Source organism: Streptomyces sp. AP-93, assembly GCF_022808175.1.
GTDB lineage: Bacteria > Actinomycetota > Actinomycetes > Streptomycetales > Streptomycetaceae > Streptomyces.
The window spans coordinates 1-111,810 of sequence record NZ_JALGBX010000013.1 but is presented as its reverse complement, the minus strand read 5'-3'; the positions used below and the strand labels follow the sequence as shown (position 1 = coordinate 111,810).

Genomic DNA, 111,810 nt, shown 5'->3' with positions numbered 1-111,810 from the left:
CCATGGGGTGGAGCCGGCCGGGGCCAGGATGTGGGCCCATGCGTGGGCCGACTCCCCGAGCGACTCCCTCTTGCCCTGTTGAGCGGCGAGCACCACGCGGTCCGGGCGGGATGTCCGCTGAGGGTGCGGACCGGGGGGTGGGGGCCGAGTCCGCCCGGGCGTGGGCTCCGTGTGCGGACGGCGTTCGCTCTCGTAGGTGTCGAGGAGGGCTTCGCAGCGGTGCCCCCGGAGCACGCGCGCCAGTTTCCAGGCCAGGTTGCGGGCGTCGCGCGGGCCTGCGCCGAGTCCTTGGCCGATGAAGGGCGGGGTGAGGTGGGCGGCGTCACCGTCACCCACCGCTTCGCGGAGGCTCCCGGCGACGGCGAGAACGTGCGGTGGCACTACGTCGAAGCGGGCCCCTCGGACGGCCCTGTCGTGGTGTTCCTCCACGGCGTGGGCACCGGCGACTTCCGCCAGGAGGGTGTTGCCATCCAGCTCGAGGCCCTCTTGGACCGGCTCGGGATCGAGAGGTTCAGTCTCATCACGCACGTCAGAGGCACCGCGGTCGCAGACCATCTCGTGGCCCGAGCTGGGGACCGAGTCGTCCGCTACGGCCGAGGACAGCAGCACCTCTGGCACCTGAACCCCGATCTCCACCCCCATGGTCACATCCCACCCCTGGCGCGTAAGGTTCGATTGACGCTATCAACTATTACAAGCAAGGGGGCGGGCGGCGATGCCGGACACCAGGGTCAGTGAGCTCGTGCGGATGTGGATCAACGGCTGGGTCGTCTCCCGCGGCAGCTCGGACCCGATCGACGAGCCGTGGGGGTGGACGATCGACGTCGGACAGCCCAAGCACGTCGCCCGGCACGTGCTCCCGGAGCCCACCGAGGCCGATGTACGCAAGATCGTCGCCGCGACCAGCGCGCCCGGGACCTGGCTGAAGCTGTTCGCCGAGGAGCAGACGGTCCTGCCCTGGGCAGGACCGGGCTGGCGGCGCGACAGTCCCGGCTTCCTGATGACCTGCCGGCTCGTGCCCGAGCGACCCGAGGTGCCGGCCGGCTACACGCTCACCCATTGGACACGGGGCGGCGTCAGCCGGGTGCTGGTCCGCACCCTCGACGGGCACTTCGCCGCCCGTGGGCAGATCGCCCATGCCGGCGCGCACGTCGTGGTCGACCAGGTCGAGACCGCCGCCCGGCACCGGCGCAAGGGTCTCGGCGGCCTGGTGATGCGCACCCTGCAGGGCACCGCCTACGAGGCCGGCGCGAGGACGGGCGTCCTGGTCGGCACGCCCGAGGGTCAGGCGCTCTACTCCTCGCTGGGCTGGACCGCGCACTCCCCGATGACGAGCCTCTGGTACGAGCCGTCGGATGCGGCGCAGTGAGCTGAACCGGCCCAGTGAGCCGAACCGGCGACCCGGACGTCAGGTGATGCCCACGGTGTAGGCCGCCCGGTAGCCGGCTGCGTCCGGTGACGGGGCCAGGGTCATCGCCGCGCCCGAGTCCCGGTAGCGGCTGTCGCGGGTGTTGGGGTGGGCCGGGGCCTGCCGGCGGGCGTAGGGCTGGAGCTTGTACACGCGCACGAGGAGTTCCTCGGGGAAGAAGAACTGCGAGGTCGTCTCGGCGCGCTGGTCGGGGCGGACCTTGAAGTGGATGTGCGGCGCCAGGCCCCGGTACCAGCCCGGCACGATGGTGCGGAAGGTGCAGCGCCCGGCGGCGTCCGTGAGCTGGGTGCCGCGCAGGAAGGCGTCCGTACCGGTGGAGTACGTGCCCGAGGGGTCCGCGTGCCAGACGTCGACCGCGGCGCCTGAGACCGGACGGCAGCCGGCCGACACCCGGAGCACGGTCAGGTCGAGGCGGAACGGCACGCCGGCCCGGCCTTCCGTGATGTCGGACCGGACCCGGTCCAGGTCGAGGTAGTACGGGCCCTCGCCCGCCTCCGTGGTCAGCACGCACGCCGGGCTGGACGATCCCGTCCCTGTCCCTGTCTCTGTCCCCGTCCCTGTCCCGGTCGGGGACGCGGGGGCTTTGGGCAGGCCTGCCGCCCCCCGGTTGGCGGCCGGACCCGAGCAGGCCGCCGCCAGTGCGGCGGCTCCGGCCGATCCGGCGGCCAGCAGGAGTGTGCGGCGGCTGGTCCGGGCGTTGGCGTTCTCCGTCATACGCACCCCTTCGCGCGCTTCTGGGGCCGTCATGGCGGACCGCCACCGGCCGCGCCCACCGTGCCGGACGGCAGGGGCACGGACCAGGACCGACACGCCTCGGGACCGGGCGATCCACCGCCCGGCCGCCCGGCGGACGGACGGGCCGGGGCCGTCAGCCGACCCGGATGCCGATCACGCAGGTGTCGTCGTCCGTGTCCGAGCGGCTCTCGGCGAGGAGGCGGTCCAGTTGGCCGTCCAGGTCTCCGGCAGCGCCGGCCGCCGCGTGCACCAGGTGGCCGAGCGACTCCTGCACCGAGGAGTCCCGGCGTTCCACCAGTCCGTCCGTGTACATCAACAGGGTGTCGTCCGGTTCGAGCTGTACCTCCCGCTCCACGTAGGTGACCTCCGGCAGGGCTCCGAGGAGCAGCCCCTCGATGAGCGGGAAGGCCTCCGCCTGCCCGCGGCGGACGAGTACGGGGGGCAGGTGCCCGGCACGGGCCCAGCGCATCACCCTGGTGCGCGGGTCGAAGAGGCCGCAGACGGCGGTGGCGGTGACGTGTTTGGCCAGGTGATGGGTGACCGTGTTGAGCCAGGACAGCAGTTGGGCGGGGCCCGCCCCGGTGACGGCGAGGCCGCGCAGGGCGTTGCGCAGCACGACCATCCCGGTGGCCGCCTCGATGCCGTGCCCGGCGACGTCGCCCACCGACAGCATGATCAGTCCGGAGGGCAGCACCACGGTGTCGTACCAGTCTCCGCCGACGAGCGCCTCGATCTCCGCCGGCCGGTAGCGGACGGCGACCCGCAGGCCCGGGGCTTCGATGGCCGGTGGGGTGGGGGGCATGATGGCGTGCTGGAGCTGGAGGGCCAGGCGGCTGCGTTCGGCGGACTCGGCCTCGGTGTGGGCGAGTTGGTCCCGGGTCGCGGCCAAGGCCACCTCGGTCCAGTGCTGGGCGGAGATGTCCTGGTAGGCGCCGCGCACGGCGTGCAGCCGCTGGTCCGCGTCGAGGACCGGCTCGGCGACGACCCGGATGTGACGGGTGATTCCGTCGGGTCTGCGCAGGCGCAGGTTGACGGAGGCGGGGCGGCGGTGGCGGAGCACCGCGCGCAGGAAACGGCTGAGGGCCGCGGAGTCGTCGGGGTGCGCGTAGCCGGGGAGTTCCCGCAGCCGGACCGGGGGCGCGGTGGCCGGGAGTCCGTGGAGATCGTAGAGCTGGGCGTTCCAGGTGGTCTCCCCGGTGACGAGGTTCTCCTCGAAGCCTCCGATCCGGCCCAGGCGCTGGGCGTGCTGGAGGAGGTTGGCCAGCCGGGCCGTCTCGTCCTGGATCCGCCAGATCAGCAGGACGGCGGAGCCGTGGCGGCTGACGCTGATGTTCGCGACCGAGGTGAGCGGGATCTGGTCGACGAGCGCGGTCAGGCTCATGCGTTCGGCGCGGAAGGGCTCGCCCGTGGCGTGTACGCGCTCGATGATGTCGAACAGCCCGCTCTCGCCGGCGGCCAGCGGATAGGCCTCCAGCAGCAGGGCGCCGTTGACGTCGCCGCGCGGCCGTCCCACCGGGTCGACGAAGCGGCTGCCGGTGTGCCGGATCCGGAAGTCGGCGAGCCGGCCCTCGGAGTCGAGCACGGGGGTGAGGACCACGGCCGGGTCCTGGAGTCCCTCGGCGAGGTCGATGAGCTCGGCGACGTCCGGGAGGACCGCGTCGGCGGCCGTGGGGTCGCGCGGGGGCGAGGCGTCCATGGTGCGGGCACACAGCTCGGCGAGGGCCTCGACCTGACGCTCGATCCGGGGTGACTGCGGCTCCAGGGGGCGCGGCCAGCAGATCTCCAGGACGCCCTGGATCCGGCCGCCCGTCCCCGTGGGCACCGCCATGCGGCCGCCGCCGGGCCACTCGGCGCGGCCGATGGAGGGGAGCCCTTCCCGGTCGAGGCCGGCGAGGGTGACCAGTCGGCGTTCCCCCAGCGCGAGGCGGGCGACGGTGGAGACGCCCGGGGGTACGTGGCGCCAGCGGGCCGCCTCCCTCGGCGGGAAGCCGGCGTGGCCCGCGAGGGCCAGCGACCCGTCGGGCACCGCGGTCCACACGGCGACCGCGACCGCTCCCAGGGGGCCCAGGGCGTTGGCCAGGAGGGACTCGGCGACCGCCTGGGTGTCGGCGGTGACGGCGAGCACCCCGCTTTCGGCGGTGCGCAGCCGTACCGACACCGTGGAGTGCCGATCGGCCGGGTCGCCGCCGTCCGCCCGCGTGCCCGCAGCCGTGCCCGTACCCGCACGTGTGCCCGTACCCGCACGTGTGCCCGTGCCTGTACCCGCGCCCGCGCCCGTACCCGTACGTTCGACGAACTCGGCGGCGATTTCGCTGACGTGGTCGCGGGAGGCCTGGTTGACGATGTCGGCGGCGAGTTCGAGGGGGGACATCCCGCTCTCGCGGCACAGCACGTCCAGCTGGCGGGCCGCCGCGGCCGGGGTGCAGTTCAGCTGCCCGATCAGGATGCCCTTGGCCAGTTCGGCCAAGGCCCGCCCGTCGGCGGCCGCTTGGGCCTCGAGCACCTCGCGCCGCAGCCGTTCCACGGTGGCGACGAGGCGCCCCAGCCGGGTCGGAGCCTGCTGCGGTACGCCGCCCGTGGGCCGGTCGCCGTCCGGTGTTTCCGGCCGGCGGGCGTCGTCGTGCCGGGGCGTGTCCGCGGTCACCGGGTGAGCCTGCGCCGGATGCGGGCGATGAGGTCGTCGGCGTCCACCGGCTTGGTCACGTAGTCGCTGGCGCCCGCGGCGAGGCTCTTCTCCCGGTCGCCGGGCATCGCCTTGGCCGTGACCGCGATGATGGGCAGGCCCACGTACTGCGGCATGCGGCGGATCTCCGCGGTGGCGGCGTAGCCGTCCAGTTCTGGCATCATCACGTCCATCAGGACGATGTCGACATCCGGGTTGCGGACGAGGGTGTCGATGCCCTTGCGGCCGTCCTCGGCGTGGAGCACGCGCATGCCGTGCAGTTCCAGCACCCCGCTGAGGGCGAAGAGGTTGCGTGCGTCGTCGTCGACGACGAGGACGGTACGGCCCGCCAGGTCGCCTTCGAGTACGTGCTCGGCGTGCCGGCGCGGTGCGTCGCCGTGGACCAGGGGCAGGACGTCCCCCGGCTGTTCGGCGGACAGGTGGAGCGCGATGCGTTCGCGCAGCTCGTCCAGGCTGGAGAGCAGTTCCACCCGGCGTGAAGCGGACCGCCGGCGCAGGGCTTCTTCCCGGCCGGTCCGCACGCGCGGGTTGTTGTGGGCGAGGACGGGGAGCGAGGCGAGGGCCGGGTCTCCGTCGAGGGCCTCGAGGAAGCGCAGGGCCTCGCCGTCGGGCAGGTCCAGTTCCAGGACGACGCAGTGGAAGGAGTGCGCCGCCAGGGCGGCGGCGGCTTCGCGGGAGCTCGTCGCGTTGACCACGTGAACGCCGCCCCGCTCCCCCGCCGTCCGGTGGCCCGGGACGAAGTCCCGGTCGGCGCTCTCGGCGACGAGGGAGAGCAGGCCGTTCGCCCGCTCCTCGATCACCAGCAGGCGGCGGGGCCGCCGCTGGTCCGGGAGTACGGGCTTGCCCGGACGGCCGCCCTGTCCCGCCGCCGCACGGTACGAGGCCCCGGCCGGGAGCGCCAGTGGGGCTTCGGCGGAGGAGGCGTCCTCGTAGTCCGCGCGGCTGACCGGCAGGTAGAGGGTGAAGGTGCTGCCCTGGCCGGGGGTGCTCTCCGCGGTGACGGCTCCGCCGAGGAGCTGGGCGATCTCGCGGCTGATGGAGAGGCCGAGGCCGGTGCCGCCGTACTTGCGGCTGGTGGTGCCGTCGGCCTGCTGGAAGGCCCCGAAGACCGACTCCAGCTGCTGTTCGGGGATGCCGATGCCGGTGTCGCGCACCCGGAAGGCCAGCACCGGGCCGCGCCGGGAGAGTCCGGCGGGGATCTCGGGGGCCGCGGCCGGTTCGATGCGGAGCTCGACGCCTCCGCGTTCGGTGAACTTCACGGCGTTCGAGAGGAGGTTGCGCAGGATCTGGCGCAGCCGCGAGTCGTCGGTGAGCAGGTCGTCGGGGGCGCCGGGGGCCGTGGTGACGGTGAAGTCGAGGCTCTTCTGCGTGGTCATCGGCCGGAAGGTGGCGTCGACGTACTCCAGGAGCTGGGGCAGGTGCACCCGCTCGGGGTTGATGTCCATCTTCCCGGCCTCGACCTTCGACAGGTCGAGGATGTCGTTGATCAGCTGGAGGAGGTCCGAGCCGGCCGAGTGGATGATGCCGGCGTACTCGACCTGCTTGGGGGTGAGGTTGCGCGCGGGGTTCTGCGCGAGCAACTGGGCCAGGATCAGGAGGCTGTTGAGCGGTGTGCGCAGCTCGTGGCTCATGTTGGCCAGGAACTCGGACTTGTAGGTGGAGGCCAGCGACAGCTGTTGGGCGCGGGTCTCCAGCTCCTGCCGGGCCTGCTCGATCTCCAGGTTCTTGGCCTCGATGTCGCTGTTCTGGCTGGCGAGGAGGGCGGCCTTCTCCTCCAGCTCCGCGTTGGAGCGCTGGAGTTCCTCCTGCTGGACCTGGAGTTCCTCCGAGCGGGCCTGGAGCTCCCCGGTCAGCCGCTGGGACTCGCCGAGGAGTTCGTCGGTGCGGGCGTTGGCGACGATCGTGTTGACGTTGGCGCCGATCGCCTCCATCAGCTGGGCCAGGAAGTCGCGGTGGACGGGGTTGAAGGCGGTGAAGGAGGCCAGCTCGATCACGCCGAGGATCTGGTCGTCCACCACGATGGGCAGGATGATCAGGCTGCCCGGGGTGGTGTGGCCCAGCCCGGAGGAGATCACGTAGCCGCCGGGGACCTGATCGGTGGCGATGATCCGGCGGCTGCGGGCCGCCTGTCCGACCAGGGACTCTCCGAGGGCGAAGGCGGCGCCCTCCTCCGCGGCGGCGGAACGCCCGTAGGAGCCGACGAGGGTGAGCACGGTGCCGCTGGGGCGGTCCTCGGCGAGGTAGAAGGCTCCGTACTGGGCGGCCACCAGCGGCGTCAGTTCGTCCATGACGAGCTCGGCGACGGCGGCCAGGTCCCGGTGGCCCTGCATCAGGCCGGAGATGCGGGCCAGGTTCGATTTGAGCCAGTCCTGCTCCTGGTTGGCCCGGGTGCTCTCGCGGAGCGAGCCGACCATGGAGTTGATGTTGTCCTTGAGTTCGGCGACCTCGCCCGAGGCGTCGACCGTGATCGAGCGGGTCAGGTCGCCCTCGGCGACCGCGCTGGCGACCTCGGCGATGGCCCGGACCTGGCGGGTCAGGTTGCCGGCCAGCTCGTTGACGTTCTCCGTCAGGCGCTTCCAGGTGCCCGAGACGCCCTCGACCTCGGCCTGGCCGCCGAGGCGGCCCTCGCTGCCGACCTCGCGGGCGACGCGGGTGACCTCGGCGGCGAAGGCGGACAGCTGGTCGACCATCGTGTTGATGGTGGTCTTCAGCTCCAGGATCTCTCCGCGGGCGTCCACGTCGATCTTCTTGGACAGGTCGCCGTTGGCGACGGCCGTCGTGACGAGGGCGATGTTGCGGACCTGGCCGGTGAGGTTGTTGGCCATGGAGTTGACGTTGTCGGTGAGGTCCTTCCAGGTTCCCGCCACATTGGGCACCTGCGCCTGGCCGCCGAGCCGTCCCTCGGTGCCCACCTCGCGGGCCACCCGGGTCACCTCGTCGGCGAAGGCGGACAGCGTGTCGACCATCGTGTTGATGACCCCGGCCAGGGCGGCGACCTCGCCCTTCGCCTCCACCATGATCTTCTGCGAGAGGTCGCCCCGGGCGACGGCGGTGGCCACCTGGGCGATGGAACGCACCTGGCCGGTCAGGTTGTAGGCCATGACGTTGACGTTGTCGGTGAGGTCCTTCCAGGTGCCGGAGACACCCCGGACCGTGGCCTGGCCGCCCAGGTTGCCTTCGGTGCCGACCTCCCGGGCCACCCGGGTCACCTCGTCGGCGAACGCGGAGAGCTGGTCGACCATGGTGTTGATGGTCTCCTTCAGCTCCAGGATCTCCCCGCGCGCGTCCACGCGGATCTTCTGGGTCAGATCGCCCTGGGCCACGGCGGTGGTGACCTCGGCGATGGAGCGCACCTGGGCGGTCAAGTTGTCGGCCATGACGTTGACCGACTCCGTCAGGTCCTTCCACGTACCGGAGACGCCCTGCACGTCGGCCTGGCCGCCCAGCCGGCCTTCGGTGCCGACCTCGCGGGCCACCCTCGTCACCTCGCCGGCGAATCCGGAGAGCTGGTCGACCATCGTGTTGATGGTCTCCTTCAGCTCCAGGATCTCCCCCCGGGCGGTGACGGTGATCTTCTGCGACAGGTCGCCCTTGGCCACGGCGGTCGCGACCTGGGCGATGGAGCGGACCTGGGCGGTCAGGTTCCCGGCCATGAAGTTGACCGAATCCGTGAGGTCCAGCCAGGCGCCGCCGACCCCGGGCACGTCGGCCTGGCCGCCGAGCGTCCCCTCGGTGCCCACCTCGCGGGCCACCCTCGTCACCTCGGAGGTGAACAGGGACAGCTGGTTGACCATCCCGTTGAAGACGGTGGCGATCTCCCCGAGCAGGCCGTCCGCCGCATCGGGCAGCCTGGTACGGAAATCCCCGTCGCGTACGGCGGTCAGCCCGGCCAGCAGCCTGCGCAGCTCCGCCTCGCCGATCCCGCCCTCGCCGGGGAGCGGGGGCACCCCACCCGCCGAACCCGTGCCCGCCCGCTCGGCCATCCGCCCCACCCAACACTCGAAATCCGACACTCCGACGAACGGGGCGGGGCCGGACCCGGCTTCGGGGCGCACCGATGCGCACCCGGCTCCGCGGGATCCGTCTTCTCCGCACCACCGGTCCGGTAAAGGCTAGCGCCGCCGAAGGGACCCTATGGCACGGCCGATCACACCGGGGACCTTGCATCCGGCCTGCGGGAAAGGGAGATGGCCATGAGGCCTTCCGCGCCCGGTCCGAACGCCCCTCGGGGAGCCGCGCTTGGGAGGGGCGGGGGTACCCCGGCCGGTTCGGGGCAGACGAATCGGGGACATCCGCACGCAACGGAGGAAACGGGGTGAAGGCGATGGCGGTCAAGGCTGTGGGCTGGGCCCGGTCGTTTCCCGTCTCCGAGGGCGTGCGGGCGGCGCGGGAGTGGACGGCGGGCCACCTGACGTCGCTGCCGTGGAGCGGTCCGGTGGCCGACACCGTGTACTCCGTGCTGATCTGCGTCTCCGAACTCGTCACCAACGCGCACCTGCACGCGGCCGGCACCGCACACCTGGTGCTGACCTGGGACGGCTCCTGCCTGCACGTGAGCGTCGCGGACGCCGATCCGCGGCTGCCACGGCGCCGGGAACCCGCCGCCCGGGAGGATGCCACGTCGGGCCGCGGGCTGGGGATCGTCACCGCGCTGGCCGATTCCCTCGACGTCCACGCGTGCCACGGCGGGAAGGCGATCACCGCGTGCTTCCGGCCCGGCGGGAGCCGGGAGCCGCATGCGTGGGAGCCGCCTCGGCAACACCCGCCCCCTGAGGGCCCGGACACCGAATGACCGGCGCAACTGCCGTGCACCCGGCGTGACTTCAGGATCCGACGGCGGCCTCGACGCTCGTGTGCAGGGACAGGACCGTATCGGCCCCGGTCACCGCGAACAGCCGCCGCAACTGCTCGCCGGGCGCGGCGATGCGCAGGGTCGTGAGGTGGTGCAACCGCAGGAGCAGGTTCAGGAAAGAGGAGTCCCCGAAGGTGATGGAACCGGCGTCCAGGACCACCAGCGGATGCAGGCCGGCGGCCGCGGTGAGGGCCTCCTCCAGGGGAACCAGCGTGTCCTGGTCGAGCTCACCCCGGGCCACCACCACCCAGCCGACCCCGGCCGGGTAGCCGTCCCCGACCACGCTCTGCCCGTATCCGCATCCGTATGCGTCCCCGTCTCCTGCTCCGGTCATGTCCGCCTCCCCGGATCGTCAGCCGTGCGTCCTCCCAAGGGAGTATGCCTGCTTCTCGCTCCGGCGCCCGATGGGCCTGTCCCCTCTCCCCCGTCCCCTGCCGTGCGTCTGCGGTGCTCAGTTGAAGACGTCCAGGACGTCCAGCCAGGAGCCTGCCTCGTCGGCGGAGCGGCGGGGCGGCAGCGGGCGCGGATCCGGGCAGGTCTCCGCCGCGACCCTCGCGCGGACGATGTCCGGCCCGCCGCAGGCCTCGACCGCGAAGGCGCCGAAGACTCCTGCGAACGCGGCCGGGTCGCGGAACTCCACGCCGAAAGCCCGGCCGTCCCGCAGCGGCACCCACACCACCCGCTCGGTCCGGGTCCATGCCGGCACCGGCCGGGCGTCCGCGGTCGATCGCCCGTCCAGCCACAGCTGCGCCACGTGCAGCAGGTTCACCTTCTCCATCGGCAACCGCTTGCGCCGCACCCGCAGTTCACGCGCCGTCAGTTCGACCCGTTGGTCCTTCCTCGGATACCAGACGGCGCCGACCCCGAACGGCCCCCACAGCAGGATCCCGATCATCGGCCAGACCACGGCATGGCCCCAGGACCGGAGCAGTCCGCCGTCCACCAGGGACAAGACGCCGAAGAACACAGCCCACTTCGCCGTCATCCGCCAGAACCCCGTCCCCTGCCGGTACAGGACCCGCCGCTTCCCCGTTTTCGCCATGCCCCCCACGCTATCCGCCGCCCCGCAGTGCACCGTGGGCACCCTTCGGCGCCGCCGCGGCCGCGTGTCCCGGCGGAGGGCCGATGCCGTCGAAGTGTGTAGACCCCTTCAGGCGGGGCAGAAGCGCCCCCGGCAACCGTCAGTCAATCGGGAGGGAGCGGCCACCATGTATCGCTCGGCCACCGTTGTAGGCCCCATTCGTGCAGCAGACGCATCGGTACCCGCGTGTGACCTGGGGTCCGCGGGAGCGCCCACGCAGGACGCGGACCTGTTCCGGGTGGAGAACGCACGGGAGATGGCGCCCGGTGACGCCCGGGACCTCTCGCGGCTCTTCTTCGCGAGGCTGCGCACGCTGGAGGAGGGGACGCGCGAGTACCAGTACACGCGCAACACCCTGATCGAAATGAACCTGTCCCTCGTCCAGTTCGCCGCGCGGCGTTTCCGGGCCCGCGTGCTCGGCGGCGGTCTCGACATGGACGACGTCATCCAGGTGGGAACCATCGGCCTGATCAAGGCCATCGACCGCTACGACACCGAGCGCGAGGTCGAGTTCTCCACCCTCGCCCTCCCGTACATCACCGGTGAGATCAAGCGCTACTTCCGCGACACCACGTGGGCCGTTCACGTCCCGCGACGCCTGCAGGAACTGCGTACGGAACTCGCCAGGGCCCAGGACGCCCTGAGCGACGTCCTGGGCAGGGCGCCGACCGTCAAGGAGGTCGCCCAGCACCTGGAGTTGTCCGAGGACGAGGTCATCGAGGGGCTGGTGGCCGCGAACGGCTACACGAGCAGTTCCCTCGACGCCGCCGCCGTCGACGGCGACGCCTCGTCCGCGGCGGGCCGCAGCGCCCGGCCGGCGGCGGAGCGCCACGGCGCCGTCGATCCGGGCATGGAGCTCTTCGAGGAATTCCACACCCTCGCACCCCTGCTGGAGGAACTGGACGAACGCGACCGGCTCGTCCTGCGGATGCGCTTCGGACAGGAGAAGACCCAGGCGGAGATCGGCGCCGTGCTCGGCGTCTCCCAGATGCAGGTCTCCCGCATCCTGGCCCGGACCCTGGCGCGGCTGCGCACGGGCATGCTCGCGGTGTAGGCAAGGACCATGAACTCCCCATCCGGCGCGGAGGCGGGAGCGGGCACGCCGGCCCCGCTGACCGCCCGGCCGTGGCAGGACCGTCCGGGCGCGCGCCTGAGCGGCAGCTGCGACCTCGACACCCGGCAGTGCCTGTCCGCCGCGCTCGGCGCCGTGACCGCGATCCCCGGCCCCGTCGTCCACCTCGACCTTTCCGCCGTGGTCTTCCTCGACACGGCCGCGGTCGCCGCCCTCGTACGGGCGTCGGCCGCCCTCAGCGGGCAGGGGCGGCGCCTGTTGCTCCACGACCCGCCGTACTCGCTCCGCAGGGTCGTGGAGATGTTCCCGGACGAATGCGCCGCGCTGGAGGTCGCAGCATGACCACTGTTCCTGAGCCCGCCGGGCCCGGGGCCTTCGTCCATCCCGCCCTCTTCTACGAGGACCTCGACGCGTACGTGGCCGGCGTGGGCGCCTTCGTGCGCGCCGCCCTGTCGGCGGGTGAACCGGTCCTCGTCGCCGTACCGGGCCCGCACCTGGACGCCCTGCGCGAGAGCCTCGGCGGGAGCGCCGCGGGCGTCACCTGGACGGACATGACGGAGCTGGGCCGCAATCCCGGCCGCATCCTGGCGGGCCTGCAGGACTTCGCCGACCTGCACGTGAGCCGGGCGGCCCGGATCGTCGGAGAACCGGTCTGGCCCGGCCGCTCCCCCGCCGAGGTCCTGGAGGCGACCCGGCACGAGGCCCTCATCAACACGGCGTTCGCCGGCCGGCCCGCCACCGTCCTGTGCCCGTACGACGTACGGGGGCTGGCGCCCGACGTGCTGGCCGGCGCCCGGCGCACCCATCCCGCGCTGATCGAGGGCGGCCTGTACCTGCCGAGTCCGGCGTACACCGACGCTGCGCGGGTCTCGGCGGACTGCGACCGGCCGCTGCCCGAACCCGAGGGCGGGGCGCCGCGGTTCGGGTACGCCCACGGAGGGCTGGCCGAGGTGCGCGAGTACGCCGAAGCCTGGGCCCGCGGGACCGCTCTGGCCCCGGCACGTCGCGGCGACCTGGTCCTGGCCGTCAGCGAGGCCGCGGCCAACTCCCTGTCCCACGGGGGCGGGAAGGGCACCCTGCGCCTGTGGGCCACCGACGGCGCCGGTGCGGGGGTCGTCGCCGAGATCCACGACGCGGGCCGTCTGGCCGACCCCCTCGCGGGGCGCCGCCGCCCCTCACTGGCCTCGGCCGACGGCGGCCGCGGTCTGTGGATGATCCACCAGCTCTGCGATCTCGTCGAGGTCCGGGCCCTGGACGACGGCTTCACGCTGCGGCTCCACATGGCAACGCCCTGACACAGGAGGTCACCTACACTCGGGTTCGGGCTCGGGTGTCTTCGGGCCACTTGGGGGCATGCGGACTGTCCGGGACGACACCGACCACTACGTCATCGGCGCTCCCGGGCACAGCGAACGGCCAACAGCGGACAGCGGACAGCGGACAGGGCAGAGTCGGCACGGGGGTGCGAGAGCACGGTGGAGACCATCGGACCGGAAACGGGAGATCCAGTGCGCGCCGGGCTTCCCGGCGGGGGCCAGCGGCGGCGGCTCGCCCTGACGGGTGTCGGGGGCGCGGTGGCCAAGGGCCGCGACTTCACGCGCCGGGCCCTGCGCGACTGGGGCTGGGACGGCACCGAGACCGCCGAGGACGCCCTGCTCCTCGTGTCCGAGCTGCTGACCAACGCCTCCTTGCACGCGGACGGGTGCCGGGAACTCGTCCTCACGGCAGGGGAAACCCTGCGCATCGAGGTGTGCGACGGCACGACGGCCCTGCCCTTCCTCCACCCGGCCCCGCGGCGCGGCATGCCGGGCGGGCACGGCCTGCACATCGTGGAGCGGCTGTCCGACCGCTGGGGCACGCACGCCCATGAGCAGGGCAAGGCCGTCTGGGCCGAGATCGAGGCGGCCCGTCTGCTGTCCGGCAGGCCCGCGGCCCGCTGACCGCGCCGGGGCCTTGCGGGTCCGGTCGCCGACCGTCCTCGTGATCAGCGACCTGGGTACGGAACCCGGCGTACCCGGTCTGTCCGGACCGACGTGCCGCGCGCGGTCGGCCTTCCGGAGCGAATGAAGGGCCGAAGCCGGGGCAGGCGATCTCGTACGGGACACCGGCAGTGCCCCGTACGACATCAGAAGAGCGGGACGGCAGGCCCTGCCCCCGCCGCCCCCTGTCTGGCGAAGGAGTTGTTTTCGCGTGACTGAGCATGTGTGGAGCTACAGGTCGACGGCGGGCCACCTGACGGGTACCGATCTGACCGGGTACACGGTCGAGGCGACCGACGGGAGCATCGGCAAGGTCGCCAAGCACTCCGACGAGGCCGGTGACGCCTACCTGGTCGTGGATACGGGCATCTGGATCTTCGGCAAGGAGGTCCTCCTCCCGGCGAGCACCGTGATCATCGTCGACATCGACCGGGAGAAGATCTACGTCGACGGCACCAAGGAGCAGATCAAGAACGCTCCGGAGTTCCACCGCGAGAAGCACCTCGCCGATCTCGGCTACCGCGAGGAACTCGGGACCTACTACTCCGTCGGCGGCTTCGGCGGCCGCATCATCTGACCCCGGAGTGCGGACCGGGCCCGGACTCGACGAGTCCGGGACCGGTGCCGTGCCCGGCCCGGCCCGGCCCCGGCCGCGCCGCCGTCGCCCTCATCCCCGTACGACCGCGCGCACGTTCTCGATGCTGCCGCAGTCGGCGTCGAGCTGCCGCTCCCGCTCCTGCATGAAGGCCGCACCGAGCTCGGCCCTCCGCTCGTCCGGTACGTTCTCCCGGGCCCCGTTGAGAATGGTGCGCTCCTCCTCGTCGAGGTGGTGGGAGACCGCCTTGACCAGATCCTCCAGGCGCCCGTCCCAGTCGTCGGAACCCACTTCGGACACCTCCAGCAGCGCCAGCAGCGCCTCGTTGCCCTCGGCATGCTCCTCGGCCCCGTGCTCGACCTCCGCGTTGTCCACGTCCCTGAACCGCTTCAGCGCGCCGTACACCTCGGCCTCCTCGGCCTCGCCGTGCGCGATGAGGAGCGCGGACAGCTTCGCGAGCGCGTCCTTGCGGTCGGCCTCCAGGCTGCGCATCCGGCGGAAGAGGTCCTCCATCGTGCGGTGGTCCTTGAGGATCAAGGCGACGACGTCCTGGTCCTTGTGTGCGTCCGCGGCCATGCCACGTTCCTCCTCTGCTTCGGGGTCTCGCTCCGCATGGGCGCCTGCTCGATGCCGGTGGGTTCAAACCTCGGGCTCGGGGTGCTGCCGTGCGGGTCCGCCGGCCACCCGGCAGGACGGCTGTGCGCCGCGAGACGCGGATCCCGCTCCGTGGCCGGCCGGGAAGGCGATAAGAGGGGCGGACTCTGGGCCATCCGGAGCAACGGGGGGCGTGTTCCCTCCGGGCCGCCGGTGATCCGCCGTGCGGGCGGTGAATAGTCGGATCCGGGCGGTCGGCCGCACGGGTTGCCGGCCCCGCGCCCAGGCGACACAGGGAGAGTGGACCCGATGGTGAAGAAGGCATTGCTGACGTACGCCTTGGCGGCCGGAGTACTGATCGGGCCGCTGAGCACGGCCGGTTGGGCGGCCGACGGGCTCGCCGCCGGGTACGGGCTGGGCAAGTCCGGCCCCGTGGGCGTGGTCGAGTCCCGCGCACCGCTCAACGTCCGCGAGAAGCCGACCGTGTACTCGGACGTGGTGAAGAAGCTGCATCCGCACGAACGGGTGCTCCTCGCGTGCCAGAAGCGCGGGGGCTGGGTGGACGGCAACCCGGTGTGGTACCGCCTGCACGGCTCGAAGGGCTGGGTATCGGCCCGCTACGTCCACAACCTCCGGCCGGTCCGCCCCTGCTGAGAGCACGGTGAGCGGTGGAAAGCCGTAAAGGGAACGGCCCCCGGTGTTCGGGGGCCGTTCCCTTCCCTTTACTGGTCCCTGTACGGGTCCCCTGACGGGTTTCGACGCTCACCCGGTGGACCGCAGTGCGCGCCTCCCGGCTCCCGCCCTACGCAGTTCACGCCTCTCGTGCGCGGTGAGCCCGCCCCAGACTCCGAACGGCTCTCCCACCTCCAGCGCGTGCCGCAGGCAGTCGCGCTGCACCGGGCACAGCGCGCACACCTCCTTCGCGGCCGCGTCCCGCGCCTCCCGCTCCGCTCGCTGCTCGCCCGTGGGGTAGAAGAAGAGGCGCGAGCCCAGTTCCCGGCAGGCGGCGTCCTCCTGCCACAACCAGTGGTGCTCGGCACGACCCGGCAGACGCGACACATTTCCCACCTCGGAACCCCAATCGGAGACGGCCCGGATTCGGAACGGATTCAGAACGGATCCGGAGGGGATCCGGAAGGGATCCGGACCTCGCCCGGACCTGATGCGGATGCGTGATCCCCTCTCGTCTGACCCGGAACGCTCGCTTCAAACAGCCTGCCCGCGTCGTGCCCGGCGGCTCCTGCGGGCGAGCAGGGCCGCGGCCAGTACGGCGGTGGCCGTGACCAGCGCCGTCGGGTGGCTCCGCACCGTGGTCGCGCCCCGCACGGCCTTGCCCCGTACGGAGTCGAGCCTCCCGTCCTCCACGAGGCGGCCCACGTGCGATGCCGCCGTCTCCCTCAGCCGCTCGGCGGTCTCATGGACCCTCGTCGTCATCGCCATCATCGGGGTTTCCCTTTCCCTCGAGCCCTCCGCCTGTCCGCCTCCCTGACGGGCACGCTGCGCGGATACCCGCCAACTGGGCGATGACACGGGCGAGTTGCTCAGGAAATCAGCTGGTGGCCCAGCCCGCCGAGCGGGACGGGCCACCAGCGGACCGGGGTCCGGGGGCGACGCCGCCGGCTACCAGTAATGACGTCGGCCGCCCACCGCGTGTCCGAAAGAGCCCAGGAGCCACAGCACCGCGCCCACCACGAGCAGGATGACGCCGATGGTCCACAGAACGGAGATTCCGGTCAGGAATCCGATGAGCAGAAGGATGAGTCCGGCGAAAAGCATGGTGTCCTCACTCGCGCGTCGGGAAAGCGGCGGAGCGGTGGCCCCGCCGCGGTGCCTCGGCTCGCGTCTACCCCCGGGCGCCGCCCCTATCTGTGCGCGGCCGGGCGGCGTTCAGGCCGACAGGTCGAGCTCGTAGACCTGTCCGATCAGATCGGCGCCGAAGCTGTGGTGCGGCTCCTCCTCCACGAGCCGGAAGCCGGCGGCCAGGTAGATCCCGCGCGCGGCCGCCAGGGTGTCGTTGGTCCACAGCCGGATCCGCTCGTACCCCGCGTCGCGGGCGAAGTCCACGCACTGTGCCACGAGGCGCGAGCCCAGGCGGTGGCCGCGTGCGGCGGGGTCCACGAGGAGGATCCTCAGCTTGGCGGTGCCCTTCCGGCCCTTCTCGAACTCTTGGCCTTTCTCGCTCTCCTCGCCCTCCTCGCCGCCCTCGCCCTCTTCGCCGCCCTCGTCGTCTTCGCCGGCTACGCAGAACACGCTGCCGACCCGGCGGCCGTCCAGCTCGGCGATCCAGGCCGCCTCGCGGGAGGGATCGCGGCCGGCCGCGTAGTCCGCGACGATCCGCGCGACCAGGGCCTCGAAGCTGCCGTCCCAGCCGAATTCCTTGGCGTACTGCTCGCCGTGGGCCATCACCACCCAGCCGAGATCGCCCGGCTCCCCCAGCGGCCGGATCACGGCTCGGATCTCATTCATGGGGACTCCCTCTCCGGACGGCCGAAACCACCGACCGAAACCACCGAACGACAACTGAAACGACTGTTTCAGTAAAGCATAATGTCCGGATGACCCCCTCCGCCCGCGCCGATTCCGCCCGCAAGCAGCAGCTCCTGGAGCTGGCCTACGCCCACGTGCTCGACCACGGGCTGGCGGACATGTCCCTGCGGCCCCTGGCCGAGGCGATCGGCAGCAGTCCTCGCGTCCTCCTCTTCCTGTTCGGCAGCAAGGACGCCCTGGTGCAGGCACTGCTCGCGCGGGCCCGGCAGGACGAGACGGGGATGCTCGAAGCCGTGCACCGGGCCCGGCCGGAGCACGGCCTCGCCCGCACGGGCGAGCTGGTGTGGAGCTGGCTGGCCGACCCGGGACACCGCAAGGTCCTCACCCTCTGGGTGGAGGGCTACTCGCGCTCGCTGAGCGGTGGCACGGGACCCTGGGCGGGCTTCGCGGAGCGGACGATCGCCGACTGGCTGGAGGTCTTCGCAGCAGCCCAGCCACCGGCCCGCCGCGACACGCCCGAGGGGCTCGCCGAGCGCACCCTGCTGCTCTCGGTCCTGCGCGGGGCGCTGCTGGACCTCCTGGCGAGCCGTGACGAGCAGCGCACCACTGCGGCCGTGACCGCCCACCTCCGCACCCTGGAGGCCCCCGCCGCCGGCGCACCGGCGCCGGCGCACCGGGACCGGTCCGGGAACGGGTCCGCCGGCCGGACCGACCGCGTCGCCCGGACGATCGCCGCGCCGCGGGCGGCCGTCTACGCCGCCCTCCTCGACCGCGAGTCCCTCGAAGCCTGGCTCCCGCCGGACGGTATGAGCGGGCGGATCGAGCGCTGGGACCCTCGGGCCGGCGGCGGCTTCCGGATGGTCCTCACCTACCTCGATCCCGCCGACAGCCCCGGCAAGACCTCCGACGCGACCGATGTGGTCGACGTACGGTTCACCGGCCTGGTGCCGCCGGAGCGCGTGGTGCAGCAGGCCGTGTTCGAGTCCGGCGACCCGTCGTACGCCGGCACCATGACGATGACCTGGCACCTGGCCGCGTCCGGCGAGGGGACCGAGGGAACCGAGGTGACGGTCACCGCTACGGACGTACCGCCGGGCATCGACCAGGCGGACCACGAGGCGGGCATCGCCTCCTCGCTGGCCCACCTGGCGTCGTACGTCGAAGCGGCCCGATGACCTGGACGCCCCTGAGGCGGCGCTACTTGCTCAGAGAGGTGGCGGCCGTTTCGGTCGTGGGACCCGGCTGGTCCTGCGGTGCGAGCCGCTGCGGCCGGAGGGCGGGGATCAGAGCGGCGACGGCTCCGGACAGCAGGGCGAAGCCGCCGCCCATCAACAGGCCGGTACGGAAGCCCGCCTCGGAGGTGAAGGTGAATCCGCCGGCCGTGGTGGTCATCTGAGCCAGGACGACACCGACGACGGCGGCGCCGACGGAGGTGCCCAGGGAGCGCATGAGGGCGTTGAAGCCGTTGGCCGCGCCGGTTTCCGTCAGGGGTACCGCGCTCATGATCAGAGCGGGCATGGCTCCGTAGGCGAGGGCGACACCGCTGTTGATGACCATGACGGCGACCATCAGCCCGGCGGCCGTGCCGGAGAAGAGGAGCGCGACGCCGTAGCCCGCGGCCAGGACGAGCGCTCCGCAGACGAGGGTGACCTTCGGGCCGTGCGCGTTGGTGAGCTTGCCCCCGAGGGGGGACACGGCCATCATCATCAGCCCGCCGGGGAGCATCCACAGGCCGGCCGCCAGCATGGACTGGCCCAGGCCGTAGCCGGTGGTGGCGGGGAACTGCAGCAGCTGCGGGACCACCAGCATGCCGGCGTACATGCCGAAGCCGATGGCGACCGAGGCGAGGTTGGTCAGCAGGACCCGCGGGCGGACCGTGGTGCGCAGGTCGACCAGCGGGTCGGTGGTGCGCCATTCGAACCACCCCCAGGCGGCCAGGACCACCACGGCGGTGGCGATCAGGCCTAGGGTGGTGGCCGAGCCCCAGCCCCAGTCGGCGCCCTTGGACACGAACAGCAGCAGCGACACCAGGCCTGCCGCGAGGCCCAGCGCGCCGACCACGTCGAAGCGCTGCCCCTTGGCCGCAGCGGGCCCCTCGGGCACGAAGGCCACGATCATGACGGCGACACAGCCGGCGAGCGCCGCGGACCCCCAGAACAGGAAGCGCCAGCTCGCGTACTGGGCGACGGCCGCGGAAACCGGGAGGCCGATGCCGCCGCCGATGCCCATGGAGGCGCTCACGAGGGCGATGGAGGAACTGAGCTTCTCGGCGGGGAGGATGTCACGGAGCAGGGCGATGCCCAGCGGGATCATGCCCATGCCGACGCCTTGCAGGCCCCGCCCGATGACCATCTGGACGACGCCGCCCGCCAGCGCGCACACCACCGATCCGACGATCAGCGGTATGCAGCACGCCAGCAGCATCCGGCGCTTGCCGAGCATGTCGCCCAGGCGCCCGCTGATCGGTACGCACACGCCTGCGACCAGGAGGGTGGCGGTGACGACCCAGGCGGCGTTGGAGTGGGAGGTGTGGAGGATGTTCGGCAGGTCGGCCAGCAGAGGCGTGACCAGTGTCTGCATGACGGCTGCGGCGACGCCCGCGAGTGCGAGCGTCGCGATCACCTTGCCGGTGCGGGGGGCGGCCGTGGGCGGCTGTTGCATGAAGGGTCCTCAGAGCGGGGGCGCGGGCCCGGCCGGCAGGACGGCACGGGGCGCACGAGGTACGGAGGGGTCTGCCCGGCGATGCGTGGGTACGAGGTCGACGGTCGGCGCACACCGCAATCAGTAGTCAACTATCAGTTCGCGGTGTGGGACGTGTCAACCGGATCCGATCGTCGACTATCAGTTGTATTCTCGGCAGCGTGCCGACCGAAAGCCCCAAACCCCTGCGCGCCGACGCCGTGCGCAACATCGAGAAGATCGTCAGAGCGGCACGCGACGTGTACGCCGAGCTGGGACCCGATGCGCCGCTCGACGAGATCGCCCGGCGGGCCGGGGTGGGGATCGCCACGCTCTTCCGCCGCTTCCCCGACAAGGCCGCACTGCTCCGGGCGGTGCTCGACCAGCAGTTCACACAGGACGTCCTCCCCGCCATCGGCCGCGGGCTGGCCGACGAGGACCCCCGGCGCGGCCTGACCGTCGTACTCGAAGCCGCCCTGACCTCGGCGGCCGAAGAACACCACGTGCTGACGGCCGCCCGGAACGCCGGCGTCCTCTCCGCGGAGACCAGCGCCCGGTTCTTCGACGCGCTCGACCCGCTGGTGACCCGGGGGCAGCAGGCCGGGGTGATCCGGGGGGACCTCGTGCCCGACGATCTGAAGAGGATCATGAGCATGCTCGTCAGCGTGCTGTGGACCATGGACCCCGGCGAGGAGGGCTGGCGCCGCTACGTGACCCTGGTCATGGACGGTCTGAGCCCGGCTGCGGCGAGCCCCCTGCCCCACCCGGCTCCCCCACTGCTGCGCCGGCCGCAGGAGTGACCTCATCGGCTCGGGCGGTACGGGTCAGTCCTTGCGGCGTGCGGCCCAGACGGTGCGCTCGGTCCGCACGGCGAGGTCGTCGCGGCGCAGGACGCTCCCGGGGCCGTGGGTGTCGAGCAGCCGGTCCAGCGCCGTGAGGTCCTCGGGGGTCAGCGTGTCCACGATGCCGCGGCGAAGGCGCCGCAGGCTGCCGAGGGCGTACGCGCCGACCGCCTCGCTGCGGGAGCCCTCGATGTTCACGCTGATCACGCGGTCGCCGTCGAGGGCGAACCCGGCCGCGGTGAGCTTCGGTCCCCAGTCGGCGCCGCGGTGGGGCACGTGCTCGGCGTGGTACCTCTCGCTCGCGGTGTGGCAGCGCTCCTCCAGCCCGGGGCGGCCTTCGGGTGCGTCCGCGGGAAGGAAGCGGGGGAAGCCCGCCAGCTCGACGACGGCGAACAGTCCGCCGGGGGCGAGCAGTTCGCGGACCGTGCGCAGGGCCCGGTCCGGGTCGGCCATGTGGTGCATCGAGGCCGAGGCCCACACCAGGTCCGGCGTACCGAGGTCGGGCCACTCGGTCTCGTCGAGGTCGGCCTGCACGGTGCGGACGCGGTCCTCGACGCCGCGGGCGCACGCCTTCTCCCGCAGGCGCTGCAGGTGCGGCGCCGAGGAGTCGACCGCGGTGACGTGCGCTTCGGGGAACCGGTCGAGCAGGGCGAAGGTGCCCGCTCCCGTGCCGCAGCCCAGATCCACGATGTGACGAGGGGGCTCGTTCAGGGGCAGCCACGTGGTGATGTCGGCGATGTGCTCGGCGAGGACGTCCGCGTCCAGGTCGAGGGTCTCCGCCTGGCCCTCGAGGTCGGCCCGGGCGTGGCCGTGCTGGGCATGTCCGTGATCATGGCCGTGCTGGGCGTGGCCCTGGTGGGCGTGGCCGTGCTGGGCGTGGCCGTGCTGGGCGTGGCCGTGCCCGTTGTGGGTGTCGCCGTGCTGGGGTCCGTGCTGTGCGTGGGTCATGGCTCCACGGTAGGGCGGCCATGCGCTTGCCACATTGATCCTTGCTGGTTAGGCAAGAAGATGGCCTCGCGGCGCCCAGGACGCGCAAGACTCCCGCGCCGGACACCCCGTACGGGCCGGGAGGGGCGCCGCCGCACATCCTCACCAACCTGTCACCGACCCGTCCCCTGGGCCGCCGCACCTTCGCCTCCTCCGTCGCCTCCCGCGTCACCGACTCCGCTGTCCCGCTGGTGGCCGCGGCGGGCGTCCCGGTCGAAGATCCCCAGGATGTCGCACGGTCCCCCCTCGGCGCCCATCGCGTGCGGCATCATCGTGGGGAACTCGGCGGCCTGGTTGGTCTCGACCCGGAAGCGGCGGTGCCCCAGCATCAGGATCGCGGTGCCGGACAGGACCACGAGCCATTCGCGACCGGGGTGGGCGCGCATGCGGGAGGGGTTGTCCGGCGGCGGCTCGGTCATGCGCTGGCGAATGACCGTCATGCCCGGCTCACCCTTGATCGGCCAGCGCATCTGCCCGCGGGCGGCGTCGATCATCGGGCTGATGACGACGTCGTCGGTCGCGGTCTCCACGAGCTGGTCCAAGGTGGTGTCCAGCGCGTGGGCGAGCGTGACGAGGCTGTCCAGCGCCAGCCGGCGCTGGCCGTTCTCGATGCGGCTGAGCGTGGACTGGCTGAGCCGGGCACGCGTGGCCAGTTCCTCGAGGGACCAGCCCTGCGCCACCCGCAGCGCGCGGATGCGTTTGCGTACCAGGCTGTCCAGATCGCCGTCTTCTTGCGTCATAGGCAACACTGTATGCCCGTACTGCAAGTCCCGGTTAGCGTTGCGTACAGACGGCCCCGGGCCACTGGGCCGGCACGAAGGAACATCCGGAAAGGAACCCGAGGACATGACCGCGACGACTACCGCATACGCGACCGACGCGCTGCCGGACGGGACCGTCGACGCCGTGGTGATCGGCGGCGGCGCCGCCGGTCTGAACGGTGCGCTGATGCTCGCCCGCTCCCGCCGTTCGGTCGTCGTGATCGACAGCGGCACCCCCCGCAACGCGCCCGCCGAGGGCGTGCACGGCCTGCTCGGCCTGGACGGCACCCCGCCGGCGGACCTGTATGGCCGGGGCCGTGAGGAAGTACGCCGCTACGGCGGCCTCGTCGTCTCCGGCGAGGTCTCCGCCGCCGAGCACGCCGATCCGTCCGCCGAAGGCGACCTGCGCTTCACCGTCACCCTGACCGACGGCCGCGCCCTGACGGCGCGCCGCCTGCTGGTGGCCACCGGCCTGCGTGATGTCCTGCCCGAGCTGCCCGGACTGGCGGAACACTGGGGTCACAGCGTGGTGCACTGCCCGTACTGCCACGGCTGGGAGGTGCGCGACGAGCCGATCGGCGTCCTCGCCACCGGACCCGCATCGGTCCACCACGCCCTGCTGTTCCGTCAGCTCACCGACGACCTCGTCTACTTCACGCACGGCACCGAGCTGGACGACGAGACCCGTGCGCGCTTCGCCGCACGCGCCATCCGCATCATCGACACCCCGGCCGAAGAGGTCGTGGGGGACGGCGACGGCGGCATCCGCGGCGTGCGCCTGGCCGACGGAGCGGTCGTCGACCGCCGCGTCCTCGCGGTGGCGACCGCGCTCGTGGCCCGTACCGAGGGCCTGGCGGGCCTGGGCCTGCCGATGGAGGAACTGCCCGGCGGCGGCCGCCGCTTCGTCTCCGGCGCGGCCGGCGCCACCGACGTGCCGGGGGTGTGGGTGGCAGGCAACGTCACCGACCCGATCGCCCAGGTCGGGGCCTCCGCCGCGGCCGGGGCGCTGGCCGGCGCGCACATCAACGCACTCCTCGCCGTCGCCGACACCGACGCGGCGGTCGCGACCCTCGCCCCGGCAGGGACCGCCGCCCCCGCCTGAGGCCGTCGGGCGGGCGCGCGCGAGCGCCGGGGCTCCAGGGCGGCAGCCTCCCCCAGGGAGCCGCCGACTCCGCACGCGAGGGCGTCGCCGTCATGGGCGTCCTGTTCCTCTACGTACTCGCCCTCGGCCTCGGGGCGAGGAGTCCTGTCCCGGCGCCCGCCCCGGATCCGGCGGCGGACCCCGAGGTCCTCTCCGTGAGGTGACGGGGAGAAATATCCTCCTATGTCATCATCGAGTTCATGAGTGAAGTCGAGACCCTCCCCCTGCGACTGACCCACCTCGATGCCGTTCTCGATCTCGGCTACCGGGCCTTCGACGTGAAGGCGATGCCTTACACCTCCTGGTCGCTGTCCTCGGTCGCGGCGCACTGGGACGCTCAGCCGGACGCCTGCTGGATCGCCCGTGACGAGGAGGGGCTGCTCGGTTTCGTCCTCGGATCGCTGTCCTACGACGAGCGCGAGGACTGGGGCTACCTCGAGTGGATCGCCCTGGAGGAACGCGCCCGGGGCCGGGGAGTCGCGAGTTCCCTGGTCGAGCACTGCTGCGCCGCGCTCTTCGCTGCGGGAGCGTCCCGGATCATCACGGACGTGGAGAGCGGCAACGCGGCTTCCGCCGCGATGATGCGGCGCAACGGGTTCAGCGAGAAGGTCACCGTCACCCTCTTCGTCCGCCCGAACCCGCGGGAAGACGCCGCCGCGGCCTCGTACTCCCCCCAGGATCCGGCCAGGTCCCGGCTGCGCCGCGCCGCCCGGGCCGCGGGAGGAGCGGCAGGCTCAGGCGCGGCAGGCTCAGGCCCGCTCACGTAGGCCCGCTCATGTAGACCCGCTCACACAGGCCCGCTCACACGGGCGTCCGGTCCGGCATACCCGTAGGCCGCAGGGCCGCGAGCCCCGCCCCGCCCGGCGGGTGCGCGCGACCGGACGTGCGCCTGCGCGCCTCCGCGCGCCCCCGCAGCAGGGATGGCCGCGCACCGGAGCTCCCCCGAACATGAACTGCCGCCATCATCCGGAGCAATTCGGCCATCACGGGGGAACCATGGGACGACGCTGGCTGGTCACGGGATGCTCCTCGGGGCTCGGGCACGCGCTGGCGACCGCGGCGGCCCGGGCCGGGGACGAACTGGCCGTCACCGCCCGCAAGACCGCCGACCTGGAGGATCTGGCCGCCGCCTGGCCCGGCCGGATCGTGCCGATCCCGCTCGAACTGCGGGACGACGCCTCCTGCGAGGAGGCCGTCCGCACCGCGGCCGAGCGCCTGGGAGGCATCGACGTCCTCGTCAACAACGCCGCCGTCGGGCTGTTCGGCGCGGTCGAGGAGGTCTCGGACGCCGAACTCCGGGACCAGTTGGAGACCCTGGTCGTCGGCCCCTGGCGGCTCGCGCGCCTCGTCCTGCCGCTGATGCGGGCCCAGGGGCACGGCCACATCCTCAACGTCTCCTCCGTGGTCGGCCGGATGGCCTTCCCCGGTCTGGCGGCCTACACCGCCGGGAAGCACGCCCTCGAAGGCATGAGTCGGACCCTCGCGATGGAAGCGGCTCCCCACAACATCCGCGTCACCGTCATCGAGCCGGGCATGTTCGCTACGCGCTACGGCACCTCCATGGCCGAAGCCGCCCACCGGGTCCCTGCCTACGACGCCACCAACCGCGAGATGCTCGAAGGGGCCCGGGGCCTCGCGGACAGCCCCGAGACCGGACGCCCGGAGTACTTCGCGGACCGGGTCCTGGACATCGTCGCCGCCGGGGGTCCCACACCCCTGCGGATCCCCGTCGGCGACGACGCCTACGGCTACATCGACGCGTCGGACGAGGCGGACCGCACCGATCACGCCGCGGCCCGCCTGCTCGTCCAGGGCCCGCCCCAGGTCTGACGGCGGGGCCGCGGGGCAGTCGGATCGCATGCGTGAGGGGGTGGTGGCGCCGTGGCGCCACCACCCCCTCACGTCATCTCACCTCGTGTCGCGTCAGCGGAGGCCCGCCTGATTGCGCATGGTGACCTTGCCGTTCTCGAAGAAGAAGCTCGCGGCGCCGAAGGTGCTGGCCTGCTCGCAGTCGTAGATCGACATGCTGTCGGTGCGGGTGTGGGACTGCGCGACGCGCACGCAGGTGCCCTTGCCGGCGATCTCGTGCATCTGGCTGATCGTGCTGCCGACCTTGATCTTGCTGTACTTGGTCTTGGTCATCTTGCCGTTGGACGTCAGGCCGTCCAGGAAGACCTGGCTCTTGATCTCCAGCTTGCCGTTCACGAAGTCGAACGAAGCGCTGCTGTAGGCCTTGTTGCCCTTGCACTCGTAGTGCCGGTAGGAAACGCCACCGGAGTCGTCGCGGCTCTTGAGCTTGCAGGCGCCACTGTCGGCGATGCTGTGCATCTTCGACGTGGTGGTGCCGATCTTGATCAGGTCGTACTCGGCCTTGCTGATCGTGGCGGTGGTGGTGGCGGCGCTCGCGCTCGGTGCGGCGACGAATGCCAGGCCGGCGGCCAGTACGGGCGCGGCGAGCAGGTGCATGCGGGACATCGGGATTCCCCCCAGAATCAAGTCCTGCCTGTGCAGGACTTGATCATGGTGCCAAAGCCAGACACACGCAGGAAAGTCTTCATATGTTGCAGTTTCAACACGACGGTGAACGTGCCCCACCGTCACCACCCGTCGCCTGCGATCCCCCTTGCCCCGGCAGGCAGGACAGCCGGCCGGGGACAGCCCTGAGGACCGGTCACTTTCGCCAGAACAGGTGGTGCGTCACGCCGCTCGGGCTGGGAACGACCTCGAGGTGGAAGCGGTCGAGCAGCTCATCGGGGGACTCCCAGAGCCGTACTCCGGACCCGAGCTTCACCGGCGAGACCGCCACGTGCAGGGTGTCGACGAGGTCGGCGTCAAGGAACTCCCTGATGGTGGTGGCCCCGCCACCGAGCCGGACGTCCTTGCCCTGCGCCGCCTCCCGTGCCAGTTCGAGGACCGCGGCCGGGTCACCGCCGACGAAATGGAACGTGGTGTCGGAGAGCGTGAACGAAGGGCGCTCGTGGTGGGTCATCACGAACACCGGGGTGCGGAACGGGGGCTCGGCACCCCACCAGCCGCGCCAGTCGTGGTCTTCCCAGGGCCCGCGCTGGGGTCCGAATTTGTTGCGGCCCATGATCTCGGCGCCGATGTTGCGTGCGTAGTCCCGCGTCAGGTAGTCATCGAGGCCCCGGCTCCCTCCGGGGTCGGTGCGCATGGGCCAGCTCGCAGTGGCGCCGGCCCAGGAGAACAGCCTCTCGGGATCGACATGACCGAATGGCCTCTCGAGGGTCTGGTCCTCACCGGCACCGATCCCGTCACTCGAGACGTTGAAGTTCTGGACTCTCAGCAGCTGAGTCACGTGCTCCTCCTGTGTTGTCGACAACGATGGTGAGACTTGCCGGGCCGGGAAAACTCATCGCTGCGTTCACGACCGGTCAGAAACGGGGTACCCAGAGTCGGCCCCGGCCCCCGCCGGTGGAGGGATTCATCACGCGATCGGGCGGTCCGTTCCTAGGCGGACCTGCGGCGCAGAGCCATGCGCGACGTACGGTGCGGATGCCGCGGCGGTCGCCGCCGGGCCCAGCAGCAGCCCGGCGAGCACGAAGAGCGGTACGAGTGTGGACACCGCCGTACGGGGCCGCTTCCTCGGCCTGCCGCGCTCCACATCCGTGCACCCGCGATCCGCGCACCCGCGATCAGCCCCACACCTACGGTGCGGGGGTCACGGGTGACTGTGGAGCAGGGACCGGGGATTCGTCCGGGACGGGCGCGTCGCCTGCGGCGCGGGTGTCGTCTTCCTCCGTGCGCGGCCAGTACCGTCCTTCGAGGGCCTCGGCGCTGCGGTTGAGCCGGACCAGGACGTCCTCCAGCTCCCGCACTTCCTCAGGGGACCAGCCGGCGACCACCCGGGCCAGGCAGGACTGGTTGACCTCGCGGTCTTCGGCGAGCCTGCGCCCGCCTTCAGCGGTGATGCACAGCTTGCGGGCCATGCCGCCTTCCGGGTCGAAGACGCGCTCGGCCAGTCCGCAGCGCAGCAGTGCGGCCGTCTGGCGGTTCACGGTCGAGGTGTCGAGTCCGAAGGCCTCCGACAACTGCCCGATCGACATGGGGCCTTGTGTGTCGATCCGGCTGAGCAGGAGGTACGCCGACCGCTCCAGGCGTTCGGGATCACGCTCGCGCCGGGCCAGCACCTGGTGCCGCGAAAGCAGCATCAGCTCCCGCTCCAGCTTCTCCAGCACTGAGCCTCCCCGCTCCTTCCGACGCCCCATTATCGCGGACCCGTGAACCCGGGGAGCGGCGGACCCCCGTACGGCCCGGCCTGCGGGCGCCGCCGTACGACGCCGGACCTGGCGATATGCATGATACATAGCCTATGTATCATGCACTTCTCGTTGTCACCCGACGAGCCACAGCTCCAACCCGGAGGACCAGCCCTCATGACCGTCACCACGTCCACCGCCTCCCGCGCGGCGGAGATCCTGTCCCGGCCCGTCAAGCTGAACGGCCTGACCGTCCCCAACCGCATCGCGATGGCACCGATGACGCGGATGTTCTCCCCCGGCGGCGTGCCCGGCGAGGACGTGCGGGCGTACTACGCCAGCCGGGCCGCCGCGGGTGTGGGCTTGATCGTCACCGAGGGCACCTACGTCGGTCACGACTCCGCCGGGCAGAGCGACCGGGTGCCGCGGTTCCACGGCGAGGACCAGCTGGCAGGGTGGGCGAAGGTCGCCGCGGCCGTGCACGAGGCGGGCGGCACGATCGTGCCCCAGCTGTGGCACATAGGCATGGTGCGCAAGCAGGGCGAGGCACCGTATGCCGAGGCCCCCGCCGTCGGCCCCTCCGGCATCCGCGTCGACGGCACCGAGGGGACCGGCAGGGCGATGACCCGCACCGACCTCGACGACGTCATCGGCGCGTTCGCCGACGCCGCCGCGGAGGCCGCGCGGATCGGCTTCGACGGCGTCGAACTGCACGGCGCCCACGGCTACCTGCTCGACCAGTTCCTGTGGGAGCGGACCAACCGCCGCACCGACGTCTACGGCGGCAACGCGGTGGCCCGTACGAAGTTCGCCGCGGAGATCGTGGCCGCGGTCCGTGAACGCGTACCGGCCGACTTCCCGGTGATCTTCCGCTACTCCCAGTGGAAGCAGGAGGCTTACGACGCACGGCTCGCGCAGACCCCTGAGGAGCTGGAGGCCATCCTGACCCCGCTGGCGGCGGCCGGTGTCGACGCGTTCCACGCCTCCACCCGGCGCTACTGGCTCCCGGAGTTCGAGGGATCTGACCTGAACCTGGCGGGCTGGACCAAGAAGCTCACCGGCCGGCCCGCCATCACCGTCGGCTCGGTCGGCCTCGACGGCGACTTCATCCACGCCTTCGTCGGCGAGGGTGCCGCGCTCGGCGACATCGACAACCTCCTCGACCGCATGGAACGCGACGAGTTCGACATGGTCGCCGTCGGCCGGGCGCTGCTCCAGGACCCGCAGTGGGCTGCGAAGGTCCTCGGCAACCGCTTCGACGAGCTGAAGCCGTACGACGCGGCGGCCCTGCGGTCGCTGAGCCGATAGCCGGCCGGCTCCACCTTCGTCGGCCGGGCCGTCGGCGCGTACGACCGCGTACTACCTGGGGAGTACGTCTGAAACGCTACGCCGGAGTGACGCCCGGCAGGCGGGGCGCCGCCTAACGTGGGCGGTATGGAAGAGCAGCGCGAGCGCCCGGGGGTTCCTCCGTGGCAGCGATGGGTGGAGCGGACCGGGCGGGGACCGGCCTGGCGCTCCTCGCTGCTCGTGGCCGCCTTCGCCCAGGTCGGCTCGGGGTGGGCCGCGCAGCAACAGAGCGGGCGGGTGGCTCTGGACGCGTTCGCGCGGCTCCTGCTGCTGCTCGGGCCCCTGCTGCTCGTGTGGCGACACCAGTACCCGGTGGCCGTGGCGTACGGGGTCAGCGTCGTCACCCTGGTGTACATCGGCGCCGGGTTCCCGTACGGCCCGGTGTTCATCAGCCTGGCCCTGGCCTGCTTCGCCGCGGTCGTCGCCGGACGCCGCAGAGCCGCCTGGGGTGCCGTGGGGCTGCTCTGGGCCGGCCATCTGCTCATCGGGCACTGGCTCTACCGCCGGCTGCCGCCCGCCGGGGACGGCCCCGCGCCCTGGGCGCAGGAAGTGGGCATCACCGCGTGGGTCCTTGCCATCCTCGCCGTCTCCGAGCTGGTCCGCATACGCCGGGAGCAGTGGGCCCTCGCCCGGGCCGAGCGGTCGGCGGCCGAGAAGCGCCGGGTGAACGAGGAGCGGCTGCGCATCGCCCGCGAGCTGCACGACGTCCTCGCCCACAGCATCTCGGTGATCAACGTCCAGGCGGGAGTGGGGCTCGCCCTCCTCGACTCCGACCCCGAGCAGGCCCGCTCGGCGCTGACCACCATCAAGGCGGCCAGCAAGGAGGCGTTGGGCGAGGTCCGGCAGGTGCTCGACACCCTGCGCACTCCCGGCGACGCACCCCGCGCGCCCGCACCCGGTCTCGACCGGCTCCCGGAGCTCGCCGAGCAGGCTGCCGCGGCCGGGCTGACCGTCGACATCGCGGCAAGCGGGGATCCCCGGGCGCTGGCGCCCGGCGCGGACCTCGCCGCCTTCCGCATCCTGCAGGAGGCGCTGACCAACGTCGTACGGCATTCCGGTTCACGCGGCGCCCGCATCCACCTCTCCTGGGAGCCCCGCGTCCTGGAGTTGCGCGTGGACGACGACGGGCCGGCCACGGGCGATCCGGCGGGCGGCAGCGGCACCGGTCTCGTGGGCATGCGCGAGCGGGCCGCGGCCCTCGGTGGCACCATCGAGGCCGGCCCACGCACCGACGGCGGCTTCCGCGTACTTGCCAGGCTCCCGCTGAAGGCCGTCCCGTCCCAGGAGGATCCGTGATCCGTGTTCTGCTCGCCGACGACCAGCTCCTCGTCCGGGCGGGGTTCCGGGCCCTGCTCGACGCGCAGAAGGACATCGAGGTGGCGGGAGAGGCCGCCGACGGCGACGAGGCCGTGCGCCTGGTGCGCGAGCTGCGTCCGGACGTTGTCCTCATGGACATCCGGATGCCGGTGTGCGACGGGCTCGCCGCCACCCGGCGGATCACCGAGGACGCGGCGCTGGCGGACGTCAGGGTGGTCATGCTGACCACTTTCGAGCTCGACGAGTACGTCTTCGAGGCGCTCCGGTCCGGCGCCTCGGGCTTTCTGGTCAAGGACACCGAACCGGAGGAACTGCTGCGGGCGGTCAGGGCGGTGGTGGAGGGCGACGCGTTGCTGTCCCCAGGTGTCACGCGCCGCCTGATCGCGGAGTTCGCGGCCCGCTCCAAGCAGCCCGCCGCCGACGAGGCGGGACTGGGCATGGACCGGCTCACCGAGCGGGAGCGCGAGGTGATGGCGCTGGTCGGCCTGGGTCTGTCCAATGAGGAGATCGCCCGCCGCCTGGTCGTCAGCCCGCTCACCGCGAAGACGCACGTCAGCCGGACGATGGTGAAGCTCGGCGCCCGTGACCGTGCCCAGCTGGTCGTCATGGCCTACGAGTCGGGGCTGGTGCGGCCCGGCTGGCTCGGCTGACTCCCCCGACCTGCCCTCGTACTCCCCCCGTGGTAGGCGCGGTGCAGCCGGCCGTACGACGACCGGGACCCCCTCCCGGCGCCAGTCTCGGAGCGTGACGCAAACGTCCACGCTTCCGAGGAGCTGAACCGAGATGAACACCCTCACCACCCTCGCGCACGACGGGCCCGGCCCGTGGATCCTGTTCTTCCCGCTGATCTGGGCGGCCGTTGTCGTCGGCGCCGTCACCGTGCTGCGCCGCACCGTGTGGCGCGGCCGCCGGGCACCGTGGCAGGCCCGCGGCGCCGCGTACGGCGCGCAGTCCCCGATCTCGATCCTCGGCCGGCGCTTCGCCTCCGGCGAGATCGACGAGGACGAGTACTGGCGGCGGCTGTCCGTCCTGGACGAGCAGTTCGGCCGCTCCTCCCAGGGCGGTGCGGCATGAGGACCGCCACCGTGCCGGGCGGCGACGACGGCGTCGCCGCCGCCCGGGTCGTCGATGCCGTGAAGGTCTACGGTCGGGGCGACACCGAGGTCCGGGCCCTGGACGGGGTGAGCGTCGACTTCCCGGCCGGCCGCTTCACCGCGATCATGGGACCCTCCGGTTCCGGCAAGTCCACCCTGATGCACTGCGCCGCCGGTCTCGACACCCTCACCTCCGGAGCCGCTTTCATCGGCGGTACGAGCCTCGGCGCACTCGACGACCGGAGGCTCACCCTGCTGCGCCGCGAGCGCGTCGGCTTCGTCTTCCAGGCCTTCAACCTGATTCCCACGCTCACCGTCGCCGAGAACATCACGCTCCCCCAAGACCTCGCGGGCGGCCGCGCGGATGGTGCCTGGCTCGACGGCCTCATCGACGTCGTCGGGCTGCGCGACCGGCTGCACCACCGGCCCGCCGAGCTGTCCGGCGGCCAGCAGCAGCGCGTCGCCGTGGCCCGCGCCCTCGCCGGCAGGCCCGATGTCGTCTTCGCCGACGAGCCGACCGGCAACCTCGACTCCCGTTCGGGCGAGGAGGTGCTCGGGCTGCTGGGCCGGGCGGTCCGCGAGATGAACCGTACGGTCGTCATGGTCACCCACGACCCGGTGGCCGCCGCCCATGCCGACGAGGTCGTCTTCCTCGCCGACGGGCGGCTGGTCGACCGGATGGAGGGTCCCACCGCGGACCGCGTCCTGGACCGGCTCAAGTCCTTCGACGCCCGCCCGCTGACGGCGGCGGCCCTGCGGGAGGAGTCATGAGCACGAGCAGTGCCCGCACCGTGCTGCGGCTCAGTACGGCCTCCCTGCGTGCGCACAAGCGGCGGTTCGCCGGGACCTTCATGGCCGTGCTGCTCGGCGTGGCCTTCCTCGCCGGGACGCTCGTCATGGGCGACACCCTCCGCGCGAGCTTCGACAGCATGTTCGCCGGCGCGACGAGCGGTACCGACGCGGTGGTCCGCAGTTCGCGTGTCGTGACCGTCCCGGGTGAGGCCCAGGGCGCCCGGCAGCCCGTACCGACCGCACTCGTGGAGGAGATCCGGCGCACCCCGGGCGTGGCCGCCGCCGCTCCCGCCATTCAGGGCGCGGGGCAGCTCGTCGGCTCCGACGGCGAACCGATCGGCGGCCAGGGGCCGCCCACGCTCGCCGGGAACTGGATCGCGGACCCTGAACTCAATCCGTACCGGCTCGCGGAGGGCCGGGTGCCGGAGCGGACCGGGGAGGTCGTGGTCAACCGGGCCACCGCGGACAAGGGCGGGCTGAAGCTCGGCGACACGACGGTGCTGCGTACGCCCGATCCGGTTCCGGTGACGGTCGTCGGCCTGGCCACCTTCGGCGGCGCGGACGGCATGGCGCAGGTCACGTACACGGGGATGACCCAGGCGGACGCGGAGAAGTACCTGACGCCGGCGCCCGGCCAGGCGGCGTCCATCCAGGTGCGCGCCGGTCCGGGGACCAGCCAGGGCGAGCTGGTGGAGGCGCTCACCGCGGTGCTGCCGCAGGGCGTCGAGGCGATCACCGGAGAGGAATCGGCCCAGGAGAACACCGACATGATCTCCGGTCAGTTCCTGACCCTGTTCACCACCATGCTGCTCGTCTTCTCGGGCATCGCCCTGCTCGTCGCCACCTTCAGCATCTACAACACCTTCGCGATCGTCGTCGCCCAGCGCACCCGCGAGAACGCCCTGCTGCGCGCTCTGGGTGCCTCCCGGCGTCAGGTCGTCGGAGGCACGCTGGCCGAGGCCGCCGTCGTCGCTTTCATCGCCTCGGCCGCCGGGCTGCTCGGCGGCGTCGGCTTCGCCGCGGGGCTCCAGGCGCTCTTCCCCGCCATCGGATTCCCCTTCCCCGAAGGGGAGTTGGTGATCAGCGGCCTGTCGATGCTGGTTCCCCTCGCCGTAGGGGTCGTCGTCTGCCTCGGCTCGGCCGTGCTGCCGGCCCTACGGGCCGGGCGTACGGCGCCGCTGGCCGCGCTGCTCGACAGCGCGGTGGACCACTCGGGCGCCTCGCGGTCCCGTACGGTCACCGGCGGGGCGCTGGGCACGGCCGGCATCGGCCTGATCCTGACCGGGGTCCTCGCCGTGCCGTCGCTGTGGCTGTCCGGGGCGGGCGCTGCGCTGGCGACGGCCTCGTTCGTCGTACTGGGTCCGGTGGCGTCCTCCGCCGCCGTGCACCTGCTCGGCCGTCCGCTGGAGCGGCTGCGTGGGGTGACCGGCGCCCTGGCGGTGCGCAACGCACGGCGGAGTCCCAAACGGACCGCGTCCACGGCGACCGCGCTGATGATCGGCGTCGCCGTCGTCTCCCTCTTCACCGTCTTCGGCGCGTCCCTGAAGGCGACCATGGACCGGACCGTGTCGCGTTCCTTCGCCGGGGACGTGGCCATCAGTGCCCCGGCCTTCGGCGCGGGCGGCAGCGGACTGAGTCCGAAGCTGGCGCCTGCCGTCGCGGCGCTGCCCGAGGTGGCGGTCGCGGTGGGCCTGGGCAAGGGGGTCGCGGAGGTCGACGGCGAGGGGCGGGCGCTGACCGTCACCGAACCGGCCGCTCTCGCGGTCGGCCTCGACCTGGGCACGGTGGCGGGAGGGTTCGACGCGCTGGGGCCGGACGGGATCGCGGTGTCCGAGAAGGAGGCCTCGCGTCACGGATGGCGGCCCGGCAGCACGGTCGAACTCACCTTCGCCGACGGGCAGGAGCAGCCCTTCACGATCCGCGCGGTGTACGAGCGGACGGAGCTGGCCGGCGACTACGTCATCACGCGGGCGGCCTGGGCGCCGCACCGGGCGCAGGACACGGACTCGCTGGTGACCGTCACCTTCAAGGACGGGGTGTCGGCCGCGGCCGGTGTGGCGGCGGTCGAGAAGACGGCCGATCTGTACGGCGGCCCCGAGGTACAGACGCGCGACGCGTACGCGCAGTCGTCGGCGGGCGGCATCGACATGATGCTCACGCTCGTCTACGCGCTGCTCGCCCTCGCCGTGCTGATCGCTCTCCTGGGCATCGCCAACACGCTGACCCTCGCCGTCCACGAGCGCACCCGCGAACTGGGGCTGCTCCGGGCGGTCGGCCAGACCAGGGCGCAGCTGCGGGCCATGGTCCGCTGGGAGTCCGTCCTGGTCGCCGGGTTCGGCACGGCCGGCGGCATGGCGCTGGGCGGCGTCCTCGGGTGGGTCCTGGTGAAGGCCTCGGACGGGGCGAGCGACAGTGCGTTCGCGTTCGCCGTCCCGCCGCTGCAGCTCGCGATCGTCGCCCTGGTGGGCGTGGCGGCGGGTGTCCTCGCGGGTTGGCGCCCGGCGCGCCGTGCGGCGCGGCTGGACATCCTGCGCGCGGTCGCGACCGACTAGCCGGTCAGCAAGGTGACGGTCTCGACGGCCCAGCGGCGGATGGTGGGTGCGGATACTGGTTTGCGACGACGGCGACGGCGACGGGACCTCGACCACTACCGTGTGATGCAGGGCTACGCCGGCGGCATCGGCTGGGCCCCGAGGCCCGCTCGGACACCGGACCGCGGAAGAGCTGCGGCACCAACGCCCCGTAGGAGACCCTCATGGCCGGTCAGCCACACGAACGCCACCCCCGAGAAGGCCGGCCGCTCGGTGAGCGGTCCGCCCTGCAAGGGCCCGGCAGCGTCTCGTACTCCGATGCGACTCCTCTCCGGCAGCGCCTGGTCCGGCGGCTACGGGACCTGCTGGGCCGGCCCGTGAGGAACACGCCCCGCCGATGAGAGGCTCTCGCCGCCGCGCGTGGCGGGTCACCCCTCGGGGGCGGTGAGCTTCCCGGCCTTCCGGGCCGCCGTCTCCGCGCGCCTGCGTGCCTTCGCGGCCGCTCGCGCGGCCTCCCGGGAGCCGGCGGCCGCGGCCGCGCTCGCCGCCCGCGCCTCCTCCAGGTGCTCCGCCGCGATCCGTACCTCCTCCTCGGCCTGCGCCAACGCTGCGGCCGTGCTGTCCGCCAGCTCCCGTGCCGTGGCCTGTCCGGCGTTCAGGCGGTCCTCCTCTGCCCGGGCTTCGGCCAACTCGGCCCGGACCGCCTCCGCCCGCTCACGCCGGGCCCGCGCTGCGCTCGCACCCGCGCCCGCACCCGCATCCGGGGCCGGCGTCCGCTCGGTCGCGGGGCCCCCGGGCCGGGCCGCTGCCGCCTCCCGCTGGGGCGGAGCCGCGCCGGGCTGCGCTTCGAGGCCGGCGAAGCCGGACGCTGGGTCCGGGGCCTTCACCAGGCGGCCCGCCGCCCATCGGGCCGCGACATCGGGATCGGCGAGGACACCGTGGAAGATCCGCTCGACCTCGTTCAGCACCGGATCGCTCACCGCCTGGCCGACCTCGGCGGCGAGGGAGCGAGCCGTGCGCGCGAGGCGGCCGATCACCACGTGCTGGTCATGCGACAGCTTCCGCAACTGCTCGGCGTCCAGGGTCCGGTGCGCGGATCGCAGCGCCTCGCCGAGTGCGAGGAGTTCCCGGGCCGCCTCCGGCCGGAGACGGGCCGGCAGCCCGGCCGTCCACGCCGCCACCGTCGGTCTGCGCAGCGCGGCGATCGCGGCGGCGAGGTCCCGGTCCCCGGCTTTCCGGGCCCTGGCCACGTACTCGTCCCGGGCCGAGGTGAACTCCGAGGGCCGCACCGCGTACAGCTCCGGCATCACCGACTGCAGGTCCATGTCCATGTCCATGCGCGACAGGATCCCGCCGATGGCCGCACCCCGGCCGGCACCCCGCAGTGCACCGCGCGTCGCCGCGCCCCGTGCGGAGCAGCGACGAGGAAGCTGGTGGGGTACACGTCGTGGGGTTTGGCCGATGCCGGCGAAGGGATTGGGGTGCCGTGGAGCGTACGACCTGCTGTGTGGTGGGGGGCGGGCCCGCCGGGATGGTGCTCGCTCTGCTGCTGGCCCGGGCCGGGGTGGAGGTCACCGTGCTGGAGAAGCACGGCGACTTCCTGCGCGACTTCCGCGGCGACACCGTGCACCCGTCCACCCTGTCGCTGCTGGACGACATCGGCCTCGCCGAGCGGTTCGCCCGGCTGCCGCAGCGGCGGGTGACCTCGGTGCAGCTGCCGATCGGGCCGGACCGCTCCCTCGTCACGGTCGGGAACATCGGGGCGCTGCCCGGGAAGTACAACTACATCGCGATGGTGCCGCAGTGGGACCTGCTCGACCTGCTCGTCGATGAGGCGCGCAAGGAGCCCTGCTTCCGGCTGCGCATGGACACCGAGGCGACGTCCTTCCTGAGGGAACACGGTCGGGTCGCGGGCGTGCGGTATCGCACCGCGGACGGCGCCGCCGGTGAAATCCGGGCCACGCTGACCGTCGCCTGCGACGGCCGCGGGTCCTTCGCCAGGGTGCTGCCCGAGCTCGGCCTCGAGGAATTCGCGTGCCCGATGGACGCCTGGTGGTTCCGGATGCCGCGCCACGAGAGCGATCCCAGCGGGCTCGTGGGAGGCCTGGGCGAGCGGTTCTTCAGCGCGCTCATCGACCGCGGCGACTACTGGCAGTGTGCGGGGCTCATCCCCAAGGGCACCGATGCCGAGCGCCGGGCGGAAGGCCTGGACCGGTTCATGGCCCAGTTCACCCGGGCCGTCCCGTGGCTGGCCGACCGGGCGCACTCGGTCGCCTCCTGGGACGAGGTCAAGCTGCTCGACGTACGGCTGGACCGGCTGCGCCGCTGGCACCGGCCGGGGCTGCTGTGCATCGGCGACGCCGCCCACGCCATGTCGCCGGTCTTCGGCATCGGCATCAACCTCGCCGTGCAGGACGCGGTGGCGGCCGCCCGCCACCTCGTGGGACCGCTGCGCGCGGGGACGGTGGGACTGCACGACGTACGCCGCGTACAGCGCCGCCGCATGCCCACGACGGTGGCGACCCAGGGCCTGCAACGCCTGGCCCACGCCCAGGTCATCGAACCCCTGCTGGCCGGGCGCACCGCGTTCGGCCACCCGCAGGCGGCGAAGCGGCTGACGGAGCTCGTCACCGACTCGCGGTGGCTGAACCGGGTGCCGGCCTACTTCATCGGGTACGGGGCCCTGCGCGAGCGGCCACCGGCGCAGTCCCTCCGCGGCGGCTCCGTGGTGCGGGAGGCGTCATGAGCGAGGGCCCCGTCCTCCTCCCCTACGCCGACCCTGCCTTCGTGGCGGACCCGTTCCCGCTGTACCGGCAGTTGCGCGAGGACGGCCCGGTCCGCCGGGTCGTCATCGCGGGCGGCCTGGAGGCCTGGCTCGTCACCCGCTACGAGGACGGGCTCGCTGCCCTTTCGGATTCCCGCCTCAGCAGCGACGTGCGCGACGCCTCGGACACCCGGCTCCTGAAGCAGCTGCCCGACACGGAGCGCGAGGCGATGCTGGGCAACATGCTGCGCAGTGATCCGCCCGACCACACGCGCCTGCGCCGCCTGGTCTCCAAGGCGTTCACCGCCCACCGCGTGGCCGGGATGCGGCCGCGGATCCAGGCCGTCGCCGACCGGCTGCTGGACGCGGTCGTGGCGGCCGGCCGCGCCGACCTCGTCGCGGACTTCGCGCTGCCGCTCCCGGTCACGGTGATCAGCGAGCTGCTCGGGGTGCCGGTGGACGAGCGGCACGAGTTCCAGCACTGGACCGACCGCATGACCATGCGGGGCGCGGAGCCGCCGGACCCCGCCGTGGTGAACGAGGCGTGGCAGCACATGCGCGCGTACGTCACCGGGCTCATCCGCGCCAAGCGGGCGGACCCGGGCGACGACCTGCTCAGCGCCCTCGTCACCGCCCGGGACGAGGAGCAGCGGCTCACCGAGGACGAGCTGGTCGCGATGGTGTTCCTGCTGCTGGCCGCCGGCTACATCACCACGGTCAACCTGATCGGCGGCGGCATCGCCATGCTGCTCGCCGACCCCGGCCAGCTCGACCTGCTGCGCTCCGATCCCGAGCTGCTGCCGGGCGCGATCGAGGAGTTCCTCCGCTACGACGGCCCGGTCAGCCCCGGCATCGCCCGCTTCGCGCGCTAGGACGTGGAGATCGCGGGCGTGCGCGTCCCGCGCGGCGCGACCGTGCTGATCGGCTCGGCCCTCGCCGACCGGGACCCGGGGCGGTTCCCGGATCCCGACCGCCTGGACATCACCCGGCCGGACAACGCCCACTTGGCGTTCGGGCACGGCATCCACTACTGCCTGGGCGCTCCGCTGGCCCGTCTGGAGGGCCAGATCGCCATCGGCACCGCCCTGCGGCGCCTGCCGGGCCTCGCCCTCGCCGTATCCCCGGCGGAGATCCCCTGGCGCCCCGGAGGCCTCCGGGGGCCTCTGGCCCTGCCGGTGACGTTCACCCCGCACGGCTGGCCGGCCTAGGCCCTGCCGGTCTCCGCCTGGCCTGACGGCCCGGGCGGCGGACAGAACTTCTACAGAATGTTGACGCGCCTCTATCGGAAAGACGCCGGCCCGATGGACGATTCACGTAGCCTGCCCCGTCTATCTGACCACCCGTCAGCGCGGGGAAGGCCGATCCCACCCTCGTTCGTTGGGAGGCCACACGCCATGAACCCGCTCAGCGAGTGTCCCGAACCCGCTTCAGCCCCCTTACCGGAAGTGCCCCTGCCTACGCCGAAGGCAGGGGCACCCAGCCGTCGCGGCATCCTGGGCGGCCTCGGAATGGCCGCAGCCGCTCCGCTCACCCTCGGCGCCGGGAGGAGCCGGCCGCACGGTGGAACACCCCCGGGGCGGGCCATCGTGCTCAGGAACGCCGCCCTCGTGCTCACCATGGACCCCGCCCTCGGTGACGGCCCCCTCGGCACGGCCGAGCACGCAGACGTCCTCATGCAGGACGGCGCCATCGCGGCCGTGGGGAAGCGGTTGCCCACAGCACCCGGCACGCAGGTGATCGATGCCGCCGGCCACCTGGTGATGCCGGGATTCGTCGACGTGCACACCCACCTCTGGCAGTCGTCGATGCGGGGCGGCTGCGCGGACCGCGACCTCTTCGGATGGCTGGCCGACTGCAACCGGGCGACCTTCTCCCGGATCACCCCCGCAGACATGTACCGCTTCGTCCGCCTCGGCGCCCTCGACTCCGTACAGTCCGGCGTGACCACGCTCGTGGACTGGGTGGACGCCCTCCCGTACGACACGACGGTCCAGTACGTACGGGCCCTGGCCGGCACGGGCGTGCGGTTCACCTACGCGATGTTCCAGGCCGAGCGTGAAGCCTCACTGATCACCCGGACGAAGAAGGAGCTCATCGACCCGCTCCCCCTCGCCACGGCGCAGGTCGCCACCCACGCGGCACGGGCCATCAGGGGCCTCAACCGGCTGCACTGGGAGATCGCCCGGGACCTCGGCATCATGCTCAACAGCCATGTCCTCGAACGCGCCGAGCAGCGCGCGGACGACCCGATCGGCACCCTTCTGGAGATCGGCGCGCTGGGGCCGCGGCTGCTCATGAACCACGCGATCCACCTCACGGACGACGAGATCGCCGCGATCGCAGCGCACGACGTACGGGTCGCACACTGTCCGCTCAGCAACATGCGCCTCGCCTCGGGGATCATGCGGCTGCCGGACCTCGGCCGACGCGGCGTCAAGGCCGGGCTCGGCCAGGATGGCGGGACCAACGACTCCTCGGACTTCTTCGCCCTCATGAAGGCGGCCGTCGGTCTTCAGCGCGCACGCTCGCTGGAGGCCTCGGTGTTCCCCCAGGTGCACGACGTGCTGCGCCTCGCCACGCTCGGCGGGGCCGAGGCGATCGGCATGGCCCACACGGTGGGATCCCTGACTCCCGGTAAACGCGCCGACGTCATCGTGATCGACCCCGCCGCGCTCAACTTCGCGCCGCGATTCGACTGGATCAACCAGATCGTCTTCAACGGCCGCCCGGAGAACGTCCGCGCGGTCTTCGTGGACGGCCGTCCCCTCAAGCTGGGCGGCCGCCTCGTCGGCATCGACACCGACCGCGTCGTACGGGAAGCGGAATCCGCGGCCACCCGCCTACGCGCCGCCTCCTGAACCCGGGCACTGCCCCCGCGTCCGTCCGTTCCGGAGGGCGCGCCGCCCGGTCCCTACAGAGCAGCAGGGACCCGGGGGCGCTCAACGCTCCCCCGGGGTCCCTGCCCGCTCATTTCAGGGGTGTGATCAACGACCTTGGAGGGACTTGACGTTGTCGCCGAAGGTCCAGCCCTTCGAGCCGTCCCAGTTGAGCGACCACGTCATGAGCCCCTTCAGCGAACCGCCGAAGGCGTTCCACGACTGGCTGACCAGGCTCGGCGTCATGTAGCCGCCGCCCGCGCCGGGCTGGGCCGGCAGGCCGGGCACCTGCTTGTCGTACGGCACCTTGATGGTGGTGCCCTGGATGGTCAGGCCGTTGTTCAGGCACGTGGTCTGGGCGGTGAATCCCTGGACGGTGCCGGCCTGGTAGGAGTCACCGGAGCAGCCGTACATGCTGCCGTTGTAGTACTGCATGTTCAGCCACCACAGCCGCCCGTTGTCGGCGTACTTCTTGATGATCGGCAGGTAGGAGCCCCAGATCGACCCGTAGGTGACGCTTCCGCCGGTGACGTAGGCGGTTTCGGGAGCCATCGTCAGGCCGAAGCCCGCGGGCATCTGGGCCAGCACGCCGTCGATGATGCGCACCAGGTTGGCCTGGGAGGCGGACAGCGTGTTGATGTTGCCGCTTCCGGTCAGGCCGGTCTCGATGTCGATGTCGATTCCGTCGAAGTTGTACTTCTTGAGGATCGGGACGACGGTCGCCACGAACTTGTCGGCGACGGTGCTGGAGCTCAGGTCGATGCCCGCGGTGGCACCGCCTATCGACATCAGGATCGTGGCGCCGGCCGCCTTGGCCTGGCACATGTCGGCTGGGGTCGAGACCTTGACGCCGACGTCCATGCCGTCCTGCCACAAGACGGTGCCGTCCGAGAGAATCACCGGGAAGGCGGCGTTGATGACGTTGTAGCCGTGCGCGGCGATCCGGCTGTCCGTGATGGGGACCCAGCCCATGCCGGGGTGGACGCCGTTCGCGGCGCCGTCCCAGTTCTCCCAGTAGCCCTGCAGGACCTTGCCCGACGGCTTGGGCTTCGTGGGGCAGGTCTCGCCCGGCGGGGCGGTCGTCGGGGGCGTGGTGGTCGGGGGCACGGTGGTCGGCGGGGCGGTGGTCGGGGGCGCAGTGGTCGGCGGGACGGTCGTCGGCGGCGGCGTGGTGGTCGGCGTGGGGCTGCTGCCGCCGGGGCCGGTGAGCGATACGTCGTCCGCGTGGTACGCGGGCTGCCCGTACCACCCGTGCAGGTAGACGGTCACCGAGGTGGTGCTCGGCCCCGTGGTGAAGCCGACGCTGAGCTGGCCGTACGACGGACTGTTCGGCGTCCAGGTGGACGGGGCACTGGTGAGCCCGGTGCCGGTGGCTCCCAGGTAGACGTAGCTGCCCTGGACGTAAGCACTCAGCGTGTACTGGGAGTTGGGCTGCACGCTGACGGTCTGGACGCACTGGGCGTTGTCCTGGCCGGTCGGCGTGGCCTTGAGCGCGGAGGAGCCCGAACGGACCGGACTACTGACGACCACGCCGGATCCTCCGGAGCAGGTCCAGGCGGAGAGGCCGTTCTCGAATCCGGAGTTGACCACCAGGTTGGTGGCGACGGCATCGGCCGTCGCGGCCCCGGCCGCGACGGAGCCGGCCACGGCGATGCCGGTTCCCATGACGGCGGCGGCGCTCACCCCGGCGAGGGAGCGGTTCAGGACGGTCGTTCCGCGCTTGGCGCGGCCGGCCCGGTTCACAGAAGGGCCGGTGTCAGCCGTCAGGCTCGGAGTACGTGATCTCCGACGGAACATGGTGCGCTCCATTCCCGCCGAGCGCCGTGGACGTGACCGACGCGTGGGGACGTGACGCCCGGCTCTGGGTGAGGTGGGGACAGGTGGGGCTGGTCCGGACCGGATCGTAGGAGGAACGGCAGGGCCGGTCAATAGGTCTGGACCAATAGGAGAGAAGTGGCCGCGCCGGATGGGGACCCGATCCGCGACGTCGGCGGAACGCCGAACCGGTCGTCCCACAGCGGGAGTCCGACCGTGCCGTACCGCGCCGCGCCGCATCGGCGATCGCGTCGGACTCGCCGATGCCCCCGCGAGGCGAGATCCACGGGAACGTAGGGTCGAGGGATGCGTGTACACGGGTGGGCGAGGCGGATCGGGGCGATGGCCGGGGCAGGAGCCCTGACGTTGATGCTGGTGGGGTGCGACTCGGTCATGGAGTCCATCGGGGAGGCCCCGCCTTCAGGCAGGGCCGAGCCCTGCCCCGAGGGTGGAGTACGGCTCGCCGAAGGCGAGGTGAACGCGGCGATGGGGCTGCGGTCATCAGACTTCCAGCTGGTCAACTGCGGCTCGGCGGCATACGTACTGGAGGGCTACCCGGAGGTCCGGCTGCTGGACGGGGAGGACCGGCCCCTCCGGGTGGACATCGGGCACGGGACGAACGGCGTGACCACCTCGACCGCCGGCAGTGCCGCGCCGCCGAAACGGGTGACGCTCCAGCCGGGCCAGGCCGCCACGACGGGACTGCTGTGGCGCAACCTGGTCACCGACTCGACCGTGCCCGCCACCGAGGGGCGGGTGCTGGAGCTCGTCCCCAAGCCGGGCGCGCCCCGGCTGACACTGCGGCTGAACGCGCCCGTGGACCTGGGCAACACCGCCAAGGTGGGGCTCAGCCCCTGGTCGGCGCTCGCACACTGAGCCCAAGCCACGGCGGGGCGCGTGGCGGGGATCCCCGGTCAGCGGCGGCCGGTGGCCAGGACGATGAGGAACTGGCCGCCGCCGGCCTGGATGTCGGCGGTCACCGGCATCCCCGGTACCAGCCGGGAGAACCGGTCCACCAGCCAATCCGCCGCCTCTTGCGCATCCTTCTTGGTCGGACAACGGCCCACCATCTCGCGGCCACCCTTGCGCTCCAGCCTCTCGGCGACGGCGATCAGCGGCGCGGGTTCGACCACGTACAGGCGCTCCGGCCAGGCGATGACCACCTTGACCGCGCCCTTGCGCGTGTTGCACCCGCGGTGCGCGAGCCGTTCGGCGACCTTGGCCTTCCGGTCGGCGGTCCGGCTGTCGACGCTGGGCCCCCGCGGGTCGTTCACCGACTCGTGGGGGTCGACCGGTTCGTCACACACCCAGCAACGCCAGCCGTCACGCTCTGCTACATCATCAAGGAGACTCACCCGAGCAAAGTACCTCCCCGGCCGCCACCCCACTCGCACCAGGGCCATCCCGCCGGGCCCACCGCATCGGGTACGCCCTCCCTTATGAACGGGCCGCCGGCTCCGCTCGGGGTGGTGCGCCGGTGGTGGTCATGGGGGGTGCGGCGTATTCCAGGGCCGTGGACAGTTCGTCCAGGGCGGTGAGGAGGAGGGGTCCGGCGCGGTGCAGCATGCGGTCCGCCTCGTCCCCCGGGTCCTCCCCGTTCCAGGCATTGAGGGCGGTGCGGACCGGTTCCCAGGTCGGGACGAGCTTGTCTCGCACCGCACGGTCCGCGTCCTCGGCCGACTGCTGCAGGGCGGTGGCCAGGGCGGCCGCCGAGGGGAGGTGCGGGCTGCCGGGTTCGGGCAGGTGGGCTTCCAGAAGCATCGTGATGTGGGCTACTTCGGCGAGGGCCTGCTCGGCTCCGGCCTCCGCGGTGCGGGAGAGGCCGCGTTGGCGTACGGGTTCCTTCTCGGCCAGGGCCACGGCGTTGCGCCAGGCGAGGACGGAGGTACGGGCGGACAGGACGGCTTCGCGGGTCTCGCGGGCGCTCTGCCGGGTGGGGTCGGCGTAGTGACGTACGACCGTGGCGGCGTAGACGAGGTCCGCCTTGATCCAGTCGGCGAGGCGGGTGCGCAGTCCGGGCGTCTCCCAGGAGGGGTAGAGGGCGTAGGCCAGCATGGCCAGGCACCCGCCGATGAGGGTCAGGACGAGGCGTGCGGGCACCGATTGGTCGAGGCCCACGCCGGCCATGGCGAGGGTGAAGACGGTGTACGCCGAGGCGGCGACCTGGACGGGCGCGTAGCCGGTGTACATGAAGAGCAGGATCAGTCCTCCGCAGATCACGGAGAGGATCCCGCAGGCCAGGGGTCCGGGCTGGGCGAGTTGCACGATCCCGCCGGCGATGATCAGGCCGACGACGGTGCCGCCGAGGCGGGCCGCGGCACGGCCGTAGGTGTGGGAGAAGCCCGGGCGCATGATCAGGAGGGCGACCAGCGGGACCCAGTAGCCGTGCCCGAAGGGCAGGGCGCGGCCGATGAGGTCGCCCAGCACGACGACGACGGTGGCGCGGACCGCGTGCCGGAACACCGGGTAGTCGTGGTGCAGTTGTCCGCGCACGGTGCGGACGGCTTCCCTGGCCTCCTCGCGGAGTGGAGGGCGTACGAGGGTGTCCCCGCCGTCCGGCCGGCGGTTCTCGCCGGCCCGGCCGCTGTCACCGCTGTCACCACTGTGACCGTTGCTGTCGCTGTGACCGTTGCTGTCGCTGTGACCGTTGCTGTCGCTGTGACCGTTGGTATCGCTGCGATCGCCGCGGGCGGTCTCGGCCACGTCGCGCAGCAGGGCGCGCAGCCGGGTGGCCGCCTGTTCGGCTGCGCCCGTGAGTACGGGGCCGCCCGGGGGGATGTCGATGGCGGCGAGGGCCTGGGGCGGGAGTTCGGCGGGGCGGCCGCGGCGGATCGCGTCGGCCGCCGTGTCCGGGATCGCGGCCGCCGCGGCGAGCAGTTCGTGGGCCCGGTCGCGGGCGGGGCCGTCCTGGTGGCCGCCGGTGAGGGCGGGGTCGGCGAGCGAGGCGAGGACCGGGCGGATCCGCTCGGCCAGGCTCCGCGCACCGTGCAGTTGGGCCGGTCGGCGGCGTAGCTGGCGGGCGCTGAGCGAGGCCGCGTCCCGCGCCTGGGCGAAGGGGCCGGGGGTGAAGGGGGCGGTGGGGTCCTGGCGCAGCCGGCGGGCGTAGTCGGCCTCGGCGGCCAGGGCGTCGGCGAGCGCGTCGCGGTGCCGTCCCCAGCGGCGGATGGGGAAGAGCACCACCAGGGCCGCCTGCACGAGTCCGCCGGCGGCCATCAGGGCGGCCTGCCCCAGGGACTGCGTGATGGTGGCCGGCAGGGTCACGGTCACCAGCATCACCGCGGCGTTGGTCGTGCCGAGGCTGCCCGCGTTGGCTCCCAGCGACCAGGCCATGCCTCCCAGGAACGTCCACAGGGCGACCAGGAGGAGGAAGAGGGGCAGGTAGCCGCCGGTGAGGTAGCTCAGGAAGCTCGTGACGCCGAGGGTCAGCGCCGAGATCACCGGGAGCACCGGGTCGGGCCGCCAACTGCGCTGGAACACCGCGATCCCGCCGAGCAGGGCACCGTAGGCGGCGCCCGCGGCCGCGGTACCGCCGAACAGCCACAGGGCGACGCATCCCGACAGGGCCAGGCCCGCCGTCGCGCGCAGGGTGACCAGCGGTTCGAGCCTGGTCCGCTCGACGCGCAGGCCGGCTCGGGCGATGTCCTTCAGCGTGTTCGTCCAGCCCATGGGGCGAGAGTATGTCCCAGACATGACGGTATCTCCGTAAAACTCTCCCGAGTGAATGACGGCCGGGCCGGGCCGACGCGCGGCCTCAGGTGGTGGCCGGCATCGCGGCCGGCGTCTCACCCGGTCGGCGCTCTCCGATCAGCGAGCGCAGCCACTCCGAGCGGCCCAGCATGACCAGGCCCGCGACGATCAGCAGGGTGCCCTGCCACATGAAGTTGGCGGGCTGCCCGAGTACGAGGTCCAGGCGCGGGAGCCGGCCGTCGATGCCGTCGCCGGTCGCGGCCGCCAGGAACCAGATGCCGATCATCCCGTTCGTGAAGGCCCGCGGCGCGAGAACCATGGTCATCACCACGCCCACCAGGCTCAGGAAGAGCTCGCCGACGACCTGGAGGAAGTAGACGCCGATCAGCCGGCCCAGGGAGACCTTCGCCCCGCCGGTGGCGAGCGAGGAGGTGAGGGCCATGACGAGGAAGGAGAGGCCCACCAGGGCGAGTGCCGTGGCGAACTTTCCGGGGGTGGAGAACCGGCGGCCCCCGCGCACCCAGAACAGTGCGAACACCGGCGCCAGCGCGATCCCGAACACCGAGGCGATGGACTGGGTCCAGCTCGCCGGCATCGCCCATCCGAGGAGGACGATGACACCGGTGGCCGTCAGCGCGTACGTGCCCGTGTCGAGGTTCACGAGGCCGGTACCGGCGGCGAGCAGTACGAGTGCCGCGAGGGCGGCGGCTGCGATCCCCGCGGCGCGCAGCAGGTTGCGGCGTTCGCGCTGGCTGAGGGGGACGACGGGGGGCTCGGCGTAGGTCTCGGCCGTCCGCTTCTTGCCGAGGGCGAACTGCGTCAGTCAGTTGTCGCCCCTGGCGTAGAGGGAGCCCACCATCGCGGTGATGTTGGTCTTGAGAAGGCCCGCGCCGAGGGTGATCAGGAGCAGGCCGGGCCGAAGTGCACCAGGATCGCAATCATCCCGTAGAGGCTGAAACGCTCCCACATCTCCGTCAGGGCGAGTACCGCCAGGCCGCGGGGGTGCTGCCGGAGCGGCGCCGGGGAAGGCGCCGCCGGCCCGTTCGCATCACACCGTCAGGCCTCGAGCCGGCCCGCCGCGAGGGCGTCCTTGACCTCGCGCACCACGCGGGCCGCGTCCTCCGGGCTGTGCACCACATCGGTGTGATTCATGTCGATGACGAGGACGTCACTGGCCGAGTAGTGCTTGTGCACCCAGTCGTCGTAGCCGGACCACAGGGTCCGGTAGTACTCGACGAGGCTCTCGTCCTGCTCGAAATCGCGGCCCCGCAGGCCGATGCGGTGCAGCACCGTCTCGAAGTCCGCCTTGAGGTAGACCATGAGATCGGGCGCCTTGCGGTACGGCAGGCCGTCGATCTCGCGCATCATCTCGCCCAGCAGCCCCTCGTACACCCGCATCTCGAGGGAGCTGATCCGGCCCAGGTCGTGATTGACCTTGGCGAAGTACCAGTCCTCGTAGATGGACCGGTCCAGGACGTTGTCGCCCTGCTTGTACGCCTCCTTGATCGCGGCGAACCGGGTCTGCAGGAAGTAGAGCTGCAGGAGGAAGGGGTAGCGCTTCGCCTGGATCTCCTCGGGGCTCGCCGTGTAGAAGAGCGGGAGGATCGGATTGTCTTCCACGCTCTCGTAGAAGACTTCGCTGCCCAGCTCCTTGGCGAGCAGCTCGGCGACGCTCGTCTTGCCGATTCCGATCATGCCTCCGACGCAGATCACTGGCATACCTCACTTCTCCCTGGGGATCTTCTGTTCGCGGGCGCGTGGGCCGGGCGCCCCACCCCACTGGGCCGCGTGTCGGTGGTCGCTCGATTCCCCATGATCTTCGTGATCAGCGTCATGCGGTGCCGGTCCGGGCCGAGGCCCGGACGCAGGACGCCCCCCTCGACCGGCCGGACCGGCCCGTTCCGCAGAGCCGCGTACGGCCACGAGCCACCACCCCGCGGCCGCCCTGAAGCATAAATGACTCCCGGGGGCCTTTCGGGCGGGGGAGGACGGCGCCCTCCCCCGCCCGGGCATCGCGTGGGCGCAGCGACATCCCCGGCGCCGTCTCCGTCAGTTTTCAGCCCGTCAAAGGCATTGACTGAAATTTCCGTCAGTCCCTACTGTGAGCGCACCCCGACCGACCCTGGATGGTCGGGGCCGCTGACGGCTTCATGCAAGCCCCCGTGTACAGGAGCCCACATGGCCCCGGTTGACTCACACCCGCACAACTCCGCATCTCCTGCGGGCATCGAACAGCACTCGATCGACTGGGTGCCCCTCTCCGAACGGCATGGCAAACCCTCGAGCGTCGGGGCCATCTGGTTCGTCGGCAGCCTCAACCTCACCGGCCTGGCGACCGGCGTCGTGACGCTGTCCATGGGGGCTTCGCTCGTCTGGACCGTGGTCGCCACGGTCCTCGGCTCGCTCTTCGGGACGTTCTTCATGGCGTTCCACTCGGCCCAGGGCCCCCAACTGGGATTGCCCCAACTGGTGCAGTCGAGGGCGCAGTTCGGCTACCTGGGCGCTGCACTGACGGTGTGGGTGTTCGCGCTCGTCAACTACATCGCCTTCAACACTTCCGATGCCCTGCTGTCCGGCCAGGCCATGAACCTGCTCACCGGAGTTCCCAACGGAATCGGCTATCTGCTGGCCGCCGCGGTGGCGACCGTGATCGCCCTGTTCGGGTACGAGTGGATCCACCGCCTCAACAGGTGGCTCACCTGGCCCTTCGTCGTGGTCACCGCAGCAGTCACCGTGTCCGCCCTGTTCGGCGGAGGGCTGCCGGACGGCGTCTGGGACGCCGGCCCGTTCGACCTCGCCCCGTTCATGCTCGTCTTCGTCTTCGTCGCCGGCTTCCAACTGGGCTGGGCGCCGTACGTCTCGGACTACTCGCGCTACCTCAGACCCGATGTCCCCGTGCGCAGCACCTTCTGGTGGACCTACCTGCCGAGCGCCGTCTCCGGGATCTGGGTGTTCATCCTCGGCGCCGTGGTCTCGGCCGCCGCACCCAAGGGCACGGATCCGGTGACCGCCCTGAAGCTGTCGGCTGACCGGTTGTTCAGCGGATTCGGCACGATCGCCGTCGTCGTCCTGCTGGTCGGCCTGCTCTCCATCATGGCGATCAACCAGTACGGCGGCAGCCTGACCATGATCTCGATCTTGGACTCGTTCCGGCCGGTCAAGCCGACGCGGACCCTGCGGGTCGCGACGATCGGGATCATGCTGGCGGCCGTCGGAACGGTCTCCACCCTTGTCGGCATCGACCAGTTCAACTGGTTCTTCGCCAACGTGGTGGTGGTGCTGACGTACCTGTTCATCCCCTGGACGGCCATCAACCTGGTCGACTTCTTCTTCGTCCGGCGCGGCCAGTACGTCGTCAAGGAGATCTTCAACCCGCACGGCATATACGGCCGATGGGGCTGGCGAGGAAATCTCGCCTACGGCATCGGCCTGGCCTGCATGGCGCCGTTCATGGTCATCACCGGCCTCTACGTCGGTCCCGTCGCGGAGCTCCTCGGAGGCGTGGACTGCTCGATCGCCGTCGGCCTCCCCGTGGCCGGCCTCCTCTACTGGGCCTTCGCCCGGAGTCTCGATCTGGCCACCGAACGCCAGATGGTCCGAGAGGAGGGACTGCTGGCACCACCCCACTGAACATCCCGCAGTGCACGGACGGAACGAACCCATTCCATGAGGAGCACCACGTGAACACAGAGCACAGCGGCGCCACACCGGGCATGAGCCGCAGAACCCTCCTGACCCGAACCGGAGCAGTTGCGGCCGGTTTGGCGGTGGGGCCCGTACTCGGCGGCATTCAGCCGGCCCAGGCCGCGGGCTGGCGCGTGCCGGGTGAAGAGACCTCGCACAAGCGGACCTGGATGGCCTGGCCCTCCAGCTACACGATCTGGGGCAGCACGCTGTCCAAGATCCAGACCGACATCGCCAAGCTCGCCAAGGAGGTCGCCAAGTACGAGCCGGTCACGATGTGCGCGGACGGCTCGTCGGCCGCATCGCAGGCCCGGAGCATGTGCGGGTCCACCGTCACGGTGATCAGTTCGGTTCCCGTCTCGGACTGCTGGATGCGGGACACCGGCCCGCTGTTCCGCGTCGACGACGTCGGCGGCCTGGACTCGATCGGCCTGAACTTCAACGCCTGGGGCGAGAACGCCACGACCTTCTACGGCATCCCCGGTTCCGCCTACAACAAGGACCGCGTCGTCGCGCAGAAGCTCGCCGCCTACACGGGCGTCGCGTTCGCCAAGTCGTCCGTGGTCGGCGAGGGCGGCGGTGTGGAGTACGACGGCGACGGCACGCTGATGGCGACCGAGAGCTGCTGGGTGAACAGCAACCGCAATCCCGGCAAGACGCGCAGCCAGATCGAGGCGGAGCTGCTGGCCCGGTTCGGCGCCACGAAGATGATCTGGCTGCCCGGCGTCTACGGGGAGGACGTCACCGACGGCCACATCGACGGCACCGCCCGGTACATCAAGCCCGGCGTGGTGATGGTGCAGCTGAACGGCGCCGTACGGCCGGCCGTCTGGACCCGGAACGCCCAGGCCATCCACGACGTCCTGGTGAACGCGACCGACGCGAGAGGACGCCGGCTGCAGGTCCTCACCATCCAGGGCCCCGACACCCTGCCGCGCATCGCGGCCGGCAAGCGGGCCGACTTCCTGAGCTCCTACATGAACTGGACGGTGACCAACCAAGCGGTGATCACCACCCAGTTCGGCGACATCGCCAAGGACGCGGCGGCCAAGTCGGCCATCGCGGCCGCCTACGGCAGGCCCGTCGTACAGCTCAACCTCGACAACCTCTACGGGAACGGCGGCGGTGGCGCACATTGCGTCACCATGCAGGAGCCCAACCGCTGAACAACCGGCCCGGGTCTCGCCTTCCAGGCCCGGGCCGGCCTCCGATCCACCCCTCCCTGACTAAATTTTCAGTCACATCGAAGAATCCATTGACTGAATTTTCAGTACGGACCAGGATGTGAGACGCATCTCTCGCTCTTGTTCACCAGGGAGTCCCATGAACAACACCCCAGCCACGTCCCGACGCAGGCTGCTCCAGTTCGGCGCGGCGGCGCTGCCGCTCGCGGCCCTCGGCTCGGCCCTGCCGGGGGTCGCCCGGGCGTCAACGGCCGCCGGCGGCTCCACCGCACTGCGGATGCCCGCGGAAGAGGGCCGGCACGTCCGTACCTTCATGGCCTGGCCGGCGCTTTCCTCCGTGTGGGGCAACAGCCTCGGCGCGGTGCGCGGGGACATCGCGAACGTGGCGTACGCGATCTCGCGCTACGAGCCCGTCGTGATGCTGGCCCGCGCCGGTCAGGCCGCGGACGCCCGGTACCTGTGCGGGAGCGGCGCCTACTACGGAATCGACGTCGTCGAAATAGCCAACGACGACCTGTGGATCCGGGACTTCGGCCCCACCTTCGTCGTGGGCCCCGGCTCGATCGCCGGAGTGGACACCAACTTCAACGGATGGGGCAAGGCCGGCACGTCGTACGCCCAGCCCTTCGCCAACGACGCCGTGGCCGCCGAGACGCTCCTCGGTCAGTACGGCGTCAACCGGATCCAGGCGTCGTTCGTGGGCGAGGGCGGTTCACTGGAGACCGACGGCCAGGGAACCCTGCTGGCCACGGTGAGCTCGATGGTCAACAGCAACCGCAATCCGGGCAAGTCGCAGGACCAGGTCGAGCAGGCCATGAAGGCGGCGCTCGGCATCGACAAGGTGATCTGGGTCCCGGGCCTGGCCGGCCAGGACATCACCGACTGCCACATCGACTGCCTCGCCCGCTTCACCGCGCCCGGCAAGGTCATCCTGGACAAGCCCGGCCCCGGCGCCGACAGCAAGTGGATCGCGGTCTACGAGGAGACCGCGCGGATCCTGAAGACCGCCACCGACGCCCAGGGCCGCGCGCTGACCATCACCGAACTTCCCGGGCCGGACCGCAGCGCCATCCGCAGGCAGGGCAAGGACTTCCTGTCGAGCTACACCAACTACTACACGGTGAACGGCGCCGTCATCGCTCCGCAGTTCGGTGACGGCTACGCCGACGGCCTGGCCTACACCATCCTGCAGTCCGCCTATCCCAGCCGGAACGTCGTCCAGCTCAACATCGACAACATCGCCTCCGGTGGCGGCGGAATCCACTGCGCCACCCAGTCGCAGCCGGTCGTACCCCCGTTGGCCTGACCCCTCGGGACTGTCCGTCGGCGTCGGGCCGAGCGCCCGACGCCGGCGGGCTGGTCCCGGTGGTGACCCACCCGGCGCTCGTGCCGCCTGGAATGAGTCGGCACACACGGGCGCGAAGATCAGGTCTCGCTCAGCCCGATGCACTTGGACCGCTGAGGGATGTCCCGCACGGCCTCGTCGATGACGACCAGGGCGTCCCCGGCGAGCAGGTCGCCCTCGTCGAAGGCCAACTCCACCGAGGGGATGCGCCCGTAGGTGGTGAGCACCCGCGGGCCTCCGCGCTTGGCTCGACTTGCGAAATCCTCGCGTGTTACCTGCCGGTAGGGAATGATGGCCGACGACCACCCACACGACAGGGGCTGACGCAGCGGTGACGACTTTCGACGAACGGACCCTCGTGCACGCGTTCCGGGACGACGCACTGGGAGAGCACGACGCCGTCGGTCTCGCCGCGGCGATCCGGCGGGGTGAGGTGTCCCCCGCCGAAGCCGCGCGGGACGCCGCGGCGCGGGTGCGGGCGGTCGACGCACGGCTCGGCGCGGTCCAGGTGCACGTCGACAGCCCGGCGCATGCCGTCGGAACGGGCGGGGCTTTCGCCGGGGTGCCGACCTTCGTCAAGGACAACACCGATTTCCAGGGGCTGCCCACGGGCCACGGCAGCGCCGCCTTCCGGCCGAGGGCGGCTCGGCAGCACGCGCCGTTCACCCGGCAGTTCCTGAGCAGCGGCGTCACCGTTCTGGGCAAGACCCGGCTGCCCGAATTCGGGTTCAGCCCGACCACCGAGTACGACGGTGCGGAGCCGGTGCGCAACCCCTGGCACACGGACTACTCGGCGGGCGGTTCGTCCGGCGGCAGCGCGGCCCTGGTAGCCGCCGGCGCCGTGCCGATCGCCCACGCCAATGACGGCGGTGGCTCGATCCGCATACCCGCGGCCTGCTGTGGACTCGTCGGGCTCAAGCCGTCCCGTGGACGCGTCGTGGCCAGCGCTCTGGGCCGCCAACTGCCGCTCGACATCATCTCCGACGGAGTCGTGAGCCGTTCCGTGCGGGACGCCGCCGCCTTCCTCGCCGCTGCGGAGCGGTACCGTCGGAGCCCCGCACTGCCGCCCGTCGGCCTCGTCGAAGGCCCCTCGGCGCGACGGCTGCGCATCGGGTTCCTGCTGGACTCGCCGAACGGCGTCCACTCCGACGCCTCCACCCGGGCGGCGGTCACCGAGACCGTAAAGACGCTCGGACGGCTCGGACACACCGTGGAGCCGGTGGAGTTGGACATGGATCCGAGTTTCACCGACGACTTCCTCACGTACTGGGGGATGCTGTCCTTCCTCCTCGGCGTAACCGGCCGGACCCTCGGCGCGGACTTCGACCGCCGCCGCATGGACGGCCTCAGCCAGGGGCTGCGCGAGGAGTACCTGCGCAACTGGCGGCGGACTCCCGGCGTGCTGCGGCGGCTGAAGCGTACGAAGGAGGCCTACGCGGCGTCCTTCCGCGGGCTCGACCTCGTGATGTCGCCGGTTCTCGCCCACACCACGCCGCCGATCGGCCACCTCAGCCCGACCGTTCCCTACGCGAAGCTGATGGAGCGGATCCTCGCGTACGTGGCCTTCACGCCGGTCGACAACGTCGTCGGTACTCCGTCGATCTCGATGCCCGCCGCGAGCGCGACGCCGGACGGGCTGCCCGTCGGTGTCATGTTCGCCGCCCGTCCCGGTGGTGAGCGCAAACTGCTGGAGATCGCCTTCGAGCTGGAGGCCGACCGGCCGTTCAGGCGCATTCAGGACCAGTGACGTAGGGGGTGGGAGACGTGCGGGGCCTGCGGCCGCTAGGCCGCTACCCGGTGACCGGTGGCGGGTGCTCCACGCGCAGGGGCTCGAAAGCGATGCGGGTCAGCGATCCGTCGTCCGCCCATCCCACCTCGATGGAGCTCTGGTCCGCCGTCACCCGGGTGACCGCCTCGGCGATCGGCGCCGGATCCGGCTCGCCGGTGCCCGTGCCTGTGCCGGCGAGCGCGACGAGCGCTGCGTACAGGCCCGTTCCCCCGGCCTCGGCCGTCAGGCGGGGCACGCTCGCCCATCGTGTGAAGGCGGTCCCGGCCGGCGCCCTCGCCTCGTCCCTCGCCTCCCAGCCGTGGAGCGGGTGGAGCTCCGAGCGCAGTGGGTCCTCGGGCCCCGTGGCCCAGCCCGTCTGTTCCAGGCGGGCGCCGTACGGGGCTCCGTGCACCCGGTGCACGCGCAGTTCGTGCCGGCCACGGACGAAGGTCACGCTCTCCACGCGCAGGCCGGGGACCGTCGGCGCGCCTGCCGGGAAGACCGGCCGGTGCCAGGACGCGGCCCAGCCCCAGCCGTTCCCCTGTCCGGTGCCCAGCGGGTGGATGCGCCGCCGGGCACTGCGGGCGCCCGCCACGACCACGGCGAGGTGGTTGTCCGGGGTGTTGGCGCCCGCGGTGGGGCCGCTGCGGGTGGAGTAGGCCTGGCGGGAGTAGAACGGGTCCTCGTCGCGGGCGGCTTCCGGCTGGTCCGGCCCGACGTGGTCGCTCCCGTGGTTGTGCAGTCGTACGATCCCGTCGGCGCGGGTGGTCTGGATCAACAGCCCGGGCACGGACAGCGCGAGCACCTGGTCGGGTCCCTCACTGGGCGCGGGCTCTTCCGTCGCGGTCCACAGGGGGTGCGTCGCCGGGGCGAGCAGGCAGACGAAGGCCTTGGAAGCCCAGTACGGCGAGGCCGGCCCGGAATAGCGCTGCAGGGTCGCCCCGTGCGGGCCGTGCCAGCCGAGGCCCAGCAGGCCGTCGGCGCCGACGGCGCCCCGGTCGAGGAAGTAGCGCAGTGATCCGCTGATCAGGCGGCGCGAGGCGCCGGGGGTGAGCGGGGTGTGGCCGGTGGCGGCGCCGAGGCCGACGGCGGACGCGGCGGCGAAGCGGTAGGTGAGGGAGCGCCCGAAGTGGATCGGCGCCCCGTCCGCCCCGAAGAGGAGGGAGAAGCCCTCCAGGTGGGCCCGCAGACGGTCACCGTGCGGGGCCGGCCGGTCCGGCTTCAGCGCCCGATCCCACCGGAGCGCCCGGTCCGGCGAGGCGTCGAAGTGGGCGAGGTGGGCGTCGAGTACCGGATACAGGTGCAGCGCCCAGCCGTTGTAGTGGTCGAAGGCGCGGCCTTCGCCGTCGGCGTACCAGCCCTGGCCCGCGTACCAGCCCTCCAGGAGGTCGAGGGCGCGGCTGCGGACCCTGGCCGTCTCGGCGTCGCCGCGGCCCACGGATTCCAGGAATCCGGCCACGGTGTAGGGGAAGAGGTACCAGTTGTTGGGGGCGGGCACATGGCGCAGGGCGCCGCGCAGCCACTCCTCCGTCCGGTCCCGCACCGCGCTGTCGAGGCGGTCCCACAGCCACGGCCGGGTCAGCCTCAGCCCGAGGGCCACCGAGGCCGACTCGACCATGGGCTGGCCCCCCGCGTGCACGTCGCGGATGATCGGCCAGGACTCCGCATCGTCGCGGCCCGGCGTCCGGGTTCCCGCCGCCAGGCCGTCCGCGTACCGCTCCAGCCAGCCGTACGGGTCCGCTCCCCCGGCCCCGGACACGCGGAACGCCGCGGCGAGGAAGGTCCGTGCGTACCCTTCGAGCCCGTCGGAGCGCACCCCGGAGGCGGACGGCCGTCCCGGCAGGTCGAGCAGGGCCCCGCGCGGCGTGGCCCACCGCCAGGCCGCGCGCAGCAGCCCGTCGGCCACCGCCTCCCAGTGCGCGCGCGTGTAGCCGGTGCGGGGGCTCAACACGCGGTCTTCGCGGGGCAGTCCGGGAAGGGTCATGCGGGGATCTTGATCGAATGGCCACAGCGGATCAAGGGGGCGGGTCAAGGGAGCGGATCTAGGGAGCGGATCAAGGCGGGTCGAAGCGATCGAGCGGTGGCGGGACGGTCAGGCCGAGGCGTCCCAGGCCGTCGTCAGCCCGTCCAGCCACGCGGGCGGCAGCTCCGCCGCGTCCCACTCCTCCCGCAGCGCCTGCGGCTCGGCGACGAGCCGCTCCAGTACGGCGATGCTCGTGGCGGAGTGGACGAGCGAGAAGCGGCCGTGCACCGTGGTGGCGCTGCCCGCTCCGAACCGCGCGAACAGCCGCCCGAGCCGGTCCCGGTGTGCTTCGGTGAACTCCGTCAACCGCCCCGCGTAGCGGGCCCGCTGCCTCGTGCTCAGCGTGGCGAGCACGGCGGTGAGCACCTCCTCGGTCGCCTCCGGATCCAGCTCCGAGACCTCGGTGAACGACAGGTACAGGGGTGTGAGCGCCACTTGTGCCCGCTCCACCTCCATGCGCCTGGCCCGCGGGCGCGGTCCGGCCGCGTCCTGTTCCCCGTCCGGGCTCACCACCCGTAGCAGGGTCCGCTCGGTGACGGCGCCCAGCTCCGCCAAGAGGTTCCCGGCGCCGTCGAGCCATCCCGACTCGTACGGCTCGCCCTTGTCCCCCGGCGCGCTCCGGTCCACGCCGCTCAGTTCCCCGTGCACGAGCGCGAGCGTGCCCGCCTCCAGCAGACCGATCAGTTCGCGCGCGTCACCGGCAGGGACCCCTGCTCGTGCGAGGAGTCGCAGGAGCGTCGTCCTCGCGTTGTCGACACTGACCTCGTCCGGCCACTGCCGTCCCTCGTCGGCCCCGCTCATCAGATCCTCTCCGTTCTCGGCCACCGCACCGCCCAGCGCTCCATTGTGACCGAGCGCCGTCGAGCAGGCCGGACCCGGCCGTCCCCGGTTCATCCCCGCTGCTGCGGGAACTGGCTTCCTGAGCTGGGACTCTATGCGGCGGTGGGCCGATGTCGAGCACTTTCCCGGCATCCGGCAATCTACCCATAACCACTACACCTCCTGTACGTACGCCCCCGCGCGGGCGGCCGCCGCCGCCGCGGCCGCGGACCGGTCGGCCGCGGTGTCGTCGAGCGGGAGGGCCGTGGTCAGGAAGCGGTAGTAGAGGGGCGCGGACACCGCGCGGATCACCTCGTGCGGGTCGGTGCCCGCGGGCACCTCGCCGCGGGCCAGGGCCTCCCGGACGCACGGCGCCCACTCCTCGACGCGCACGGCGTAGAAGCCGTGCAGCGATTCGGCCGTCTCGGGGTCGCCGGCGGCGGCCGCGATCACCGCCTTGAACAGGGCCCCCTGGCGGGGATTCACCAGGGTGCGGCACACCAGCCGGGCGTTGGCCGTCAGGTCTCCGAGGAGCGAGCAACCCTCCGGCGGTCTGAGCGGCGCCCTGCGCGCCGGCTTCAGCCGAGCCAGAGGACGTTCAGGACGGACAGGCGGTGCAGGGGTCTGTTGATCCAGTAGGTGAGGGACAGCCGGCCGACGGAGACCAGTCGTACGTCCTGGCCCTCGGGGTCGTCGGGGTTCCACGGGTGGAACCCCCAGGGATCGGCCGCGGCGGCGTCCAGGATGTCCCAGACCATGTCTTCGGCGTGCTCGGGCAGGGTGCCGAGAACCTTGGCGGCGGGCGTGGAGAAGCGGATCGCGTACGGCTGTCCGGTCACCGGCGGCTTCTCCGCAGCTCGGCCATGTCCACGAAGGCGCTGTCGTCGTGGCCGGAGGCACCGAACGCGTCGACCGCCGGGGCGGAGGCGAGACGGGCCTGCCAGACCTGGACGGTCTCGTAGAGCGCGGCGAGGGAGAACGTACGGCGGGATTCCTCCAGCGCGGCGGTCCACTCCTGTTCGAAGGCGGGCACCCACTGCGGGCCACGACGGTCGGCGCGTAGTTGATCGAGGAGTTCGGCCGGGGCTCCCGGAGCGGGGGCGTACGGCGTGACGGTGGCGTGGCCGGGCTGCGCGCTCATCGGCTGTTCCTCCCTGCGGGTCGTACCGCCACGGTACGCGGGCCGGGGGGCCTTGGGGTGCGGGCATGGGCAGATCCCTCGACGGGGGTGCGCAGGACGCTCGCTCGAACGGGCGTCACGGCCCGGGGGCCTGCAGGAATGCGGCCACCGCGGCTCTGGTGAGGGTTTGGTAGCGGCGCTCTGCCGTTCGGGCCGTGAAGTGGCCCGCGAGTTCCAGGGTGATCGAGCCGTGGGCGGCGGCCCAGATCACGTCCGTGACCTCGTCGACGTCCGCGTCCGGGCGGAAGACGCCGGTCGCCGCGCAGGCTCGTACGGCTTCTCGGAGGACCTCCAGGCTGGCGGCGGCGACCTCGCGGGCCTCGGGAGTGGGGGCGAAACCGGGGATGAGGCCGGCGAACATGACCTGGTAGAGGTTGCGTTCGGTCAGGGCGTTCTCGCGGTAGGCGCGGCCCAGGTCGGCCAGGTGGGCGGTTGGGTCGGCCGATGGGGGGACGGCCTCCAGGCTGCGGCGCAGGCGGTCGAAGCCTTCCTGGTACAGGGCCTCGGAGATGCCGTCCTTCGCGCCGAAGTGGCGGTAGAGGACCGTGGTGGAGCAGCCGGCCGCGGTGGCGATGCGGCGCATGGTGAGGGCGGTCGGGCCTTCCGCCGCGAGGAGTTGGGCGGCGAGGTCGAGGAGGGCGGCGCGCAGCGCTTCATGGCCTTGGGCCTGGGCACGGGAGTAGAGGTCGCCGCTCATGCCTGCTGCCAGTCGCCGAGGGGGCGGTAGATCGGGATGCCGGCTTCGGTGAGTGCGGTGCGCTTGGCGAAGTACTCGTCGCCCATCGGGTCCAGGCCGCGCAGGGGCATGGTTCCGCGCCAGATCGTCAGGTCCTGCGGTGCGAGCTGTTCGGCCCGCGCGAAGTGCCGTTCGGCTTCTGTCGCGCGGCCGCCCCGGTGGAGCCACAGGGCCAGGGCCGCTTCGGTACGCGCCTGCTGCTGCCCGGCCGTGGCGCGGCGGGTGTGCCGGGTGACGTCCTCGTCGGACAGTCCGCTGTCGCCGGTGAGGACCCAGCGGTCAAGTGCGACCAGCGCCGCGCCGGAGTCCAGGCCCGACAGTTCGCGGAAGAGGTCGGTCGCGAACTGGGTGTCGTTGGGGCGGGCCACCTTCCCCTCCTCGTCGATCCACAGGACGGTCGGGACGTTCAGGACGTCGTAGAGGTCGGCCACGGCTCCGTCCGTGTCGATGAGTGCGGGGTGGGTGACCGCGGCCTCGGCGATCCACGGCGCGGCGTCGGCGGCGCGGCGGTCCACCGCGACGCTGAGGACGCTGAAGCCGTGCCCGGCGAGTGCGGCGTGGCGGCGCTCCCATTCGGGGAGGTCGTAGCGGCAGCCGCACCACGAGCCCCAGAAGACCAGGGCGACCTTGCGGCCGCGCAGGTCGCTCAGCGAGTGCGGCACGCCGTCGACGTCGGGGAGGGTGAAGTCCGGGGCGGTGGCGCCGGCGAGGGCCTGCGAGCGTTCTTGCGCGGAAACTCCGAGGGCGATGACCCCGGTGTCGGTCGCGACCGGGCGGTCGAGGAGGCCGGCGAAGGCCACCGGGTCGAGCAGACCGTGGTGTTCGGCCCGGGCGGCGGCGGAGACGGGCACGCAGAGGTCGCCCCGGCACCAGCCATGCGGCTTGCGGACCCAGCCGAGGGCCTCTTCGGCCGCCTCGGGGGTCAGGAGGATCCGGCCCGCCGGGCCCGTCTGCGCGGCTACGACCGTTTCCCTGCCGTCGTCCAGGATCGTGACGTGCACGCCGTCCATGGCAACTCCCTGCTGCGCGGTGTGGAAACTGTGTCTCGCAAAAATAACAACGTTATCCGCTCCACGGCAAGGCCATCGGGAGGTGGAGGCCCGGACGCCCGCACACCTGGACGCCCGCCGCCCCGACGCCCGGACGCCCGGACGCCCTCAGTCGGTCCCGTGCCGATGTCCGGGCGCTTCCGTACCCTGGCGGCATGCGTACGCGTCCCACTTTGAGCTGGACCCCGACGGCGGACCTGCCGCCCGGCACCACGGACCCGGGGCCGGTCGCCGACGCGCTGCGGGCCGGCGGGGTGCTGGTGCTCAGCGGGGCCGGGATGTCCACGGAGTCGGGCATTCCCGACTACCGGGGCGAGCGCGGCAGCCTGCGCCGTCACACGCCCATGACGTACCAGGAGTTCACTTCCAGCGCTCGGGCCCGGCGCCGGTACTGGGCACGCGGCCACCTCGGCTGGCGCACGTTCGGGCGGGCCGTGCCCAATGACGGACACCGGGCCGTCGCGGCGTTCCAGCGGTACGGGATGCTCTCGGGCGTGATCACCCAGAACGTCGACGGACTGCACCAGGCCGCCGGCAGCGAGGGAGTGGTGGAACTCCACGGAAGCCTGGGCCGGGTCGTGTGCCTCTCCTGCGGAGCGCTCAGCCCCCGCCGGGAACTCGCCCGACGGCTGGAGGAGGCCAACGCCGGCTTCGCGCCGGCGGACGTCGCACTGAACCCGGACGGTGACGCCGACCTCACCGACGACCAGGTCGGAGACTTCCGCCCGGTGCCCTGCGCGATCTGCGGCGGCATCCTCAAACCGGATGTGGTGTTCTTCGGCGAGACCGTCCCGCCGCAGCGGGTCGGACACTGCCGCGCACTGGTCGACGCGGCGACCTCGCTGCTGGTCCTGGGCTCGTCGCTGACGGTGATGTCCGGGCTCCGCTTCGTGTCCCAGGCGGCCCGGGCCGGGAAGCCCGTGCTGATCGTCAACCGGGACCCGACCCGCGGCGACCGCCACGCCGCGACCCGGGTCGCACTCCCCCTGGGAGCGACCCTCACCGCCCTGGCCGACGGCCTGGGGGTCCCCCTCGACCGGCAGGCTACGGACCACGCCACGACGTGATGCGGTCCGCCGTCGCCCGGGGCCGGGCGACGGCGGGCGGCTCCCCGTCGCGCGTCAGGCCAGCGGGCCCAGTACCTCCTGGGATTCGATGAGTCCCTGGTCGCTCGGAGGCTTCCCGTCGCCGAAGACGCGTACCGCCTGGCGCGCCCGGAAATCGGCGTGCGCCTCGGCGGGCTTCACGTAGCCGTGGCGGGCGCGGGCCTGTTCGGGGGTGAGGACCTCCTTGGTGCGCGGAGGCACGCCGAGCTTGACGGGCGCGACCACCTTGACCGTGGAGGGCGAGAGCATCCCCAGCAGGAACAGTTCGGCCCGGGGGCTGAGGTGGGCGAGCGCGAAGGACACCCGCATGACCGGTACGACGAGGACGTCGAGGAGGCGGGACTGCCGGATCTGCGCCAGCTCCCGCATCCAGCGCGGCATGGTGGCGATGGTGGCGATCCGGTGCGTCCTGGCCACGACCGTCCGCGCGGGCCTCATCCACCACGGGGTCGGCGGGAGGACGAGGTCGGTGTTCAGGAGGTGGTTCATGGCCTGCCGGGCGATCGGGCTGGCCTCCAGCCGCGGGCGCATGCGCTCGAAGTACGCCCGGATCCCGGCGCGGTCGCGCGGGACGTCGTCGGGCGAGCAGGTCTGGAACTCCGCGGCGAGGGCGCAGGACTCCCAGTACTCCGCCTCCTCCTCGGCGGTGAGCTTTCCGGGCCCGTACTTCTCGTAGGCGTAGAGGATCGAGTGCCAGCCGGTGAGCTGTATCCACAGCTGCGAGGCGGGGTCGTTGGCGTCGTAGGTGCCTTCGCCGTAGGGCAGTTGGCCGATGGCCTTCGAGTGGACCTTGACCAGGACGTCCGCCGCCTTGCACACCTGGTCCGAGCCGGCGAAGGCCACCATCGCGAAGTAGCGCAGCGTGCGGTCGTAGCGGGTGCGCGTGCGGTCGTAGATGCCCTGGGTGCCGTGGACCGCGGCCACCAGCGGCGGGTCGAGTTCCTCCACGACCACGGAGCGCTGGAAGCCCACCGTGGGCGCCGTCGGGTAGCTCCACACCTTCCAGACCACCGATCCGGGACCGAAGAACCCGTAGTCCTCGTGCGGTTCGACCTCTTTGCCGTGCAGTCGGGCCATCAGACCGCTCCCTCGTGGTGTTCCTGGCAGCGGGTGCGCACCGCTCCCCCAATAAGACAGGACTGTCTTAAATTAAGACACGACTGTCGTAAGATGCCAAGGTGTCGACACCGACGTCTCCGAACGAAAGGCCGCGCAGGCGGCGCCCCTACGCTCCGCGCGTCCCGATCGCCGAACGCCGCGAGCAACTCCTCGACGCGGCCCTCGCCGTGATCGTGAGCGAGGGCTACGCCCGGGTCTCCATCGACGCGATCGCCAAGCGGGCGCAGGTCGCGCGCTCGGTGGTCTACGGGGCCTTCGACGACCTCGACGACCTGCTGCTCACCCTCCTCGACCGCCAGCAGGAACGCGCCTACACCCGCCTGCTCGCGAGCGTTCACGACACCCGCCGCACCCACGACCCGGTCGGCTTCGCCTGCGAGGCCGTCAACCGGATGGGCGCCATGCTGCGGGAGGACCCGGACACGTGGCGCCTGATCCTGCTGACTCCGGCGACCACTCCCCCGGCCGTCCACGCGCGCATCGAGGCGGACCGGGAGCGGTTCCGGCGCCGGGTCGCCTCGTGGATCGAGTCCGCGCCGGCCACAGAAGGGCCCGCACCGGACCCCGAGGTCCTGGCCCACGCGCTGGTCGCCTCCGCGGAACACTTCGCACGCCTCGCGCTCACCTCCGCCGACGCGATCGACTCCACCCGGCTCGCCGGCCAACTGCGGCTCCTGCTCGGCGGCATCTGGCCCTCGTCCTCGCCCTCGACGTAGGCGGCGCCCCGACCCCTTCTGCGGCGTCAGCGGTCGAACGCCTACGCCGTCGGGTGGGCCGGGGCCGCCCCCGAGCGGAAGGTGCGGCGGTAGGTGTCCGGCGGGACGCCCACCGTGCGGGCGAAGTGGCGGCGCAGGGTGGTGGCGGTGCCCATGCCGGTGGCCGTCGCGATGGTGTCGACGGTGTCGTCGGTGGTTTCCAGCAGTTCCTGGGCGTGGCGGATGCGCTGGGTGTGCAGCCACTGCAACGGGGTGGTGCCGGTAACCGACTTGAAGTGGCGGCCCAGGTGGCGTGAGCTCATCCGGGCCCGGCGGGCCAGGTCCTCCACGGTGAGCGGCTCGTCGAGGCGTTGCAGCACCCACGGGAAGAGGTCGGCGAGCGGATGGTTGCCGGGATCGGGCACGGGGGTCGTGACGAACTGCGCCTGGCCGCCGTCGCGGTGCGGTGGTACGACCAGACGGCGGGCGATCTTGTTGGCGGCCGAGGAGCCGTGGTCGAGGCGCACCAGGTGCAGGCAGAGGTCCATGGCGGCGGCCTTGCCGGCGGAGGTCAGCACGCTGCCGTTGTCCACGTAGAGGACGTCGGGGTCCACGGTGACGAGGGGGTGGCGTCTGGCCAGTTCCCGGGTGTGTGCCCAGTGCGTGGTCGCGCGTTTGCCGTCCAGCAGGCCGGCGGCGGCCAGCACGAAGGCGCCCGTACACAGCGAGGCCACGCGCGCGCCGGCCTGGTGAGCGGCGCGTACCGCGTCGATGAGCTCGGCCGGCGGGTCCCGTTCGACGTCGGCCCAGCCGGGGACGATCACGGTGTCCGCTTGCGCGAGGTGGTCGAGTCCGTGGTCGGGTTCCAGGCGGAAGCGGTCGATCTGTACGGCGCCCGGCCCGCAGAGCGAGAAGCCGTACCAGGGGTTCACGAGGTGGGTCAGGTCGGAGCCGAAGACCTCGCAGGCCAGGGACAACTCGAAGTGCAGCATGCCGTCGGTGACGGCCAGCGCGACAGTGGTCATGTCCGGAAGTGTACGGGTCATGTCGTTCCGGACAGTGGTGGGCGGCTGGTGTTCCGCGACAGGATGTCCATGACGGAGCGGGGCGGAGCGGGCCTTGAGGGCCTGCGGCCTTCGGCCCTCGGCGTCATACGGGTACGGGTACAGGCACGGGCACGAGTTCGGATACGGGCGATTGCAGGGGAGCGGGACCATGGGATCAGGTCAGTTGGTGGCGGTGTTCGGCGCGTACGGGCACACCGGGCGGTTCGTGGTGGCGGAGCTGGTGCAGCGGGGGTTCGTGCCGGTGCTGTCGGGCCGCGACGGCGAGAAGCTGAAGGCGCTGGCGTACGAGACCTGCCTGGAGGCCCGCCCGGCGACGGTGGGTGACCCGGAGGCACTGGACCGCGCGCTGGCCGGCACAGCCGCCGTGATCAACTGCGCGGGACCCTTCGCCTCGACGACCGGCCCCGTGATCGAGGCGGCCCTGCGGGCGCGGATCCCCTACCTGGACGTGGCCGCCGAGCTCGAGGCCAATATCGACACCTTCGCGCACTTCGCCGACCGGGCGCGCGACGCCGGTGCCGTGATCGTCCCGGCGATGGCCTTCTTCGGCGGTCTCGGCGACCTGCTGGTCACCGCGGCGATGGGCGACTGGACCGAGGCCGAGGAGGCGCACGTCGCGTACGCCCTGAGCAGCTGGCACCCCACCGCCGGGACGCGGCTTTCGGGCGCGGTCTCGCGGGAGCGGCGCGGTGAGCGGCGCATGCGCTACGCGGGCGGGCAGTGGGAGTACCGCACCGACGCCCCGCCGACCCTGGAGTGGCGCTTCCCCGAGCCGATGGGGACCCGGCAGGTGATCGGGGAGTTCACGATGGCCGACGTGGTGACCGTGCCCAGCCACCTGCCGATCCCGGACGTGACCACGTACATGACGGTCGAGGCGGTACGCGACATCGCGGCCCCAGGCACGCCGGCGCCAGCCGCGGCCGACGACAGCGGACGGTCCGACCAGACCTTCCTCGTCGACGCGGTCGTGCGCTCGGGCGGCGCCGAACGCCGCGCCGTGGCCCGCGGGCAGGACATCTACGCCGTCACGGCCCCCCTCGTCGTGGAGGCCCTGGACCGGGTCCTGAGCGGCCGCATCCGTAGGGTCGGCGTCGCCTCCGCGGGCGAGATGTTCGACGCGCCCGGCTTCCTGCGCGCGCTGGCCCCGCACATCACCCTGGAGCTGCTCCCCTAGGGCCTGTCGTCGAGGTTCGCGACGGCGGTGAGGATCTCGCCGGTGGAGCGGACCCGTCCGATCCTCGGGAAGATCTTCCCGAAGGTGTGGGCGTGCGCGTCCGCGTCCATGTCGGTGGTGGCGTCCTCGGCGAAGACGAGGTCGTAGCTGTGCTCCCAGGCTGAGCGGGCAGTGGACTCGACGCCGGCACTGGTGGCGATGCCGGCGAGGACGATCCGCTTGATGCCGCGGCGGCGCAGCTGGAGGTCGAGCTCGGTGCCGGTGAAGGCGCCCCAGTGCCGCTTGGTGACGACGATGTCGTGGGCGCCGGTGGCCAGTTCGGCCGGAAGCTCCGAGAACTCGGCCGGAGGCGGAGTGGACGGACCGGGCCGGTCGGTGTGGGTCGTGGGCAGGTCGCCCCCGTCGGGGGACCACGCGACCTTCACGAGGACGACGGGCAGGCCCGCGGCGCGGAAGGCATCGGCGAGCTGGATGCCCTTGGAAAGGATCCGCTCGGCGGGGGTGACCACGGGCAGCGCCATGATCCCCTTCTGAAGGTCGATGAGGACGAGGGCGGTGCCCTTGTCGAGCGTGATCTCGGACATGCGAGCGTCTTCCTTCGCTGGTCGTACCGGTACGAGTACGGGCCGCGGCCCTTGCCGGTGAGCGCGATGAGCGCGATGAGCCGACGGTGCCCGTCGGTGGATCCGCCCGGCTCCCCCTTCGGCGGAGGCGGCCCGCAGCCGGCGGACCAGTAGGCCCTTCTCGCCCTTCTCCCACAACGCGACGATAACGGACATAAAGGGAACCGTGGGCGACAGGGCGGCCTCGAATGTGACGTCTTGCGAACGGCCGGGGCGGGGTCGCCCATGGGTGGACGAGCTGATCGATAATGGGCCGGCGCCCTGCCTGCACGGTTGAGAGGAGCCCTTGATGACGACACCGCGGGACTTGTTGATCATTGCCATGGACGTGGAGTCCGGCCGGACCGTCGAGCAGGGCGACCTGTCGCTCGCGCTCGCGGGGGCCGAGGTGGTCGACCTCCTTGCCGCCCGGGCCGTCGGGCTGGACGGTGATCACATCGTGCCGGGCGAGGTGGCGGCATTGGATGATCCCCTGCTGGATGCCGCAGCAGCGTCGCTCGTTCGGGAGGCGCCCTACGAGTCCGTCTCGGACTGGCTGTGGCGCAGAGGGCGCGGCCTGTCCGCGAGCTACCAGGCCGTGCTGGAGGAGGAAGGGCAGCTCGTACGGCAACGTCGCCGCGGGTTCTCTCTACGGGCCGGTGAGCTGGTGCCGGCCGATTCGCCTGCCCGCCGCCGGGCCGAGGAGCGGTGGAGGGCGAAGGAAGCTGTGCTCGTCCTGCTGACGGAGGCGCTGGAGGGCGGCGACGACCGGGCCGGGGACGCTCCGGACGTGGCCGACGACAGCGTCGCGACGGTGTTGGCCGCCGTCAACGACGCTTTGGTGGAACTGGCGTCCGTACGCCAACGCCGGGCCGTCGAGAACGCGGCCTTCGACAACATCTGGCGCGGCAGCGGCGGATGACGACGGAGTCGGGCCCCGGCCCCCGGCGCCGGGCGCCGTGGGGCCCGGCGCCGGAGGCCGGATCCTGATCAAGGAGACGCCGGCGGGGCGCCGTCGACCGCCCACCACCACGCGATCGATGCGATCGGCGGGGGCGGGAGGGGGGTGCCGTCTGGTGGACGGGTTGCCGTCCCGGGGCGGCGGGGCAGGTGGTGGGTACCGTCCAGTTGCTCGGGGTAGTAGCGGGAGGTCGCCCCGCACCAGTCCCGCACACCGCAGATGTAGTGGGTGAGTGCGTCCAAATGGCCTTGGATCCGCGGGTCCGCCGGGGCCTTCGCGGTCTGCTGACCCAGGTGCAGGAACCGGTGCATGATCGAGTCGCGGAGCCTGGAAGCGGCTTGCAGGCCCTGTCCGGGTCCGGGTCCTGCCCCGGTTCCAGCTCCGGGTCCGGGTCCGGCCGGGCCGTCCAGGAGTGCTACCAAGTTGCCGCTGCGGCTGCCGCGTTCGTTCTCCTTCGCGAAGGAGTGGATGTCGGTGTCCACCACCACGATCGCCGCCGCCATCTCGGTCAGTGCACGGATGCGCCGGTCCTCCCACTGCGCTGCGGGCAGTGCCGCACCGACCGCGTCGAGCAGCACGGGTACGGCCAGGGCGGCTCCGGAGTGCAGGCGGGTGAGCAGGTAGTCGCTCACGTCCTGCGGGTCTCCCGGTGCGGTCGTGTCGGCGCCGGTGCGGGCCTCGGCGAGGAAGTAGCCGCGCATCGCGTCGACCCACCTCCTGACCTGTACGGGGGTGGCGATCGCCGCCACACGGAGCCGGATGTCGCGCAGGGCCAGGCCGAAGGGGTCTTTGTCGAGGGGGACCTCGGGGGCCTCGATCGTCCGCTGGAGCCGGGCGACCCTCGTGAGCATCTCGGTGGGGGTGAGACTCGGGAGGTCCTCGTCGCAGAGGTCGTCGAAGGCGAACACCCACACGGCGAGGTCGCTGAGCAGTTGGGCCGCGAACGGGTCGGCGTACGGTGCGATCCTCACCGCGATCCGGTTCAGCCCCGTGGTCAGCCGCGTGCTGCGAGCCGTCCCTCCGCCCAGGCCGAAGCTGCTCATGAACTCCGCTGAGCGCGCGTCGAAGTCGTCCGCTCCCGGCCGACGGCCACGGCCACGGCCACGGCCACGCCCATTGACGTGCTCGGCTTCGTACGTCCGCGTTCCTGTCATCAGTGATCACCTCGTGTTCGGCCCATCTCATTGAACGCAGGACGTTCCCTGGCCACAACGGGCAACCGGGAGCACTCGCGGGGCGCCAGGAGCGCGCAACGCGCCGGCCGGGCCGCCTGCCGACCGCACCGGGAGCACCGCACCGGGATGCCGGCGGGCGCGGCAGAGCAGCGGAGCCGGAACGTGCCTACGCTGGGAGAGATCGCCGGGATGGCAGCCGCGGATGAGGTGAGGCCATGGCAGCGCAACGCGGAGCCGTACTCCACCGGAGGCGTCGCATCCCCGTGGCCGCCGCTGTCTCCGCCTTCGCCGCCACGTGTCTGGTGTCCGGGTACGCGGGTTCCGGCCAGGGATCTTCCCTCGCGGTGGCCGCCCCGGTTGCCGACGGCCCGCAGGACGGTTCCTGCCGGACCGCTCTGCCGGACAGCTTCTGGCACGCTCCCGTGGACACGCTTCCCGTGCACCCGAGCTCGGACCGGTACGTCTCTTCGATCGGTGCCGCGGAGCCCCTGCACCCCGACTTCGGGGCGGGGCTCATCGACGGTGAGCCCTTCGGCATTCCCATCACCGTCTCGGACACGACCGTGCCGGAATCGAAGGTCTCGCTGGACATCGCCGGGGAAAGCGATGCGTCCGGGTACCGGATTCCGCAGAACGCCGGAATCGAGAACGGCCCGGAGAGCTCCGGGGACCGCCATGTCGTCGTCTGGGACCGCGCCCTGTGCAAGTCGTACGAGCTCTGGAACGCAAGCGCGCAGGGCGACAACGCCTGGCATGCGGGCTCGGGCGCGGTCTTCGACCTGCGGAGCCACGAACTGCGGCCGGCGGACTGGACATCGGCCGATGCGGCCGGCCTCGCCATCCTGCCCGGCCTGGTGCGCTACGAGGAGGCCGCGGGCGGGCTGGTCGACCACGCGATCAGGATGACCGTGCCCCGTACGGACCGGAGCTACGTCTGGCCGGCGAGGCATCAGGCGGGCTCCGCGGCGGACGCATCGCTGCCGCCCATGGGACTGCGGCTGCGGCTCAAGAGCTCGGTGGACACCTCGGCGCTGGGCCCTCAAGCGCAGGCCGTCGCCGAGGCGCTGAAGAAGTACGGGGCCATCGTCGCCGACAACGGGTCGGCCTGGTACCTCACCGGTGAGGAGAATCCTGGCTGGGACAATGCCCAGCTCAACGCGCTCAAGGGCTTCAAGGGTTCGGACTTCGAGGCCGTCGATGCCTCCGGGCTCCAGCAGTCGCCGAACTCCGGAGCCGTGGCGCCCCGCTGACCGATGACAGCCGACGGGCCGACCGCTGACCGCTGACCGCTGACCGCTGAGAGGAACGCCCCTCATGCGCGCAGAGACTTCCACCCCGGCGCGGAAGGGGGCCTTCATCGCGGTCGCCGTCGCCCTGTTCTGCATCCAGCTCGACTTCTTCGCGCTCAACCTCGCCATCCCGGGGATCGCCGCGGAGCTCGGCGTCACGGTGTCGGCCGCGCAGTGGACCTTGTCCGCGTACATGCTCGCCATCGGCTGCTTCTTCATCATCGGCGGCCGGGTGGGGGACGTCTTCGGCCGGCGGGGCACACTGCTGGCCGGGACCGCCCTGTTCACCGCCGGAACCGTGGGGTGCGCGCTGGCTCCCGGCCTCGGTCCGCTGGTCGTGGCCCGGATCGCCCAGGGGGTGGGCGCTGCCTTCGTGTTCCCGGTGGCCGTGTCCGTGATCACCAACACCTTTCCCGAGGAGTCCCGTGCCAGGGCCCTGGGGGCCGTGTTCGGCGTCGCCAACATCGGGACCGCGATCGGGCCCTTCGTGGGCGGAGGGTTCACCGAAGGGCCCGGCTGGCGCTGGATCTTCTGGCTGATGGCGCCGCTGAGCCTGTTCTCGCTGCTCACCGCTCTCGCGTACGTCCCGGACTCGCGCGATACGTCGGCGCCGCGGGAGCTCGATCTGCTCGGCTGCGCCCTGATCGTCGGGGCGCTGGCCGCCCTCACCCTGACCGTGGAGCGCGCGGACGCCTGGGGGTGGAGCAGTGCTCACGTCCTACTCGGCTTCGCGGCGGCGGTGGTGAGCGGCGGGCTGTTCCTGGTGCGGGAGCGGCGGGCCCGGCACCCGCTGATCGATCTGGGGCTGTTCCGCGATGTCCCGTACGTCCTGGTCACCGGGATGGGCACGCTCACCAACATGGGCTACGGGGTCACCGTCTTCCTCGCCACCCTCTATCTCCAGGGCGTACGGGGGCTCTCGCCGCTCCTGGCCGGCACGGTCTTCCTGGCCCCGGCCCTGCTGGTGGCGTTCAGCGGGCCGCTGGGAGCGCGGCTGGGCCGGCGTCTGCGGCCGACCACGGTGATGGCGCTGGCCGGAATCGGCGCGGGCACGGGGATGTACGCGCTGACGGAGGTCACCGCCTGGTGGCTGTACGTACCGGTGTTCGCGTGGTGCGGCCTGGGCCTGGGGCTGGGGTGGACGTACGCCAGCGTGGCGACCCAGCAGCTCGTCCCTCCTGCCAGGGCCGGGGAGGCATCGGGGGTCCTGCTGACCTTCCTGGTCACCGGAGGTGCGATCGCGCTGGCCGGCGCGGCCGCGGGGATCTCGGCGATGACGCCGCAGCGGTCGCCCGAGGAGGCCTACGACGCGATCCTGCGGCTGGGCGGTGTGGCCGTCCTCGCCGCGGCGCTGCTCGTCCTGGCCGTGCGGCGTCGGCTCGCGGCACAGGGCAGGAGCCGCTGATCCGCTGACACCGCGGGGGCGGCGGACGTCGCCGTCCGACCGCCCCCGTGCGCCGGTCCGGGCCGGCCCGGACCGAGCGTTCCTACTTGGCGCCGAGGTGGGCACCCTTGAGCCACTCCGCCTCGCCTTCCTTCGCGCAGGAGGAGGTGTAGGCGGGGCCGAAGGCCGGCGGGATGGCGGCCGCGGACGAGCAGTTGGACGAGAAGGCCTTGTGCCCGCCCGAGAAGTAGTCGATGTCGACACCGTCGTTGGCCAGGGCCGCGCCGGCGCCGCCCAGCAGGATGCCGGCAGCGAGGACGGAGGCGGTGACGGCAGAGCGAATACGCATTGGTTCCCCTAAGGACTCAAGGATCTGGGGACGCTCCCCTGGGTGGGTGCGTCAGCCGATTCAACGCCCGGCGAAGCCGACAGGAACGACCGTTCACTCGAACGCCACGGGCGTAACGTTTCGACACCCCGCAACACCCGTCGCGCGGCCGTGTTCGCGCCTGGGCGGGACACCCTCGTCCGGCATCGGAGCCAAGATCGATTGTCAGTGGTGGATGAGACGGTAGGAGCATCCAGTCGGAACGAGGGGGAGCTTCCATGTCCGGAAACCAGAACTACATCAACCACGTTGCTCTTGTGTTGGATGCCAGTTCGTCCATGTCGCACCTGAGCCGCAAGGTCGTCGAAGTAGCCGACCAGCAGATCGCGTACTTGGCCCGCCGGTCGGGTGAACTGGACCAGGAGACCCGCGTCACGGTGTACGTCTTCGCGGACAAGGTGGAGTGCGTCGTCTACGACAAGGACGTGCTGCGGATGCCGTCCCTGAAGCAGCTGTACCGGACCGGTGGAATGACGGCGCTGCTGGCGGCCTCGCTGAAGTCGCAGCGCGAGCTGGCCCAGACGGCCCAACTGTACGGCGACCACAGCTTCCTGACGTTCGTACTGACCGACGGGCAGGAGAACGCGAGCCACCGCTCCCCGGACGCCCCTGCCCGGGATCCGCGCGAACTGGTGAAGGCCGTCGCCGAGATGATCGAGACGCAGGAGGACAACTGGACGCTGGCCGTCCTCGTGCCGGACCAGATGGGCAAGCGCGAGGCCATGCAGTGCGGCTTCCCGAAGGAGAACATCGCCATCTGGGACGCCACGAGCACGCAGGGTCTGGAGGAGGCCGGGCAGGTCATCAAGGAGGCCACCGAGAAGTTCATGGTGGGCCGCGCCAAGGGCATCCGGGGATCGCGGGCGGTGTTCTCCACCGGCGGGGACGCGGTCAACAAGGACACCATCAAGGCGGCCGGTCTCGCCCCGGTGGATCCCTCCGCGTACCAGCTGCTCCCGGTGGCCCGTGACGCGGCGATCCGGGAATGGGTCGTCGAGTCCGGGCACACCTACCGCACCGGTGGTGCGTTCTACCAGCTGAGCAAGCCGGAGAAGATCCAGGCGAAGAAGCAGATCGCGGTGCTGGAGAAGAAGACGGACCGGGTGTACACGGGGCCGGAGGCCCGAGCCCTGCTCGGCCTGCCGGCCGTCGAGGCGCGGGTCAAGCCCGACCACAACGACGATTTCACGATCTTCGTGCAGAGCACCAGCGTCAACCGGAAGCTCGTACCGAACACCCGGCTGCTGCTGATGGTCTGAACCCGGCGCCGGGGCCGGGGCCGGGGCCAGAGCCGGATGGCGGGGTGACAGGGATCGCGGGAGGCTTGAGGTATGCGATGGCGCATGCCTGGTGCGGCGGTGCCGGGCGTCGCCGCGTTCACCCGGGTGTGTACCTACGACCGGCCGGGGACCATCCGCTACGCGCAGCCGCCCGAGCTCACGGACCGCAGCACTCCCGTGCGGGGCACCCGGGCCCTGCCCGCCATGGTCCAGGACCTGGACCATGATCGAGCCCTTCGCCGTACCGCCCACGCTGTCCAAGGATCTGGTGGCGAAGCTGGAGAAGGCCTGGCCCCCGGCGCAGCAGGCTCTGGTGGGCCTGCGGCCGCAGACCCCGCATCTGCTGGCGACCGGTAGCGACCATTACGTCCAGCTCCACGATCCGGACCTCACGATCGCGGCGGTCCGCCTCGTCGCGGACCGGGCGTCGGCGCCGCCCAGGACGGCCTCGCCCTCGTCGTAACGACGAGGGCGGCCCGCTCGGCTCAGGCCTGGGTCGGGTCTGCGGGGATCGGGTGTACTTCGACCGGGTCACTGCCCGGCTTGCCTCCCGGGCCGGGGCATGCCGACGCCCGTGCGGCGATCTCCAGGGCCCGGTCCTCGCTCTTGACGTCGACCAGCCAGTACCCGGCCAGGATGTGTCCCTCTTGGGCCGGGCCGTCGGTCACCTGCGGCCGCCCGTCGCTTCCCGCCCGTACGGTCTTGACCAGCGAGGGACCACCGAGGCCCTGTGCGTCGACCCATTCGCCGGCGGCGGTGATGTCCTCGTTGAGGGCACCCATGTGGGCGAACATGGCCTTCATGTCGTCCTCGGAGTACGCGGACATCATGGCGTCCCACTCGGCGGCAGGCACGTTCATCTGGATCATGTACTTCATGTTCCTCACCCTTCCGGGGCGGCTGCTGGGGTTTCGGTCCTACACAGAGGTAGACGGCCAGTGGCCGCACAACTCATCGGCACTCCAAGCACCACATCACGGAAACCTGATGATCGCCCCCAGGGCGGTGCTCGCGAGGGATGGCGTGCGTCAGCTTCCGCCTTCTTCCGCGCCGGCCAGGGCATCGGTGATCAGGCGGGTGGCGAAGTCGGGGTCGCCGGTCATGCGGTTGATGTACTCCGCGAGCAGGAAGGCCGTGGCTTCCAGCGGGTTCATCTCCGCCTCGGTCCAGTCTCCGTACTGCTTGCGCCACAGGTTGGGGCTCAGCCCGGTGCCCGCGGCGATGACGAGGCCGGCCATGGTGGGGATGGCCTCGGGACGGACGCTCCTGGGCATCATGCGCATCGTGGCAACGATGTTCGGCACGACGTACTCGATGACGTCCTTGCCGTTGTCCTCGTGGGCCCTGCGGAGCCACATCATGAACATGTAGATGAGCGTGCACGCCCCGTCCAGCAGGTCGTCGGCTTCCCTGGGGCCGAGCGACGAGGCGTACTGGTCGATCAGCGCCTGCTGTTCGGGATCCATCCCGGTCTTGCCGTCGTGAATGCCTTTGAGTCGAGAATCGATCATCAACAGCGCTGCGCCCACATCACCCGCGGGAGCGTGCTCGGGACCGTACTGCGATGCCACAGGATTTCCTCCTCAGGTTCGCCACGATGGACAGCCCGGCTCGGCCTTGGTCCGCACAGTAGACGGCCTGGCCGACGCGAGCCGCCCGCTTGCCCTTCCGTCACACCCAGGGGTCACCCGTTCTCGGCGAGCCCCCACCGGCTTGCGGGCCGCCGTACTCACCTGAGGGGTGAGAATGAACCGCCATGGCTTGGTGATAAGTGAGTTGAGGAGCAACGTGCGGATACGGGTACGGGTACGAACGGCGTCCCTGATCGTCGGCAGTGCGCTTCTCCTGACGGCATGCACGGAACACGAGGGTGCCGTTTCGGAGGCCGGGCCGACCGTGACGAGTACGGCCGCAGCGCCGACCGCCCTCGCGCTGGCCGAGCGGTATCAGCGGGAGGGCGGGGACGAGAGCGTGTACGCCATCCAGCAGGAGGCGGATCCCGAGGGGGCTCCCCTGCTGATCCTAAGGACCACGCAGAGCGAGTCGGAGAACTCCCTCTTCGAGAAGCAGCGGGACTCCGTCGTCTCGTACCTCAGGGAATTCGAGCAGCTCTCCACGGCCAAGGGCTACCGCATGGAGGTCTTCGGCCGGGACGGGTCCCTGCTCCACCGATGGGATGCCCGCCCCTAGAGCAGGAGGCGCGATCTTCCCTGCGCTAGCGCCGGTGTACTCAGCGCAGGACCGTCCGCTCGCCCGGCCGGATACGTACGACGGCTTCCGCGCGCTCGCCCGGCGACAGGCGCAAGCGGTCGGCCGTGTGCGGGGCTTCGCCCCGTACGTCTTGGGCAGGGGCAGGGCCGTCGACTGCGCGTCGCCCAGGAGGACCAGGCCCGCGAGCGCGGTGCGGAAGTCCACCGCGCCGACGGTGGACACCTTGGCTCCGGTGTAGAACCAGGTGAAGAGCACGCCATCCGGCGCTTGCCGCCGGTCCCGAGGTCGTTCAGGGGCGCTGTCGGGGCGGGGCGTGGTCAGTGGATCCGGTGTTCCGTCCAGAACGGGGTGAGGTCCCGGGGCGTTGCCGCCTGGGCGGCGCGCTTGAAGTCCGTGGTGGTGGAGACGCCCAGCCAGTGGTCGCGGACGTAGCCGCGCAGCATGGCTGTCATCGCCGGGGTGCCCAGGGTGCGTTCCAGGTCGTGCAGGGCGCAGGAGCCGCGGTGGTAGACGACTCGGACGAACTCGGAGCGGTGGCCGGCCGCGTAGTAGGCCATGGAGTGCGTGAGGGCGGCGGTGTCGCTGGGCCAGGCTCCCTGGTCGTCCCAGCAGGTGGTGGTGTCCGTGCCGTAGTACGACTGGTTCGCGTACTGGGCGAAGGATTCGTCCAGCCAGGGCGATGTGAACTGGTCGTTGCCGACGATGCCGTAGAACCACTGGTGGGCGATCTCGTGGACGACGGCCGACCCCTCCGGTTCGGTCCAGAGCAGGACGAGGCCCGGGAACTCCATGCTGCCGAACTCGTCGAGGTTGTCGCTCATGACGAGGTCGAGCTCGCCGTAGGGGTAGCGCCCGAAGCGCTTCCCGAACGCGTCGACCGAGCCGACGGCGTCCTTCAGGTCGGTGGCGACGCCCTCGGGGGACGTGGCGGCGGTCCCGTACGCGTTCAGCCGTACCCCGCCGGGCGTGGTCACCGTCTTCGACAGGAAGGGGCCCGCCGCCCACGCGAAGTCCCGTACCCCGTGCGCGACGCTGGTGGTGACCGTGCGGCCGGGTGCGCCCGCGCGGCGGCTGGTGGTGCCCGTCGCGGGGACGACGAGCGCGCCGGGGTGGTCGAGGACCACGCGGAAGTCGCCGGTCAGGGTGTAGAAGCTCTCGCCGAAGCCGACGTCCGGGTCGAGGTGCCGGCCCTGGGCGTCGCGTACGGACAGCAGGGGCAGCGCGTTGCCGAGGTAGCGGTGCGCGCCGTCCTTCCCGAAGCGGTGGACGCGGTCCGGGACGGTGATGTCCACGTCGAAGGAGACGGTCGTCCGCGCCCCGTACGGGAGCGGCGCGGGCAGGTCGATCTGCAGGGCGGTGCAGTCGACGGTGAGCGGTCGCGGGGTGCCTCCGGCGACCCGGCCCACCCGGACCGGGGACGGCGCCTCGGGGGTTCCGCAGCCGTCGGTGCCGTTGCCCCACAGCCTGATGTCGACCGAACGCAGCGGAGTGCGGGCGGAGTTGCGGAAGGACACCGTCTGGCGGCCGGTCCAGTGCGAGCCGCCGGTGTCGCCGCGCAAGGACACCTCGTAGGAGGGGCGGTCGGGCGTCGCCGTCGCCGTCGGCGCGGGTGCCGCGCTGTCCGGAGGGGTCTGGGCCGTGGCCGTCCGGGGGACGCAGAGCAGGACGGAAGCGAGGGCGAGCAACAGGGCCCGCCGAATCCTGAGCGAGATCATGGCAGGCACGCTAGAACGTCCGTACGCCCGGAAGGGCGAGTTCCCGTGCACGTGCCGCGGACGCCCCCGCCGGGAGGCGCCCGTACGGGCCCGGGCAGGCCGGGCGAGCACCAACGCGCGGTTGCTGCAGGGGTGTTGGCCGGTCGGGCGGATGGATGCCCTAGGCGGGCAACTCGGCGGCCGCTGAGCGCAGGAGCGCCAGGAAGGCGGTCGTCGCGGGTGAGGGGGCCGCGCCGCGGGAACTCGCCGTCCGCGACCTGGCGGACCTGCTGCCGGTCCGCTGACGGGGCCCGGCGGAGCGGGGTTTCCGGGCGGCTTACGGCCGGCCGGCTCCGGCGAGCCCGGAGAGCGCCGTCCGCCAGGCCGAGGTGACCGCCCCGTGGGCCGCGGCCGTTGCCTCGGAGAGGCCGTCCGGCAGGAACAGGGGCGCGCCCACGTGGACGTGCAGGCGTGGCCTGCGGACCGGGGCCGTGAGGACTCCGGCGAGCTGCTTGGCCGTCGTCCCGGAGCTCACACGGCGGGCGCCGGCCTGGCCGACGGGGCGGACGGGTGCTCCCGTGGCCCGGGCGAGGCGGGCCAGGCCGCTGCGGAAGGGCAGGGGCGCGGCTTCCCCGGAGTCGCGGCGGGCGGGGATGCCGCCTTCCCCGTACATCAGCACGCACCGCCCCGCCGCCAGTGCCTCGGCGGCGTCGGCGAGGGAACTCGCCGCGCGGGCGGTTCCCCGGTGGACCGGGACGTGCCCTTCGCGGGCGAGCGCGCCGCCGAGCACCGGGACCCGCCACAGTCCGGCCGTGGCCATGATCACCGGGTCGACGCCGAGCCGGCGCAGGGCGGCGACCACGATGACGGGGTCGGCCAGGCTGGTGTGGTTGGCGGCCAGGATGGTCCCGCCGACGACGGGGCCCGACGCGTCCTCGGAGACGGTCATCCGCCCGAACACCGGGGCCAGGGCGGCGGCGACGCGGCTGATCATGGAATCGAACCTCCTGGGAGTGCGGTCTACGTGCCCCCAGCGTGTCGGCCGCCGCCCGGTCCGGCATGAGTCGCCCTACTCAACCCGCCTGGGTACTCGAGCCGACGCGGGAGCGGGAGCGGGAGCAGGAGCGGGAGCAGGAGCGGTGGCCGGGAGGAGGGCGGCGGCGGCCGTCTGGCAATGTGTTCCCCGTGACCACCTACGTGCCTGCGAGTCGTGACCGCGGCGGACCCCGCCGGGCCCGGACCCGTCTGGCGGCAGCCGCTGCGGTGGTGGTGACCGTCGGCGCGGGGTTGGGTCTACGGGCCGTGGCGACGGGCGGCCTGGCCAAGTACGGCGGGGACGCGCTGTACACCGTACTGATCTTCGCCTTCATCGTGCTGGCCCTGCCGCGGGTGACGGCCCTGAAGGCTGCCGCGGGCGCTCTCGCGGTGAGCTGGACGGTGGAGTTCCTCCAGCTCACCGGGGTGCCGGCGGAGCTTTCCCGGCACAGCGCGGTCGCCCGCCTCGTCCTCGGGTCCACCTTCAATCCGCCCGACCTGTTCTGGTACGCGGTCGGCGCGGCCGTCGGCTGGCTGGGCCACACCGCGGCGCGGCGTCTGTCGCCGGAGACGGCCTAGTGATCTGGTTCGGAGATGCGTGAGCAGTAGCGGCAGATGCGGTCGAGGATCTGGTCGGCGGTCTTGGTCCACTGGAAGGGCCTGGCCTCGTCGTTCCAGACCTTGATCCAGTTCTCGAGTGCGGCCTTGAGGTCGTCGAGGGAGCAGAAAACTCCGCGTTCGAGGCAGCGCCGTTCCAGCTCGGCGAACCACCGCTCGACCTGGTTGATCCACGACGAGTACGTGGGTGTGAAGTGGAGCTGGAAGCGGGGATGCGCGAGCAGCCACCTGTGCACCACCGGTGCTTTGTGGGCCGAGAGGTTGTCGCAGATCACGTGGACCGCCAGGCCCTTGTCGGTCTGGCGGTCGATCTCGTCGAGGAAGTCCCGGAAGTCCACGGCCCGGTGCTGCGCGGACAGCTTCGTGATCACCTTGCCCGTCGCGGTGTTCAACGCGGCGAACAGATCGACGGTGCCGTGCCGGACGTAGTCGAAACTTCGACGCTCGGGGACTCCAGGCAGCATCGGCAGCACCGGCGCGGTCCGCTCAAGGGCCTGGATCTGCGGTTTCTCGTCCACTGCGAACACCACCGCGTTGGCCGGCGGGGCGAGGTAGAGGCCGACTACGCCACGGATCTTGTCGATCAGAAACGGGTCGGGGGAGACCTTGAAGGTCTCGGTCCGCCACGGCTGCAGGCCGAAGGCGTGCCAGATCCGCAGCACGCTCGCCGGAGAGATCCCCACGGCTTTGGCGAGCTCCCGCTTGGACCAGTGCGTCCCGCCCGCGGGGGTCTCTTCAAGGGTGCGGACCACCACCTCTTCGACCTGGGCATCCGTGATGGTCCGCGGCACCCCGGGCCGTGGCTCGTCCGCGAGCCCGTCCAGCCGGTCCCGCAGGAACCGGGCCCGCCACTTGGTGACGGTCCCCCGGTTCACGCCCAGTCGGGCGGCCACCGCCAGGTTCGGCCCGCCCTCCGCGCACGCCAGCACGATCCGGGCCCGCAGGGCCAGACCCTGCGCGGTCTGGCGGCGCTTGACCCAGTTGTTCAACACCTGCCGCTCGGTCTCACTCAAGACCAGCGGCTCCAGCCTGCTGTCACCCACAAACCACAGCAGACCGAAGCCGACCAGCACCCGTCAGCCGAATCCGGGAACTGGTACGGAACACGACTCACGTGGTGCCGAACGAACTCACAACCGGATCACTAACGACTGCGGGTCAGCGCCTCGGGGGCGCCCGCGGACTGGGCCCCTTCGGCCTCCAGGATCAGCCGGTCGGGCTCCGCCAGGGTCAGCACGTAGAGGTTGTTCTTGGGGCAGTCGAAAGTGGCCGCGGGGTCGGTCGGATGGCTGGTCACTGCTGCGAAGACCGCCTTGTCCCCGGTCGTCTGCCGCAGTTCCAGGGCCTCCGTGCACCCCAGGTTCCGTCCGGTGGCGACCTCCTTCACCTCGCTGACCTGGCGGCCCACGAGGTCTCCGACGGATCCTGAATGCAGCGTGACCGTGACGGAGAACTCGCCCGTCCTGGCCCTCGCGACTCCGTCCGCGTCGGGTGTCCCGGGTCCGGTGCCGGTCCACGTACCGACCCACGACCGCGGTATCGCCGACGCGGAAGCGGACGGGGTCGCCGATCCGTCCCTGCCACCGCCACCGCCCCCACCCCAAGGCATCTTGATCACGAGGGTGGCCGCGACGACGAGGGCTGCGGCGCCGACGGCCGCACCCGGCACCCAGGGCGCGCGTCGTGGCCCGGCGGGAAGGACGGAGGGCAGCGGCGGGGTCGCCGCGAACGCCGCGGGAGGTGCCGGGGGAAGCGTGGGCACAGGCACGGGCACGGGCACAGGCACGTGCACAGGGGCAGGGACAGGCACCGGCGCGGGGAGCGGCTCGGACGCGGCAAGGATGCGGCGTAGGCCGGCCTCCCGGTGGTTCGTCTCCGCCGCCAGCGGAGACGGTAGCGACCCGCCCCAGTCCTCCCCTGACGCGCCGACCCTGGCCAGCGCCTCGTCGGCGGTCGGGCGCTCCTGCGGATCCTTGGCCAGGCACTCCCCCAGCAGGGAACGGAGCCCCTCGGGGACTCCGTCGAGGGCGGGCTCGTCGTGCACGATCCGGTAGAGGAGGCCGGGGAGTTCCGGCTCCTCGCCGTCGGCCAGGAAGGGGCTGCGGCCGGTGGCAGCGTGGACGAGGACCGCGGCGAGCGAGAACACGTCCGCCGGGGCCTCGGCCACGGATCCGGTCGCCTGTTCCGGCGCGAGGAATCCGGGCGTGCCGATGACCGCTCCCGTCCGGGTGTGGCGCGGGTCGTGCACGGCACGCGCGATGCCGAAGTCGATGAGGAAGGGCCGCTCCCGGCCGAGCAGCACGTTTCCCGGCTTGATGTCGCGGTGGACCACGCCCGCCGCCCGTACGGCCACGAGCGCGGCGAGGAGTTCCCGGGCCAGGCTCCACAGGGCCGGCTCGGCCAGCGGTCCGTGCCGGTGGACCCACTCGCCGAGGGAGGGCGCGGCGACGTACTCCGTGGCGAGCCATTGCGGGGACGCCCCCGGAGCGCTGAAGTCGACCACCGAGACCGTCCACGGCGAACGTACGCGGTCGTTGGCGCGTATCTCCCGCGCGAAGCGGGCGGCGAAGTCGCCGTCGCCGCTCAGTTCCCGGCGGACGGTCTTCAGGGCCAGCGGCCGGCCGGACGCCGTACGGGCCAGGAAGACCTCGCCCATGCCGCCCTCGCCGAGTCGTGCCAGCAGGCGGTACCCGCCGATCTCCGGCGGGTCGCCGGGCCGCAGTGACTCCACCGACTCCCCCTGTCCACAAGGCCGTTGTCCGTACGCGTGGGACGCACGGACCGGCCGGTGGAGCCACCTTAGAGGACCTGCCCGGGGGCCGGACCGTCAGGAGGACATGATGAAGCGCAGGGCGAGACCCGAGGCGGTCATCCAGTGGGTGACCTTGGCGAAGTCGTTGTAGTACACCGTGTCGACGCCGGGGAAGGCGACCTTGACCGGCGCGCCCAACTTGCTCCCGGGCTCACGGTCCTGGAGCTGGACGGTCATGGTCTTCGCCGGGGCCTCGTCCATGGGGCCGTTCAGGAGCAGGGCGGCGTGCGTCTGCTTGCCCGGAGTGATGGTCTCGAACGGTGTCCCGGGAGTCGGGGCGCTCTCCTTGATCTCGGGGACCAGCCGCTGGGCGTCACCGAGCTGGACGAGGGGATAGTGGTAGACCTTGCACGCCTTCTTGCTGGTGTTGGTGAGGGTGAGGAGGATGCGCCGGACGCTCTGGCCCTTCTCGTCCTCGGTGCTGGTGGTGACCGAGACGTCGCCCGGGGCGCAGAGGGCGACGGCCCCGCCTCCGCTGCCGCCCGTGTCGGTCGCTCCCGGACTCGGCTTCGCCGAGGGCGTGCCGCCGGGCTTCGGCGTGCTCGGGGAGCCGGTGGCGCTCGGGGTGCTCGACGGGCTCGTCGTGCCCGGGCTGCTCGGCTGGGCCGTGGGCTTGCCGTCGCCCGGCCCGTCGCCCCCGCTCGGCGAGCACGCCGCGGACGCGAGCAGTGCGGTGGCCGTCGCGGCCCCGATGACGTACGTCTTCCAGCCCCTGTGGCTCGTGCGGGCGGCAGTGTTCATGGTGTTCCCCCGTTGATCGGCCCTACGCGGCCGCTGTCGACTCCCGATGATGAGCGCAGGCCGCGGTGGCCACGAAAGGTTCGGCGGGGGGCCGCCATGGCCTCCGCCTTGCTCCGTACCGGCACTCCGTCCGGCCTGCATGAGCAGATTCCCCTCATCCGAGTGGCGTCAGACGCCCGTTACGAAGCAAGGACAAGAACGGCACGCTTCGGTCAGACGACGGGCCGACCGGGCGACGGCCGTAAACCCCCGCCGGGTGGTGCGAGGGGTCTCTTCGACAAACCCACCGGCACCCGCTGCGCGAAGCGGTCCTCGGCGCGGGATGGACCTGGCGCGGGGTCCTCTTCGGGAAGCTATGACGCGGGCGGCGGCGGTGGGACCGCTGCCTGCCACCCCTCGGCGACGGGATCCGGCCAGGGCGCAGGCACGGCTCTGGCGCCCCCGCGCCGGGCCGGGTTTCGCTGCGGGCCCATGAGACGACACAGGTTCACGGGCGCGCTCGGCGCGCTCGCCCTCGCGGCCGCCACCCTCACGGCCGCGGGCCCGGCAGCAGCGGCCGGACCCGGCGGCGCGCCCACGCCGGACGCGGCCCCCGCAGCGGCGGCGACGGGCGCGCAGCCGCCCGCCGAGTTCGGAACGGACTGGCACGATCCGCTCACCGCCGCCCCGCCCCTGGCCCGGCCCGCGACCCGGTCCTGTCAAGTAGCCCTCGCCGAGGCGCAGTTCCGCGACTTCACCCCGTACCGGGGCGGTTATGCGCCTCCCACCGCCTGCGGCCCGGCCGACTGGGCGAAGGTGGTGCTCCGTCTCGACGGCAAGGTCAAGGGGCGCCAGTACGACCGCCTCGGCCACCTCTCCGTCGGTGGCGTGGAGCTCTTCCGCACCTCCACCCCCCAGCCCTCGCCGGACGGCATCGCCTGGTCCGTCGAGAAGGACATCAGCCAGTACCGCGACACCCTGAGCCGCCCTCAGCCCGTCGAGATGCTCATCGGCAATGTCGTGAACGACACCTACACCGGTGTCATCGACGTCAAGGTCACCCTGACGTTCTACGCGGCCGAGGGCGGCACGGGAGCCGGCCGCACGCCGGACCGGGCCGTCCCCCCGGACCGGGTCCTCCCGCTCACCACCCCGGCCGTCACCCTCCCGCGCAATACGGAGCGCCTCCTCGCCGAGGTCTACGCCACGGGCTCCGGCGGCGGGTGCGAAGAGTACTGGTACCTGACCGTAGTCCTACTACTTCCACGACGGTGACGACCGCACCTCCCTCGCCGGCCACATCGGATACGCCATGCGCACCGCGGACCAGGCCGCAGGTGCGCGCCACCGAGACGTCCGCGCCGCCGGAACCATCCTGCGTACCGCCCTGGAGGACCTGGCCGACATCCTGGACCAGCGCGGTCTGCGATGCCAACGGCCCGGTCCTGTCCCGGGTCACGCCTCCGCGGGGATCAGGTGTGGAGGCGGCTGTTGGGGCCGTCCAGGTCGCCGGCGCTGTCGTCGTTGAACCAGTAGTCCCCGGCTGCCAGATACCGGAACGAGTGGACGCTTGCGCTTGGCAGCGCGACCGTGATCGCGCGTTTGCCGTCCTTGCGGGTCTTGAGGGTGTGGACGCCGGGCTGCCAGTCGTTGAAGTCTCCGACCACGCTGACCGGGCCGGGCGGGGTGTCGGCGGGAAGGATGAAGGTGACCTCGGTGCGGTCCTTCTTCAGCGTGCGCTCCAGCATGGGGGTGGGCCTCCTGACTGGCGGCGGATGGGTACGACGTCATCGTCGGGGCAGGCACCGTCGACCGCACGCCGACCCGGCCTCCGTGGCCTTGACATCACCCGGCCGCCACACTCGGTGACATGAGTGATGCGATATGTCACTTAGCGTGTAATCGTGGTGTGCGGAATCTTCATCCACGCATCGGATAGGAGTCGCGGTCATGGGCGGTATGAAGGACAAGGGCCAGGAGCCGGGCAAGGGTCGCGAGGAGCAGCAGCGCACGCGGCGCACCGGCCAGGACCCTGTTCACCCCGAGGCGGGCCAGGCCGCGCGGGGGAAGAGCCCCGAGGAGCTCAAGCGGCGTCACGAGGAGGAGATGAGCCGCGAGCGCGGCGAGGACGAGATGCGCGACGAAGAACGCTGAGAACGGCCTGACCATCACACCCCACACACGCAGGACCCCGCCGGGCCCATAGTCACCAGTCAGCGGCGGGGTCCTGTCACGTGCCCGGACACCAGGCCGGGCCTGCGGGGTGAACCCTGGCCCCTTGGACGTCAGGGCCCGCCGGCCGGGCCCTGGAACCGTCGCCTTGTGAGCCCGTGGGAGTTCCCCGGGCGGGCTTTTGGTGGGTGTGGGCTCAGGGCTGCTCCTCCCATCAGGCCATTGCCCCGGAGCCGGGCGGGCGCGCATCGAGTCGGTGGATCGCGGCGAGGTGAGGTGGCATGGAATGCGACTTCGGCATCACGGTGAGGCGCTACGGTCCGACCGTGCACGTGGCCTTGGCCGGAGAACTCGATCTGGACACCAGATCCGCTCTCGACGACGTGCAGGCCGCCTTCGACGAGGACGTTGACGTGCTTTGCTGCGACATGCAGCACCTGACGTTCATGGACGTCACGGGCCTGCACCGGCTTGTCGACCTCGCCCGTCGCGCCGAGGAGCGAGGCACCGCGGTCTTCGCGTCCAACTGGCAGCGACAGCCCCTCAGGCTCCTCGACCTCACCGACAGCCTGTACCCATCAGACGGGCACGGCGAGCCCCGCTCCAAACCCACCAGCCCGCTGAGCCGCACACTCCGGGACGCCGCGGGAACCCACCGCGCCGCCGGGGCCGAGCCGGTCCATGCGGCCCTGTCCCGGCGAAGGCTGTGATCGGCGGTCCGTGAGACCGGCAGGCAAGCCTTTCCAGGGGGTTCCGCGAAGACGACACCCTGCCCGTCACCGTCCTGCTTGAAGTCGCCCGGCGCCTCGACATCAACCCCGCCGAGATGCCCGGCAAACTCTCATTTCAACTGGATGCGGGTGGCCAGGCCACGGTACGAGCGCGGATGTGGTCGGCGGGGGCGTGGACGGTGGCGATGGCGCGGTGGCGGGTGGGGGCGGCCCGAGATGCGGTGCGCGACGTAAGTGTCGGGGTCGGTGCCGGGGATTGGACTCCAGACCCTCTGATCCGAAAAGCGCGGCCGCCGCGTGCTGCGATGTCCTCGACCAGGCCGCGAAGGTACTTGAGTGGATGGAACTGGGCCTGGTCCTCGACCCTGACGGCGCCCGCCACCGGGAAGGGCAGGCCGGTCTCCGTGACGAACGAGGCGCTCAGGCCCGCGGACCGGGCAGCCTCCGCCTCCGCGCGCAGCGCCTCGACTGCCTCGGGGCGCTCGCTGTAGGTGACGGCGGGGCGCCGTTCCAGTTCGCAGTCGATACCGAGTGTGTCGGCCACCTCGATGACGTGCCGCAGGGCGGTGCTCTGGGACGCCGCGTACCGGCCGGCGGCGTCGTCCCCGTGCTTGGTGCGCAGGGGGTCGTAGACGGCGGTGTGCAGGGCGGTGAGTTTCCCCGTCGTATGGCCCGTGACACCTGCCGCGACCCGGTTCGCTTCCAGCACGACCACGCTCTGCCCCGCCGGGTGAGTTCCCATGCCGTGCTGAGCCCTGCGATTCCACCGCCGATGACAGCAACGTCCGCCATCGTGTCCCCTGCCACGGGCGCGAAGGAGGGCAACGCGGCCGTCCGGGCCCAATAGGAGCGGCCTCGGTCAGGTAGCGGGTTCATATCCGGCGCCTGCCCAGGGGGACGCACCCTGATGCACGCGGTCCCGCGGGAGGTCGCCAGGGGATCAAGCGCGCCCGGCGCGTAGGCATACCGGGTCTCCTGGAATGGCTGCGTGAAGCCACAGGGGCGAGACGAGTCCTGGCTCGTCGCCGCGCGTCCGCGGCCGGGTTTCCGCACTTGCGGTGGTGGGACTGGCAGGTTGGAATCCATGGCGAAGACCGCTCTTGTCATCATCGACATGCCCAACACGTACGACCACGACGACGCCGACCTGCTCATCCCTTCTGTACGGGCGCTTCGCAATCCTCGCAGGGCGGCCGCGGTCGGATGCTTCCACCGTGCAGGTCTCGGCAGCAGAGGTTTGAAACCGCGGATTTCGTCAAGGCGATCTGTATGGCCGTTTCGACACACGAAACAGAGCGCACATACGAGTCCGCGTCCGACGACTGTTCGTGGCCGCAGAGCCTCACCGGCCTCGACCAGGTGGTCTCGCTCGTGGGAGGCGGCACGCAAGAGCTGGAAGCCGTCTATTACGACACCGACGACCTGCGACTGTCCCATACCGGTGCGACCTTGCGGCGCCGGACAGGCGGCACGGACGCCGGGTGGCACCTCAAACTGCCGCTCACGGACGACAGCCGCGAGGAAGTCCGGGCCCCGCTGTCATCAGGGGACATTCCCGGGGTACTGAGTGATCTGGTCCTCTCCCGTACCCGCGGTGCGGCACTGCGCCCAGTGATGCGGATCCTCACCACCCGCACCGTGCACCACCTCCTCGATGCAGGAGGAGAAATCCTCGCCGAGCTCAGCGTGGACGCCGTCTCGGCGGACGCGCTGCTCACCGCCGGTGCCCGTACGGCATGGACGGAGAGGGAGGTGGAACTCGCCGACGGCGCCGACCACGCCCTACTGGACGGAATCGAAAAGATTCTGCGGCACAGCGGCCTGGAACGATCGCGCAGCCCGTCCAAGATGATCCGTGCCTTGGAAGAGACGACGACGTCCCTTGAAGAGCCGCAGCCGGAGGCGGAGAGGGCGACTGCCGCCGGGGTCGCCGCCGGCTCGGCCGGCGACCACGTGCTGGCCTACCTGCGGCACCAGACCGCCACCCTCAGGGATCTCGACCCCGCTGCCCGTCGCGGACTGCCGGACGCCGTACACCAGATGCGCACCAGCATCCGTCGCCTGCGCGGATGCCTGCGTACCTATCGCTCCGTCCTCGCCCGCGAGGCCACCGACCCCCTCCGACGGGAACTGAAGTGGCTGGCCGGGGAGCTGGGCGTGGAGCGCGACCACGAGGTACTCCGGGACAGGTTCACCGCCGCAGTGCGCGAACTTCCCGGCGAACAGGTCCTCGGCCCCGTCAACGCCCGCCTCGAGCTGTGGGACGCGCGCGAAGGGCACGAAGGGCGTCGACGCACCCTTCAAGCCCTTTCCTCGCGCCGCTACCTGCGCCTGCTCGACGCGCTGCAGCACCTGACCGAGGACCCGCCCCTCCGCGCCAAGGCGGCCGGGAAACCGGAGAAGGTCATGGTCAAAGCACTCCGCAAGGACTACGGCCGACTGGCCCGCAGGATGGGCCCCGCGCTGGACCTCGCCCCCGGACCTGAGCGCGGCGCCGCGATCCACAACGCCCGCAAGACGGCCAAGAGACTCCGCTACGCCGCGGAAGCTGCACGACCCGCCCTGGGAAAGCCCGCCGAACGCCTCAGCAAGCGCACCAAAGCCGTCCAGAGACTGGCCGGCGCCCACCATGACAGCGTCGTGGCCGGCGACGAGCTGCGAAGCCTGGCGGTGTCCGCGCACGCCGCGGGGGAGCCCGGCTTCACGTGGGGTCTGCTCGCCGGTCAGGAGCGGGCAGCCGCCGCCGACTGCGAGCACAGGCTCCCCGAGACCTGGGCGCGCGTGCGCACCGCAACTCGACTGAAGGCGCTCTACCGCTGACGGCCCGCTGCTTGAGGCGGTCGGAGCCGGGCCCTGCGCGAGGGCATCGGGATACCGGACAGGCTGCGGGCATCCACTTCGTCCCGTCATCGAGGGCTCTGGGTGCTTCCGGATCGATCCGCGTCGGTCGAGGGCGCCCGCTCCTCGCGGAGGCCGTGAGGGTGCAGGCCGGGACCCAGGGCGGGGCCGGCAAGCGTGGTGGGGGAAAGATCGGTGGGTTCCTCGCCAGCTTCCAGGAGGGTGTCGGCGGCACCGACGATCAGCGGGTCGGGCTGCCCCACGGCCGCGGTGTCCTTCCGGTCGTAATCGGTGCGCCACAGCAGGCTGCGGAGTGCCTCCAGCCGGGCCCGCCGCTTGTCGTTGGTTTTGACGACGGTCCACGGTGCGTGCTCGGTGTCGGTGGCCCGGAACATGTCGACCTTGGCAGCCGTATACGCGTCCCACAGCCCGAGGGAAGCGATATCCGTGGGCGAGAGCTTCCACTGCCGCACCGGGTCGACCTGACGGATCGCGAACCGGGTGCGCTGCTCGGCGCGGGACACGGAGAACCAGAACTTCACCAGGAGGATCCCGTCGGCCACCAGCATGGCCTCGAAGACGGGGCACTGGCGCAGGAACAGCTCGTTCTGCGCCGGGGAGCAGAAGCCCATCACGCGCTCGACTCCGGCGCGGTTGTACCAGGAGCGGTCGAAGAAGACGATCTCACCGGCGGTCGGCAGATGGGCGATGTACCGCTGGAAGTACCACTGGCCGGCCTCCCGCTCGGTCGGCTTGTCCAGGGCGACGATCCGGGCACCACGCGGGTTGAGGCGTTCGGTGAACCGCTGGATCGTGCCGCCCTTCCCGGCGGCGTCCCGCCCCTCGCAGATCACCACCAGCCGGGCTCCCGTCTCCTTCACCCAGCGCTGGAGCTTCAGGAGTTCGATCTGCAGGACGCGTTTGGTCCGCTCGTACTCACCGCGCCGGATTTTGCGGTCGTAGGGATAGTTCTCCCGCCAGGTACGGATCGGGGCCCCTTCCGCGTCCAGCAGCACCGGCTGCTCCGGACGGCGATCATCCACACTCAGCCCTGCCAGCAAGTCCTCGCCGTCCGGCTGCCGCACTCCGCCTGTGTCCATACCGTGTGCCTACCCCACCGGACTCCACCACACGACCTCCCGGTGGGCAGAGCAGCACGGCCACTGGTCCGAGCTGGACCAGGTGGTTGTCGACGTCGCGAACGCTGCGGCCACCCGCGGAGCGCCGCAGCCGACGGACACCCCGGCCCGGCTGTGGGGCGCACGAAGCGTCTGAGGGCGACAGCGCGGGGTAGTCGCCGAGAGACGGCACCATCGAAGGAGGACGAGATGACGGCACACGAGAATTCCCGGAGTCACCCGCGCACCACCCCGTCCGAGGCCGAGGGGGAGAGCGGCGACCGCAAGGCCTGCTGACAGGCCGACGAAGCCGTCGTCCGTCGTCCCGACGGGGGCGACGACGAAGCGGATGCCGGCGGACACGAGGCCAAGCGGCAGCGCCCGGGGACCGGCCGCGAGGAGCAAGACCGCCCGCACGGCCCGTAGCCGTCGGTCGGCCGGGACCCGATGAGCCAGAACCAATGAAACGGAGTGATCGCGGATGCACACCACAGCGGGACGGGTGATGGGCGTGGCCACCGTCGGGTACGGCGTGGCGGTCGCCTGCCGACCCAAGGTGCCGGCCCGCCCCTGCGGCCTGGCAGAACAGGGCTCCTCCGCACTGCTGATCCGCGCCCTTGGCGTCCGCGACGCCGTCATCGGCGCGGCCATGGTCACAGTCCCCGCAGGCAGCGCGCTGCGCACGGCCGTACTGTGCCGGGTGGCCATCGACGCGGGGGACGCGCTGCTCTTCGGCACGTTCCTGGCCCGCCGGACCGAGCGCGCCAAGGCGGCCTCGGCCGCGCTGGCCTGGGCGGCGCTCTGCGGCTGGACCCTGACCCGCGGCGGAGGTCCGGCGGCGCCGCTCGTAGAGGACGCGGCCAACCTCGCCGTACGGGCCGCCCAGTCCGCCACGCGAGCCGAGCTTTGACACAGGTGAGTGGACGCCGAGTACAACCGCGGCCACGTCCTCCCCGTCCACGCTCTCTGCGAGCATCGAGGGGTGCACGAAGGCCTCTTCACCGACGCGGGGTGTTCCGATCGTGCCCCGGGTCCTCCTCGCCTACGCGGGGGGATTCCGACGCTCGCCGCCGTGGCCGCGAGGAAGACGAAGGCCTCCCCCCGACGCAGGGGCCCGCGGGGAGAACTGGTAGCCGCAGATCACGGACAGCACGGCAGAGGACCTCCCACAACAGCGCCCGTCCCAGGGCACGATCCACGGGATGGGCAACCTCTGGCCAGCCGGTGAGCCACGTCCTGGCCGCACGTAGCGACGGCGGCTTCAACGCCGCGCATTGTTGACCACCCACAACGTCCCGCCCCGGCCTGCGCGACAGACCGCAAGCCGGCCGCAGCCTCGAGCGAGACCACCCAGAGCCGTCCGTGACAGCCGGAGAGTCCAAGACCTGGCGCCTCGCCGTAACGTCGCCCTGCTGGCGGTGACCAGCCGCACGTACACCATGGACGGCGAGACCACCCTCGGTGCGGGCGACCGGCTCCGCACCGTCCTCGCGCTCGGCGACCGCGCGGACACCGTGACCCTGCGCGGCGGCCGGGAGACCGGCCGGTCCCGGCTCGACGACCGGTACACGGGCGACGCGACCTACACCGCGAACGTTCCGCGTGACCAGCGGCACGCGGTCGCCACCACCTCCGCCCGCTACCGGCTGTACGGGACCGGGGTGCCGGGCGGCTGCTACGACCGCACGGTGGCCACCGCCCAGGGCGTCGTCACCCAGGACCGCCGCCGCTGCTGAGCGCGGCCCTCCCCGGCCGGCTACGCGTCCAGGGTCAGGCCGTTGAAGAAGGCGGTCAGCACGGGCGCCAGGGCCTGCGGGTCCACGGCGTGGTTCTGGCCGGGGAGGGTGTGCAGGGTGTAGTTCTCGCCGTGGGAGGCGAGTTCCTTCGCCGCGCGGGCCATGTACGTGTCACCCGCGCCGCCGTGGGCGACCAGGACGGGCACGCTCACCGAGGACCACCGGTCGGTGGGCAGCGGCCGCCCGGACATGGTGCCGGCCATCAGCCGGCCGTCGTAGGGAAGGGTCGGGGCGGCGGCTTCCCAGGCGGCCCAGACCGGGGTGTTCCGCATCCTGGCGATGTCCTCGGCGGGCATCGCCAGGCCCGTGGTCAGGAAGTGGGTGAGCGCCTCGGTGGCGCTCCCCCTCCCCAGGGCGGCCTCCACGCGGTCCACGTAGTCGGCGGGCAGCGGCGGGCGGGTCCCGTCGACCACGAACGGCGGCTCGTAGAGGGCCAGGGCGCTGACCGAGCTGCCGCGGGCCACTGCTTCCAGGGCCAGGACTCCTCCGGAGGACATCCCGAAGAGCAGCACCGGCCCGCCCACGTGCTCGATCAGCGCGTCGAGGTCGTCGACCTCGCGCTGCACCGCGTAGTCGGGGTGGTCGCCGCTGTCGCCGCGGCCCCGGCGGTCGTAGTTGACGACGCTGAACTCGTCTGCCAGGAGGGCGGCGAGCGGCGCGTGCCGAGCCCGGGTCATCAAGGTGCCGCCGACGAGGACGAGTACCGGGCCCGTGGCGCCGTGGCGCTCGGCGGCGATCGCCGTGCCGTCGGACGAGACCACCGTGAACATGTCGATTCCCCCACCATTCGGTTCCATTGTCCCGCGCGGCGGGCACGGAGCCCTGGAGCCGGCCGCGTGCGGCCGGACCGCGAGCCCCCCACCCCCGTGGGAGGGCTTCGCTCCGTCCGTGCCCGTGCGTGCCGTGCGTGCCGTCCGTACCGTGCGGGAACGATCGCCACACTAGGGCAGGGCAGTTCACCTCCCCCATGGCCCCACGCGCCAGCAAGGGGACCGATCGCGCCACGGGGGGACCCTGCGCGCCATGTTGGGGACAGCGGGCCCCTAACCCCCACGATCACCTGGCAGTTCGGGCTGGACTATGCTCAACCGCTGTGGTCTCGCATGCACATCAGGGGACAACCTCCTCCGCCCTTGCCCGTCTGAGCGTCAGCGTCGCGCGGCTGGTCGGCACATCCCCGCACGAATTCGCCCACTTGCTGGGCGCGGCGCCCCAGCACCTCAACGACGACCTGTGCCGCATTCCCTCGGCGACGGCCATCCGGATCGCGGAGCTCACGACGGTCCAGGCCCCCTGGACCGAGATGTCCGTGCTGCTGGCACAGGAGTCGGGCATCGGCACCCTCGGGGTCTGGGACTACCTGATCACCTCCGCGCCCACTCCGCTCGAGGGGATCCGGGACGCCGCGGCCCACTTCGCCGCCGTCGCCGACCCCCTGACGGACGGCATGCGGATCACCGAGGACGGCGGACGCGTCACCATCAGCCACGTCAACCGGGCCGACATGGCCCACGAGGCGGCCTGCGGCATCCGCGGCTACGCCCTCGGCCTGTACCGGCGCCGCCTCGGCGAAGCCGCGGGGCGTCGCCTCGTTCCCCTGCACGTCTCACTCGCCGCCAAGGCGCCCTTCCGGCACGACGGCCTCATCGAGCTCTACGGCACCCGGAACATCGACTTCGAGGCCCCGGCCAGCTCGATCACCTTCCGCACCGCGGACCTGAGCACCCCGACGCCACACGCCCAGCCGGGACTGTCGGCCGTGCTCCGCCGGCACGCCGAGCAGACCCTCACCAGCGCGATCCCGCTGCACGACTGGCTGGATCTGTTCCGTACCGCCCTGGCATCCGCCCACGACGACGGTGCGCCGACGCTGTCCTCCGTGGCGCGGCGCATGACCATCAGCGCGCGAACCCTCCAGCGCCGCCTCGAAGAGCACGGAACGACGTGGAGCGAGGAGGTCGAGACCGTACGCCGGGACCACATCGCCCGGCTGCTCCACGACACCGACCTCAGCGTCGAGTCGATCGCCGCCCGGAGCGGCTACGCCGACGCCCGCGCCCTGCGCCGGGCCGTCAAGCGCTGGTACGGCAGCACGCCCGCCGCCCTGCGCCGCGCGGGGCGCGGCGACGCCGCTCAGGCCGGGGTGTAGCCGCGGGCTCGGACGTGGTGGTGGGCGAGTCGGGTGAACGCGCCTGCGGCCGCGCTCCGGTAGGCGTTCTCGCGCCGGAGGAGGGCGACCGTGCGGGTGGGCAGGGCCGGTTCGAGGGGGACGGGCGCGAGGTGGGGGTGGTCCTCCGTGACCGCGTCGGGGAGGACGGTGGCGAGGTCGGTGCGCTGGACGATTTCGGTGAGGGTCTGGACCGAATCGGCCTCCACCGCGATGCGCGGCCGTACCCGATGCCCGGCCAGGTAGGCGTCGATATGACCTCGCGTGGCGAAATCCCCGCTGAGTAGAGCTAGTTGACGGTCCGCCAAACCGGCTACGGACAAAGGTGGTTGCGGACCGGCGGCGGGCCGGGCGGCGGTGACGAGGCTCAGGGTCTCGGCGTACAGCGGGGTCGCGGTGATACCGGGCAGGTGCGGGCCGTCGAAGGCGATCCCGAGGTCGAGATCGTCGGCGAGCAGACCTGTTTCGATGCGGTCCTGGGCCATGGCCTTGACGTCCAGGGTGATGCCGGGGTGGCGGGCGTGGAGCTCCGCGGCCAGCGGCCCGACGAGGTAGGCGGTGAACGTCGGCGTCACGGCCAGCCTGAGGTGGCCGCGCGAGAGGTCGGCGACGTCGTGGACGGCGCGTTCGGCGGCGGCGAGGTCGCGCAGGGCCCGGCGGGCGTGGTGGACGTAGGTTTCGCCGGCATCGGTGAGGCGGACGCCGCCGCGGCCGGTGCGGTCCAGGAGCTGGACGCCGACGGTGCCTTCGAGCTGCTTGATCTGCTGGGACAGGGTCGGCTGGGAGATCCGCAGTTCTTCGGCGGCGCGGGTGAAGCTGCCGTGTTCGGCGACGGCGAGCAGGTAGCGCAGGTGACGGAGTTCCAGAGCCATGCAATCGAGTATAGATGGCATCTATAGGAGGTATGGGTAATGCGTCTTGGACGCTATAGGTGCTGGTCGTGCATGGTGGATCTCGTCGGCCCCACGGGTCGGCGTCATCGAAGGGAGTGACCATGCACGACCTCATCGAGGGCGTTGCGCAGTTCCGGCGGGAGGTCTATCCGGCCAAGGCGGAGCTCTTCGCCCGGCTGGCGACGGTCCACCGGCCCCGCACCCTGTTCATCAGTTGCTCCGATGCCCGCGTGGTGCCGGAGCTGATCACCCAGAGCGAGCCGGGCGAGCTGTTCGTCATCCGTACGGCAGGCAACCTCGTGCCCGCCCACGCCCCCGGCACGGACGGGGTGGCGGCCAGCATCGAGTACGCCGTCGCGGTCCTGGGCGTCAGCGACATCGTGGTGTGCGGGCATTCCGCCTGCGGCGCGATGACGGCCCTGGCCGAGCGGCACGACCTCAGTGCCGCCCCGGCCGTCGCCGGCTGGCTGCGCCACGCGGACGCCTCGCTCGCCCGTACCGGCGCCGGGGAGGACGGGCGCAGGGTCGATGCCCTGGTACGGGAGAACGTGCGGGCGCAGCTGGCGAACCTGGCCACCCACCCTTCGGTGGCCCGCGCCCTGGCCGCGGGGTCGGTGACCCTGCGCGGCTGGGTCTACGACATCCGGGCGGGGGGTGTGGAGGAGCTCGGCTCCCCCCGCCCGGTCTCCCCCGCGGCCTGACCGCCGCCACCCGTCGGGTCCTCGGCCCGCATTTCCCCCCATCCGCCGCTCTCCCCACCCCCTTGAGCGGCTCACCGAAAGGACGCCTTCATCATGGTGCACGCCCAGTTCGACAACACCGCCCGTCAGGCTCTGGCCGTCAAGGCCGTGGACGCCAAGATCCGCGAGGACCTGACCTGGCAGCGGATCGCGGACGCCGCGGGCCTGTCGGTCGCCTTCGTCACCGCGGCGGTCCTCGGCCAGCACCCGCTGCCCCGGGCCTCGGCCGAGGCCGTGGCCGCCCTCCTGGGCCTGGACGCCGACGACGCGCGGCTGCTGCAGACCATCCCGACCCGCGGCTCCGTCCCCGGCGGTGTTCCCACCGACCCGACGATCTACCGCTTCTACGAGATGCTCCAGGTCTACGGCACCACGCTGAAGGCCCTGGTCCACGAGCAGTTCGGCGACGGCATCGTCTCCGCGATCAACTTCAAGCTCGACGTGAAGAAGGTCGCCGACCCCGACGGCGGCGAGCGTGCGGTCATCACCCTGGACGGCAAGTACCTGCCGACCAAGCCCTTCTGATCAGCGATGGAGCCGGCGGGTCCAGTCCTCGGGGAGCCGGTCGGACGGGCCCGGGGCCGGCTGATCCAGCGGATGGCCGGACGGCGGGGTCAGCTCGGGGCCCGACTCGTACAGCTCGTCGGCGGCGTAGTCCCAGAACCAGGCCTCACCCGGTTCGTAGCTCTGCACCAGGGGATGGCCGGTGGACTTCCAGTGGGCCGTGGCGTGCTGGGCCGGCGAGGAGTCGCAGCAGCCGATGTGGCCGCACTGGGCGCAGCGCCGCAGGTGGAACCACCAGCCGCCCACCGCATCGCATTCGACGCAGCCGCTGCCGGAGGGCGGGACGCTCGGGTCGACTCCGTCGATGGCTGTCATACGGGCTCCTCGGAGAGCTCGGGATCGGTGTCGGGGTCGGGCTCGGTGTCGGGGTCTGGCTCGGTGTCGGGGTCTGGCTCCGGGGCGGTCAGCGGGAGCAGTACCTGGAAGCGGGTGTCGCCCGGGGCCGACTCGACCTGGAGGCTGCCGTGGTGCTTGGTGACGACGATCCGCCAGGAGATGTCCAGGCCGAGCCCGGTGCCCTCGCCGACGGGTTTGGTGGTGAAGAAGGGGTCGAAGATGCGGCTGCGGATCTCGGACGGGATGCCGGGCCCGGTGTCGCGGAACTCCACGAGCAGCCGGTCGCCCTGGCGCGCCGTGCGGACCGTCAGCGTGCCCTCGCGGTCCGTGCTCCCGATGGCGAAGACGGCGTTGTCGATGAGGTTGGTCCACACCTGGTTGAGTTCCGCGGGGTAGGCCGGCACGTCGGGGACGGAGCGGTCGTACTCCTTGACCACCCGGATCCGGGGGCCGATCTTGCCGGAGAGCATCAGCAGGGTGCTGTCGAGGAGTTCGTGGACGTCGACGACCCGGTGCGGGGCGCGGTCGAGCTGCGAGTACTGCTTGGCGGCGTCCACGAGGTGCGAGATGCGGGTCGTGGAGTCGTCGATCTCGTCCATCAACAGCTCGGTCTCGACCGTGTAGTTGAGCCAGCCGATGGCCCCCGGCAGGAGGTCCCCGGCCACGCGCGCCGCGACCTGCTCCAGCCAGTCCGTGTCCAGGCCGGCCTGGACGAAGACCGGTGCGATCCGCCAGCCCTCGGGGACGCCGTGGTCCTCCAGCCAGTCGGCGAGTTCGTCTTCCCGGTCGGAGGCCTCGAGCGGGCTCAACGCCGGTGCTTTCGCCACGCGTTCGACGGTGCGTTCCTGGATCTCGATCAGTTCCGCGATCGCTTCGCGCGGGTAGTTCCCCTGGGAGATGTGGGCCAGTTTGTGCCGCATCTTGCCGACGCGTTCGCGCAGGGTGGCCGTGGCCCGGACGGCCGCCGCGGCCGGGTTGTTGAGCTCGTGGGTGAGGCCTGCGGACAAGGAGCCCAGCGCGAGGAGCCGTTCGCGCTGGCCGATGACCTGCTGGGTGCTCCTGGCGCCGAAGAAGAGCCCCTCGAGCAGGTGCGCGGCCATCGGGAACCACTCCCGCATGACGTCCGCGAAGGACTGCGCGGGCAGCACGAAGAACCGCGTCGGTTCGGTCACCCGCATCGAGTTGTTGTACGTCTGCGGGACCTGGTCGCCCAGGTAGGCCTGCATGGCCCCCGCGTACACCCCGCGCTGGGAGGTCCGTCCGACCTCCACCTCGTCGCCGCCGACCCGGCGGGACAGGACGACGGTGCCCTCGATCATGACGTAGAAGCAGGTCGCGGGGTCGCCCTCGGTGTAGACGGGGCCGGTGTCGAACCGCTCCACGCGGCCCTCAGCGCACAGCCGCCCGAGCTGCTCCGGGGTGAGCTTCTCGAACAGGAAGAGCGAGCCGATCTCCTGCGGGGAGCAGGGCATCGCCTGCCCGCTCACGACTCCTCCAGGTACCGGTGGACGAGCATCACGGCCATGGCTCCCTCTCCGACGGCGGAGGCCACTCGTTTCGCCGACCGGGCGCGCGCGTCGCCCGCCACGAACACACCGGGCACGCTGGTCTCCAGGTGGTAGGGCGGCCGGTCCAGCTCCCATGCGGCGGGCGGCCGCCCGTCCGCGGTGAGGTCCGGCCCGGCGAGGATGAAGCCGTGGTCGTCGCGCAGCACCGTACCGTCCAGCCAGTCGGTCAGCGGGGCCGCGCCGATGAAGACGAACATCCACTGGGTGTCGACGAGTTCGGTCGCGCCGGTGTCCACGTCGCGCAGCGTGAGCTGCTCCAGGTGGCCGTCGCCGTGCGCCGATTCGACGGTGGTGCGGGTGCGCACCGTGATGTTGGGCATCTCCTCGATCTGCTGGATGAGGTAGTACGACATGGACGCGGCCAGGGACTCCCCGCGCACCAGCAGCGTCACCGATTTCGCGCCGCGGGCCAGGTACATGGCCGCCTGTCCGGCGGAGTTGGCGCCGCCGACGACGTACACGTCCTGTTCCAGGCAGGAGGAGGCCTCCGTGAGCGAGGAGCCGTAGTACACCCCGCGGCCGGTGAGGCCGTCGCAGCCCGGCGCGCCGAGCCGGCGGTAGGAGACGCCGGTCGCCAGGATGATGCTCTGGGCGCCGATCGCCGAGCCGTCGGAGAAGCGGACCACGCGGGCCGCACCGTTGACCTCCAGTCCGGTGACCTCGCGTGCGGTGAGGATCTCGGCACCGAACCGGCCTGCCTGGCGGCGGGCCCGTTCGGTGAGCTGGGCGCCGGACACTCCGTCCGGGAAGCCGAGGTAGTTCTCGATGCGGGAGCTCTGACCGGCCTGTCCGCCGGTCGCGGACCGCTCGACCAGTACGGTGCGCAGCCGCTCGGAAGCCCCGTACAGCGCGGAGCCGAGCCCGGCCGGGCCTCCGCCGATCACGACGAGGTCGTAGAAGTCGGCGGTCGGCGTGGTCGCGAGCCCCACGTGGGCGGCGAGGCCGGGCGCGTCGGGCTCGATCAGTACGGTGCCCCCGGGGGTGATCACCACGGGCAGCCGCTGTCCGTCGGCCCCGGCCGCCCGCAGCAGTCGTTGTCCCTCCGGCTCCTCGCAGGAGTACCAGCGGTACGGGACCTGGTTGCGGGCCAGGAACTCCCGCACGCTCGACGAGGGCGCCGACCAGCGGTGTCCGACCACCTTGGTGGCGGGCACGGGCCGGTGGTCGCCGGTGCGCCAGGCGGTGAGGAGGTCGTCCAGGACCGGGTAGAGCTTCTCCTCGGGCGGGTCCCACGGCTTGAGGAGGTAGTGGTCGAGGTCGACCACGTTGATGGCGTCGATCGCCGCATTGGTGTCGGCGTAGGCGGTCAGCAGGACGCGGCGCGCGCCCGGGTACACGGTGAGGGCTTCTTCGAGGAAGTCGATGCCGTTCATCTGCGGCATCCGGTAGTCGGCGAGGATCACCGCCACCAGGTCGCCGCGGAGCTTCAGCTCGCGCAGCGCCTCCAGCGCGGATTCGCCGGATTCGGCGCGCAGGATCCGGTACCCGGAGCCGTAGCGACGCCGCAGGTCCCGGGCGATGGCCCGGGACACGCCCGGATCGTCGTCCACGGTGAGGATCACGGTCCGTGCCGTGTCGGCGGCCTCTGTCATGGCTCTCCCGCCCCGGGCGGCCTGGACTGGCGGCGTCGCGGCGAGCCGCCCGCACCCGGTTCCCGACCATCCTAGGGTCGATCGTCCGGGTCCGCGCGGACGGGCACGGCGGGCCGGACCGCCGGGGCGGGCGCGATCCGGGGCGGGGCCGACCGGGGCCGGCGGTCCCGGCGAGCGGCGCTCCCACCGGCGGAAATTGCGTACCGCGGCGGCGCTCAGTGGATCACACTCGTGCCATGGCTGACATGGTGGCGTTCGGGGATGCGGTGACCGCGTGGGCGGCCGGTGACGCCGGTGGGCTCGGTGACGTGGGGGACGCCGGGGAGGCGGCGGACGCGGCGCGCGGGCTTGCCTCGCGGCTGCCCGTACGGACCGTCGTGCTGCTCGAAGGGGCGAGCGACGCCGAAGCGGTCGAGGCGCTGGCCGCGAGACGGGGCCGGAACCTGGCCGCCGAAGGGGTCTGCGTCCTGCCGATGGGCGGTGCGATGGGCGTCGCGCGGTTCGCCCGGTTCCTCGGACCGCGGGGTCTGGGCCTGCGCCTCACGGGCCTGTGCGACGAGGCGGAGCGCGACTTCTACGCGCGCGGCTGGGAGCGGGCCGGCGCCGGGCCACAGGGGTTCTTCGTCTGCGCGGCGGACCTGGAGGACGAGCTCATCCGCGCGCTGGGCGTGCCCAGGGTGGAGGAACTCGTCCGGGAGGAGGGGGACCACCGAGCCCTGCGGACCTTCCAGCGCCAGCCCGCCCAGCAGGACCGCACGGCGCAGCAGCAGGTGCGGCGCTTCCTCGGCACGAAGAAGGGGCGCAAGATCCGCTACGGCCGCGTCCTCGTCGAGGCCCTCGACGAGGACCGCGTACCGGCGCCGCTCGAAGAACTGCTCGCGAGTCTGTGACACGGCCCGGCGGGCGGCGGCGGGCGGGCGGCGGGTGGCGGGTGGCCGGGTCAGCCCAGCTGCTCCAGGAAGAAGGCGGCCGCCTCCTCGCCGGCCCGGACCCGGGCGGTCGGGTCGGCGGGCTCCGGGGCGAAGAAGTCGTCGTGGCGGACGGCCGGGCCGATCGAGCGGCCGCTCGCGGTGGGGATGTACTCCAGGTAGGGCCGTGTGTCGGCCTCGTACGGGGCGATCGTGTCCGCGCCGCCCCAGCGGATGGCCACCGGTACCCGGACGGCTTCCAGGCTCTCGCGGGTCACCAAGGAGCCGACGCCCGGAGCCACCTGGAAGACCGCCCGGACCCGGGGATCGGACAGGTCTCCCCCGGCGTCCTGCAGGGTGCGCCGCGCGGCCTCGTCCTGCGGCTGCTTCGCGCGCAGGGCCTCCAGCACTCCGGGGAACTCGGGGATCTCCGGCAGCGGCGCCTCGCCCGTGATCACGGCCCACAGGATCCCCGGATCGACGCGGGCCCCGGCCAGCGACGCGGCCGTGTAGCCGCCGACGGAGAAGCCCGCGACGCCGACCGGGCCGAGGGGCTGTTCCCGGGCGAGCGCGTCGAGTGCGAAGGACATGTCCCGGGCCGTTCCCAGACGTGGAGGAAGCCTTCGGGCTCGTAGCCGTCGACGAAGTTGTTGCCGTGGTGGTCGAGGGCGGCCACCCGGAAGCCCGCCTCGTGCAACGGGCGTACCAGCCACTCCATTTCGCTGCCCGAGCCTCCGGTGCCGTGCGAGACGACGACGAGCGGGGCGGGTGCGTCCTGCGACGTACTGCTCGGCTCCCACACGTACAGGCGGCCTGGCCGCGGCCGGGCCGGCTCCCGCAGGTCGGGGCGGGACTCGTCGTGGAGGACACGTATCAGCGGTTCTGGCGTGGAGGCGATCATGGCGGGATCGTACAGAGGTGGGATCGCACAGAGGTGGGATCAGACAGAGGTGGGTCAGCGCATCTTGAGCACGTGTCCGGGGGCGAGGGCGGCGGAGATGCGTCCGGCTATGGTCTGGGCCGAGTTGCCCGCGGGGCTCTTGGGGCCCTGGGTCACGGTGACGGAGATGGCGAGCTTCTCCGCGGGCAAGTAGGCCTGGATGGCCGCGTAGCCGGAGAAGGACGGGTTCGTCAGGATCCAGCCGTTGACGACGATCACACCCAGGCCGAAGTGGTGGGCCTGCGTATTGGTCAGGAGGCAGACGCTGTCCGGGCAGGAGGCCGTCGGGTGGCCCAGCCCGATGGTGCCCGGGTCGAGCTGGGTCTTGAAGGCCTTCGCGGACAGCAGCTCGCCGGTCCCGACGCCGCGCGCGGACCGGTCCAGGTCGCAGATGTTCTGGACGAGGACCGCACCGGGAGTGGTGGTCCACGAGGGGTTCCAGAAGGTGGACTCCTCGTAGGTGCCGCGCTCGGAGGTGTAGGCGTGCAGGACCGGTTCCGGGATCTGCGGGGTGTACTGGTTGCTGGTCCCGCTCAGCGCGAGCGGTCCGTACACGCGCTCCTTCAGCAGCCGGTCCAGCGGGAGGCCGCTGATCTTCTCCAGCGCCTCGCCGAGCAGGTTGAAGTTGGCGTGCGAATAGCTCCAGTTGGTGCCCGGCTCGTAGAGGAGCGGTTTGTCCGTCGCGATGCCGATGACCTCGTCCGACGTCCACTGGCGGAACGGTCTGGCCTCCAACTCGGCGAGGAAGGCGGGGTCGGTGACGTAGTCGTGCAGGCCGGACGTGGAACTGCCCAGCATGCGCAGGGTGATCTCCGATCCGTGCGGCACGTCGGGGAGCCAGCGGGAGACGGGATCGTCGAGTGAGGCCTTGCCCTCGTCGACGAGCTGGAGCAGCACGGCGCCCATGTAGACGATGGCCACGGACCCCGTACGGAATCGCATGGACGGCTCGGCCGGGACCCCCGTCATCGATTCCCCGAGAGCCGTGGTGAGCACCTCACGGCCATCCGAGGACACCCTCAGGACCACCGAGTTCAAGCCGAACTCCCGGTGGGCCTGCTGCGCGATGCTGAGGACCTCGAGCGCGTCGCCCCGGGCGGGGCCAGGAGACTTCACGCACGCCCCCGGAGCCGCGGCGGCCGGCTCCACGCCCGCGGCCGTTCCCGCCGGGAGGGCCGCGCCCATCAGACCGGCGATGCACAGCAAGACCGTACGAGTACGCCTCACGCTCCCAGTATGGTCGGGCCCCGCGCGCGGCGCACGTGGTGTGTCCCCCGCCCGCCGCACGACCCGTCGTTCCCCCGGGGCCGTCCTGCCCGCCGTGGCCGCCTTCGCCGCGGTCGCCGCCCTTGCTGCGGCACTGGCCGGCTGCGGCCGGGCGGGTGTCCTGCCCGTCGTCGCCCTCTCCGGCGAGCTCACTCCCGACACCTCCGAAGCCCTCGAACTGGTCGCGGGCGAGACCCGCAAACTGACGCGCATGGTCGAGGACCTGACGGAGATCTCCCGGTTCGACGCGGGAGCCGCCGGCGCCGGCGGTTCAGCGGTCTGGGCCTCGCCATCGCCGCGGAGAACGCCCGCCTGCACCGGGGCACGCTCAGCGCCGCCAACTCGCCCGCTTCGGGGCCGTGTTCCCCCTGACGCTGCCCTGGCAACCCCGGTGAGAGCCCGTACGCGCGTGGCGGCGTCCGCGTGCTGCCTGCTTCTGGGGTCCCGTCTGCTCATGGCGTCCTGCGACGTGCCCGATGCCGGCCCCCGCGCCGCCTGCGCCCCGGCGGCAGGCCTGCGCTCCCCCGACGCGCAGCCTGCGCACGTCCTGCACCTGCACTTCTGCTCGGCGGTCGGCCTGCAGCGCGTCTCCCGGCCCAGCGCCTCCACCGGCAGCCCGCAGACCGCCTCCGAGCTGCTGCTCCGCGGCCCCGACCCGGCCGAACGCGCCCGCGGCCTGGCTACCTTCCTGCCGCCGGGAGGGCCGCCCCGGCCGCTGGTCGGCATGCCGGACCCGGGGGTGGTGGACATCCGGCTGCCGGTCCCCTGGAAGCTGGAGCCCACCGCTCGGCGCCAGTTCGTCCGCACCGTCGCCGACGCGTCCGCGGCGCCGGGCACCCGACTGCAGGACGTCCGAGTACGCCTCTACGGAGCCGGCCGCCGCCGGACGGCGGAATCCGCCTGCTCCCTCTGACGGGAAACCAGCACGAGCCGGGCCGAACCGGACAGATCTTCCGCCGGACTCGCATTTGACGGTCAGTCAGCTGTCGAGAACTGCTCCGCGAGGACTTCCAGAGCCATGTGATGTGTGCCATGTTACATCGCACACTGCATAGCCGTGTACACGACAGAGTTGAAATCCCCGCCAACTCCCGTCGACGTCACGGTCCGCACTCCACATTCGCCGCGTTGCCAGCGCGGCCGCAGACCGGCTCGGAGGCCCACCCCCCCATGCGAAGTTCCCCCACCACGAAGGGCCGTGCCCGGCCCCTCATAGCCGCCCTCGCCTGCTCTCTGGGCCTGACCATGCTCGCCCCCGCCGGCCAGGCCTTCGCGCGCGAAGCGAAGCCCGACGCACCCGCTCCGGCCTGGAAGTCAGGCGCCGCCCCACAGCCCTCGACCCCGGCCGCCGCGGCGGCCGCGCTCCGGGCCGAGCACGCCGCACGTCCCGACGCGGACCTGTCCGAGCGCGCCCCGCTCCGGGCCACCAAGGAGCACGCGCGCAGCGAACAGCAGTCGGCCAAGGCGAAGTTGGCGCCCGGCGCCGCTGCCGCCGCCGAGGCCCTCGCCGCGGCCTGCAACGTCGCGGACTTCACCTCGAAGACCGGGGCCGCGCTGGTCCAGCAGATCAAGGCCTCCGAGATGGACTGCGTGAACTCGCTGTTCCTGCTCAAGGGCAACGACGCGAAGGCCGCCTTCCGCGAGGCGCAGATGGTCTCGGTGGCCGACGCCCTGCGCACCGTCTCCGCGACCTACCCGGGTGACAACAGCACCAAGACCGGGCAGCTCGTGCTCTTCCTGCGCGCCGGCTACTACGTGCAGTGGTACAACGAGTCCACCGTCGGGGCCTACGGCCCGGCCCTGAAGAGCTCGATCCGGGGCGCCCTGGACACCTTCTTCGCCGCCCCGCGCGCGGCCGACGTGACCGATGCCAACGGCCCGACCCTGGGCGAGGCGGTCATCCTGATCGACAGCGCCCAGGAGAACGCGCGCTACCTCGGCGTCGCCAAGCGGATGCTGACCGGCTACAACTCCTCGTACAACAGCTCTTCGTCGATGGTCGCGGCGGTCAACAACGCCTACACGGTCCTGTTCCGCGGCCACCAGACCGCCGAGTTCCTGCCCGCCGTACAGGCGGACCCGAGCATCCTCACGGTGCTGCGCGACTTCGCCGTCACCCACGACGCCCTGCTGGGCACGGACAGGAGCTACCTGACGGCCAACGCCGGCCGGGAACTGGGCCGTTTCCTCCAGCACTCGGCGCTCCAGGCGACCGTACGGCCGCTCGTCAAGCAGCTGCTGGACCGCACCGCGATCACCGGCCGGACCGCCTCGCTCTGGGTGCCGCTCGCCGAGATGACCTCCTCGTACGACGCGGCCAACTGCTCGTTCTACGGGACCTGCGACCTGCCGGCGCGGGTGCGTGCCGCCGTCCTGACGGTCAACCACACCTGTAGCCCGAGCCTGCGGATCGTCGCGCAGCAGATGACCGCCGCCGAGCTCGGCGCGAGCTGTACCAGCCTGGCCAACCAGGACGCCTTCTTCCACAACGTGGTCAAGGACAACGGCCCGGTCGCGGGCGACAAGAACACCGCGCTCGAGGTGGTGGCCTTCGACTCCAGCGCCGACTACCAGGCCTACGCCGGTGTCATCTTCGGGATCAGCACCGACAACGGCGGCATGTACCTGGAGGGCGACCCCTCGGTCACCGGGAACCAGCCGCGCTTCATCGCGTACGAGGCGGAGTGGGTCCGGCCGGAGTTCCAGATCTGGAACCTGAACCACGAGTACACCCACTACCTCGACGGTCGCTTCGACATGTACGGCGACTTCGGTGCGGGGATGACCACGCCGACCGTGATGTGGGTCGAGGGCCTGGCCGAGTACATCTCGTACTCGTACCGGGGCGTCACCTACGACCAGGCCGCCACCGAGGCGGGCAAGAACACCTACAAGCTCAGCACGCTGTTCGACACCACCTACGACAACTCCGACTCCACCCGCGTCTACCGGTGGGGCTACCTGGCGGTCCGCTACCTGATCCAGTCGCACCCGCAGGACGTGGCCACGCTGCTCGGCCACTACCGCACCGGCAACTGGGCGGCCGCCCGCACCCTGCTCACCTCCACCATCGGCACCCGCTACGACGCGGATTTCGCGGCCTGGCTGGTCAAGTGCGCGGCCGGAGACTGCGGCGGCACGACCACCCCGCCGGTCAACCAGGCCCCGGTGGCCGGGTTCACCTCCGCCGTGAACGCCCTGGCGGTCACCTTCACCGACACCTCCACGGACGCGGACGGCACCATCGCCTCCCGTGCCTGGAACTTCGGTGACGGCACCACCTCCACCTCGGCCAACCCGGCCAAGACGTATGCCGCGGCCGGTACTTACACCGTCCAGCTCACAGTCACCGACAACAAGGGCGCCACCGCCACCACCAGCAAGGCGGTCACGGTCGCCAGCGCCGGGCCCGGCGAGTGCACCAGCCCCGACGTCCGGGTGCTGGGTGACAACTGCCGCCGCTCCAACGTCTCCGCCACGACCGGCAACTACGGGTACTTCTACCTGGACGTCCCGGCCGGCACCGGTTCCCTCAAGATCGCCGTCTCGGGCGGCACCGGCAACGCCGACCTCTACTACAGCCCCAGCGGCTGGGCCACCACCAGCAACTACACGGCCCGCTCGGCGCAGAGCGGCAACAGCGAGTCGCTGACCATCAACAACCCCGCGGCCGGTCGGGTCTACATCAGCCTGCACGCCGTCCAGGGCTTCGCGGGCGTCACCGTCTCGACCCGGTTCGGGACGGCCCAGGTGGAGTGCGCGGACGCCGACCTCCGCGTGCTGGGCGCCGACTGCAGCCGTTCCAACGTCTCCGCGACCGCCGGGAACCACCGCTACTTCTACGTGAACGTCCCGGCCGGCACCGCCTCCCTCAAGATCACCGTCTCGGGCGGCACGGGCAACGCCGACCTCTACTACAGCCCCAGCAGCTGGGCCACCACAAGCAACTACACCGCCCGCTCGGCCCAGAGCGGCAACACCGAAACCCTCACCGTCAGCAACCCGCCGGCCGGCTACCTCTACGTCAGCCTGCACGCCGCCCAGGACTTCGCCGGAGCCACCGTCTCCAGCCGCTTCTGAGCGCGAGCCCGTACGGCACACCGGCCCCCACCCCTCTTCGAAGGGGTGGGGGCCGGTTCCGCACTACCCTTCGGGCCAGAACGGCCGGGCCCGCAGGGCCGCGGCGCGGACCGCGGCCCCGTCCAGGGGCAGGACGGCGTCCCGCAGCCCGCGTTCCGGCCACGCGCACGACAACGCGAGCGGGCCCGGCGGGGGCAGCGGCGAGATCCACAAGGTCAGGCGTACGTCCTCGCCGTCCTGCGGGCCTCCCCAGGCGGCCTCGTAGCCGCTGACGATCATCGCGTGCCCCCGCCCGTCCCGCAGACCGGCCTCGTCGTCCTGCACCACTTCCGTGCCGTCGGCGAGCCGGAGGCGGAAGCGGGGTTGCGCGCGCCCGGTGAAGTCGACGGACCCGGGCGGCGGTCCGCCGGGGTCCGGCGAGGATCCGCGGGCATGGGCTTCCACGTCGATCTCCAGCCCGCCCGGGTGGGCCAGCACCTGCCGGGCGACCACCACGACCCCGTCCGAGCGACCGATCACCACCGGCCCCTCGACGTGTCCACCGATCATCTGGGGCGGTGCCTGCCACTCGGGCGGACCGCCGGCGCTACCGTTCCCCGGATTCTCAAGCACGGCCGCAGCGTAGCCGGTTGGGGCCGAGCCGATGCGGCCGAGCAGAAGGCGCGCAGGCCCCGCCGCGGCCGCGCAAGTCTTCGATGTCTGTTCACTCCCCCGTGACCTGCACCTTCCCGGCGGGAGGCGGCGCGGCCGGTCGAATGATCAGAGCACAGGTCTGGACCACATGAGATGCGCCAATCCCGTGGCCGATTGGACGTGTTGGCCGCGCAGCAACAAATGGTCTATACCTCTGACGCTATGGTGGCCACCTGAAAAGGGCACATAAACAGCCGTGGGGGCTTTATGACCTTGTCTCATCTTCCACAACCTCCCTCCGACGAAGAGCTCTACTGGTACTTCGGCCCGCAACGACGCTGGGTCCTCATCAGCACGAGCCTCGCCTTCGTCTTCACCGCCGCCACCATGTTCACCTTCGCGCTGCGCACTCCGGCCCTCTGGGCCTTCCTCGCCGTCCTGGGGCTCAACCTCGTCGCCCTCGCCCTCTCCTCGGTGAACAGCCTGCGCCAGCGCAGGCTGACCCGCCCCTCCCACGAAGTGCTCGTACGCGCCTGGCAGCCCGCCCGACTGCCGGGCGTGGACCTCTACTTGCCGACCTGCGGCGAGCCGCTCCCCGTCCTGGACAACGCCTACCGCGCGGTCTCGGCCGTCGACTGGCCGGGCGCGCTGACCACATGGGTCCTGGACGACGCCGACCGGCCCGAAGTCGCCGCACTGGCGGCCTCGTACGGGTACGAGTACGTCGTACGGCCCGACCGGGGGCACCTGAAGAAGGCCGGTAACCTCAATCACGCACTGACCCTGAGCAGCGCCGAGTTCATCGCCATCCTCGACGCCGACTTCGCAACCCGCCCGGACTTCCTGCGCCATCTCGTGCCCTATCTGGCCGACCCGGCCGTCGGGATCGTGCAGAGCCCCCAGTGCTTCGACACCGACGGGACCATGGGCTGGATCCAGCGGGCCGCGGGCTCCGCCCAGGAGTGGTTCTTCCGCTGGATCCAGCCGTCCCGGGACGCGAGCGACGCCGCCATCTGCTGCGGCAGCAACGCCGTCTACCGGCGCGCCGCCATCGACCTGGCCGGAGGCTTCGCCCGCCTCGACCACAGCGAGGACGTGTACACCGGCCTCGCCCTGCACGCGCAGGGCTTTCGCACCCTGTACGTGCCGGTGCTCGTCGCCAAGGGCACCTCCCCCGACGAGGTCACCTCCTTCGTCAACCAGCAGTACCGGTGGGCCATGGGCAACCTCCACCTGCTCACCTCGCCCGTCCTGCGGGGGATGGGCGCGCCCTGGCGGATGAGGCTGTGCTTCTACGAGGGCGTCGTCGGCTACCTCGCCGCCGCCGTGAACACCTTCGCGGCGCCGCTGCCGCCCCTGGTGATGATGTTCTGGTACCCGGACGACATCCGGCCCTGGCACGTCCTGCCGCTGCTCGCCCCGCTGTGGCTCTGGCACGTGCTGCTGCCGCGGATCAGCAGGACCCGCTGGCGGGTGGAGGTGATCCGGGCGAACGTGCTGACGAGCGTCGCCGCCGCCACCGCCTTCCTGCACACGCTGCGCGGCCGCAGCGCGGACTGGGTGCCCACCGGCAGCCGGGGCTCCGCCCGTTCCGGCGGGATGGCCCGCCGGGTGGTGGGCGTCTCGCTGCTCTGGCTGGTCCTCTCCAACGGCGCGGCCGGGGCGGGTCTGGCGCTGGCCGTGGCCCGCAACGGCTGGGAGCCCAACTGGGGTCTGCTCCTCTACTTCCTGGTGCAGTGCCAGATCAACGGCCCGCTCGTCCGCGACCTGGTCGCCGAGCTGCGGCCGGCGGTTCCCTCCGGGCGGGAGGAGGCCTCCGGGCGGGAGAAGGCGTCCGCCGAGGCCCTCCCGGCACCGGCCGGCGGCCGCCCGCGCAGCCTCGTACGGGCCTTCGCCGGCCGATCCCGCACCGGCGTGCTCCCGCGCCGCTGGCCCGAGACCCTCGCCACTTCGGCGGTGCTCCTGCTCACCGGCCTGGTGGCATCCGGGTGGGTCAACCCCATGCTTCCCTGGCTGAGTTGAAAGGCTCCACCACCATGCACTCCCCCGTGCCACCTCCCTCGCCGTCCTCGCTGTCGCCCGATGCGCGGCGCGAGCCTCCGCGCGACGCCGCCCCGCCACCCGGGCCCCCTGCTTCTCCGGCCCCCTCCGGCGGCGAGTCCGGGCCCAGCCCGCACCGCTCGGCGTTCCGGCCCGACATCGAGGGGCTGCGCGCCGTCGCCGTCCTCGCGGTCCTGGCCTTCCACGCCGGGGTTCCGGGGTTCGCGGGCGGTTTCGTCGGCGTGGACGTCTTCTTCGTCGTCTCCGGCTACCTCATCACCGGCCTGCTCGTGCGCGAGGCGATCACCACCGGCCGGATCCGGCTCCTGGACTTCTTCTCCCGGCGGGCCCGCCGGCTCCTGCCGTCCGCCGCCGTCGTCCTCGGCGCGGTGGCCCTGGCCGGGGCCTGGCTGACCGTACCGCTGCGCCGTGCCGACCTGGAGTACGACGTGGTCGTCGCGGCGCTCTCCGCCGCCAACTGGCGGTTCGTCGCACAGCGGACCGACTACCTCGCCGCCGGGCACGAGCAGAGCCCGCTGCTGCACTTCTGGTCCCTCGCCGTCGAGGAGCAGTTCTACCTCGTCTGGGCGCCGCTGCTCGCCCTGATCGTGCTCGGCGCGGCCCGGGCCGTGCGCCGCGGCCGCGCCGTGCGCTCCGCCGTGGCCCTGGCGGCCGTACCGGTCGTGCTGGCGGCGTTCGCGCTGTCGCTGCGCTGGACGGACCACTCCCCCTCCCTCGCCTACCTCGCCACGCCCTCGCGGGTCTGGCAGTTCGGCGTCGGCGCGCTGGTTGCCCTGCTGCCCTGGCACCTCATGCGCGGCCCGCGCCCACTGCGGCTGCTGTGCGGCTGGGCCGGGGGCGCGGCGATCGTCTGGAGCGCCGTCGCGTACGACGCGGCCACGCCCTACCCCGGCTACGCGGCCCTGGTGCCGACCCTGGGCGCGGCTGCCGTGATCCTCGCCGCGATACCCGGCCGGGGCGAGCGCAGCACACCGGCGATCTACGGGGTCGGCCGGCTGCTCGCGGGGCGGGGCCCCCGGGCGGTGGGGCGGCTCTCCTACAACCTGTACCTGTGGCACTGGCCGGTGCTGGTCCTCGCCGAGGCCCGCTTCGGCGCCCAGGACTGGCCGGTGAAGGCCGCGCTCACCCTGGCGGCCGCCCTGCCCGCCTACGCGACCATGCGCTGGGTCGAGCAGCCGCTGCGCCGCAGCCGCACCGTCTCCGAACTCCCGCGCCGTGGACTGTCGGTGGGCATCACCGCCGTCGTCCTGCCGGTGGTCCTCGCGCTCGTGGTGGGCACCACGACGCTGAACCTGCTGGGTCCGGCAACGCCCGTCCACCTGGGCGGGCTGCCCCCGGGCGCCGCCTCCGGCCCGCACCTGCTCGCCCGTACGGGCTCCGCGCCGCCGGAGGCCGGCCCGATCGTGCCGGGCCCCGCCCAGGCGCGGGGGGACTTCCCCCCGGACGGGGAGTGCGAGGTGGCCCCGGCCGTGACGCGCAGCCCCGACTGCCTGTTCGGCGCGGTGGACAGTCCGGACCGGATCGTGCTGCTCGGCGATTCGCACGCCGGCCAGTGGTTCTCGGCGATGCTGGCCATGGCCTCGCAACGGGGCTGGGCACTCCAGGAGTTGGTGAAGCAGGGCTGCCCGCTGCCGCGGCTGGCAGTGGACAGTCCCCAGCTCGGCCGCGCCTACCGGGAGTGCGACACCTGGCGCGCCGACACCCTGGAGCGGCTGCGGGAGCAGCCGAAGCCCCGGCTCATCGTGATCTCCTCGCTCAACCGCTACACCGCCGATTCCGGGCTCCTGGCCGAGGGCTGGGAGAAGACCCTCGCGCCCCTGCGGGCGATCGGTGCGCCGATCGTCTACATCGAGGACACCCCCGTGCCGGGTGCGGACGTCCCCGCGTGCGTCTCCGGCAGCCCCGAGGAGCCCGCCGCCTGCGCGTTCAGCCGTGCGGACGCCCGGCAGCCCGATCCGCTGGCCCGCATGATCGCCTCCGGCACCCTGCCCGGCGTACGCGCCGTGAGCGTGAATCCGGTCCTGTGCCCGGGCGAGGGACCGACGTGCCCGGCCGTACTGGACCGCATCCTGCTCTACCGGGACGACGCCCATCTGACGAACGTGGCGGTCGTCGTCCTGACCCCCCGGCTCGAACGGCTCCTCACGGATTCCGGGGCGCTTCCCGCGGCGGGCGCAACCGGGTCCGCATCCGGGGAGGCGCGGCCGGCGGGGTGGACCGAGGTGTTCCGCGACGGGTTCGACGGTCCCGCGGGCAGCCCGCCGTCCTCCGCCAACTGGCTGTACGACATCGGCACTTGCTACCCGGGCTGCCCGGCGGCCCAGTGGGGCACGGGTGAGATCGAGACGATGACCGACTCGACCGACAACGTCCGCCTCGACGGCAAGGGCGCACTGGAGATCGTCCCCACCCGCACGGACGGCGCGTGGAGCTCGGGCCGCATCGAAACCCGGCGCTCCGACTTCGCGCCGCCGCCCGGCGGCATCCTGCGGATCGAGGCCGCGATCGCCCTGCCCGAGGTGACCGGGGCCGCGGCGGCGGGCTACTGGCCGGCGTTCTGGACCCTCGGGGCGCCGCTGCGCGACGGGTACACGGGCTGGCCGGGCATCGGCGAGCTCGACATCATGGAGTCGGTCAACGGCCGGGACAGCGTCTTCGCGACCATGCACTGCGGGACCCTCGAAGGCGGCCCGTGCCAGGAGCCGGCGGGCCTGAGCTCGGGCCCCCAGCCGTGCGGGGACTGCCGTACGGGCTTCCACACGTACGCCGTCGAGGTCGACCTCTCCCCCGGTGCCGAGGAGGTGCGCTGGTACCTGGACGGCCGGGCGCACCACCGGGTGGCCGCCTCCCGGATGGACCCGGACACGTGGAGGCGGGCGGTGGACCACGGCCTGTTCCTGATCCTCAACGTGGCCATGGGCGGCGCCCTCCCCCTGGCCGACGGCGCGGCCCCGGGCCCGGCCACCGAACCGGGCCACCCGATGCGGGTCGACCACGTGAGCGTGTCCACTCGGCCGTGAGGTGTCGGTCGTCGCCGGAGCCGCGGAAGGAAGGTCTTTGATCCATCGGCGACTTCAACCCTCGCCGGGCGAGCTCTGCCCCACCGCCCCGGGAAGGGTGGGACAGTGGAGGCATGTGTGGTCGATACGCCTCCTCCCGGGCACCGGAAGACCTCGCCGGCCTCTTCGAGGCCCGGCTCGGTCCCGGCCCGGCGCCGGGGCCCTCGTGGAACGTCGCTCCCACCGACGAGGTGTGGGCGGTCCTGGAGCGCGCCGACCGGGACACCGGCGAGCTCGGGCGGCAACTGCGCCCGGTGCGGTGGGGGCTGGTGCCGTCCTGGGCCAAGGACCCGGCCGTGGGCTCCCGGATGATCAACGCGCGGGTGGAGACCGTCCACGAGAAGCCGGCCTACCGGCGGGCCCTGGCCAAGCGCCGGTGCCTGCTGCCCGCGGACGGCTTCTACGAGTGGGTCGCCGTGCCCGCCACCGGGACGGCCAAGGCCTACAAGCAGCCCTACTTCATCCGGCCCGAGACCGGCTCGGTCATGGCCATGGCCGGGCTGTACGAGTTCTGGCGCGACCCGGCCGTCGCCGACCGGGACGACCCGGACGCCTGGCTCACCACGGCCACGATCATCACCACCGAGGCCACCGACGCGGCCGGCCGGATCCATTCCCGGATGCCGCTCGCCCTCGACCCCGGCGACTACGAGGCCTGGCTCGACCCCTCCCACGAGGACACGACGGATCTCCGCGCCCTGCTCCACACCCCCGCCGGCGGCCGGCTCGCGGTGACCGCGGTCTCGACGGCCGTCAACAGCGTCCGCAACAACGGCCCGCAGCTCATCGACCCCACCTCCTAATAACGTTGTCAAGCTGCGGTTGTGACGGGGAGTGCGCTTTGGTAGCACCGTCCGTCGCGGAGGAGGG

102 protein-coding genes and 7 pseudogenes are annotated in these 111,810 nt (G+C 72.0%); 53 read left to right on the top strand and 56 right to left on the bottom strand.

Annotated elements, in window-relative coordinates; translation table 11 throughout:
- Positions 1–171 precede the first annotated feature (171 nt).
- Positions 172–327, bottom strand: a pseudogene (locus MTF69_RS22210) (FAD-dependent monooxygenase); the annotation flags it as partial.
- Positions 328–715: 388 nt separating this feature from the next.
- On the opposite strand from MTF69_RS22210, the gene MTF69_RS22205 reads away from it, so the two are divergent.
- Positions 716–1,369 (top strand): GNAT family N-acetyltransferase, encoded by a 654-nt coding sequence (locus MTF69_RS22205; protein ID WP_243336875.1) that lies wholly within the window; start codon positions 716–718, stop codon positions 1,367–1,369.
- Between the two features lie 39 nt (positions 1,370–1,408).
- Here the strand turns inward: MTF69_RS22205 and MTF69_RS22200 are convergent, their stop codons facing one another.
- The 3 genes from MTF69_RS22200 to MTF69_RS22190 all read right to left on the bottom strand — a co-directional run bounded on the left by MTF69_RS22200 (position 1,409) and on the right by MTF69_RS22190 (position 8,830).
- Entirely contained in the window at positions 1,409–2,143 is a 735-nt protein-coding gene (locus tag MTF69_RS22200) for an intradiol ring-cleavage dioxygenase (protein WP_243336874.1), read from the bottom strand.
- 154 nt (positions 2,144–2,297) lie between these two features.
- Positions 2,298–4,808 carry a SpoIIE family protein phosphatase gene (locus MTF69_RS22195; protein ID WP_243336873.1) on the bottom strand — a complete coding sequence of 837 codons (2,511 nt, stop codon included), beginning with the start codon at positions 4,806–4,808 and terminating at the stop codon, positions 2,298–2,300.
- Positions 4,805–8,830, bottom strand: coding sequence for a HAMP domain-containing protein (locus MTF69_RS22190; RefSeq protein WP_243336870.1), 4,026 nt, complete (start codon positions 8,828–8,830; stop codon positions 4,805–4,807). Before MTF69_RS22190 ends, MTF69_RS22195 begins: the two co-directional genes overlap by 4 nt.
- A 341-nt stretch (positions 8,831–9,171) precedes the next feature.
- Between MTF69_RS22190 and MTF69_RS22185 the strand changes: the two genes are divergently transcribed.
- Positions 9,172–9,639, top strand: coding sequence for an ATP-binding protein (locus tag MTF69_RS22185; protein ID WP_243337060.1), 468 nt, complete (start codon positions 9,172–9,174; stop codon positions 9,637–9,639).
- Between the two features lie 31 nt (positions 9,640–9,670).
- Here MTF69_RS22185 and MTF69_RS22180 read toward each other — a convergent pair whose 3' ends face one another.
- Positions 9,671–10,033, bottom strand: a complete 363-nt coding sequence (locus MTF69_RS22180; RefSeq protein ID WP_243336868.1) for an STAS domain-containing protein — start codon at positions 10,031–10,033, stop codon at positions 9,671–9,673.
- Positions 10,034–10,150: 117 nt separating this feature from the next.
- Complete coding sequence (locus tag MTF69_RS22175; RefSeq protein ID WP_243336866.1) at positions 10,151–10,741, bottom strand: hypothetical protein; 591 nt, start codon at positions 10,739–10,741, stop codon at positions 10,151–10,153.
- A 166-nt stretch (positions 10,742–10,907) separates the two neighbouring features.
- Here MTF69_RS22175 and MTF69_RS22170 point away from each other — a divergent pair, with 166 nt between their 5' ends.
- The 5 genes from MTF69_RS22170 to MTF69_RS22150 all read left to right on the top strand — a co-directional run bounded on the left by MTF69_RS22170 (position 10,908) and on the right by MTF69_RS22150 (position 14,408).
- Positions 10,908–11,834, top strand: coding sequence for a SigB/SigF/SigG family RNA polymerase sigma factor (locus tag MTF69_RS22170; protein ID WP_243336864.1), 927 nt, complete (start codon positions 10,908–10,910; stop codon positions 11,832–11,834).
- Between the two features lie 9 nt (positions 11,835–11,843).
- On the top strand, positions 11,844–12,194 hold the full coding sequence (locus MTF69_RS22165) for an STAS domain-containing protein (RefSeq protein WP_243336862.1): 351 nt from the start codon (positions 11,844–11,846) through the stop codon (positions 12,192–12,194).
- The gene (locus tag MTF69_RS22160; protein WP_243336860.1) at positions 12,191–13,147 is read left to right on the top strand and encodes a sensor histidine kinase; all 957 of its coding nucleotides are present in this window, start codon (positions 12,191–12,193) and stop codon (positions 13,145–13,147) included. Before MTF69_RS22165 ends, MTF69_RS22160 begins: the two co-directional genes overlap by 4 nt.
- Before the next feature lie 213 nt (positions 13,148–13,360).
- Positions 13,361–13,792, top strand: a complete 432-nt coding sequence (locus MTF69_RS22155) for an ATP-binding protein (protein ID WP_243336859.1) — start codon at positions 13,361–13,363, stop codon at positions 13,790–13,792.
- A gap of 250 nt (positions 13,793–14,042) precedes the next feature.
- Positions 14,043–14,408 carry a PRC-barrel domain-containing protein gene (locus MTF69_RS22150; RefSeq protein ID WP_243336857.1) on the top strand — a complete coding sequence of 122 codons (366 nt, stop codon included), beginning with the start codon at positions 14,043–14,045 and terminating at the stop codon, positions 14,406–14,408.
- 90 nt (positions 14,409–14,498) lie between these two features.
- On the opposite strand, the gene MTF69_RS22145 is transcribed toward MTF69_RS22150, so the two are convergent.
- The gene (locus MTF69_RS22145) at positions 14,499–15,002 is read right to left on the bottom strand and encodes a hemerythrin domain-containing protein (protein ID WP_243336855.1); all 504 of its coding nucleotides are present in this window, start codon (positions 15,000–15,002) and stop codon (positions 14,499–14,501) included.
- A 327-nt stretch (positions 15,003–15,329) separates the two neighbouring features.
- On the opposite strand from MTF69_RS22145, the gene MTF69_RS22140 reads away from it, so the two are divergent.
- Positions 15,330–15,674, top strand: coding sequence for an SH3 domain-containing protein (locus MTF69_RS22140; RefSeq protein ID WP_243336854.1), 345 nt, complete (start codon positions 15,330–15,332; stop codon positions 15,672–15,674).
- A 108-nt stretch (positions 15,675–15,782) separates the two neighbouring features.
- Here MTF69_RS22140 and MTF69_RS22135 read toward each other — a convergent pair whose 3' ends face one another.
- The 4 genes from MTF69_RS22135 to MTF69_RS22120 all read right to left on the bottom strand — a co-directional run bounded on the left by MTF69_RS22135 (position 15,783) and on the right by MTF69_RS22120 (position 17,486).
- Entirely contained in the window at positions 15,783–16,079 is a 297-nt protein-coding gene (locus MTF69_RS22135) for a WhiB family transcriptional regulator (RefSeq protein WP_308401440.1), read from the bottom strand.
- 147 nt (positions 16,080–16,226) lie between these two features.
- Entirely contained in the window at positions 16,227–16,463 is a 237-nt protein-coding gene (locus tag MTF69_RS22130; RefSeq protein WP_243336850.1) for a hypothetical protein, read from the bottom strand.
- Between the two features lie 177 nt (positions 16,464–16,640).
- Positions 16,641–16,796, bottom strand: a complete 156-nt coding sequence (locus MTF69_RS22125; RefSeq protein WP_243336849.1) for a DUF6131 family protein — start codon at positions 16,794–16,796, stop codon at positions 16,641–16,643.
- A 111-nt stretch (positions 16,797–16,907) separates the two neighbouring features.
- Positions 16,908–17,486: a GNAT family N-acetyltransferase gene (locus MTF69_RS22120; protein ID WP_243336847.1), complete on the bottom strand. Its 579-nt coding sequence runs from the start codon at positions 17,484–17,486 to the stop codon at positions 16,908–16,910.
- Between the two features lie 89 nt (positions 17,487–17,575).
- Between MTF69_RS22120 and MTF69_RS22115 the strand changes: the two genes are divergently transcribed.
- A complete protein-coding gene (locus MTF69_RS22115; protein WP_243336846.1) occupies positions 17,576–18,682 on the top strand; it encodes an SRPBCC domain-containing protein in 1,107 nt (368 codons plus the stop codon).
- 22 nt (positions 18,683–18,704) lie between these two features.
- Here MTF69_RS22115 and MTF69_RS22110 read toward each other — a convergent pair whose 3' ends face one another.
- Positions 18,705–20,168, bottom strand: a complete 1,464-nt coding sequence (locus tag MTF69_RS22110; protein ID WP_243336844.1) for an MFS transporter — start codon at positions 20,166–20,168, stop codon at positions 18,705–18,707.
- A 200-nt stretch (positions 20,169–20,368) separates the two neighbouring features.
- Between MTF69_RS22110 and MTF69_RS22105 the strand changes: the two genes are divergently transcribed.
- The gene (locus MTF69_RS22105) at positions 20,369–20,986 is read left to right on the top strand and encodes a TetR/AcrR family transcriptional regulator (protein ID WP_243336842.1); all 618 of its coding nucleotides are present in this window, start codon (positions 20,369–20,371) and stop codon (positions 20,984–20,986) included.
- Positions 20,987–21,010: 24 nt separating this feature from the next.
- On the opposite strand, the gene MTF69_RS22100 is transcribed toward MTF69_RS22105, so the two are convergent.
- Both MTF69_RS22100 and MTF69_RS22095 read right to left on the bottom strand, forming a co-directional pair.
- Positions 21,011–21,976, bottom strand: coding sequence for a trans-aconitate 2-methyltransferase (locus tag MTF69_RS22100; RefSeq protein WP_243336840.1), 966 nt, complete (start codon positions 21,974–21,976; stop codon positions 21,011–21,013).
- Positions 21,977–22,128: 152 nt separating this feature from the next.
- On the bottom strand, positions 22,129–22,755 hold the full coding sequence (locus MTF69_RS22095; RefSeq protein WP_243336837.1) for a helix-turn-helix domain-containing protein: 627 nt from the start codon (positions 22,753–22,755) through the stop codon (positions 22,129–22,131).
- A gap of 106 nt (positions 22,756–22,861) precedes the next feature.
- Here MTF69_RS22095 and MTF69_RS22090 point away from each other — a divergent pair, with 106 nt between their 5' ends.
- The 3 genes from MTF69_RS22090 to MTF69_RS22080 all read left to right on the top strand — a co-directional run bounded on the left by MTF69_RS22090 (position 22,862) and on the right by MTF69_RS22080 (position 25,747).
- Positions 22,862–23,878: an NAD(P)/FAD-dependent oxidoreductase gene (locus MTF69_RS22090; protein ID WP_243336836.1), complete on the top strand. Its 1,017-nt coding sequence runs from the start codon at positions 22,862–22,864 to the stop codon at positions 23,876–23,878.
- Between the two features lie 239 nt (positions 23,879–24,117).
- On the top strand, positions 24,118–24,684 hold the full coding sequence (locus MTF69_RS22085; protein ID WP_243336834.1) for a GNAT family N-acetyltransferase: 567 nt from the start codon (positions 24,118–24,120) through the stop codon (positions 24,682–24,684).
- A gap of 229 nt (positions 24,685–24,913) precedes the next feature.
- The gene (locus tag MTF69_RS22080; protein ID WP_243336832.1) at positions 24,914–25,747 is read left to right on the top strand and encodes an SDR family oxidoreductase; all 834 of its coding nucleotides are present in this window, start codon (positions 24,914–24,916) and stop codon (positions 25,745–25,747) included.
- A gap of 93 nt (positions 25,748–25,840) precedes the next feature.
- Here MTF69_RS22080 and MTF69_RS22075 read toward each other — a convergent pair whose 3' ends face one another.
- The 4 genes from MTF69_RS22075 to MTF69_RS22060 all read right to left on the bottom strand — a co-directional run bounded on the left by MTF69_RS22075 (position 25,841) and on the right by MTF69_RS22060 (position 28,143).
- Entirely contained in the window at positions 25,841–26,392 is a 552-nt protein-coding gene (locus MTF69_RS22075; protein ID WP_243336830.1) for a hypothetical protein, read from the bottom strand.
- Positions 26,393–26,588: 196 nt separating this feature from the next.
- Positions 26,589–27,233, bottom strand: a complete 645-nt coding sequence (locus MTF69_RS22070; RefSeq protein ID WP_243336828.1) for a dihydrofolate reductase family protein — start codon at positions 27,231–27,233, stop codon at positions 26,589–26,591.
- A 129-nt stretch (positions 27,234–27,362) separates the two neighbouring features.
- Entirely contained in the window at positions 27,363–27,500 is a 138-nt protein-coding gene (locus MTF69_RS22065) for a hypothetical protein (RefSeq protein ID WP_243336826.1), read from the bottom strand.
- Positions 27,501–27,582: 82 nt separating this feature from the next.
- Positions 27,583–28,143 carry a MarR family winged helix-turn-helix transcriptional regulator gene (locus MTF69_RS22060; protein WP_243336825.1) on the bottom strand — a complete coding sequence of 187 codons (561 nt, stop codon included), beginning with the start codon at positions 28,141–28,143 and terminating at the stop codon, positions 27,583–27,585.
- A gap of 168 nt (positions 28,144–28,311) precedes the next feature.
- Between MTF69_RS22060 and MTF69_RS22055 the strand changes: the two genes are divergently transcribed.
- From MTF69_RS22055 to MTF69_RS22030, 6 genes are all read left to right on the top strand, one after another.
- The gene (locus tag MTF69_RS22055; protein WP_243336824.1) at positions 28,312–29,442 is read left to right on the top strand and encodes an NADH:flavin oxidoreductase; all 1,131 of its coding nucleotides are present in this window, start codon (positions 28,312–28,314) and stop codon (positions 29,440–29,442) included.
- 126 nt (positions 29,443–29,568) lie between these two features.
- Positions 29,569–30,777 (top strand): sensor histidine kinase, encoded by a 1,209-nt coding sequence (locus MTF69_RS22050; RefSeq protein ID WP_243336823.1) that lies wholly within the window; start codon positions 29,569–29,571, stop codon positions 30,775–30,777.
- Positions 30,774–31,448, top strand: a complete 675-nt coding sequence (locus MTF69_RS22045; RefSeq protein WP_243336822.1) for a response regulator transcription factor — start codon at positions 30,774–30,776, stop codon at positions 31,446–31,448. The genes MTF69_RS22050 and MTF69_RS22045 overlap by 4 nt, the downstream gene beginning before the upstream one ends.
- Positions 31,449–31,581: 133 nt before the next feature.
- Positions 31,582–31,872: an SHOCT domain-containing protein gene (locus MTF69_RS22040; protein ID WP_243336821.1), complete on the top strand. Its 291-nt coding sequence runs from the start codon at positions 31,582–31,584 to the stop codon at positions 31,870–31,872.
- Positions 31,869–32,663, top strand: coding sequence for an ABC transporter ATP-binding protein (locus MTF69_RS22035; RefSeq protein WP_243336820.1), 795 nt, complete (start codon positions 31,869–31,871; stop codon positions 32,661–32,663). Before MTF69_RS22040 ends, MTF69_RS22035 begins: the two co-directional genes overlap by 4 nt.
- A complete protein-coding gene (locus MTF69_RS22030) occupies positions 32,660–35,236 on the top strand; it encodes an ABC transporter permease (protein WP_243336819.1) in 2,577 nt (858 codons plus the stop codon). The genes MTF69_RS22035 and MTF69_RS22030 overlap by 4 nt, the downstream gene beginning before the upstream one ends.
- A 407-nt stretch (positions 35,237–35,643) precedes the next feature.
- Here the strand turns inward: MTF69_RS22030 and MTF69_RS22025 are convergent, their stop codons facing one another.
- Positions 35,644–36,552: a hypothetical protein gene (locus tag MTF69_RS22025; RefSeq protein ID WP_243336818.1), complete on the bottom strand. Its 909-nt coding sequence runs from the start codon at positions 36,550–36,552 to the stop codon at positions 35,644–35,646.
- Positions 36,553–36,701: 149 nt separating this feature from the next.
- Between MTF69_RS22025 and MTF69_RS22020 the strand changes: the two genes are divergently transcribed.
- From MTF69_RS22020 to MTF69_RS22010, 3 genes and pseudogenes are all read left to right on the top strand, one after another.
- Positions 36,702–37,961: an FAD-dependent oxidoreductase gene (locus tag MTF69_RS22020; RefSeq protein ID WP_243336816.1), complete on the top strand. Its 1,260-nt coding sequence runs from the start codon at positions 36,702–36,704 to the stop codon at positions 37,959–37,961.
- Positions 37,958–39,187, top strand: a pseudogene (locus tag MTF69_RS22015) (cytochrome P450). The gene MTF69_RS22020 and the pseudogene MTF69_RS22015 overlap by 4 nt, the downstream one beginning before the upstream one ends.
- Before the next feature lie 378 nt (positions 39,188–39,565).
- A complete protein-coding gene (locus MTF69_RS22010; RefSeq protein ID WP_243336814.1) occupies positions 39,566–40,837 on the top strand; it encodes an amidohydrolase family protein in 1,272 nt (423 codons plus the stop codon).
- 126 nt (positions 40,838–40,963) lie between these two features.
- Here the strand turns inward: MTF69_RS22010 and MTF69_RS43465 are convergent, their stop codons facing one another.
- A complete protein-coding gene (locus MTF69_RS43465) occupies positions 40,964–41,962 on the bottom strand; it encodes a chitinase (protein WP_374323565.1) in 999 nt (332 codons plus the stop codon).
- Positions 41,963–42,112: 150 nt separating this feature from the next.
- Positions 42,113–42,520, bottom strand: a pseudogene (locus tag MTF69_RS43460) (carbohydrate binding domain-containing protein); the annotation flags it as partial.
- 456 nt (positions 42,521–42,976) lie between these two features.
- Here MTF69_RS43460 and MTF69_RS22000 point away from each other — a divergent pair.
- The gene (locus tag MTF69_RS22000) at positions 42,977–43,546 is read left to right on the top strand and encodes a DUF4232 domain-containing protein (protein ID WP_243336812.1); all 570 of its coding nucleotides are present in this window, start codon (positions 42,977–42,979) and stop codon (positions 43,544–43,546) included.
- Between the two features lie 38 nt (positions 43,547–43,584).
- Here the strand turns inward: MTF69_RS22000 and MTF69_RS21995 are convergent, their stop codons facing one another.
- The 4 genes from MTF69_RS21995 to MTF69_RS21980 form a co-directional block, all read right to left on the bottom strand.
- Positions 43,585–44,025: a hypothetical protein gene (locus MTF69_RS21995; RefSeq protein ID WP_243336811.1), complete on the bottom strand. Its 441-nt coding sequence runs from the start codon at positions 44,023–44,025 to the stop codon at positions 43,585–43,587.
- A gap of 82 nt (positions 44,026–44,107) precedes the next feature.
- Positions 44,108–46,336 (bottom strand): FUSC family protein, encoded by a 2,229-nt coding sequence (locus tag MTF69_RS21990; RefSeq protein WP_243336810.1) that lies wholly within the window; start codon positions 46,334–46,336, stop codon positions 44,108–44,110.
- 85 nt (positions 46,337–46,421) lie between these two features.
- Entirely contained in the window at positions 46,422–47,018 is a 597-nt protein-coding gene (locus tag MTF69_RS21985; protein ID WP_243336809.1) for a hypothetical protein, read from the bottom strand.
- Between the two features lie 395 nt (positions 47,019–47,413).
- Complete coding sequence (locus MTF69_RS21980) at positions 47,414–48,076, bottom strand: deoxynucleoside kinase (protein WP_243336808.1); 663 nt, start codon at positions 48,074–48,076, stop codon at positions 47,414–47,416.
- Positions 48,077–48,535: 459 nt separating this feature from the next.
- Between MTF69_RS21980 and MTF69_RS21975 the strand changes: the two genes are divergently transcribed.
- From MTF69_RS21975 to MTF69_RS21965, 3 genes are all read left to right on the top strand, one after another.
- Complete coding sequence (locus MTF69_RS21975; RefSeq protein WP_243336807.1) at positions 48,536–49,987, top strand: cytosine permease; 1,452 nt, start codon at positions 48,536–48,538, stop codon at positions 49,985–49,987.
- A 50-nt stretch (positions 49,988–50,037) separates the two neighbouring features.
- Positions 50,038–51,207, top strand: a complete 1,170-nt coding sequence (locus tag MTF69_RS21970) for an agmatine/peptidylarginine deiminase (protein WP_243336805.1) — start codon at positions 50,038–50,040, stop codon at positions 51,205–51,207.
- A gap of 157 nt (positions 51,208–51,364) precedes the next feature.
- Positions 51,365–52,531 carry an agmatine deiminase family protein gene (locus MTF69_RS21965; protein WP_243336804.1) on the top strand — a complete coding sequence of 389 codons (1,167 nt, stop codon included), beginning with the start codon at positions 51,365–51,367 and terminating at the stop codon, positions 52,529–52,531.
- 119 nt (positions 52,532–52,650) lie between these two features.
- On the opposite strand, the gene MTF69_RS21960 is transcribed toward MTF69_RS21965, so the two are convergent.
- Positions 52,651–52,797, bottom strand: coding sequence for a hypothetical protein (locus tag MTF69_RS21960; RefSeq protein WP_243336801.1), 147 nt, complete (start codon positions 52,795–52,797; stop codon positions 52,651–52,653).
- Positions 52,798–52,901: 104 nt separating this feature from the next.
- Between MTF69_RS21960 and MTF69_RS21955 the strand changes: the two genes are divergently transcribed.
- On the top strand, positions 52,902–54,317 hold the full coding sequence (locus tag MTF69_RS21955; protein WP_243336800.1) for an amidase: 1,416 nt from the start codon (positions 52,902–52,904) through the stop codon (positions 54,315–54,317).
- 43 nt (positions 54,318–54,360) lie between these two features.
- Here MTF69_RS21955 and MTF69_RS21950 read toward each other — a convergent pair whose 3' ends face one another.
- The 7 genes and pseudogenes from MTF69_RS21950 to MTF69_RS21920 all read right to left on the bottom strand — a co-directional run bounded on the left by MTF69_RS21950 (position 54,361) and on the right by MTF69_RS21920 (position 60,106).
- A complete protein-coding gene (locus MTF69_RS21950) occupies positions 54,361–56,322 on the bottom strand; it encodes a DUF2264 domain-containing protein (RefSeq protein ID WP_243336799.1) in 1,962 nt (653 codons plus the stop codon).
- A gap of 108 nt (positions 56,323–56,430) precedes the next feature.
- Positions 56,431–57,186 (bottom strand): hypothetical protein, encoded by a 756-nt coding sequence (locus tag MTF69_RS21945; RefSeq protein ID WP_308401439.1) that lies wholly within the window; start codon positions 57,184–57,186, stop codon positions 56,431–56,433.
- Between the two features lie 168 nt (positions 57,187–57,354).
- Positions 57,355–57,717, bottom strand: a pseudogene (locus MTF69_RS21940) (TetR-like C-terminal domain-containing protein); the annotation flags it as partial.
- A 41-nt stretch (positions 57,718–57,758) separates the two neighbouring features.
- On the bottom strand, positions 57,759–58,019 hold the full coding sequence (locus tag MTF69_RS21935) for a hypothetical protein (RefSeq protein WP_243336798.1): 261 nt from the start codon (positions 58,017–58,019) through the stop codon (positions 57,759–57,761).
- On the bottom strand, positions 58,016–58,321 hold the full coding sequence (locus MTF69_RS21930; RefSeq protein WP_243336797.1) for a DUF6247 family protein: 306 nt from the start codon (positions 58,319–58,321) through the stop codon (positions 58,016–58,018). The genes MTF69_RS21935 and MTF69_RS21930 overlap by 4 nt, the downstream gene beginning before the upstream one ends.
- A 115-nt stretch (positions 58,322–58,436) precedes the next feature.
- Positions 58,437–59,057, bottom strand: coding sequence for a TetR/AcrR family transcriptional regulator (locus MTF69_RS21925; protein ID WP_243336791.1), 621 nt, complete (start codon positions 59,055–59,057; stop codon positions 58,437–58,439).
- Positions 59,054–60,106, bottom strand: a complete 1,053-nt coding sequence (locus tag MTF69_RS21920; RefSeq protein WP_243336790.1) for a TlpA disulfide reductase family protein — start codon at positions 60,104–60,106, stop codon at positions 59,054–59,056. Before MTF69_RS21920 ends, MTF69_RS21925 begins: the two co-directional genes overlap by 4 nt.
- Positions 60,107–60,300: 194 nt before the next feature.
- Here MTF69_RS21920 and MTF69_RS21915 point away from each other — a divergent pair, with 194 nt between their 5' ends.
- Positions 60,301–61,212, top strand: coding sequence for an NAD-dependent protein deacetylase (locus MTF69_RS21915; protein ID WP_243336789.1), 912 nt, complete (start codon positions 60,301–60,303; stop codon positions 61,210–61,212).
- A 54-nt stretch (positions 61,213–61,266) separates the two neighbouring features.
- Here the strand turns inward: MTF69_RS21915 and MTF69_RS21910 are convergent, their stop codons facing one another.
- Positions 61,267–62,328, bottom strand: a complete 1,062-nt coding sequence (locus MTF69_RS21910) for an oxygenase MpaB family protein (RefSeq protein ID WP_243336788.1) — start codon at positions 62,326–62,328, stop codon at positions 61,267–61,269.
- A gap of 101 nt (positions 62,329–62,429) precedes the next feature.
- Between MTF69_RS21910 and MTF69_RS21905 the strand changes: the two genes are divergently transcribed.
- On the top strand, positions 62,430–63,086 hold the full coding sequence (locus tag MTF69_RS21905) for a TetR/AcrR family transcriptional regulator (protein ID WP_243336787.1): 657 nt from the start codon (positions 62,430–62,432) through the stop codon (positions 63,084–63,086).
- Positions 63,087–63,127: 41 nt separating this feature from the next.
- Here the strand turns inward: MTF69_RS21905 and MTF69_RS21900 are convergent, their stop codons facing one another.
- Positions 63,128–64,090 (bottom strand): helix-turn-helix domain-containing protein, encoded by a 963-nt coding sequence (locus MTF69_RS21900; RefSeq protein WP_243336786.1) that lies wholly within the window; start codon positions 64,088–64,090, stop codon positions 63,128–63,130.
- 190 nt (positions 64,091–64,280) lie between these two features.
- On the opposite strand from MTF69_RS21900, the gene MTF69_RS21895 reads away from it, so the two are divergent.
- Positions 64,281–65,309, top strand: a complete 1,029-nt coding sequence (locus MTF69_RS21895; protein ID WP_243336785.1) for a trans-acting enoyl reductase family protein — start codon at positions 64,281–64,283, stop codon at positions 65,307–65,309.
- Here the strand turns inward: MTF69_RS21895 and MTF69_RS21890 are convergent.
- The gene (locus tag MTF69_RS21890; protein WP_243336784.1) at positions 65,306–65,893 is read right to left on the bottom strand and encodes a hydrolase; all 588 of its coding nucleotides are present in this window, start codon (positions 65,891–65,893) and stop codon (positions 65,306–65,308) included. The two genes, MTF69_RS21895 and MTF69_RS21890, sit on opposite strands and share 4 nt — an antisense overlap.
- Positions 65,894–66,221: 328 nt before the next feature.
- Between MTF69_RS21890 and MTF69_RS21885 the strand changes: the two genes are divergently transcribed.
- A complete protein-coding gene (locus tag MTF69_RS21885; protein WP_243336783.1) occupies positions 66,222–66,833 on the top strand; it encodes a GPP34 family phosphoprotein in 612 nt (203 codons plus the stop codon).
- Positions 66,834–66,901: 68 nt separating this feature from the next.
- Here MTF69_RS21885 and MTF69_RS21880 read toward each other — a convergent pair whose 3' ends face one another.
- Entirely contained in the window at positions 66,902–67,915 is a 1,014-nt protein-coding gene (locus MTF69_RS21880; RefSeq protein WP_243336781.1) for a terpene synthase family protein, read from the bottom strand.
- Positions 67,916–68,262: 347 nt separating this feature from the next.
- On the opposite strand from MTF69_RS21880, the gene MTF69_RS21875 reads away from it, so the two are divergent.
- Together MTF69_RS21875 and MTF69_RS21870 are read left to right on the top strand one after the other, a co-directional pair.
- Complete coding sequence (locus MTF69_RS21875; RefSeq protein WP_243336779.1) at positions 68,263–69,297, top strand: hypothetical protein; 1,035 nt, start codon at positions 68,263–68,265, stop codon at positions 69,295–69,297.
- A gap of 64 nt (positions 69,298–69,361) precedes the next feature.
- On the top strand, positions 69,362–70,741 hold the full coding sequence (locus tag MTF69_RS21870) for an MFS transporter (RefSeq protein ID WP_243336776.1): 1,380 nt from the start codon (positions 69,362–69,364) through the stop codon (positions 70,739–70,741).
- Positions 70,742–70,823: 82 nt separating this feature from the next.
- Here the strand turns inward: MTF69_RS21870 and MTF69_RS21865 are convergent, their stop codons facing one another.
- On the bottom strand, positions 70,824–71,069 hold the full coding sequence (locus MTF69_RS21865; RefSeq protein WP_243336775.1) for a hypothetical protein: 246 nt from the start codon (positions 71,067–71,069) through the stop codon (positions 70,824–70,826).
- 257 nt (positions 71,070–71,326) lie between these two features.
- On the opposite strand from MTF69_RS21865, the gene MTF69_RS21860 reads away from it, so the two are divergent.
- Positions 71,327–72,367: a vWA domain-containing protein gene (locus MTF69_RS21860; RefSeq protein WP_243336773.1), complete on the top strand. Its 1,041-nt coding sequence runs from the start codon at positions 71,327–71,329 to the stop codon at positions 72,365–72,367.
- Between the two features lie 244 nt (positions 72,368–72,611).
- Positions 72,612–72,851, top strand: a complete 240-nt coding sequence (locus MTF69_RS21855; protein WP_243336771.1) for a hypothetical protein — start codon at positions 72,612–72,614, stop codon at positions 72,849–72,851.
- A 22-nt stretch (positions 72,852–72,873) separates the two neighbouring features.
- Here MTF69_RS21855 and MTF69_RS21850 read toward each other — a convergent pair whose 3' ends face one another.
- The gene (locus MTF69_RS21850; RefSeq protein WP_243336769.1) at positions 72,874–73,266 is read right to left on the bottom strand and encodes a YciI family protein; all 393 of its coding nucleotides are present in this window, start codon (positions 73,264–73,266) and stop codon (positions 72,874–72,876) included.
- Between the two features lie 150 nt (positions 73,267–73,416).
- Positions 73,417–73,959, bottom strand: coding sequence for a hypothetical protein (locus MTF69_RS21845; RefSeq protein WP_243336767.1), 543 nt, complete (start codon positions 73,957–73,959; stop codon positions 73,417–73,419).
- Between the two features lie 325 nt (positions 73,960–74,284).
- On the opposite strand from MTF69_RS21845, the gene MTF69_RS21840 reads away from it, so the two are divergent.
- Positions 74,285–74,578 carry a hypothetical protein gene (locus tag MTF69_RS21840; RefSeq protein ID WP_243336765.1) on the top strand — a complete coding sequence of 98 codons (294 nt, stop codon included), beginning with the start codon at positions 74,285–74,287 and terminating at the stop codon, positions 74,576–74,578.
- A 338-nt stretch (positions 74,579–74,916) separates the two neighbouring features.
- Here MTF69_RS21840 and MTF69_RS21835 read toward each other — a convergent pair whose 3' ends face one another.
- On the bottom strand, positions 74,917–76,314 hold the full coding sequence (locus MTF69_RS21835) for a M1 family metallopeptidase (RefSeq protein WP_243336763.1): 1,398 nt from the start codon (positions 76,312–76,314) through the stop codon (positions 74,917–74,919).
- Between the two features lie 316 nt (positions 76,315–76,630).
- On the bottom strand, positions 76,631–77,287 hold the full coding sequence (locus MTF69_RS21830; RefSeq protein WP_243336761.1) for a 1-acyl-sn-glycerol-3-phosphate acyltransferase: 657 nt from the start codon (positions 77,285–77,287) through the stop codon (positions 76,631–76,633).
- A 191-nt stretch (positions 77,288–77,478) separates the two neighbouring features.
- Here MTF69_RS21830 and MTF69_RS21825 point away from each other — a divergent pair, with 191 nt between their 5' ends.
- Positions 77,479–77,907, top strand: coding sequence for a DUF2809 domain-containing protein (locus tag MTF69_RS21825; RefSeq protein ID WP_243336759.1), 429 nt, complete (start codon positions 77,479–77,481; stop codon positions 77,905–77,907).
- On the opposite strand, the gene MTF69_RS21820 is transcribed toward MTF69_RS21825, so the two are convergent.
- From MTF69_RS21820 to MTF69_RS21810, 3 genes are all read right to left on the bottom strand, one after another.
- The gene (locus MTF69_RS21820) at positions 77,904–78,989 is read right to left on the bottom strand and encodes an IS630 family transposase (protein ID WP_243336757.1); all 1,086 of its coding nucleotides are present in this window, start codon (positions 78,987–78,989) and stop codon (positions 77,904–77,906) included. The genes MTF69_RS21825 and MTF69_RS21820 overlap by 4 nt on opposite strands.
- A gap of 101 nt (positions 78,990–79,090) precedes the next feature.
- Positions 79,091–80,677, bottom strand: coding sequence for a serine/threonine-protein kinase (locus MTF69_RS21815; protein WP_243336755.1), 1,587 nt, complete (start codon positions 80,675–80,677; stop codon positions 79,091–79,093).
- Between the two features lie 96 nt (positions 80,678–80,773).
- A complete protein-coding gene (locus MTF69_RS21810) occupies positions 80,774–81,499 on the bottom strand; it encodes a DUF4232 domain-containing protein (RefSeq protein ID WP_243336752.1) in 726 nt (241 codons plus the stop codon).
- 471 nt (positions 81,500–81,970) lie between these two features.
- Here MTF69_RS21810 and MTF69_RS21805 point away from each other — a divergent pair.
- Positions 81,971–82,729 (top strand): annotated as a pseudogene (locus tag MTF69_RS21805) (peptide-N4-asparagine amidase); the annotation flags it as partial.
- Positions 82,730–82,950: 221 nt separating this feature from the next.
- Here the strand turns inward: MTF69_RS21805 and MTF69_RS21800 are convergent.
- Positions 82,951–83,226 (bottom strand): isoamylase early set domain-containing protein, encoded by a 276-nt coding sequence (locus MTF69_RS21800; protein WP_243336751.1) that lies wholly within the window; start codon positions 83,224–83,226, stop codon positions 82,951–82,953.
- 202 nt (positions 83,227–83,428) lie between these two features.
- Here MTF69_RS21800 and MTF69_RS21795 point away from each other — a divergent pair, with 202 nt between their 5' ends.
- Together MTF69_RS21795 and MTF69_RS21790 are read left to right on the top strand one after the other, a co-directional pair.
- Positions 83,429–83,632 (top strand): hypothetical protein, encoded by a 204-nt coding sequence (locus tag MTF69_RS21795; RefSeq protein WP_243336749.1) that lies wholly within the window; start codon positions 83,429–83,431, stop codon positions 83,630–83,632.
- Between the two features lie 299 nt (positions 83,633–83,931).
- Entirely contained in the window at positions 83,932–84,360 is a 429-nt protein-coding gene (locus tag MTF69_RS21790) for an STAS domain-containing protein (RefSeq protein ID WP_243336747.1), read from the top strand.
- Positions 84,361–84,496: 136 nt separating this feature from the next.
- Here the strand turns inward: MTF69_RS21790 and MTF69_RS21785 are convergent, their stop codons facing one another.
- A complete protein-coding gene (locus MTF69_RS21785) occupies positions 84,497–85,123 on the bottom strand; it encodes an FAD-dependent oxidoreductase (protein ID WP_374323517.1) in 627 nt (208 codons plus the stop codon).
- A gap of 342 nt (positions 85,124–85,465) precedes the next feature.
- Here MTF69_RS21785 and MTF69_RS21780 point away from each other — a divergent pair.
- Positions 85,466–85,549 (top strand): annotated as a pseudogene (locus MTF69_RS21780) (cysteine hydrolase); the annotation flags it as partial.
- Positions 85,550–85,650: 101 nt separating this feature from the next.
- Positions 85,651–87,201: a CYTH and CHAD domain-containing protein gene (locus MTF69_RS21775; protein WP_243336746.1), complete on the top strand. Its 1,551-nt coding sequence runs from the start codon at positions 85,651–85,653 to the stop codon at positions 87,199–87,201.
- Positions 87,202–87,287: 86 nt separating this feature from the next.
- Here MTF69_RS21775 and ppk2 read toward each other — a convergent pair whose 3' ends face one another.
- Entirely contained in the window at positions 87,288–88,319 is a 1,032-nt protein-coding gene (ppk2, locus tag MTF69_RS21770) for a polyphosphate kinase 2 (protein ID WP_243336743.1), read from the bottom strand.
- Between the two features lie 499 nt (positions 88,320–88,818).
- On the opposite strand from ppk2, the gene MTF69_RS21765 reads away from it, so the two are divergent.
- Both MTF69_RS21765 and MTF69_RS21760 read left to right on the top strand, forming a co-directional pair.
- A complete protein-coding gene (locus MTF69_RS21765; protein WP_243336741.1) occupies positions 88,819–89,247 on the top strand; it encodes a hypothetical protein in 429 nt (142 codons plus the stop codon).
- Between the two features lie 511 nt (positions 89,248–89,758).
- A pseudogene (locus MTF69_RS21760) lies at positions 89,759–90,073 on the top strand (peptide-N4-asparagine amidase); the annotation flags it as partial.
- Positions 90,074–90,093: 20 nt separating this feature from the next.
- On the opposite strand, the gene MTF69_RS21755 reads toward MTF69_RS21760, so the two are convergent.
- A complete protein-coding gene (locus tag MTF69_RS21755) occupies positions 90,094–90,903 on the bottom strand; it encodes an alpha/beta fold hydrolase (RefSeq protein WP_243336739.1) in 810 nt (269 codons plus the stop codon).
- Between the two features lie 323 nt (positions 90,904–91,226).
- Here MTF69_RS21755 and MTF69_RS21750 point away from each other — a divergent pair, with 323 nt between their 5' ends.
- Positions 91,227–92,282 carry an AraC family transcriptional regulator gene (locus tag MTF69_RS21750; RefSeq protein ID WP_243336737.1) on the top strand — a complete coding sequence of 352 codons (1,056 nt, stop codon included), beginning with the start codon at positions 91,227–91,229 and terminating at the stop codon, positions 92,280–92,282.
- On the opposite strand, the gene cynR is transcribed toward MTF69_RS21750, so the two are convergent.
- Positions 92,267–93,172, bottom strand: a complete 906-nt coding sequence (cynR, locus tag MTF69_RS21745; RefSeq protein WP_243336735.1) for a transcriptional regulator CynR — start codon at positions 93,170–93,172, stop codon at positions 92,267–92,269. The two genes, MTF69_RS21750 and cynR, sit on opposite strands and share 16 nt — an antisense overlap.
- A 122-nt stretch (positions 93,173–93,294) precedes the next feature.
- Here cynR and MTF69_RS21740 point away from each other — a divergent pair, with 122 nt between their 5' ends.
- Together MTF69_RS21740 and cynS are read left to right on the top strand one after the other, a co-directional pair.
- Entirely contained in the window at positions 93,295–93,894 is a 600-nt protein-coding gene (locus MTF69_RS21740) for a carbonic anhydrase (RefSeq protein WP_243336734.1), read from the top strand.
- A gap of 93 nt (positions 93,895–93,987) precedes the next feature.
- Positions 93,988–94,458 carry a cyanase gene (gene cynS, locus MTF69_RS21735; RefSeq protein ID WP_243336733.1) on the top strand — a complete coding sequence of 157 codons (471 nt, stop codon included), beginning with the start codon at positions 93,988–93,990 and terminating at the stop codon, positions 94,456–94,458.
- Here cynS and MTF69_RS21730 read toward each other — a convergent pair whose 3' ends face one another.
- Genes MTF69_RS21730 through MTF69_RS21720 form a run of 3 tightly spaced genes read right to left on the bottom strand, consistent with a single transcriptional unit; the run spans position 94,459 to position 97,993 of the window.
- The gene (locus MTF69_RS21730) at positions 94,459–94,812 is read right to left on the bottom strand and encodes a UBP-type zinc finger domain-containing protein (protein WP_243336732.1); all 354 of its coding nucleotides are present in this window, start codon (positions 94,810–94,812) and stop codon (positions 94,459–94,461) included.
- Entirely contained in the window at positions 94,809–96,320 is a 1,512-nt protein-coding gene (locus MTF69_RS21725) for an ATP-binding protein (RefSeq protein ID WP_243336727.1), read from the bottom strand. The genes MTF69_RS21730 and MTF69_RS21725 overlap by 4 nt, the downstream gene beginning before the upstream one ends.
- Positions 96,317–97,993, bottom strand: coding sequence for an FAD-dependent oxidoreductase (locus tag MTF69_RS21720; protein WP_243336726.1), 1,677 nt, complete (start codon positions 97,991–97,993; stop codon positions 96,317–96,319). The genes MTF69_RS21725 and MTF69_RS21720 overlap by 4 nt, the downstream gene beginning before the upstream one ends.
- A gap of 236 nt (positions 97,994–98,229) precedes the next feature.
- Between MTF69_RS21720 and MTF69_RS21715 the strand changes: the two genes are divergently transcribed.
- Positions 98,230–98,883, top strand: a complete 654-nt coding sequence (locus tag MTF69_RS21715) for a TOPRIM nucleotidyl transferase/hydrolase domain-containing protein (RefSeq protein WP_243336725.1) — start codon at positions 98,230–98,232, stop codon at positions 98,881–98,883.
- 50 nt (positions 98,884–98,933) lie between these two features.
- Here the strand turns inward: MTF69_RS21715 and MTF69_RS21710 are convergent, their stop codons facing one another.
- Both MTF69_RS21710 and MTF69_RS21705 read right to left on the bottom strand, forming a co-directional pair.
- Positions 98,934–99,491, bottom strand: coding sequence for a hypothetical protein (locus tag MTF69_RS21710; RefSeq protein WP_243336724.1), 558 nt, complete (start codon positions 99,489–99,491; stop codon positions 98,934–98,936).
- A gap of 365 nt (positions 99,492–99,856) precedes the next feature.
- Positions 99,857–101,068: a serine hydrolase gene (locus MTF69_RS21705; RefSeq protein ID WP_243336723.1), complete on the bottom strand. Its 1,212-nt coding sequence runs from the start codon at positions 101,066–101,068 to the stop codon at positions 99,857–99,859.
- A 40-nt stretch (positions 101,069–101,108) separates the two neighbouring features.
- Between MTF69_RS21705 and MTF69_RS21700 the strand changes: the two genes are divergently transcribed.
- Both MTF69_RS21700 and MTF69_RS21695 read left to right on the top strand, forming a co-directional pair.
- Positions 101,109–102,020 (top strand): hypothetical protein, encoded by a 912-nt coding sequence (locus tag MTF69_RS21700; RefSeq protein ID WP_243337068.1) that lies wholly within the window; start codon positions 101,109–101,111, stop codon positions 102,018–102,020.
- A gap of 257 nt (positions 102,021–102,277) precedes the next feature.
- Complete coding sequence (locus tag MTF69_RS21695; protein ID WP_243336716.1) at positions 102,278–105,187, top strand: collagenase; 2,910 nt, start codon at positions 102,278–102,280, stop codon at positions 105,185–105,187.
- A gap of 63 nt (positions 105,188–105,250) precedes the next feature.
- Here the strand turns inward: MTF69_RS21695 and MTF69_RS21690 are convergent, their stop codons facing one another.
- Positions 105,251–105,799, bottom strand: coding sequence for a hypothetical protein (locus MTF69_RS21690; protein ID WP_243336714.1), 549 nt, complete (start codon positions 105,797–105,799; stop codon positions 105,251–105,253).
- A 288-nt stretch (positions 105,800–106,087) separates the two neighbouring features.
- On the opposite strand from MTF69_RS21690, the gene MTF69_RS21685 reads away from it, so the two are divergent.
- The 3 genes from MTF69_RS21685 (at position 106,088) to MTF69_RS21675 (ending at position 111,743) form a co-directional block, all read left to right on the top strand.
- Positions 106,088–107,842, top strand: coding sequence for a glycosyltransferase family 2 protein (locus MTF69_RS21685; RefSeq protein WP_243336712.1), 1,755 nt, complete (start codon positions 106,088–106,090; stop codon positions 107,840–107,842).
- 14 nt (positions 107,843–107,856) lie between these two features.
- Positions 107,857–110,901, top strand: a complete 3,045-nt coding sequence (locus MTF69_RS21680) for an SGNH hydrolase domain-containing protein (protein WP_243336710.1) — start codon at positions 107,857–107,859, stop codon at positions 110,899–110,901.
- Between the two features lie 113 nt (positions 110,902–111,014).
- Positions 111,015–111,743: an SOS response-associated peptidase gene (locus tag MTF69_RS21675; protein WP_243336708.1), complete on the top strand. Its 729-nt coding sequence runs from the start codon at positions 111,015–111,017 to the stop codon at positions 111,741–111,743.
- Positions 111,744–111,810: the final 67 nt, after the last annotated feature.

Bases quoted from the DNA above. Each gene is read 5' to 3' on its own strand.
- MTF69_RS22200 (WP_243336874.1), bottom strand. From the start codon at position 2,143: ATGACGGAGAACGCCAACGCCCGGACCAGCCGCCGCACACTCCTGCTG.
- MTF69_RS21720 (WP_243336726.1), bottom strand. From the start codon at position 97,993: ATGACAGAGGCCGCCGACACGGCACGGACCGTGATCCTCACCGTGGAC.
- MTF69_RS21830 (WP_243336761.1), bottom strand. From the start codon at position 77,287: ATGATCAGCCGCGTCGCCGCCGCCCTGGCCCCGGTGTTCGGGCGGATG.
- MTF69_RS21885 (WP_243336783.1), top strand. From the start codon at position 66,222: ATGACGACACCGCGGGACTTGTTGATCATTGCCATGGACGTGGAGTCC.
- MTF69_RS22115 (WP_243336846.1), top strand. From the start codon at position 17,576: ATGACCCCCTCCGCCCGCGCCGATTCCGCCCGCAAGCAGCAGCTCCTG.
- MTF69_RS21675 (WP_243336708.1), top strand. From the start codon at position 111,015: ATGTGTGGTCGATACGCCTCCTCCCGGGCACCGGAAGACCTCGCCGGC.
- MTF69_RS22170 (WP_243336864.1), top strand. From the start codon at position 10,908: ATGTATCGCTCGGCCACCGTTGTAGGCCCCATTCGTGCAGCAGACGCA.
- MTF69_RS22145 (WP_243336855.1), bottom strand. From the start codon at position 15,002: ATGGCCGCGGACGCACACAAGGACCAGGACGTCGTCGCCTTGATCCTC.
- cynR (WP_243336735.1), bottom strand. From the start codon at position 93,172: ATGGCTCTGGAACTCCGTCACCTGCGCTACCTGCTCGCCGTCGCCGAA.
- MTF69_RS21855 (WP_243336771.1), top strand. From the start codon at position 72,612: ATGATCGAGCCCTTCGCCGTACCGCCCACGCTGTCCAAGGATCTGGTG.
- MTF69_RS21715 (WP_243336725.1), top strand. From the start codon at position 98,230: ATGGCTGACATGGTGGCGTTCGGGGATGCGGTGACCGCGTGGGCGGCC.
- MTF69_RS22075 (WP_243336830.1), bottom strand. From the start codon at position 26,392: ATGTCCCGCATGCACCTGCTCGCCGCGCCCGTACTGGCCGCCGGCCTG.
- MTF69_RS21860 (WP_243336773.1), top strand. From the start codon at position 71,327: ATGTCCGGAAACCAGAACTACATCAACCACGTTGCTCTTGTGTTGGAT.
- MTF69_RS21875 (WP_243336779.1), top strand. From the start codon at position 68,263: ATGGCAGCGCAACGCGGAGCCGTACTCCACCGGAGGCGTCGCATCCCC.
- cynS (WP_243336733.1), top strand. From the start codon at position 93,988: ATGGTGCACGCCCAGTTCGACAACACCGCCCGTCAGGCTCTGGCCGTC.
- MTF69_RS21990 (WP_243336810.1), bottom strand. From the start codon at position 46,336: ATGGGCTGGACGAACACGCTGAAGGACATCGCCCGAGCCGGCCTGCGC.
- MTF69_RS22000 (WP_243336812.1), top strand. From the start codon at position 42,977: ATGCGTGTACACGGGTGGGCGAGGCGGATCGGGGCGATGGCCGGGGCA.
- MTF69_RS21890 (WP_243336784.1), bottom strand. From the start codon at position 65,893: ATGTCCGAGATCACGCTCGACAAGGGCACCGCCCTCGTCCTCATCGAC.
- MTF69_RS22205 (WP_243336875.1), top strand. From the start codon at position 716: ATGCCGGACACCAGGGTCAGTGAGCTCGTGCGGATGTGGATCAACGGC.
- MTF69_RS21685 (WP_243336712.1), top strand. From the start codon at position 106,088: ATGACCTTGTCTCATCTTCCACAACCTCCCTCCGACGAAGAGCTCTAC.
- MTF69_RS21795 (WP_243336749.1), top strand. From the start codon at position 83,429: ATGGGCGGTATGAAGGACAAGGGCCAGGAGCCGGGCAAGGGTCGCGAG.
- MTF69_RS22030 (WP_243336819.1), top strand. From the start codon at position 32,660: ATGAGCACGAGCAGTGCCCGCACCGTGCTGCGGCTCAGTACGGCCTCC.
- MTF69_RS22035 (WP_243336820.1), top strand. From the start codon at position 31,869: ATGAGGACCGCCACCGTGCCGGGCGGCGACGACGGCGTCGCCGCCGCC.
- MTF69_RS21915 (WP_243336789.1), top strand. From the start codon at position 60,301: ATGCGTACGCGTCCCACTTTGAGCTGGACCCCGACGGCGGACCTGCCG.
- MTF69_RS21980 (WP_243336808.1), bottom strand. From the start codon at position 48,076: ATGCCAGTGATCTGCGTCGGAGGCATGATCGGAATCGGCAAGACGAGC.
- MTF69_RS22055 (WP_243336824.1), top strand. From the start codon at position 28,312: ATGACCGTCACCACGTCCACCGCCTCCCGCGCGGCGGAGATCCTGTCC.
- MTF69_RS22100 (WP_243336840.1), bottom strand. From the start codon at position 21,976: ATGACCCACGCACAGCACGGACCCCAGCACGGCGACACCCACAACGGG.
- MTF69_RS22040 (WP_243336821.1), top strand. From the start codon at position 31,582: ATGAACACCCTCACCACCCTCGCGCACGACGGGCCCGGCCCGTGGATC.
- MTF69_RS21730 (WP_243336732.1), bottom strand. From the start codon at position 94,812: ATGACAGCCATCGACGGAGTCGACCCGAGCGTCCCGCCCTCCGGCAGC.
- MTF69_RS22120 (WP_243336847.1), bottom strand. From the start codon at position 17,486: ATGAATGAGATCCGAGCCGTGATCCGGCCGCTGGGGGAGCCGGGCGAT.
- MTF69_RS21930 (WP_243336797.1), bottom strand. From the start codon at position 58,321: ATGAGCGCGCAGCCCGGCCACGCCACCGTCACGCCGTACGCCCCCGCT.
- MTF69_RS22085 (WP_243336834.1), top strand. From the start codon at position 24,118: ATGAGTGAAGTCGAGACCCTCCCCCTGCGACTGACCCACCTCGATGCC.
- MTF69_RS22180 (WP_243336868.1), bottom strand. From the start codon at position 10,033: ATGACCGGAGCAGGAGACGGGGACGCATACGGATGCGGATACGGGCAG.
- MTF69_RS21965 (WP_243336804.1), top strand. From the start codon at position 51,365: ATGAACAACACCCCAGCCACGTCCCGACGCAGGCTGCTCCAGTTCGGC.
- MTF69_RS21785 (WP_374323517.1), bottom strand. From the start codon at position 85,123: ATGGGAACTCACCCGGCGGGGCAGAGCGTGGTCGTGCTGGAAGCGAAC.
- MTF69_RS21910 (WP_243336788.1), bottom strand. From the start codon at position 62,328: ATGGCCCGACTGCACGGCAAAGAGGTCGAACCGCACGAGGACTACGGG.
- MTF69_RS22090 (WP_243336836.1), top strand. From the start codon at position 22,862: ATGACCGCGACGACTACCGCATACGCGACCGACGCGCTGCCGGACGGG.
- MTF69_RS22165 (WP_243336862.1), top strand. From the start codon at position 11,844: ATGAACTCCCCATCCGGCGCGGAGGCGGGAGCGGGCACGCCGGCCCCG.
- ppk2 (WP_243336743.1), bottom strand. From the start codon at position 88,319: ATGGACACAGGCGGAGTGCGGCAGCCGGACGGCGAGGACTTGCTGGCA.
- MTF69_RS21895 (WP_243336785.1), top strand. From the start codon at position 64,281: ATGGGATCAGGTCAGTTGGTGGCGGTGTTCGGCGCGTACGGGCACACC.
- MTF69_RS22190 (WP_243336870.1), bottom strand. From the start codon at position 8,830: ATGGCCGAGCGGGCGGGCACGGGTTCGGCGGGTGGGGTGCCCCCGCTC.
- MTF69_RS22110 (WP_243336844.1), bottom strand. From the start codon at position 20,168: ATGCAACAGCCGCCCACGGCCGCCCCCCGCACCGGCAAGGTGATCGCG.
- MTF69_RS21975 (WP_243336807.1), top strand. From the start codon at position 48,536: ATGGCCCCGGTTGACTCACACCCGCACAACTCCGCATCTCCTGCGGGC.
- MTF69_RS22050 (WP_243336823.1), top strand. From the start codon at position 29,569: ATGGAAGAGCAGCGCGAGCGCCCGGGGGTTCCTCCGTGGCAGCGATGG.
- MTF69_RS21870 (WP_243336776.1), top strand. From the start codon at position 69,362: ATGCGCGCAGAGACTTCCACCCCGGCGCGGAAGGGGGCCTTCATCGCG.
- MTF69_RS22080 (WP_243336832.1), top strand. From the start codon at position 24,914: ATGGGACGACGCTGGCTGGTCACGGGATGCTCCTCGGGGCTCGGGCAC.
- MTF69_RS21800 (WP_243336751.1), bottom strand. From the start codon at position 83,226: ATGCTGGAGCGCACGCTGAAGAAGGACCGCACCGAGGTCACCTTCATC.
- MTF69_RS21880 (WP_243336781.1), bottom strand. From the start codon at position 67,915: ATGAGCAGCTTCGGCCTGGGCGGAGGGACGGCTCGCAGCACGCGGCTG.
- MTF69_RS22095 (WP_243336837.1), bottom strand. From the start codon at position 22,755: ATGACGCAAGAAGACGGCGATCTGGACAGCCTGGTACGCAAACGCATC.
- MTF69_RS22125 (WP_243336849.1), bottom strand. From the start codon at position 16,796: ATGCTTTTCGCCGGACTCATCCTTCTGCTCATCGGATTCCTGACCGGA.
- MTF69_RS21740 (WP_243336734.1), top strand. From the start codon at position 93,295: ATGCACGACCTCATCGAGGGCGTTGCGCAGTTCCGGCGGGAGGTCTAT.
- MTF69_RS21765 (WP_243336741.1), top strand. From the start codon at position 88,819: ATGCACACCACAGCGGGACGGGTGATGGGCGTGGCCACCGTCGGGTAC.
- MTF69_RS22130 (WP_243336850.1), bottom strand. From the start codon at position 16,463: ATGATGGCGATGACGACGAGGGTCCATGAGACCGCCGAGCGGCTGAGG.
- MTF69_RS21710 (WP_243336724.1), bottom strand. From the start codon at position 99,491: ATGTCCTTCGCACTCGACGCGCTCGCCCGGGAACAGCCCCTCGGCCCG.
- MTF69_RS21695 (WP_243336716.1), top strand. From the start codon at position 102,278: ATGCGAAGTTCCCCCACCACGAAGGGCCGTGCCCGGCCCCTCATAGCC.
- MTF69_RS22060 (WP_243336825.1), bottom strand. From the start codon at position 28,143: ATGGGGCGTCGGAAGGAGCGGGGAGGCTCAGTGCTGGAGAAGCTGGAG.
- MTF69_RS21920 (WP_243336790.1), bottom strand. From the start codon at position 60,106: ATGGACGGCGTGCACGTCACGATCCTGGACGACGGCAGGGAAACGGTC.
- MTF69_RS22160 (WP_243336860.1), top strand. From the start codon at position 12,191: ATGACCACTGTTCCTGAGCCCGCCGGGCCCGGGGCCTTCGTCCATCCC.
- MTF69_RS21680 (WP_243336710.1), top strand. From the start codon at position 107,857: ATGCACTCCCCCGTGCCACCTCCCTCGCCGTCCTCGCTGTCGCCCGAT.
- MTF69_RS22185 (WP_243337060.1), top strand. From the start codon at position 9,172: ATGGCGGTCAAGGCTGTGGGCTGGGCCCGGTCGTTTCCCGTCTCCGAG.
- MTF69_RS21755 (WP_243336739.1), bottom strand. From the start codon at position 90,903: ATGTTCACGGTGGTCTCGTCCGACGGCACGGCGATCGCCGCCGAGCGC.
- MTF69_RS22175 (WP_243336866.1), bottom strand. From the start codon at position 10,741: ATGGCGAAAACGGGGAAGCGGCGGGTCCTGTACCGGCAGGGGACGGGG.
- MTF69_RS21790 (WP_243336747.1), top strand. From the start codon at position 83,932: ATGGAATGCGACTTCGGCATCACGGTGAGGCGCTACGGTCCGACCGTG.
- MTF69_RS22025 (WP_243336818.1), bottom strand. From the start codon at position 36,552: ATGGACATGGACATGGACCTGCAGTCGGTGATGCCGGAGCTGTACGCG.
- MTF69_RS21865 (WP_243336775.1), bottom strand. From the start codon at position 71,069: ATGCGTATTCGCTCTGCCGTCACCGCCTCCGTCCTCGCTGCCGGCATC.
- MTF69_RS21950 (WP_243336799.1), bottom strand. From the start codon at position 56,322: ATGACCCTTCCCGGACTGCCCCGCGAAGACCGCGTGTTGAGCCCCCGC.
- MTF69_RS21925 (WP_243336791.1), bottom strand. From the start codon at position 59,057: ATGAGCGGCGACCTCTACTCCCGTGCCCAGGCCCAAGGCCATGAAGCG.
- MTF69_RS22140 (WP_243336854.1), top strand. From the start codon at position 15,330: ATGGTGAAGAAGGCATTGCTGACGTACGCCTTGGCGGCCGGAGTACTG.
- MTF69_RS21850 (WP_243336769.1), bottom strand. From the start codon at position 73,266: ATGAAGTACATGATCCAGATGAACGTGCCTGCCGCCGAGTGGGACGCC.
- MTF69_RS21835 (WP_243336763.1), bottom strand. From the start codon at position 76,314: ATGATCTCGCTCAGGATTCGGCGGGCCCTGTTGCTCGCCCTCGCTTCC.
- MTF69_RS21810 (WP_243336752.1), bottom strand. From the start codon at position 81,499: ATGAACACTGCCGCCCGCACGAGCCACAGGGGCTGGAAGACGTACGTC.
- MTF69_RS21775 (WP_243336746.1), top strand. From the start codon at position 85,651: ATGGCCGTTTCGACACACGAAACAGAGCGCACATACGAGTCCGCGTCC.
- MTF69_RS21900 (WP_243336786.1), bottom strand. From the start codon at position 64,090: ATGACCACTGTCGCGCTGGCCGTCACCGACGGCATGCTGCACTTCGAG.